General features: G+C 66.7%; 115 protein-coding genes, 1 tRNA gene and 1 pseudogene (1 of these 117 only partly in view). 18 read left to right on the top strand and 99 right to left on the bottom strand.

Annotated elements, in window-relative coordinates; all coding sequences use genetic code 11:
• From ACP7AR_RS17450 to gabT, 10 genes are all read right to left on the bottom strand, one after another.
• Window positions 1-1,200 carry the 5' portion of a GntP family transporter gene (locus ACP7AR_RS17450; protein WP_426188553.1) on the bottom strand. It extends 225 nt beyond the left edge of the window, so only the first 1,200 of its 1,425 coding nucleotides appear in the window; its start codon is at window positions 1,198-1,200; its stop codon lies off the left edge, out of view.
• Window positions 1,201-1,256: 56 nt separating this feature from the next.
• Window positions 1,257-2,147, bottom strand: coding sequence for an NAD(P)-dependent oxidoreductase (locus ACP7AR_RS17445; RefSeq protein ID WP_426188551.1), 891 nt, complete (start codon window positions 2,145-2,147; stop codon window positions 1,257-1,259).
• An 18-nt stretch (window positions 2,148-2,165) separates the two neighbouring features.
• On the bottom strand, window positions 2,166-3,569 hold the full coding sequence (locus ACP7AR_RS17440; RefSeq protein ID WP_426188549.1) for a four-carbon acid sugar kinase family protein: 1,404 nt from the start codon (window positions 3,567-3,569) through the stop codon (window positions 2,166-2,168).
• Between the two features lie 114 nt (window positions 3,570-3,683).
• Window positions 3,684-4,391: a FadR/GntR family transcriptional regulator gene (locus ACP7AR_RS17435; RefSeq protein ID WP_426188547.1), complete on the bottom strand. Its 708-nt coding sequence runs from the start codon at window positions 4,389-4,391 to the stop codon at window positions 3,684-3,686.
• Window positions 4,392-4,434: 43 nt separating this feature from the next.
• Window positions 4,435-5,799: an NAD-dependent succinate-semialdehyde dehydrogenase gene (locus ACP7AR_RS17430; protein ID WP_426188545.1), complete on the bottom strand. Its 1,365-nt coding sequence runs from the start codon at window positions 5,797-5,799 to the stop codon at window positions 4,435-4,437.
• A gap of 33 nt (window positions 5,800-5,832) precedes the next feature.
• Window positions 5,833-7,299 carry an NAD-dependent succinate-semialdehyde dehydrogenase gene (locus ACP7AR_RS17425; RefSeq protein ID WP_426188543.1) on the bottom strand — a complete coding sequence of 489 codons (1,467 nt, stop codon included), beginning with the start codon at window positions 7,297-7,299 and terminating at the stop codon, window positions 5,833-5,835.
• A 33-nt stretch (window positions 7,300-7,332) separates the two neighbouring features.
• Complete coding sequence (locus tag ACP7AR_RS17420; RefSeq protein WP_426188541.1) at window positions 7,333-8,889, bottom strand: APC family permease; 1,557 nt, start codon at window positions 8,887-8,889, stop codon at window positions 7,333-7,335.
• Window positions 8,886-9,782, bottom strand: coding sequence for a universal stress protein (locus ACP7AR_RS17415; RefSeq protein WP_426188539.1), 897 nt, complete (start codon window positions 9,780-9,782; stop codon window positions 8,886-8,888). The genes ACP7AR_RS17420 and ACP7AR_RS17415 overlap by 4 nt, the downstream gene beginning before the upstream one ends.
• Entirely contained in the window at window positions 9,779-11,197 is a 1,419-nt protein-coding gene (locus tag ACP7AR_RS17410) for a flavin monoamine oxidase family protein (RefSeq protein WP_426188537.1), read from the bottom strand. The genes ACP7AR_RS17415 and ACP7AR_RS17410 overlap by 4 nt, the downstream gene beginning before the upstream one ends.
• 87 nt (window positions 11,198-11,284) lie before the next feature.
• Window positions 11,285-12,646: a 4-aminobutyrate--2-oxoglutarate transaminase gene (gene gabT, locus ACP7AR_RS17405; RefSeq protein WP_426188535.1), complete on the bottom strand. Its 1,362-nt coding sequence runs from the start codon at window positions 12,644-12,646 to the stop codon at window positions 11,285-11,287.
• 94 nt (window positions 12,647-12,740) lie between these two features.
• Here gabT and ACP7AR_RS17400 point away from each other — a divergent pair, with 94 nt between their 5' ends.
• Window positions 12,741-14,249, top strand: coding sequence for a PucR family transcriptional regulator (locus ACP7AR_RS17400; protein WP_426188533.1), 1,509 nt, complete (start codon window positions 12,741-12,743; stop codon window positions 14,247-14,249).
• A gap of 99 nt (window positions 14,250-14,348) precedes the next feature.
• Here ACP7AR_RS17400 and ACP7AR_RS17395 read toward each other — a convergent pair whose 3' ends face one another.
• From ACP7AR_RS17395 to ACP7AR_RS17370, 6 genes and pseudogenes are all read right to left on the bottom strand, one after another.
• Window positions 14,349-15,212: a MurR/RpiR family transcriptional regulator gene (locus tag ACP7AR_RS17395; protein ID WP_426188531.1), complete on the bottom strand. Its 864-nt coding sequence runs from the start codon at window positions 15,210-15,212 to the stop codon at window positions 14,349-14,351.
• On the bottom strand, window positions 15,193-16,002 hold the full coding sequence (phnE, locus tag ACP7AR_RS17390; RefSeq protein ID WP_426188529.1) for a phosphonate ABC transporter, permease protein PhnE: 810 nt from the start codon (window positions 16,000-16,002) through the stop codon (window positions 15,193-15,195). Before phnE (ACP7AR_RS17390) ends, ACP7AR_RS17395 begins: the two co-directional genes overlap by 20 nt.
• Window positions 15,999-16,826, bottom strand: a complete 828-nt coding sequence (gene phnE, locus ACP7AR_RS17385; protein WP_426188527.1) for a phosphonate ABC transporter, permease protein PhnE — start codon at window positions 16,824-16,826, stop codon at window positions 15,999-16,001. Before phnE (ACP7AR_RS17385) ends, phnE (ACP7AR_RS17390) begins: the two co-directional genes overlap by 4 nt.
• Window positions 16,823-17,622, bottom strand: a pseudogene (phnC, locus tag ACP7AR_RS17380) (phosphonate ABC transporter ATP-binding protein). The gene phnE (ACP7AR_RS17385) and the pseudogene phnC overlap by 4 nt, the downstream one beginning before the upstream one ends.
• Window positions 17,623-17,643: 21 nt before the next feature.
• Window positions 17,644-18,624, bottom strand: coding sequence for a phosphate/phosphite/phosphonate ABC transporter substrate-binding protein (locus tag ACP7AR_RS17375; protein WP_426188525.1), 981 nt, complete (start codon window positions 18,622-18,624; stop codon window positions 17,644-17,646).
• A 2-nt stretch (window positions 18,625-18,626) separates the two neighbouring features.
• Window positions 18,627-19,325 (bottom strand): HAD family hydrolase, encoded by a 699-nt coding sequence (locus tag ACP7AR_RS17370; protein WP_426188523.1) that lies wholly within the window; start codon window positions 19,323-19,325, stop codon window positions 18,627-18,629.
• Between the two features lie 142 nt (window positions 19,326-19,467).
• On the opposite strand from ACP7AR_RS17370, the gene ACP7AR_RS17365 reads away from it, so the two are divergent.
• Entirely contained in the window at window positions 19,468-20,127 is a 660-nt protein-coding gene (locus ACP7AR_RS17365) for an amino acid deaminase (protein ID WP_426188521.1), read from the top strand.
• Between the two features lie 86 nt (window positions 20,128-20,213).
• On the opposite strand, the gene ACP7AR_RS17360 is transcribed toward ACP7AR_RS17365, so the two are convergent.
• Window positions 20,214-21,047: a hypothetical protein gene (locus ACP7AR_RS17360; RefSeq protein ID WP_426188519.1), complete on the bottom strand. Its 834-nt coding sequence runs from the start codon at window positions 21,045-21,047 to the stop codon at window positions 20,214-20,216.
• Window positions 21,048-21,081: 34 nt separating this feature from the next.
• The gene (locus tag ACP7AR_RS17355) at window positions 21,082-22,533 is read right to left on the bottom strand and encodes a helix-turn-helix domain-containing protein (protein ID WP_426188517.1); all 1,452 of its coding nucleotides are present in this window, start codon (window positions 22,531-22,533) and stop codon (window positions 21,082-21,084) included.
• Between the two features lie 138 nt (window positions 22,534-22,671).
• Here ACP7AR_RS17355 and aceA point away from each other — a divergent pair, with 138 nt between their 5' ends.
• On the top strand, window positions 22,672-23,985 hold the full coding sequence (gene aceA / locus ACP7AR_RS17350; protein ID WP_426188515.1) for an isocitrate lyase: 1,314 nt from the start codon (window positions 22,672-22,674) through the stop codon (window positions 23,983-23,985).
• A 115-nt stretch (window positions 23,986-24,100) separates the two neighbouring features.
• Window positions 24,101-25,756 carry a malate synthase A gene (aceB, locus tag ACP7AR_RS17345; protein WP_426188513.1) on the top strand — a complete coding sequence of 552 codons (1,656 nt, stop codon included), beginning with the start codon at window positions 24,101-24,103 and terminating at the stop codon, window positions 25,754-25,756.
• 131 nt (window positions 25,757-25,887) lie between these two features.
• Here aceB and ACP7AR_RS17340 read toward each other — a convergent pair whose 3' ends face one another.
• Complete coding sequence (locus ACP7AR_RS17340; protein WP_426188511.1) at window positions 25,888-27,597, bottom strand: acyl-CoA dehydrogenase; 1,710 nt, start codon at window positions 27,595-27,597, stop codon at window positions 25,888-25,890.
• Window positions 27,598-27,718: 121 nt separating this feature from the next.
• Between ACP7AR_RS17340 and ACP7AR_RS17335 the strand changes: the two genes are divergently transcribed.
• The gene (locus tag ACP7AR_RS17335) at window positions 27,719-28,120 is read left to right on the top strand and encodes a hypothetical protein (protein ID WP_426188509.1); all 402 of its coding nucleotides are present in this window, start codon (window positions 27,719-27,721) and stop codon (window positions 28,118-28,120) included.
• A 70-nt stretch (window positions 28,121-28,190) separates the two neighbouring features.
• The gene (locus ACP7AR_RS17330) at window positions 28,191-29,390 is read left to right on the top strand and encodes a pyridoxal phosphate-dependent aminotransferase (RefSeq protein WP_426188507.1); all 1,200 of its coding nucleotides are present in this window, start codon (window positions 28,191-28,193) and stop codon (window positions 29,388-29,390) included.
• 21 nt (window positions 29,391-29,411) lie between these two features.
• Here ACP7AR_RS17330 and ACP7AR_RS17325 read toward each other — a convergent pair whose 3' ends face one another.
• The 51 genes from ACP7AR_RS17325 to ACP7AR_RS17075 form a co-directional block, all read right to left on the bottom strand.
• On the bottom strand, window positions 29,412-29,807 hold the full coding sequence (locus ACP7AR_RS17325; RefSeq protein WP_426188505.1) for a VOC family protein: 396 nt from the start codon (window positions 29,805-29,807) through the stop codon (window positions 29,412-29,414).
• Between the two features lie 40 nt (window positions 29,808-29,847).
• The gene (locus ACP7AR_RS17320; protein ID WP_426188503.1) at window positions 29,848-30,993 is read right to left on the bottom strand and encodes a UDP-N-acetylmuramate dehydrogenase; all 1,146 of its coding nucleotides are present in this window, start codon (window positions 30,991-30,993) and stop codon (window positions 29,848-29,850) included.
• 8 nt (window positions 30,994-31,001) lie between these two features.
• Window positions 31,002-31,400, bottom strand: coding sequence for a MaoC/PaaZ C-terminal domain-containing protein (locus ACP7AR_RS17315; RefSeq protein WP_426188501.1), 399 nt, complete (start codon window positions 31,398-31,400; stop codon window positions 31,002-31,004).
• Window positions 31,397-31,864 (bottom strand): FAS1-like dehydratase domain-containing protein, encoded by a 468-nt coding sequence (locus tag ACP7AR_RS17310; RefSeq protein ID WP_426188499.1) that lies wholly within the window; start codon window positions 31,862-31,864, stop codon window positions 31,397-31,399. The genes ACP7AR_RS17315 and ACP7AR_RS17310 overlap by 4 nt, the downstream gene beginning before the upstream one ends.
• Before the next feature lie 64 nt (window positions 31,865-31,928).
• Window positions 31,929-32,744, bottom strand: a complete 816-nt coding sequence (locus tag ACP7AR_RS17305) for a sulfite exporter TauE/SafE family protein (protein WP_426188497.1) — start codon at window positions 32,742-32,744, stop codon at window positions 31,929-31,931.
• Window positions 32,745-32,862: 118 nt separating this feature from the next.
• Complete coding sequence (rplQ, locus tag ACP7AR_RS17300; RefSeq protein WP_426188495.1) at window positions 32,863-33,576, bottom strand: 50S ribosomal protein L17; 714 nt, start codon at window positions 33,574-33,576, stop codon at window positions 32,863-32,865.
• A 34-nt stretch (window positions 33,577-33,610) separates the two neighbouring features.
• Window positions 33,611-34,600, bottom strand: a complete 990-nt coding sequence (locus ACP7AR_RS17295; RefSeq protein ID WP_033106076.1) for a DNA-directed RNA polymerase subunit alpha — start codon at window positions 34,598-34,600, stop codon at window positions 33,611-33,613.
• 128 nt (window positions 34,601-34,728) lie between these two features.
• Window positions 34,729-35,127: a 30S ribosomal protein S11 gene (gene rpsK, locus ACP7AR_RS17290; protein ID WP_033106075.1), complete on the bottom strand. Its 399-nt coding sequence runs from the start codon at window positions 35,125-35,127 to the stop codon at window positions 34,729-34,731.
• A 30-nt stretch (window positions 35,128-35,157) separates the two neighbouring features.
• Window positions 35,158-35,532, bottom strand: a complete 375-nt coding sequence (rpsM, locus tag ACP7AR_RS17285; protein WP_426188492.1) for a 30S ribosomal protein S13 — start codon at window positions 35,530-35,532, stop codon at window positions 35,158-35,160.
• Window positions 35,533-35,662: 130 nt separating this feature from the next.
• A complete protein-coding gene (gene rpmJ / locus ACP7AR_RS17280; protein WP_188434530.1) occupies window positions 35,663-35,779 on the bottom strand; it encodes a 50S ribosomal protein L36 in 117 nt (38 codons plus the stop codon).
• Window positions 35,780-35,838: 59 nt separating this feature from the next.
• Window positions 35,839-36,060, bottom strand: coding sequence for a translation initiation factor IF-1 (gene infA, locus ACP7AR_RS17275; RefSeq protein ID WP_017201569.1), 222 nt, complete (start codon window positions 36,058-36,060; stop codon window positions 35,839-35,841).
• A gap of 160 nt (window positions 36,061-36,220) precedes the next feature.
• Window positions 36,221-36,883 (bottom strand): DsbA family protein, encoded by a 663-nt coding sequence (locus tag ACP7AR_RS17270; RefSeq protein WP_426188490.1) that lies wholly within the window; start codon window positions 36,881-36,883, stop codon window positions 36,221-36,223.
• A 214-nt stretch (window positions 36,884-37,097) separates the two neighbouring features.
• Window positions 37,098-38,078 carry a hypothetical protein gene (locus ACP7AR_RS17265; RefSeq protein ID WP_426188488.1) on the bottom strand — a complete coding sequence of 327 codons (981 nt, stop codon included), beginning with the start codon at window positions 38,076-38,078 and terminating at the stop codon, window positions 37,098-37,100.
• A gap of 214 nt (window positions 38,079-38,292) precedes the next feature.
• Complete coding sequence (gene map, locus ACP7AR_RS17260) at window positions 38,293-39,141, bottom strand: type I methionyl aminopeptidase (RefSeq protein ID WP_426188486.1); 849 nt, start codon at window positions 39,139-39,141, stop codon at window positions 38,293-38,295.
• A gap of 13 nt (window positions 39,142-39,154) precedes the next feature.
• Window positions 39,155-39,754, bottom strand: coding sequence for an adenylate kinase (locus tag ACP7AR_RS17255; protein WP_426188484.1), 600 nt, complete (start codon window positions 39,752-39,754; stop codon window positions 39,155-39,157).
• Window positions 39,751-41,073 carry a preprotein translocase subunit SecY gene (gene secY / locus ACP7AR_RS17250; protein WP_426188482.1) on the bottom strand — a complete coding sequence of 441 codons (1,323 nt, stop codon included), beginning with the start codon at window positions 41,071-41,073 and terminating at the stop codon, window positions 39,751-39,753. The genes ACP7AR_RS17255 and secY overlap by 4 nt, the downstream gene beginning before the upstream one ends.
• 103 nt (window positions 41,074-41,176) lie before the next feature.
• The gene (gene rplO, locus ACP7AR_RS17245) at window positions 41,177-41,818 is read right to left on the bottom strand and encodes a 50S ribosomal protein L15 (protein WP_426188480.1); all 642 of its coding nucleotides are present in this window, start codon (window positions 41,816-41,818) and stop codon (window positions 41,177-41,179) included.
• Window positions 41,818-42,003 (bottom strand): 50S ribosomal protein L30, encoded by a 186-nt coding sequence (rpmD, locus tag ACP7AR_RS17240; protein ID WP_259062281.1) that lies wholly within the window; start codon window positions 42,001-42,003, stop codon window positions 41,818-41,820. The genes rplO and rpmD overlap by 1 nt, the downstream gene beginning before the upstream one ends.
• The gene (gene rpsE, locus ACP7AR_RS17235) at window positions 42,003-42,695 is read right to left on the bottom strand and encodes a 30S ribosomal protein S5 (protein WP_426188477.1); all 693 of its coding nucleotides are present in this window, start codon (window positions 42,693-42,695) and stop codon (window positions 42,003-42,005) included. The genes rpmD and rpsE overlap by 1 nt, the downstream gene beginning before the upstream one ends.
• 20 nt (window positions 42,696-42,715) lie before the next feature.
• The gene (rplR, locus tag ACP7AR_RS17230) at window positions 42,716-43,075 is read right to left on the bottom strand and encodes a 50S ribosomal protein L18 (RefSeq protein ID WP_426188475.1); all 360 of its coding nucleotides are present in this window, start codon (window positions 43,073-43,075) and stop codon (window positions 42,716-42,718) included.
• 2 nt (window positions 43,076-43,077) lie between these two features.
• A complete protein-coding gene (gene rplF, locus ACP7AR_RS17225; protein ID WP_033106065.1) occupies window positions 43,078-43,614 on the bottom strand; it encodes a 50S ribosomal protein L6 in 537 nt (178 codons plus the stop codon).
• Between the two features lie 6 nt (window positions 43,615-43,620).
• A complete protein-coding gene (gene rpsH / locus ACP7AR_RS17220; RefSeq protein WP_259062283.1) occupies window positions 43,621-44,019 on the bottom strand; it encodes a 30S ribosomal protein S8 in 399 nt (132 codons plus the stop codon).
• Window positions 44,020-44,161: 142 nt separating this feature from the next.
• Complete coding sequence (gene rplE, locus ACP7AR_RS17215) at window positions 44,162-44,752, bottom strand: 50S ribosomal protein L5 (RefSeq protein ID WP_426188472.1); 591 nt, start codon at window positions 44,750-44,752, stop codon at window positions 44,162-44,164.
• Entirely contained in the window at window positions 44,752-45,111 is a 360-nt protein-coding gene (rplX, locus tag ACP7AR_RS17210) for a 50S ribosomal protein L24 (protein WP_426188470.1), read from the bottom strand. Before rplX ends, rplE begins: the two co-directional genes overlap by 1 nt.
• Window positions 45,112-45,113: 2 nt before the next feature.
• Window positions 45,114-45,482, bottom strand: coding sequence for a 50S ribosomal protein L14 (gene rplN, locus ACP7AR_RS17205; protein ID WP_033106061.1), 369 nt, complete (start codon window positions 45,480-45,482; stop codon window positions 45,114-45,116).
• A 26-nt stretch (window positions 45,483-45,508) separates the two neighbouring features.
• Complete coding sequence (rpsQ, locus tag ACP7AR_RS17200; RefSeq protein ID WP_426188468.1) at window positions 45,509-45,817, bottom strand: 30S ribosomal protein S17; 309 nt, start codon at window positions 45,815-45,817, stop codon at window positions 45,509-45,511.
• Window positions 45,817-46,134: a 50S ribosomal protein L29 gene (rpmC, locus tag ACP7AR_RS17195; protein ID WP_036275974.1), complete on the bottom strand. Its 318-nt coding sequence runs from the start codon at window positions 46,132-46,134 to the stop codon at window positions 45,817-45,819. Before rpmC ends, rpsQ begins: the two co-directional genes overlap by 1 nt.
• Window positions 46,134-46,553 (bottom strand): 50S ribosomal protein L16, encoded by a 420-nt coding sequence (gene rplP, locus ACP7AR_RS17190; protein WP_426188465.1) that lies wholly within the window; start codon window positions 46,551-46,553, stop codon window positions 46,134-46,136. The genes rpmC and rplP overlap by 1 nt, the downstream gene beginning before the upstream one ends.
• Window positions 46,553-47,302, bottom strand: coding sequence for a 30S ribosomal protein S3 (gene rpsC / locus ACP7AR_RS17185; RefSeq protein WP_188434541.1), 750 nt, complete (start codon window positions 47,300-47,302; stop codon window positions 46,553-46,555). The genes rplP and rpsC overlap by 1 nt, the downstream gene beginning before the upstream one ends.
• Entirely contained in the window at window positions 47,302-47,700 is a 399-nt protein-coding gene (gene rplV / locus ACP7AR_RS17180; protein ID WP_426188463.1) for a 50S ribosomal protein L22, read from the bottom strand. Before rplV ends, rpsC begins: the two co-directional genes overlap by 1 nt.
• A 25-nt stretch (window positions 47,701-47,725) precedes the next feature.
• Window positions 47,726-48,007: a 30S ribosomal protein S19 gene (rpsS, locus tag ACP7AR_RS17175; RefSeq protein ID WP_234001509.1), complete on the bottom strand. Its 282-nt coding sequence runs from the start codon at window positions 48,005-48,007 to the stop codon at window positions 47,726-47,728.
• 12 nt (window positions 48,008-48,019) lie between these two features.
• Window positions 48,020-48,859 carry a 50S ribosomal protein L2 gene (gene rplB / locus ACP7AR_RS17170; RefSeq protein ID WP_426188460.1) on the bottom strand — a complete coding sequence of 280 codons (840 nt, stop codon included), beginning with the start codon at window positions 48,857-48,859 and terminating at the stop codon, window positions 48,020-48,022.
• Window positions 48,860-48,880: 21 nt separating this feature from the next.
• Window positions 48,881-49,204 (bottom strand): 50S ribosomal protein L23, encoded by a 324-nt coding sequence (gene rplW, locus ACP7AR_RS17165; RefSeq protein ID WP_033106054.1) that lies wholly within the window; start codon window positions 49,202-49,204, stop codon window positions 48,881-48,883.
• Window positions 49,201-49,863, bottom strand: coding sequence for a 50S ribosomal protein L4 (gene rplD, locus ACP7AR_RS17160; RefSeq protein WP_033106053.1), 663 nt, complete (start codon window positions 49,861-49,863; stop codon window positions 49,201-49,203). Before rplD ends, rplW begins: the two co-directional genes overlap by 4 nt.
• A gap of 3 nt (window positions 49,864-49,866) precedes the next feature.
• Window positions 49,867-50,526, bottom strand: a complete 660-nt coding sequence (rplC, locus tag ACP7AR_RS17155; protein WP_426188457.1) for a 50S ribosomal protein L3 — start codon at window positions 50,524-50,526, stop codon at window positions 49,867-49,869.
• A gap of 8 nt (window positions 50,527-50,534) precedes the next feature.
• Complete coding sequence (gene rpsJ, locus ACP7AR_RS17150) at window positions 50,535-50,843, bottom strand: 30S ribosomal protein S10 (protein ID WP_030147986.1); 309 nt, start codon at window positions 50,841-50,843, stop codon at window positions 50,535-50,537.
• A 777-nt stretch (window positions 50,844-51,620) separates the two neighbouring features.
• On the bottom strand, window positions 51,621-51,833 hold the full coding sequence (locus tag ACP7AR_RS17145; protein WP_426188455.1) for a hypothetical protein: 213 nt from the start codon (window positions 51,831-51,833) through the stop codon (window positions 51,621-51,623).
• A gap of 152 nt (window positions 51,834-51,985) precedes the next feature.
• Window positions 51,986-53,176 carry an elongation factor Tu gene (gene tuf / locus ACP7AR_RS17140; RefSeq protein ID WP_426188453.1) on the bottom strand — a complete coding sequence of 397 codons (1,191 nt, stop codon included), beginning with the start codon at window positions 53,174-53,176 and terminating at the stop codon, window positions 51,986-51,988.
• A gap of 147 nt (window positions 53,177-53,323) precedes the next feature.
• A complete protein-coding gene (fusA, locus tag ACP7AR_RS17135) occupies window positions 53,324-55,438 on the bottom strand; it encodes an elongation factor G (RefSeq protein WP_426188451.1) in 2,115 nt (704 codons plus the stop codon).
• A 90-nt stretch (window positions 55,439-55,528) separates the two neighbouring features.
• Window positions 55,529-55,999, bottom strand: coding sequence for a 30S ribosomal protein S7 (rpsG, locus tag ACP7AR_RS17130; RefSeq protein ID WP_033106048.1), 471 nt, complete (start codon window positions 55,997-55,999; stop codon window positions 55,529-55,531).
• A 5-nt stretch (window positions 56,000-56,004) separates the two neighbouring features.
• Window positions 56,005-56,373, bottom strand: a complete 369-nt coding sequence (rpsL, locus tag ACP7AR_RS17125) for a 30S ribosomal protein S12 (protein ID WP_033106047.1) — start codon at window positions 56,371-56,373, stop codon at window positions 56,005-56,007.
• Window positions 56,374-56,638: 265 nt separating this feature from the next.
• Window positions 56,639-60,394 (bottom strand): SCO7613 C-terminal domain-containing membrane protein, encoded by a 3,756-nt coding sequence (locus tag ACP7AR_RS17120; RefSeq protein ID WP_426188449.1) that lies wholly within the window; start codon window positions 60,392-60,394, stop codon window positions 56,639-56,641.
• The gene (locus ACP7AR_RS17115; RefSeq protein ID WP_426188447.1) at window positions 60,394-60,627 is read right to left on the bottom strand and encodes a helix-turn-helix domain-containing protein; all 234 of its coding nucleotides are present in this window, start codon (window positions 60,625-60,627) and stop codon (window positions 60,394-60,396) included. The genes ACP7AR_RS17120 and ACP7AR_RS17115 overlap by 1 nt, the downstream gene beginning before the upstream one ends.
• Complete coding sequence (locus ACP7AR_RS17110; RefSeq protein ID WP_426188445.1) at window positions 60,627-61,103, bottom strand: DUF2975 domain-containing protein; 477 nt, start codon at window positions 61,101-61,103, stop codon at window positions 60,627-60,629. The genes ACP7AR_RS17115 and ACP7AR_RS17110 overlap by 1 nt, the downstream gene beginning before the upstream one ends.
• A 196-nt stretch (window positions 61,104-61,299) precedes the next feature.
• Window positions 61,300-61,947 carry a spermidine/putrescine ABC transporter substrate-binding protein gene (locus ACP7AR_RS17105; RefSeq protein ID WP_426188443.1) on the bottom strand — a complete coding sequence of 216 codons (648 nt, stop codon included), beginning with the start codon at window positions 61,945-61,947 and terminating at the stop codon, window positions 61,300-61,302.
• A gap of 44 nt (window positions 61,948-61,991) precedes the next feature.
• The gene (locus tag ACP7AR_RS17100; protein WP_426188441.1) at window positions 61,992-62,426 is read right to left on the bottom strand and encodes a hypothetical protein; all 435 of its coding nucleotides are present in this window, start codon (window positions 62,424-62,426) and stop codon (window positions 61,992-61,994) included.
• A 71-nt stretch (window positions 62,427-62,497) separates the two neighbouring features.
• A complete protein-coding gene (locus ACP7AR_RS17095; protein WP_426188439.1) occupies window positions 62,498-63,553 on the bottom strand; it encodes an ABC transporter in 1,056 nt (351 codons plus the stop codon).
• 106 nt (window positions 63,554-63,659) lie between these two features.
• On the bottom strand, window positions 63,660-63,821 hold the full coding sequence (locus ACP7AR_RS17090) for a hypothetical protein (RefSeq protein ID WP_426188437.1): 162 nt from the start codon (window positions 63,819-63,821) through the stop codon (window positions 63,660-63,662).
• 348 nt (window positions 63,822-64,169) lie between these two features.
• Window positions 64,170-65,063, bottom strand: coding sequence for a sugar ABC transporter permease (locus ACP7AR_RS17085; RefSeq protein ID WP_426188435.1), 894 nt, complete (start codon window positions 65,061-65,063; stop codon window positions 64,170-64,172).
• A 1-nt stretch (window position 65,064) separates the two neighbouring features.
• Window positions 65,065-66,681, bottom strand: a complete 1,617-nt coding sequence (locus ACP7AR_RS17080) for an ABC transporter permease subunit (RefSeq protein WP_426188433.1) — start codon at window positions 66,679-66,681, stop codon at window positions 65,065-65,067.
• Between the two features lie 64 nt (window positions 66,682-66,745).
• The gene (locus ACP7AR_RS17075; protein WP_426188431.1) at window positions 66,746-67,975 is read right to left on the bottom strand and encodes a sugar ABC transporter substrate-binding protein; all 1,230 of its coding nucleotides are present in this window, start codon (window positions 67,973-67,975) and stop codon (window positions 66,746-66,748) included.
• Between the two features lie 229 nt (window positions 67,976-68,204).
• Here ACP7AR_RS17075 and ACP7AR_RS17070 point away from each other — a divergent pair, with 229 nt between their 5' ends.
• Window positions 68,205-68,693, top strand: coding sequence for a YajQ family cyclic di-GMP-binding protein (locus tag ACP7AR_RS17070; RefSeq protein ID WP_426188429.1), 489 nt, complete (start codon window positions 68,205-68,207; stop codon window positions 68,691-68,693).
• Here ACP7AR_RS17070 and ACP7AR_RS17065 read toward each other — a convergent pair.
• From ACP7AR_RS17065 to ACP7AR_RS17040, 6 genes are read right to left on the bottom strand one after another with little or no spacing between them, the layout of a single operon-like run.
• Window positions 68,680-69,735, bottom strand: a complete 1,056-nt coding sequence (locus tag ACP7AR_RS17065; protein WP_426188427.1) for an alpha/beta hydrolase — start codon at window positions 69,733-69,735, stop codon at window positions 68,680-68,682. The two genes, ACP7AR_RS17070 and ACP7AR_RS17065, sit on opposite strands and share 14 nt — an antisense overlap.
• A 14-nt stretch (window positions 69,736-69,749) precedes the next feature.
• Window positions 69,750-70,820: a hypothetical protein gene (locus ACP7AR_RS17060; protein WP_426188425.1), complete on the bottom strand. Its 1,071-nt coding sequence runs from the start codon at window positions 70,818-70,820 to the stop codon at window positions 69,750-69,752.
• Window positions 70,821-70,878: 58 nt separating this feature from the next.
• Window positions 70,879-72,252, bottom strand: coding sequence for an FAD-dependent oxidoreductase (locus tag ACP7AR_RS17055; protein ID WP_426188423.1), 1,374 nt, complete (start codon window positions 72,250-72,252; stop codon window positions 70,879-70,881).
• 37 nt (window positions 72,253-72,289) lie between these two features.
• Window positions 72,290-73,351 carry a polyprenyl synthetase family protein gene (locus ACP7AR_RS17050; protein ID WP_426188421.1) on the bottom strand — a complete coding sequence of 354 codons (1,062 nt, stop codon included), beginning with the start codon at window positions 73,349-73,351 and terminating at the stop codon, window positions 72,290-72,292.
• Between the two features lie 20 nt (window positions 73,352-73,371).
• A complete protein-coding gene (locus ACP7AR_RS17045) occupies window positions 73,372-74,139 on the bottom strand; it encodes a class I SAM-dependent methyltransferase (protein ID WP_426188419.1) in 768 nt (255 codons plus the stop codon).
• Complete coding sequence (locus ACP7AR_RS17040; RefSeq protein WP_426188417.1) at window positions 74,136-74,720, bottom strand: hypothetical protein; 585 nt, start codon at window positions 74,718-74,720, stop codon at window positions 74,136-74,138. The genes ACP7AR_RS17045 and ACP7AR_RS17040 overlap by 4 nt, the downstream gene beginning before the upstream one ends.
• Window positions 74,721-74,762: 42 nt before the next feature.
• On the opposite strand from ACP7AR_RS17040, the gene ACP7AR_RS17035 reads away from it, so the two are divergent.
• Window positions 74,763-76,049 (top strand): isochorismate synthase, encoded by a 1,287-nt coding sequence (locus ACP7AR_RS17035; protein ID WP_426188415.1) that lies wholly within the window; start codon window positions 74,763-74,765, stop codon window positions 76,047-76,049.
• A 1-nt stretch (window position 76,050) separates the two neighbouring features.
• On the opposite strand, the gene ACP7AR_RS17030 is transcribed toward ACP7AR_RS17035, so the two are convergent.
• The 4 genes from ACP7AR_RS17030 to ACP7AR_RS17015 are packed head-to-tail and all read right to left on the bottom strand — an operon-like array spanning window position 76,051 to window position 79,429.
• On the bottom strand, window positions 76,051-76,905 hold the full coding sequence (locus ACP7AR_RS17030; RefSeq protein ID WP_426188413.1) for a PPK2 family polyphosphate kinase: 855 nt from the start codon (window positions 76,903-76,905) through the stop codon (window positions 76,051-76,053).
• Window positions 76,906-76,948: 43 nt separating this feature from the next.
• Window positions 76,949-77,365 (bottom strand): hemerythrin domain-containing protein, encoded by a 417-nt coding sequence (locus ACP7AR_RS17025; RefSeq protein WP_426188411.1) that lies wholly within the window; start codon window positions 77,363-77,365, stop codon window positions 76,949-76,951.
• Between the two features lie 46 nt (window positions 77,366-77,411).
• Window positions 77,412-79,085 (bottom strand): 2-succinyl-5-enolpyruvyl-6-hydroxy-3-cyclohexene-1-carboxylic-acid synthase, encoded by a 1,674-nt coding sequence (gene menD / locus ACP7AR_RS17020; protein WP_426188409.1) that lies wholly within the window; start codon window positions 79,083-79,085, stop codon window positions 77,412-77,414.
• Complete coding sequence (locus tag ACP7AR_RS17015) at window positions 79,082-79,429, bottom strand: PLD nuclease N-terminal domain-containing protein (protein ID WP_426188407.1); 348 nt, start codon at window positions 79,427-79,429, stop codon at window positions 79,082-79,084. Before ACP7AR_RS17015 ends, menD begins: the two co-directional genes overlap by 4 nt.
• Window positions 79,430-79,502: 73 nt before the next feature.
• On the opposite strand from ACP7AR_RS17015, the gene ACP7AR_RS17010 reads away from it, so the two are divergent.
• Entirely contained in the window at window positions 79,503-80,210 is a 708-nt protein-coding gene (locus ACP7AR_RS17010) for a 4'-phosphopantetheinyl transferase family protein (protein ID WP_426188405.1), read from the top strand.
• Here the strand turns inward: ACP7AR_RS17010 and ACP7AR_RS17005 are convergent.
• The 7 genes from ACP7AR_RS17005 to ACP7AR_RS16975 form a co-directional block, all read right to left on the bottom strand.
• Complete coding sequence (locus ACP7AR_RS17005) at window positions 80,137-81,429, bottom strand: M1 family metallopeptidase (RefSeq protein WP_426188403.1); 1,293 nt, start codon at window positions 81,427-81,429, stop codon at window positions 80,137-80,139. The genes ACP7AR_RS17010 and ACP7AR_RS17005 overlap by 74 nt on opposite strands.
• Window positions 81,426-85,355, bottom strand: coding sequence for a Pls/PosA family non-ribosomal peptide synthetase (locus tag ACP7AR_RS17000; protein WP_426188574.1), 3,930 nt, complete (start codon window positions 85,353-85,355; stop codon window positions 81,426-81,428). Before ACP7AR_RS17000 ends, ACP7AR_RS17005 begins: the two co-directional genes overlap by 4 nt.
• Window positions 85,356-85,363: 8 nt before the next feature.
• Complete coding sequence (locus ACP7AR_RS16995) at window positions 85,364-86,098, bottom strand: hypothetical protein (protein ID WP_426188401.1); 735 nt, start codon at window positions 86,096-86,098, stop codon at window positions 85,364-85,366.
• A 97-nt stretch (window positions 86,099-86,195) separates the two neighbouring features.
• On the bottom strand, window positions 86,196-86,603 hold the full coding sequence (locus tag ACP7AR_RS16990) for an arsenate reductase ArsC (protein ID WP_426188399.1): 408 nt from the start codon (window positions 86,601-86,603) through the stop codon (window positions 86,196-86,198).
• The gene (locus ACP7AR_RS16985; RefSeq protein WP_426188397.1) at window positions 86,600-87,601 is read right to left on the bottom strand and encodes a metalloregulator ArsR/SmtB family transcription factor; all 1,002 of its coding nucleotides are present in this window, start codon (window positions 87,599-87,601) and stop codon (window positions 86,600-86,602) included. The genes ACP7AR_RS16990 and ACP7AR_RS16985 overlap by 4 nt, the downstream gene beginning before the upstream one ends.
• Window positions 87,598-88,713 carry an ACR3 family arsenite efflux transporter gene (arsB, locus tag ACP7AR_RS16980; RefSeq protein ID WP_426188395.1) on the bottom strand — a complete coding sequence of 372 codons (1,116 nt, stop codon included), beginning with the start codon at window positions 88,711-88,713 and terminating at the stop codon, window positions 87,598-87,600. Before arsB ends, ACP7AR_RS16985 begins: the two co-directional genes overlap by 4 nt.
• 90 nt (window positions 88,714-88,803) lie before the next feature.
• The gene (locus tag ACP7AR_RS16975; protein ID WP_426188393.1) at window positions 88,804-90,105 is read right to left on the bottom strand and encodes an FAD-dependent oxidoreductase; all 1,302 of its coding nucleotides are present in this window, start codon (window positions 90,103-90,105) and stop codon (window positions 88,804-88,806) included.
• A 77-nt stretch (window positions 90,106-90,182) separates the two neighbouring features.
• Between ACP7AR_RS16975 and ACP7AR_RS16970 the strand changes: the two genes are divergently transcribed.
• Window positions 90,183-90,530 (top strand): ArsR/SmtB family transcription factor, encoded by a 348-nt coding sequence (locus tag ACP7AR_RS16970; protein WP_426188391.1) that lies wholly within the window; start codon window positions 90,183-90,185, stop codon window positions 90,528-90,530.
• Window positions 90,527-91,699 (top strand): MFS transporter, encoded by a 1,173-nt coding sequence (locus ACP7AR_RS16965; protein WP_426188389.1) that lies wholly within the window; start codon window positions 90,527-90,529, stop codon window positions 91,697-91,699. The genes ACP7AR_RS16970 and ACP7AR_RS16965 overlap by 4 nt, the downstream gene beginning before the upstream one ends.
• 14 nt (window positions 91,700-91,713) lie before the next feature.
• On the opposite strand, the gene ACP7AR_RS16960 is transcribed toward ACP7AR_RS16965, so the two are convergent.
• The 7 genes from ACP7AR_RS16960 to ACP7AR_RS16930 all read right to left on the bottom strand — a co-directional run bounded on the left by ACP7AR_RS16960 (window position 91,714) and on the right by ACP7AR_RS16930 (window position 100,496).
• Window positions 91,714-94,752 carry an alpha-mannosidase gene (locus ACP7AR_RS16960; protein ID WP_426188387.1) on the bottom strand — a complete coding sequence of 1,013 codons (3,039 nt, stop codon included), beginning with the start codon at window positions 94,750-94,752 and terminating at the stop codon, window positions 91,714-91,716.
• A gap of 32 nt (window positions 94,753-94,784) precedes the next feature.
• The gene (locus ACP7AR_RS16955) at window positions 94,785-95,678 is read right to left on the bottom strand and encodes a carbohydrate ABC transporter permease (RefSeq protein WP_426188385.1); all 894 of its coding nucleotides are present in this window, start codon (window positions 95,676-95,678) and stop codon (window positions 94,785-94,787) included.
• A 1-nt stretch (window position 95,679) separates the two neighbouring features.
• Window positions 95,680-96,582, bottom strand: a complete 903-nt coding sequence (locus ACP7AR_RS16950; RefSeq protein ID WP_426188383.1) for a carbohydrate ABC transporter permease — start codon at window positions 96,580-96,582, stop codon at window positions 95,680-95,682.
• A 7-nt stretch (window positions 96,583-96,589) separates the two neighbouring features.
• Window positions 96,590-97,945 carry an extracellular solute-binding protein gene (locus ACP7AR_RS16945; protein ID WP_426188381.1) on the bottom strand — a complete coding sequence of 452 codons (1,356 nt, stop codon included), beginning with the start codon at window positions 97,943-97,945 and terminating at the stop codon, window positions 96,590-96,592.
• Between the two features lie 101 nt (window positions 97,946-98,046).
• Window positions 98,047-99,246 carry an ROK family transcriptional regulator gene (locus ACP7AR_RS16940; RefSeq protein WP_426188379.1) on the bottom strand — a complete coding sequence of 400 codons (1,200 nt, stop codon included), beginning with the start codon at window positions 99,244-99,246 and terminating at the stop codon, window positions 98,047-98,049.
• Between the two features lie 78 nt (window positions 99,247-99,324).
• Window positions 99,325-99,400: transfer RNA gene (locus ACP7AR_RS16935), tRNA-Met, on the bottom strand.
• 109 nt (window positions 99,401-99,509) lie between these two features.
• Entirely contained in the window at window positions 99,510-100,496 is a 987-nt protein-coding gene (locus tag ACP7AR_RS16930; protein WP_426188377.1) for a helix-turn-helix transcriptional regulator, read from the bottom strand.
• 61 nt (window positions 100,497-100,557) lie between these two features.
• On the opposite strand from ACP7AR_RS16930, the gene ACP7AR_RS16925 reads away from it, so the two are divergent.
• The 3 genes from ACP7AR_RS16925 (at window position 100,558) to ACP7AR_RS16915 (ending at window position 102,786) form a co-directional block, all read left to right on the top strand.
• Window positions 100,558-101,598 carry an ATP-binding cassette domain-containing protein gene (locus ACP7AR_RS16925; RefSeq protein WP_426188375.1) on the top strand — a complete coding sequence of 347 codons (1,041 nt, stop codon included), beginning with the start codon at window positions 100,558-100,560 and terminating at the stop codon, window positions 101,596-101,598.
• Entirely contained in the window at window positions 101,598-102,374 is a 777-nt protein-coding gene (locus ACP7AR_RS16920) for an ABC transporter permease (protein WP_426188373.1), read from the top strand. The genes ACP7AR_RS16925 and ACP7AR_RS16920 overlap by 1 nt, the downstream gene beginning before the upstream one ends.
• A gap of 76 nt (window positions 102,375-102,450) precedes the next feature.
• Entirely contained in the window at window positions 102,451-102,786 is a 336-nt protein-coding gene (locus ACP7AR_RS16915) for a DUF4229 domain-containing protein (protein ID WP_426188371.1), read from the top strand.
• Window positions 102,787-102,790: 4 nt separating this feature from the next.
• On the opposite strand, the gene ACP7AR_RS16910 is transcribed toward ACP7AR_RS16915, so the two are convergent.
• The 3 genes from ACP7AR_RS16910 to ACP7AR_RS16900 are packed head-to-tail and all read right to left on the bottom strand — an operon-like array spanning window position 102,791 to window position 104,460.
• Window positions 102,791-103,759, bottom strand: a complete 969-nt coding sequence (locus ACP7AR_RS16910) for a 1,4-dihydroxy-2-naphthoate polyprenyltransferase (protein ID WP_426188369.1) — start codon at window positions 103,757-103,759, stop codon at window positions 102,791-102,793.
• 31 nt (window positions 103,760-103,790) lie between these two features.
• A complete protein-coding gene (locus ACP7AR_RS16905; protein ID WP_426188367.1) occupies window positions 103,791-104,081 on the bottom strand; it encodes a DUF4287 domain-containing protein in 291 nt (96 codons plus the stop codon).
• Window positions 104,082-104,103: 22 nt separating this feature from the next.
• Window positions 104,104-104,460 carry a cupin domain-containing protein gene (locus tag ACP7AR_RS16900; RefSeq protein WP_426188365.1) on the bottom strand — a complete coding sequence of 119 codons (357 nt, stop codon included), beginning with the start codon at window positions 104,458-104,460 and terminating at the stop codon, window positions 104,104-104,106.
• A 45-nt stretch (window positions 104,461-104,505) separates the two neighbouring features.
• Here ACP7AR_RS16900 and ACP7AR_RS16895 point away from each other — a divergent pair, with 45 nt between their 5' ends.
• Window positions 104,506-105,540 carry a DUF5937 family protein gene (locus tag ACP7AR_RS16895; protein ID WP_426188363.1) on the top strand — a complete coding sequence of 345 codons (1,035 nt, stop codon included), beginning with the start codon at window positions 104,506-104,508 and terminating at the stop codon, window positions 105,538-105,540.
• On the opposite strand, the gene ACP7AR_RS16890 is transcribed toward ACP7AR_RS16895, so the two are convergent.
• A complete protein-coding gene (locus tag ACP7AR_RS16890; protein ID WP_426188361.1) occupies window positions 105,541-105,996 on the bottom strand; it encodes an Lrp/AsnC family transcriptional regulator in 456 nt (151 codons plus the stop codon).
• Window positions 105,997-106,066: 70 nt separating this feature from the next.
• On the opposite strand from ACP7AR_RS16890, the gene ACP7AR_RS16885 reads away from it, so the two are divergent.
• Both ACP7AR_RS16885 and ACP7AR_RS16880 read left to right on the top strand, forming a co-directional pair.
• On the top strand, window positions 106,067-107,485 hold the full coding sequence (locus ACP7AR_RS16885; protein ID WP_426188359.1) for a DUF6421 family protein: 1,419 nt from the start codon (window positions 106,067-106,069) through the stop codon (window positions 107,483-107,485).
• Between the two features lie 105 nt (window positions 107,486-107,590).
• The gene (locus ACP7AR_RS16880) at window positions 107,591-108,229 is read left to right on the top strand and encodes an SDR family oxidoreductase (protein WP_426188357.1); all 639 of its coding nucleotides are present in this window, start codon (window positions 107,591-107,593) and stop codon (window positions 108,227-108,229) included.
• On the opposite strand, the gene ACP7AR_RS16875 is transcribed toward ACP7AR_RS16880, so the two are convergent.
• Window positions 108,226-109,671 carry an MFS transporter gene (locus ACP7AR_RS16875; protein ID WP_426188355.1) on the bottom strand — a complete coding sequence of 482 codons (1,446 nt, stop codon included), beginning with the start codon at window positions 109,669-109,671 and terminating at the stop codon, window positions 108,226-108,228. The genes ACP7AR_RS16880 and ACP7AR_RS16875 overlap by 4 nt on opposite strands.
• Before the next feature lie 48 nt (window positions 109,672-109,719).
• Here ACP7AR_RS16875 and ACP7AR_RS16870 point away from each other — a divergent pair, with 48 nt between their 5' ends.
• The gene (locus tag ACP7AR_RS16870) at window positions 109,720-110,793 is read left to right on the top strand and encodes a threonine aldolase family protein (RefSeq protein WP_426188353.1); all 1,074 of its coding nucleotides are present in this window, start codon (window positions 109,720-109,722) and stop codon (window positions 110,791-110,793) included.
• The last annotated feature ends 92 nt before the right edge of the window (window positions 110,794-110,885 follow it).

Genomic DNA, 110,885 nt, shown 5'->3' with positions numbered 1-110,885 from the left:
TGCGACCGACGGCAGAAGGAGACCGGCCGTGGTCGTGATGGCCACCGTGGCCGAGCCCTGCGCGGCACGCATGATCAACGAGATGAGGAACGCGGCGAGCAGTAGCGGCATGCCCGATCCTGCGAGCAGTTCGGCGACAGCACCGCCGATGCCGGTCTCGGTGAGGATGCGGCCGAAAGCGCCACCGGCACCCGTGACGAGGATGATGACGGCAGCAGCGGGCAAGGCCGATTCCATGACCTCGCCGAGCTTCGCAGCCGACCACCCGCGACGCACACCGAGGAAGAACATCGCCGCGGCGATCGCGACCATGAGCGCGAAGATGGGCTGACCGATCATCGACAGGAAGCTGTTCCAGAAGCTCCCGACCTCGAATGCCGGCGCGACAGCCGTGCCCAGCATGATGAGCACGAGCGGGAGAAGGATGAGCCCGAGAACGGTGAAGGCGCTTGGCGCCTTCTCGCCGTCGCGGAGCCCCGCGTTCGAGGACGGCTGATCGTTGCCGAAGCTGTCGAACATCTCCTTCGTCGCCTCGATCATCGCGAACTCGCGGCGGTTGATGAGCTTGCCGACCCAGAACGACAGAGCCGCCAACGGGATGGAGATCAGCAATGCGAAGATCGTGACCCAGCCGATGTCGGCGCCGAGGATGGTCGCGCCGCCGACGATGCCCGGATGCGGCGGGACCGCGACGTGCACCGCGAGCATGATGCCCGCGACGGGGAGACCGAACTTGATCGGGTTGAGCCCTGCGACCTTCGAGAAGGCGAAGATGATCGGCACGAGGATGATGAATCCGGCGTCGAAGAAGACCGGGATGGCCAGGATCGCGGCGGCGATCACCAGAGCGATGCCCACTCTCTTCGGGCCGAGCCACTTCGTGAAGGTTCCGGCGAGCGACTCGGCGCCACCGGAGAGCTCGATGATCTTGCCGAGCATCGAGCCGAGGGCGACGAGCACTGCGACGGAGCCGAGTGTTCCGCCGACCCCCGCGATGATCGCCTGGATGATGCCGAGCTGTTCGGGGGAGCTTTCCGTCGCGGCGATCGTCGTCATCGGAAGACCGGCGGCGAGCCCGACGATGATCGAGACGAGGATCAGGGCGTAGAAGGCCTGCATCTTGAAGCGGATGATCAGCAGGAGCAGCAGGGCGAGGCCTGCGATTCCGATCGCGATCAGCGCGGGAAGAGGGAGCGTCACTGGGTCTCTTCTTTCAGTGTGTTACGCGGCGCGGATGCGCCGGGGTCGATAGTGGGTCACGAGAGTCGTTCGGGGGCGATCACACGGATCACGGCGGAGTCGTCGCGAGCGCCGAGCCCCTGTGCCTCGCCGAGCAGGAACAGTTGTTCTGCGGCGTTCGCGACGGGGGTCGAGAGGTGCGCGGCGCGCGCAGCGCTGCCCACGATGCCCATGTCCTTCACGAAGATATCCAGGCGGCTGAGCACCTCAGCGCCGCCCTCGTCGTAGGCCTGCAATGAGCGGGGGCCGCGGTTGCCGAGCATGAACGAGTTCGCGGCGCCGGCGGTGAGCGCTTCGAGCGTCTTCTCACGATCGAGACCGAGGGCATCGGCGAGGGCGAGCGCCTCGGCGGCGGCGGCGATGTGCACACCGCACAGCAGCTGGTTGACCGTCTTGAGAGCCTGACCGTCGCCCGGCTTGTCGCCAACGATCGACAGCGTCGATGCGAGCTGCTCGAGTACGGGACGCGCGATCTCCAGGGCTGCCTGGCTCGCTCCGACGACGATCAGCAGATCGCCTTCGCCTGCACGCACCGGTCCGCCCGAGAGCGGGGCGTCGACGAGCTGAACGCCGTGCTCGGCGAGCCGTGCGGCGATCTCGGCGATGCCGTCGGTGCCGACCGTGCTGGTGAGGATGACGACCGCGCCTTCGGCCAGGTGCGTTGCGAGGCCGGTCTCTCCGAAGAGCAGATCGTCGAGCTGTGCTCCGGTGCGCACGGCGACGAGCACGGCCTGAGCATCGGCGACGGCGTCCGCAGCGGAATCCGTCGGCGTGACGCCCTTCTCCGCAGCCAGCGCGACGCGCGCGGCTGCGATGTCGAAGCCGCGCACCTCGAAGCGCTCGGCGAGGCGTGTGGCCATGGGCAGGCCCATTGCTCCCAGCCCGATGACGGCGACAGTGGAGGTCATCTCTTGTCCTTTCGTTTGTCAGTTGGCGTCGGCGAGGGTCGCGACGACACGCGCCAGAGAATCCGTGTCTCCCACGTTTCCTGCGAAGACGATGTAGGGGATGCCGACGGCGGGTCCGGTCTCCGGCTGCCACAGCGAGACGATGCCGGGGAGCATCGGTCCGAGCACGGTGGCGCGGCGGATCTCGAGCGCTTCGCTCGCGACGTCGCTGGATGTGATGCCGCCCTTGGCGATCACGAAACGGGGCGGTGCGATCTCACGCACTCGACGCACCAGGTCGACGACTCCGCTGGAGACCTTGCGGGCGATGTCGAGGCTCTCGTCGCCGTCCGCGCCGGTGACGAGCTCGCGCGTGGTGTGGACGATGACCGATCCTGAAGCCAGCGCCTCCGCCACTGCTCGCGCCTGGGCCTCGAGGTGCGCTTCGCGGCGGTCGTCGATCAGTTGACGCACGTCGAGCTCGATCGTGATGGTGTCCGGTCGCTGACGACGCAGCTCGGCGAGCTGCTGCGTCGTGAGCGGGACATGGCTGCCGACCACGACGAGTCCGCCGCGGTCGTACGCGAACGGGATGTCCGCGGCGGCGACGGGCTCGGCGATCTCCTGCCCGATGTGGGCGCGCACGTAGGGCGGGCCGACGCGCAGGAGCACGTCGCGATCACGCATGCGGTGCAGCGCGAGCGCGAGGACGCGCATGTCGGTCTCGTCCACGACGTCGACGACCACGATTGACCCGGCGGGCGCTTCGCGGAGGAAGGACGCCACGGCGTCGACTCCCGACCGGATGACGTCGATCGTGAGAGCGGCGACCTCATCGGACGCGACACGTCCTTCGGTCTTCTCGGCGACCCAGTCGCGCAGATCGGACGATGCGAACCCGAACGTGGCGTCGGCGGCGAACGGCGTCTCGCCGACGGGGGTCGCCTCACCGTCCGTGACCCAGTAGTGAACCGAGTCGACGGTGATGCGACCGGCGTCGGGGAAGGCGGGGATGATCAGGACGAGATCCGGAGCCTTGCCGCCGTGCGCGACGATCTCCTCGGCGAGCACGTCGGTCTCGAGTGGGAAGTGACCGCGGAGCGTCGAGTCGCTCCGGGAGACGAATGTCACGCGCTGATCGGCATCGGATGCCGCGGCCATGGCGACCGCGACGACCTCACGGTTGCGCGCGGCGGCCGTGTCCTCATCGAGCGATCGGGTGTTCGTCAGCACGTAGACGGCCGGAGCGCCGGTCGCGAATGCGCCCGCGAGGTCTTCGTACTCCCACCTGGTGAGCACGGGGAGCCCGGCGACCGACTGCGTTCCGGTGGGATCGTCGTCCAGCACGACGAGCACGCCGTGCGGATCGAGAGCGGCACGGACCTCGGCGGCGTCGATCTCGACGGATGCCGGCAGCGAGGCGAGAAGCGCATCGACGTGCACAGGAACTCCTTCGTTCAGAGGGTGTCGCGGAGTGAATACGAGAGGTTCGGAAGCGTTATCCGATATCAGATAACGAGGGTACGCCCTATGGGTTCCCGGGCAAAATCGTCGCGTCTACTCGCCCAGCACGTAGTGCAGTAGATCGTCGCGAGTCTGGCGCATGTGACTCGCCATGGCCTCCCTCGCGGCATCCGCAGAACGCGTGCGCATCGCCTCGAGCACCGCCGCGTGCTCGGCGATCGCATGTTCGCGGATGTCGCGCACCGAGCTTGTCTCGGTGCGCGAGTCCTGCAGCATCGTGGTGAGGGGGCGCACGGATGCGACGAGGATGCGGTTGTCCGCCGCGGCGAAGATCACATCGTGGAACGCGAGATCAGCATCCACGAATCCGGGGACATCGCCGTTGTGATGGGCTGTGCGCATCAGCTCGAGCCTGCTCTCGAGTTGCGCGATGTGCTCGTCGGTGCAGCGCGGCGCGGCGAGTTCGGCGGCGCCGGTCTCGAACATCACGCGCATGTCGATCAGATCGAGCGACGAACGACGCCGCGCTCCCCCGCTGCGAGCCAACCGCACCACTGCTTCGAGCCCTGTCCACTCATCGACCGGGGCCACCCTGTGCCGACTGCCGGGCACCGCGACGATGACGCCTTGCGCCTGCAGCAGGCGAACACCCTCTCGCAGCGTGAGCCGAGAGACACCGAGGAGGGTCGCGAGATCGGCCTCGGCGGGAAGAGTCTCTCCGGCCACGAGCCGTCCGGCGATGATCTCATCGAGCAGCCCGTCCACGACAGATTGTGTGCGCGAGACTCGTTCGACCTTCATGCGTCCACGGTAGCGCGCATGGATGCTTCCGCGGATTCCGCTCCTAGGCAGTGCGGATGAGCTTCTTGTTGACGAACTCGTCGGCAGCCAGGTGACCGAGCTCGCGCGACGTACCGCTGCGCTTCACGCCCCCGAACGGCAGTTCCGGACTGTCGGCGAGCACGAGGTTCACGTAGACCATGCCCGCTTCGATACGGTCAGCGACCCGTTCCGCCTGCTCTGGGTCGGTGGTGAAGAGATAGGAGCCGAGGCCGAAGGTGGTGTCGTTCGCCAGCTCGACCGCTGCGTCCTCGTCCGCCACGCGATACACGACGGCGGCAGGGCCGAACAGCTCCTCGCGGTACACGTCCATCTTCGCGGTCACATCCGCGAGCACGGTCGGGGCGAAGAAGGCACCGTCGCGAGTGCCTCCGGTGAGCAGCGAAGCGCCCTGTTCGACGGCACCGTCCACCTGCTTCTGCAGGTGCTCCGCTGCCGCGAGCGACGCGAGCGGACCGAGCACCGTGTCGTCCTGCATGGGATCCGTCGCAGGCACGATCGACATGCGTGCGACGAACTTCTCGACGAACGCGTCGTACAGGTCGTCCACGATGATGAAGCGCTTCGCCCCGTTGCAGGCCTGGCCGTTGTTGTCCAGGCGCGCATCGACACCGGCCTGCACCGTGGCATCCAGATCGTCGGTGGACAGCACGATGAACGGGTCTGATCCTCCCAGCTCGAGCGCGACCTTCTTGAGATTGCGCCCCGCGACCTCGGCTACGGCAGCGCCCGCCCGCTCGGATCCGGTGAGCGAGACGCCCTGCACACGCGGGTCGGCGATGATGTCGGCGATCTGCTCGTTCGTCGCGAGCACGTTCTGATACGCGCCGCTCGGGAAGCCGGCATCGCGATAGATCTCCGCTATCGCGCTCGAGGACTCAGGGCACTGCGGGGCGGGCTTGAGCAGGATCGTGTTGCCGACGATGAGGTTGGGAGCCGCGAACCGTACGATCTGATATGCCGGGAAGTTCCACGGCATGATGCCCAGCAGCGGTCCCAGCGAGTCGCGCCGGATGATCGCCGAGCCCTCGCCGAGGATCGCGATCGGCTGGTCGGCCATGATCGTCTCCGCCTGGTCCGCGTAGTACTCGGCGATGTCGGCGGCGAAGTCGACCTCGCCGAGTGCCGCCTCGCGAGGCTTGCCCATCTCACGCACGAAGATGTCGGCGAGCTCCTCGCGGCGTTCGCGATGAAGCTCTGCCGCGCGACGCACGAGTGCGGCACGTTCGGCGACCGCCGAGGATCGCGACCAGCCGCGATGCGCGGTATCCGCGGCGGCGATCGCCTGGTCGATCTGCGCGTCGGTGAAGGTGTCGTATTCGGACAGGGTCTCCCCCGTCGCGGGGTTGATGACGGCGTAGTCGGTCATGGTCGCGGTCCTCTCGGTCGTCTTCGGAGCGTTTCAGTTCGGGATCAGGGTGTACTTCGTGGACAGGTACTCGTGGATGCCCTCGAGGCCGCCCTCGCGGCCGATCCCCGACTGCTTGACGCCGCCGAACGGAGCTGCGGCGTTCGAGACGACGCCCACGTTGAGGCCCATCATGCCGGTCTCGAGCGCGTCGATCATCCTGTGCCCGCGGGCGAGGTCCTCGGTGAACACGTAGGAGACGAGTCCGTATTCGGTGTCGTTCGCGAGGCGCACGCCCTCGGCCTCATCCGTGAAGGTGGCGATCGCCAGCACGGGGCCGAAGATCTCCTCGCGGAGGATGTCGCTGCCGGCCACCACCTCCGTGATCACTGTCGGCTCGAAGAACGTGCCCTCCCCGTCGATCGAATGCCCGCCTGCGAGCAGCTTCGCACCTCGGCCGACAGCATCCTCGACGAGCTCGCCGGCCTTCGCCACGGCATCCGCGTCGATGAGAGGACCGATCGTGACGCCTTCCTCGGTGCCTCGTCCGATCTTCATCGCCTGAACACGCTCCGTCACGCGACGCGCGAACTCCTCCGCGACGTCCGCGTGCACGATGAATCGGTTCGCCGCTGTGCACGCCTGACCGATGTTGCGGAACTTCGCCATCATCGCACCGTCGACCGCCTTGTCGAGGTCGGCGTCGTCGAAGACCACGAACGGGGCATTGCCGCCGAGCTCCATGGAGACGCGCAGCACACCCTCTGCAGCCTGCGCGATGAGCTTCCGGCCCACCTCGGTCGAGCCGGTGAAGGACAGCTTGCGCAGCCGAGGGTCGGCGATGATCGGCGCCGAGAGCTTGGAGGACGAGGAGGTCTGCACGACGTTGACGACGCCGGCCGGAAGCCCCGCCTTCTCCAGCAGCGAGACGAAGAACATCGTGGTCAGCGGAGTCAATGCCGGTGGCTTGATCACCACCGTGCATCCGGCGGCGAGCGCCGGCGCGATCTTGCGCGTCGCCATCGCGAACGGGAAGTTCCACGGGGTGATGAAGAACGAGGGCCCGACCGGACGCTGCGAGACGATCATTCGTCCCGTGCCCTCAGGGTTCGATCCGTACCGGCCGGCGATGCGCACCGCCTCCTCGCTGAACCACCGCAGGAACTCCCCGCCATAGACGACCTCGCCGCGCGACTCTGCGAGAGGCTTGCCCATCTCGAGCGTCATCAGCAGCGCGAGGTCTTCCTTGTGCTCCTGCACCAGGTCGAACGCCCGACGCAGGATGTCACTGCGGGTACGCGCGGGGGTGTCCGCCCACGACTGCTGCGCCTCGGCTGCGGCGTCGAGCGCGCGGATGCCGTCGTCAGGTGTCGCGTCGGCGATGGAGTGGATCACGGCGTTGGTCGCGGGGTCGCGCACGTCGAAGGTGCGCCCACCGGTGGCCTCCACCCACTGCCCGCCGATGAAGAGTCCCGTCGGGACACGTTCCAGGAGGGCTTTCTCATCGGGTGCAGTGGTCATCGTGCTCTCTTTCTGTGCGGGATGGGACGGGTGTCAGCGACGTCGCAGGCTGGGCGGAGCATCCATGGCGAGGGTCTCACCGCGGAAGAACGCCGGGCGCTTGATCGCCTGCCAGATCATGATGAGGATGCCGAGGACGATCACGGTCACCCCGAGGATGAACACGAGGCCGACGCCCGCGATGTTGGATCCGCTGCCGTAGTCGGGGTTCATGCTGTCGACCAGCGTCATCACGAACAGTGCAGCGAGGATGATGCCGCCCACCAGCGGGAACAGCAGCGTGAAGAAGAACGTGCGCGCCGAGTCGAACCACTGCTTGCGGAAGTACCAGACGCAGGCGAACGCGGTGATGCCGTAGTAGAAGCAGATCATCATGCCGAGTGCGGTGATGGTGTCCCACAGGACGTCCTCGCTGATGAAGCGCATGACGGCGTAGAACGCGGATGCCACGACGGCGGCGATGATCGTCGCATACCCCGGTGTGAAGAACCGCGGGCTGACCCGGGCGAACTGCGAAGGCAGAGCACCGTAGTGCCCCATCGCCAGCAGTGTGCGCGCGGGCGAGACGAAGGTCGACTGCAGGGACGACGCCGAACTCGTCAGCACAGCGAGCGAGACGAGGAAGGCGAGCGGGCCGAGGATGGGCCCTGACAGGTAGAAGAAGACGTTGCTCTGGATGTCTTCGTTTCCGAGCCCGAGCGCGCCGGTGCCGATACCAGCGAAGGACAGCAGAGAGAGCGAGAGCAGCAGGTAGAGGACGACGATCGTGATGACCGTGAGAGTCGCAGCGCGCCCGGGGGTCTTCTCGGGGTTCTTCGTCTCCTCGTTCATCGTGAGGGTGACGTCCCACCCCCAGAAGATGAAGATCGACAGCGAGAGTCCGGCGACGATCGCTCCGACCGATCCGACCGCGAACGGGTTGAACCAGCTCAGCTCGATCGGACTCGCGTCGAACGCATTGCCCTGGGCCACCTGCACGAACGCCGTGACCGAGAAGACGAGCAGCACGAGCAGCTGGAAGCCGACGAGGTAGTACTGCAGCTTCTGCGTGGTCTGCATGTCACGGTATGACACGAGCGTCGCGCCGAGCATGAAGAGCAGACAGACGGCGACGTTGATGAAGGGGTTGAACGCGAGCTCGGCGATCGTGCCGGGGTTGCCCGCGATCTGATCGATCAGCAGGAACAGGAACTCGACCGCGATGCCGGCGAGATTGGAGAGGACGAGGATGGTCGCGGCGATCAGTCCCCAGCCGGCCATCCATCCCACCCACGGCCCGAAAGCGCGTGCGGCCCAGGTGAACGACGTGCCGGAGTCGGGCATCGACCGGTTAAGCTCGCGATAGCCGAAGGCAACCAGGAGCATCGGGATGAAGCCGATCAGGATGATCGCCGGCACCTGGAATCCGACCTCGGACACGGTCGGGCCGAGTGCCGCGGTCAGAGTGTAAGCCGGCGCGATGCACGAGATGCCGATGACGACGGCGCCGATCAGGCCGACCGTCCCAGCGCTCAGCCCCTTCTGGGACAGGCCTCCGGTGACGGGGGCCGGTTCGGGCGCGGAGTCGGTGGTCGGGGGTGTGGTGCTCATGCGCGGTCTCCTTCGACCTGGGCACCCGTGCGGGTGCGTGGCACGACGATCATGGGAACGGGAAGCACGCGCAGCATCTTCGCCGCGGTGGAGCCGAGGAAGAGTCTGCGCGGCTGGGCGAGCCGGCTCGATCCGACCAGGACGACTTCGCCCGGCAGCCAGGAAAGCTGGGTGACGGCATCCTCGACGCTTTCCCCCGGTGCCTGCTCGGCCGACACGGCCACGTGCACCGGCAATGCCGCCTTGGCTGCGGCCAGCACCTCATCGGCGTGGCCTCCCGCGACGACGCGGATCGCGCCGGTGTCGAGGCCGGGCGGAACATCGAACGGCACGAGCGATACGAGTCGCAGCGGCGTACCGCTGTCGGTCGACATCGCGACGGCCTCGTCGAGCAGGACATCGGCGCCGGCACGTGTGCCGAGCGCTGCCGTTATCCGTGGGACGACGTCAGCGGGCTGCTGCGCGGTCCCCGCCGGCGCGAGTGCGACCGGGATCGGTGATGAGTGCACGAGTGCGGATGCCACGCCTCCCAGCCTGTGCCGTCCGAAGCCTGCGCCCTCCGCTGCGCCGACGACGATCAGCCGGGCACCGAACTCCTCCCCCGCGGCGATCAAGCCTTCGGCGAATGATTCTCCGAGACGCACGTGCCCGCTGCGAGTGATCTCCTTGGGAAGGCTCGCCATGGCGTCGGCGAGCCATTTCTTGCCCTGAGCGCGGATGACGTCCTCGTACGCGCGCTCCGGAGGCACGGCCGCGCTTCTGGTTCCCTCGGAGGGGAGCACGATGACCAGATGCAGCCGGGCACCGAGGCTTCGGGCCAGGCGCGCGCCGAGAGCTGCCGCATCGGCGCCGGCATCCGTCGCGGTGTACCCGACGACGATCGCGCCGCTCATCGTGCGCTCCCCGACGTCGCACCGACGGCCGCTGCACTGGTGGAGCGGCTCGCTTCCACGATGTCGGCGGCGACCAGGTGCCCCATACGGATGGCGCCGTCCACGTGCTGGTAGCCGGCACCGGCGAGATCGCTGCACGCGAAATGTATCGGGCCGACGGGGGTGCGAAGGTCCTTGCCGTAGCGGTGGAGGCCTCCGAGGTCGAAGCTCGCGGCGTACGCTCCGCGCGTCCATTCCTCACTTCCCCAGTCGCTCTCGTAGTAGACGACGGGGCTCTTCGCCTCCGGGCCGTAGTAGTGCGAGAGGGACTCGAGGATGCGCTCCTTGCGCTCTTCGGCGCTGAGCTCGAAGACGCCGTCGGCGTGCTTGTCGGAGACGAATCCGACGAGGGTCCCCCGCTCATCCGCGTGGTTGGTGTTGTCGTAGGCCTCATGCGAGAGCTCGTACGGGCTGAACGCGGTGCCGCTGAGGCCCTGCTCACGCCAGAACGGGCGGTCGTAGACGGCGTGCACCTTGATGACGAAACCCATCGACAGGTGCTGGTGCAGCTGATGCTGTCTTCGCGGCATCGGCGGTACGAATGAGATGCGGTTGTAGAGCACCGGTGCGTGCGCGAGGATCGCGAATCGCGCCCTGACCGTCACGTCATCCGTCGTGGCCGTCACCCCGCCGTTCCCCGACCCTGTGGAAGGGGCCCATTCCAGCGATCGCACCGGTTGGTTCAGCAGCACGTCGTCGCCGAGTCGCTCCGCGAGCAGCAGCGGCACCTGCTGGAGGCCGCCGATGACGCGCTCGTCGAGGATGAAGTCGGCGTCGACGAGATTCGAGAAGCTGCCGGCGGATGCTGCCATCAGCAGCGCCTGCAGTGTGGAGAAGGCGTGCGCGGGCTTGGTGAGCATGGCTCCGGCGATGAAGAGGGCGATGTTGTCGCGCGCCTCCTGGTCGTCCGTCTCCTGTTCGAGCCACGCCTCGAACGAGATCTCGTCGAGGGCTTCGGCATCTGGATGCTCCCATGGACGGTCAGGGTCCAGTTCGGCGACCATGTCGTCGAGCTTCTCGATCAGGTCGACCATGACTTTCTCGGTCGCCGGCGCGACGGGGAAGATGTCACCGGTGAAACGGGTGAGTTCCCCTGACGGGCCGATGTAGACGCTCTCCCCCTCGCGGTAGCGGCTGTAGGTGGCGAGACCGAGCTCCTCGATGGTCTCCTTCAGAGCATCCTGATCCGGCGACACCCACTGTCCGCCGATCTCGAGCATCGCTCCGTCGATGACGTCGGTCCACAGCCGCCCGCCGACGCGATCGCGCGCTTCGAGCACGGCGACCGAGAGCCCGGCCTTGCGCAGGTCGTTGGCGGCGGTGAGCCCTGCCGCTCCGGCGCCCACGATGAGCACGTCCCGTGTGATCTCAGTCATCAGCAACTCCTTCGTCGTTCATGCGGACTGTGTGTCAAGTGCCGGTCGCGACCCGAAATCCCCCGATACAGATCGCGACCGGACGTTCTATGCGGCGGCGAGCGCCTCCGCGATGACGTTGAGCCCTTCGTTGAGCAGATCGTCGCCGATCGAGAGGGGCGGGAGGAACCGGATGACGTTGCCGTAGGTTCCGCAGGTGAGCACGATCACGCCCCGTGCGATGGCGGCCTTCGCGACCGCGGACGTGAGCGGGGCGTCCGGGGCCATGGTCTCCGGATTCACGAACTCTGCCGCGATCATCGCACCATGGCCGCGGACGTCACCGATACGCGGATCCTTCGACTGCAGAACGGTGAGCCGCTCTGTGAGGATCGCCCCGATCTGCTGGGCCCGCTCGATCACACCGTCGTTCTCGAAGACGTCGATCGCGGCGAGCGCCGCAGCGCACGCGATCGGGTTGCCGCCGTATGTGCCGCCGAGGCCGCCCGCGTGCGATGCATCCATGATCTCGGCGCGTCCGGTGACGGCGGCGAGCGGGAGGCCGCCGGCGATGCCCTTGGCGGTGGTGATGAGATCGGGAACGACGCCGAAGATCTCGCTGGCGAACATGTGGCCGGTGCGGGCGAATCCGGTCTGGACCTCGTCGGCGATGAAGACGACGCCGTTCGCGCGACACCACTCGGCGAGCGCCGGCAGGAACCCGTCGGCGGGGACGATGAAACCGCCCTCTCCCTGGATGGGCTCGATGATGATCGCGGCGAGGTTGTCTGCGCCGATCTGCTTCTCCATCTGCGAGATCGCGCGAGAGGCGGCCTCCGCTCCGGTGAGCCCGTCGCGGAACGGGTACGACATCGGGGCGCGGTAGACCTCGGGGGCGAACGGGCCGAATCCGCTCTTGTACGGCATCGACTTGGCCGTGAGCGCCATAGTGAGGTTGGTGCGGCCGTGGTAGCCGTGATCGAAGGCGACGACGGCGGAACGGCCGGTGTGCTTGCGTGCGATCTTGATCGCGTTCTCGACGGCTTCGGCGCCGGAGTTGAACAGCGCGCTCTTCTTGTCGAAGTCGCCTGGCGTGAGCCTGTTGAGCGCTTCCGCGACCTCGATGTACGACTCGTACGGGGAGATCATGAAACAGGTGTGGGTGAACTGCGCGACCTGGGCTGCGACGGCAGCGGCGATCTTCGGATGCGCGTTTCCGACCGTGGTGACGGCTATGCCGCTGCCGAGGTCGATGAGCGAGTTGCCGTCGGCGTCGACGACGACGCCACCACCGGCGGCCACGGCCGCCACGGGCACCGTGTGTCCGACACCGGCAGGCACGGCATCCGCTTTGCGGGCGAGGATCGCCGCCGAACGGGGTCCAGGGAGTTCTGTGACGAGTCGACGCTCCTGCGGGAGGTCGGGCCCGCCGAGCGGTGGTGCATCGGTCGCTGCATCGAGAAGTGCCATGTTGGTGAGCGTATGCCGCTTGCTTATCGGGATGCACTCGCCCGTCTGTACAATCTTGGAAAGCAGTTCGCCGCGACGTATAACGGAGAAGCTCATGGATCAGCCGACGCTTCGCGCACTGCTGCGCCGGGACGATCTGCGATTGCGACTCGTCTCAGACGAGGATGCTCTGCGCGACGGCGCGCTCGACCGGCCGATGCGCTGGGTGCACTCCTCCGACCTCACCGACCCCACGCCGTTCCTCGCCGACGACCTCGCACTTCTCACGACCGGATCGCAGTTGGCCGATGAGGATGCCGCAGGCATCGATGCCTATGTCGACCGTCTCGCCGGCCGCGGCATCGTCGGACTCGGCTTCGGAACCGGCATCGGTCTCGGCCCTGGTGGACAGCTGTCGGATGTGCCGGATCGGCTGATCCTGGCGTGCGCGGTCGCGGGCATCCCGCTGTTCGAGGTGCCGTACGCCACGCCGTTCATCGCGGTCGCGCGCGCGCACTCAGAGGCGATCGCGGCGCAGGCGTACGCTCGGCGCACCTGGGCACTGGACACGCAGCGGGCGCTGGCGCGTGCTGCGCTGAGGTCTCGCGGGCTCGAGTCAACGCTGACTGAGCTGGCGCGGCGGTTGGATCGCTGGGTGGGGATGTTCGATGCGACCGGTGCGCTCGCGCACGAGCATCCGCACGACCGGCTGCCCGCCGACGATGTCGCCACCCTCGCGATGCGCGCCACCGAACTGATCACCAGGGGCGGCCAGGCCGGGCAGTCGTTGACGCTCGGGGCCGAATCGTTCACGCTGTTCACCCTGGGACGCAGCGGGCACCTCAGAGGCGTGATCGCCATCGGCACCGCGACGCTCGATCCGGAGGCACGTGCGGTGGTGACATCCGTGATCGCGATGGCAGGTCTCGCACTGGAGCAGAACGAACAGCTCGAGCGCGGGCGGCGGCGCCTGCGTTCTCAGGTTCTCGCCTCATTGCTTCTCGATGACCCGACGCTCGCACGCCACGTGCTCGGCTCCCTGCCGCCCTCTCCCATGGTCATCGCCGTCGCTGATGCGGATGCTCCGGCCGATGCCATCGCCGATTGGTGGGAGCGCAGGCAGGCGGAACACGGCACTGCGGTGTTCGGCGCCACCTCCGATGCAGGACTCACGTTGTGCGTGTCCGCCGAGGACGAGGGCCTCTTCGATGAGCTCTCCGCTCGTTTCGGCATCCGCCTCGGCATCTCGGAGCCTGAGGGCTACGGAGCGTTCTCCCGAGCACATGCCCAGGCTGTCGTCGCACTCAGGCACAGCGATCCAGGGGCCGTGCGTTACGTGGACACCGTGGCGTCCAGCATCCTCACCGCATTCGCCACCGACGAGGCTCGCCTGGTCGCCGAGTCGCGTCTCGCACCGCTTCGCGCACACGCCGAGCTGGAGCAGTCTCTGCGCGTCTGGCTCGAGCACGACGCGCGCTACGAGTCGGCGGCTGCAGCTCTGGGCATCCACCGGCACACCCTGCGTTCTCGGATCACCCAAGCCGCCGGGCTGCTGAACCTGGACCTGGGCTCGTTCCCCGCCCGCGCGGAGCTGTGGGCGGCGTTGCAGACCGCGCGCGACTGACAGCTCCCTACCCACGAGACCGACTTCGCGACACGAAACCGACTCTGTACGACTCGGTCTCGTGCGGGAGGCTCGGTCTCGATGTCGAGTGATGCGCCGCTATGCGCCCTCGCCGAGGTTGTCCGAGACGACCTCCATGGCGTGCGCACGCGCCTCGCGCGCATCGACGCCCCGCTCGGCCGCGACCGCGGACGCGAACACCTCCGCGAACACGAGGTACGCGACCCTGGAGGTGTGCTCCAGTTCGTCGCGGAAGCTCACCCCGCTGGGGGTGATCACGAGCGAGAGGGTGGCGAGCTCGGTGAGGGCGGATGCCGCGAACGATGTCAGTGCGATGACCTTGGCTCCTCCCCTCGAGGCGGCAGCCGCCACTCGCAGTGTGGCTTCGTTCGCCCCGGAACCGCTCACGATGAGGCACACGTCGTCAGCCGTGAGGTGGCGCGCTGCGATCTGCTGAGCGATCGCGTCGGCGATGAACTCCGCCGGCCGCCCCGACGCCGTCAGCCTCATGGCCAGGTCACTGGCGATGGGAGAGGAGAGACCGTTCGCGAGCACGAGCAGGCGCCCGGCGGATGAGGCGAGGCGCACCGCCTCTGTCACGACGTCGGCATCCAGCAGGCTGGCGAGCGCCGGCAGGGATGCGGCGACCCGGTCGATCTCACCGCGCATGCGCCCCAGCACGCCGGGACCGTGATCGGCGACGGCATCCGCCGACTGGCCGAGTTCCGCGGCGAGTGCGACGCGCAACTGGGGATAGCCCCGGTATCCGAAGCTCTGGCAGGCGCGCACGACGGTGGCTCTTCCCACGCCGGCCTGATCCGCGAGTTCCTGTGCAGTCCACTCGACCACGGACTCCGGCTGCTCCGAGATCAGCTCGGCGACTCGACGCTCGCTCGGGCCGAGCGTGTTGCCGACGCTCGCGATGCGAACGGTCGGCGGAGTGCTAGATGAGAACACGGGCACGGGCTCCCTCCATGATCCGACGACGGATCGCTCCTGACGCCCAATCGATGAGCATCGTGACGATGACGACGACGATGAGCAGCACACCCACCGTCGACCACTCACGGTACTGCGTGTACGAGGTGAGCATGTCGCCGATGCCGCCGACGCCGATCAGGCCGAGCACGGCGGAGGAGCGGACGTTGATCTCGAAGCGGTACAACCAGAACGACCAGAACGTGGGCGCAGCCTGGGGCCAGACGCCCCAGCGCAGCACCTGCGACGTGCCTCCACCCGCGGCACGGGCGGCCTCGATCGGTCCAGGTGCGACGCCCTCGACGGCTTCATATCCCCACTTGCCGAGGGTGCCGATGCCGTTGATGGCGAGGGCGAGAGCGCCGGTGAACGGCGTGAGTCCGGTGACGGAGAGGATCACGATCGCGATGATGATCTCCGGCACGGCGCGGATCAATGAGAAGAAGCCGCGAAGAAGCGAGCGCAGCCATGCGGGGCCGAAGCCACGGGCAGCGAACAGGCTCAGCGGAGTGGCGAGCAGGATACCGAGGACCGTGCCGACCCACGCCATCTCCACGCTGCGCCAGGTCTGCCACAGCGCCTCGGATAGCTTCTCCCAGTTGGGCGAGCCGAACATCAGGAACAAGTAGCGCACGATCTCCGACGGCAGATCGGCGAGGCGCGCCCAGTTGATGTCGATCGACCAGAACGCGAGCACCACGATCGCGGTGACGGCGATCCATCCGGCGATGAGCCATGGCCTTCGCGGCCGCGCCGGGACGACGATGGCGCTCATACCAGCCTCCGTCGGATGGCCGAGCTTGCGATATCGATGACGACCACGACGATGAGGATCTCCAGGATGATCAGCGACAGCTGGTCATAGCGGTAGAAGGTGCGCACGGAGTCGATCAGCAGCCCCATGCCGCCGGCACCCACGAGGCCGAGCACGCTCGACGCGCGCACGTTGAGTTCGAACACGTAGAGGGTCTGATTGGCGAAGGCGGGCCAGGCGTCGGGCAGCGCGAGCGTACGGTTGATCTTCGCCTGGGTGGCGCCGACCGCGCGGCCGGCCTCGAGGGGACCGCCGTCATTCGTGTCGATCGCCTCGGAGACGAGCTTGACGATGATGCCCACGTTGAAGAGCAGCAGGGCGAGGATGCCGGGGAGAGCTCCGACGCCGACCATCGCGACGAGCACCGCCGCGTACAGAAGGTCGGGAACGCTGCGGATGACGTTGAGTATGCCGCGGACGAGGATGCGCCAGAATGCGTTCGGGTTGGTGCTGCGCGCGGCCCAGAAGCTCAGCGGAAGTGAGATCAGCGCGCCGACCGCGGTGGCGATGATCGCCATCTGCAGGGTCTCGATGAGAGGTGCGATCGTGCGAGGGAAAAAGCCCCAGTCGGGCACCAGAAGCTGCAGGACCTTGCCCGCACCGTTCTGCCAGTTGCGGGCGATCGCCGAGAAGTCGACGTCGATGCCGATTCCCGGCAGGCACATCACGACGGTGATCGCGACGATCACGAGAGCGATGACGGGGGCCTTCCAGGCGCCACGCGGCTTGTCGGGAAGTTCGAGCGGCGTCGCCGCTTTCGATCCCGCGGCCGTGGCGACGCTCATGAGAGCCGGTCCTCCGGGTTGATCGAACGGCCGTAGATCGCCTCGAAGTCGGCATCCGTCGCCCCCGCCGCGTCGCCGTCGTACACGACCTCACCGGCACGCATGCCGATCATGCGCACGCCGTACTCGCGGGCGAGATCAAGCAGGTGCAGGTTGACGATCACGGTGATGCCGAGTCGCGATTGATCCGTCGGAGGTCGGCCATCACACCGTGCGCGGTCGGCGGGTCGAGGCTGGCGACCGGCTCGTCGGCGAGCACGATGCGCGGCTCCTGCGCGAGGGCGCGGGCGATCGCCACGCGCTGCTGCTGTCCGCCGGAGAGGTTCGAGGCGCGCTGGTACAGCTTGGGCAGGATGCCGACACTGTCGAGCGCGCGATAGGCGAGCTGCTTGTCGCTCTCGGGGTAGAGACCGAGCAGCGTGCGCCACAGCGGGGTGTGCGCGAGCCGGCCGACCAGCACGTTGCTGAGCACGTCGGCGCGTCCGGCGAGATTGAACCCCTGGAAGACCATGCCGATGTCGCCGCGCAGTCGTCGCAGCGCGCGGGGCTTCGCCCCACTGACGCGGTGCTCCCCCACATCCAACGTGCCGCCTGTGACGGGGACGAGACCGTTGACCGTGCGGATCAGCGTGGACTTTCCCGAGCCGGAGAGTCCGACGATCGCGATCATCGATCCCGCGGGGATGTCGAGCGAGACGTTCTTGAGGCCGACTGTGCCGTTGGGATAGCGGACCGTGACCCCATCGAGGCGGATGGACCACGGCGTGGACGCCGCAGCCGGAGCTGCGACGTCCACGCTCTGATGCTGGTCGGGCACTTACTGCAGTCCCAGCGCTTCGGCGGCGCGGGCGACCACGTCGAGCGATTCGGGGTTCGCGGGTGCGAGCTTCGTGATCGAGTACACGCTCTCGAGGATCTTCGAGCCTTCCTCGGTGTCCGAGAAGTCGGCGAGCGCGGTGGTGATGCGCTCCTGCAGTTCCGGCGAGAGGTCGGACGACAGCGCGACGCCGTCGTTCGGGATCTCTTCGGTCAGCGCGAAGACAACGACCTTCTGGCCGACGTCCGGGGTGTCCTTGACGACTATCGAACGGGCATCCCAGAAGCTGAAGCCGACTTCGGCGTCGCCGTTGTAGACCGCGAGCACGGAGGCGTCGTTCGCAGTGACCGGGATCTGGTTGATGTCGGTGTCGGTGTCCAGGCCCGCCTCCTGCAACGCGAGGACCGGGTAGATGTAGCCGGCCGGCGAGCCCGGCCCGAGCAGCGCGACGTTCGCGCCCTTGACCTTGGCGATGCTGTCCAGGCCCGCCGGGCCCGCCATCGCGTCGGCGCCGTTGCAGAACAGCATCCCGTCGCGTTCGACCGGCTCGTCGTCGCAGTACTTGTCGGGGTTGTTCGTCATGAACTGCGCGGGGTACGTGATGTTGCCGTTGCGCTCGGTCTGCAGCACGACCGACGCGTCGTACATGTCGTTGGCCTGCCACAGCTGCAGCGACGGCAGGAAGCCGATCTGCGCCTGGCCGGCACCCATCGCCTCGACGGCGGCCTGGTAGTCCTTGGAGACGACACCCGTCACCTCGATGCCGAGTTCCTCGGTGAGGTGGTCGGTGAGCGGAGCCGCGGTGTCGACGAGGCCGTCCTGATCCTGCGAGGGGACCAGTGCCAACACGAGCGACTCGGGGTCTGCAGCCGGAGCGGCAGCGTCTCCCTCGGCGGTCGCGCTGGAGCAGCCGGCAAGAGCGAGCAGAGCGCCGGCGGCGACGAGGGCCGTCGCCGTATGACGCAGGGTGGAGGTGCGCATGATCATCCTTCGGTGAGAGTGGTGGTGGGTGCGGGAATGGTGGAATCGGCGGCAGTGGAGTCGGTGAGCCACTCGCGCAGCTGCGGCAGCAGCGCGGTGAGTGTGGCAGCGCGGAAAGTGGGGTGGGCCCCTGGGTCGGAGAAGTCACCGACGAGCGCGGTGGCATGGCCACGGCGGTGCACCGGGGCGAGGTCGTTGTGCCAGATGTCGCCGATACTCAGCACGCGCACGTCGTCGGCCAACTCGTCGAGAATCCGCTCGATACCGGCGGGCTTACCCGCACTCGTCACGATGCGATCGAAGAGACCGTCCAGTCCGAGAGCGGCCAACGCCTCGGCGAGGCGCACGTCGGGAGCGTTCGTGACGAGGATGCGATGGGCATCGGCCTCCGCCAGGAACTGCGCGAGGCCGTCAGGCGCGGTGATGGGCGCGTCGGGGGTGCCGAGCCGACCACGGCTGGCGAGGTACGCGCGGCTGAGGTGGCCGGTGTTCGCTCCGGCGGCCTCTGCGACGCGACGCACGGCATCGTAGCCGTCGAGCGCGCCCTCGCCCCCTGCGGTGAGGAGCAGGCGGATGCCGTCGACGAACCCTTCCGGCGAGCCCAGCTCAGCAGCCACGTGCTGCGCATAGGCCAGCACCGGTCCGTCGCCGAGCGCGACCGTGCCGTCGAAATCGAAGATGATCGTGGTGCGGGTGTTCACTGATACTTTCCAATACTGTGGACGCTTCGTCCAGTATGAGCATCAAGAATGGACGCAGCGACCACAATGCGTGAACAGAATGTAAACAGTTCGCGAGTCGGCGGCTGCGATTCGCCGATGCCGACGGCCTAGTGTTGTGGCCGTGACAGAACTCGTCGTGCACTTCCTCGATGCCGTCTCCGCACGCGCAGGGCGTGACACGCCCACAGACGCCGCCGCCGCGGTCGGCATGATCGCCTGGCTGACGACGAGCATCGCGGAAGATCGTGCAGCGGCGCGCTTCGATTCCTGGGGGCGCTCCACCGTGATCGACGAGAACCTCGGAAAGCCGGTTATCCGGCGCGCGCTCTTCGAGCACCTGCACGAGCTCGCCGGGATCGACGCCGCCTGGCCGATAGGCAACGCCGGAGTGCTGCACTGCTACGGGTATCTGCTCTCGCGGGTGAAGACGCCGCACGGGCTGAAGCGGGAGCGGTGGCTCGGCGCCGACCTCGCCCGCGCGTACGGACGGCCCGACGACGGGTTCGTGCCGTGGTCGGGCGATCGGACGCTGCTCACGCGGGCAGCGGACGCGGCATCCGCTCTGCTCTCGGCGCCTGCGCTCTCGCGCACGCTGTCCGTCGACGGCCGCGAGACGCGTCTCGCGCTCAGCGCGACGACCGGACCGGGTGCGCTCGCCTACGCCGTGGCGCCCCAGATCGGCGCAGAGCCGCTGCCGGTGACGACATTCCCGGTTGCAGACGTCGCCGCGATCGTCGAGGACTTCGATGCCCAGCCCCGGCTGCGGTGGAACGCGGTGTGAATCCGCGCTGGCGCAACGAGCGAGCACCCGGCATGCCTAGTCATAACGGGTGAATCTCTCGAGTGCTGGCGCAGCGGGGTGCTCGCTCACCCGCGCGCCGCGCGTCCGCGTGCAGACAACACGCGGACGCAGCCCCAGCCCATCAGCGCCACACCGACCACGACGAAGACGACGCCGAACAGCCACACCGCGTCCTCCCAGTGGAAATAGCCGTACGACGTCGCCTGCAGGAGGCGGCCGAGATCTTCGGGGAAATCCGCGATGCTGCCGCCGTCACCGAACACCCAGAGGCCGATGCCGAGGACCGTGACGCCGAGCCCGCAGAACACGAAGGCGGTCGTGGAATCCCGCCGCCCTGCCCCGACCGTCTCAAGGTGCGATCCGGCACCGGTGATGTGCGGCGCCCTGATCGAGATGACGGGCAAGGTGATGACGAGCGCGACGGCGAGTGGGACGCACATGCCGATGACGTAGCCTCCCAGCGGCACCAGGAACAACTGGCTCGCCATCCCCTCGCTCCACCAGTAGTGAAAGCCGCTGTTCTCCGCCTCGGCATCGGCGATCGTCTGCCTCACACCGGGAAGAGCGACGGCGATCGCCTGAATGACCGCCACCGGCAGCACCACGAATGCGGGCGCGACGATGCACGCCGAGACGAGGCGGAGAAGCACCGTGCCGATGTTCGCCAGCGTCTTCCACGCGATCTCCAGCATGCACCAGCCGGCATATATGCCAGGGGCCGCGACGGTGAGATTCCCCCAGAAGCGGTCTCCACCGGCATCCGTCATGGAGTCGAGGACGCCCCACACGCCTGCCGCGATTGAGGCGATCAGAACGAGGAGGTTCACGCCGCTGAGAAGCGACCGGAATTCGTCCCTCCAGATGCGCGAGTCCTCCGAAGCCGCGTCCGTGTCAGACATGGCATCCCCTCCCCGAAGTCACGTCCCCGCAAGATTAGCGCGGCGCGTGGGCCTCGAGGAACTCGTACACGTCTGTCGTGTCGACCCCGGGGAATGCGCCGGTCGGCAGCGTCGCGAGCAATGTGCGCGGGGTCTTGACGTTCGGCCAGGACTGCTCTCGCCAGCGCTCCTCCAGGTCGGCTGGCGCCCGTCGGCAGCACACCTCGACCGAGTGCTTGGAGACGCCGCGGTTGGGTGTGTCCCTCCCGACGAACCACTTCGTGTCGTCGAAGCGGACGCCGACGCTGACCGAGTGCAGACCTTCGCTGGATGCTTCGACCCGCGCCGTGCACCAGTAGGTGCCGTTGCCTGTGTCGGTGTACTGGTAGTACGGGTTGAAGCGGTCGTCCTCATCGAACACGACGCGACTCGTCCACCGGCGGCAGCACATCTGCCCCTCGATCGCCCCAAGCCGATCGGTCGGGAAGTTCACATCGTCGTTCTCGTACGCCTTCGTGATCGTGCCCGACTCATGCACCTTCAGGAAGTGCACCGGGATGTCGAGGTGCCTCGTGGCGAGGTTCGTGAAGCGGTGGGCCGCGGTCTCATACGAGACCGAGTACGTATCGCGCAGGTCTTCGATCGAGATCGCCCGACGCTCCTTCGCCGCCTTCAGCGCGGGCACCACGTGCGCCTGCGGAATGAGCAGCGCACCTGTGAGGTAGTTCGTCTCCACCCGCTGACGCAGGAACTCCGCATAGCTGCGTGGCTCTGAGTGCCCCAGCATCCGGCTCGACAGCGCCTGCAGCACCGCGGTGCGGGCGTCGCCTTTGGCGGGCACGCTGCTCGAGAGGTACAGTCTGCCGTTCGCGAGATCGGCGACGCTGCGCGTGGTCTGCGGCAGATCGGGCGCGTAATGCAGCGTGAAGCCGAGATAGGCGGCGATCTCGGATGCTGTGCGCTGAGTCAGCGGACCTCCTGGGTGCCCGACTGCCTCGAGGATCTCCGATGCCTTCGCCTCGAGCTCGAGGAAGTGGTTGTCCTGACGCCGCATCAGGTGCCGCAGCTCGACGTTGGCCCTGCGCGCTTCCTCCGGAGTCGCCGCGCGCTCATCCTTCAGCCGATCGATCTCACCGTGCAGGGCGAGCATGGCCTTGAGCGCATCCGTCGGCACGCTCTTGGCGATGCGGAACGGATCGATGCCGAGGGCCTGGAACGTCTGCCCCTTCATCGCGCGCTCGAGCGCGATCTCCATCGCACTGCGCTCATCGAGCGGCTCGCCCTCGAGCAGCGCGTCGATGCCGGTACCGAGCGCACGGGCGATCGCCTGCAGCAGGGTGAGCTTCGGCTCGCGCTTGCCCGTCTCGATCATCGAGAGTTGGCTCGGCGCCCGCTCGACCGCGGTGGCGAGATCTTCGAGCGTCATCCCGCGGGCTGTGCGGAGTTGTCGGATGCGGCGGCCGATCGTGAGGGCGTCGGTGTCTTCTGCAGCGTCAGCGGTGCTCATGCGGCCGATTCTGTCACGAAAGCAGAAATACGATCAATCTTCACACTGGATTTGTTCAGTTCAGGCGTGGAACTTCACTCAGAGTGGTGTCAAGCCACCCGGTTCATCATCCGGGGAACATCCGACGAAGGAGACGCCATGACGAACACCGCACCTCGCCCCGCCGGCCTGCGAGCCGGAGACCAGACGCAGACCGCGGCAGAGCTCCAGGAGATCTGGGACACCGACCCCCGCTGGGACGGCGTCGAGCGCACGTACACGGCTGAGGACGTCATCCGGATCCGCGGTTCCGTCCGCGAGGAGTCCACGCTCGCGCACCGCGGCGCGGAGAACCTCTGGAACCTCCTGCACACCGAGGACTACGTCCGCGCGCTCGGCGCCTACACCGGCGGCCAGGCCGTGCAGCAGGTGCGTGCGGGGCTGAAGGCCATCTACCTCTCGGGCTGGCAGGTCGCCGCCGACGGCAACCTCGCAGGCCAGACCTACCCCGACCAGTCGCTGTACCCCGCGAACTCGGTGCCGGCAGTGGTCCGCCGCATCAACAACGCCCTGATCCGTCAGGATCAGCTCGAGCACGCCGAAGGCGACACCACGCAGGATTGGCTCGCCCCGATCGTCGCGGATGCCGAGGCGGGATTCGGCGGTCCGCTGAACGCGTACGAGCTGGCTTCCTCTCTCATCCAGTCCGGTGCCGCCGGCATCCACTGGGAGGACCAGCTGGCCAGCGAGAAGAAGTGCGGCCACCTCGGCGGCAAGGTGCTCGTACCGACCCAGCAGCACATCCGCACTCTGAACGCGGCACGCCTCGCGGCCGACGTCGCCGGCGTTCCCACGGTCATCATCGCGCGAACGGATGCTCTCGCCGCCGATCTGCTCACGAGCGACGTCGACGAGCGCGACCAGGCGTTCACGACCGGCGAGCGCACCCCGGAGGGCTTCTACCGCATCCGCCCCGGCATCGACTCTGTCATCAGCCGCGGACTCGCCTTCGCACCGTACGCCGACCTGATCTGGGTCGAGACCGGCGAGCCCGACATCGAGCTCGCCCGCGAGTTCGCGAAGGCCGTGCACGCCGAGTTCCCCGGCAAGCTGCTCGCGTACAACTGCTCGCCGAGCTTCAACTGGAAGCGGCACCTGTCGGACGCCGAGATCGCGACGTTCCAGCAGGAGCTGGCCGACCTGGGCTACAAGTTCCAGTTCATCACCCTGGCCGGCTTCCACGCCCTGAACTACTCCATGTTCGACCTTGCCCGCGGCTACGCCGATCGTGCCATGAGCGCGTACGTCGAGCTGCAGGAGGCCGAGTTCGCCGCTGAGACAGACGGCTACACCGCCACCAAGCACCAGCGCGAGGCCGGTACCGGCTACTTCGACGTGATCTCCACGGCGCTCAACCCCGACAGTGCCACGCTCGCCCTGGCCGGCTCCACCGAAGCCGCCCAATTCCACTGATCCATCCGCTTTCCGACGAGACCCCCGGTTCTCGCCGAGACCCCGTCCTGTGGACGACCGCAAGACGGGGTCTCGGCGACAAGACGGGGTCTCGGCATCAGCAAAGGACTTCATCATGACCACTCCCACGGCACCCCCGACCACCGCTCCGACCGAGACCGCCCAGCAGGGACCGGCCCTGCACATCACCGGGCCGCTGCGCGACCGCTTCGACGAGATCCTCACACCCGAGGCGATCGCGTTCCTCAGCGAGCTGCACCACCGCTTCGCGGGCCGTCGGCACGACCGGCTCGCCGACCGCATGCGCCGCCGCTTCGAGATCGGCAACGGCCACGACCCGCGCTTCCGCGACGACACCCGCCACATCCGCGATGACGCCGACTGGCGCGTCGCCGGTGCCGGCCCTGGACTCGAGGATCGCCGCGTGGAGATCACCGGACCGACCGACCCGAAGATGACGATCAACGCGCTGAACTCCGGCGCGAAGGTCTGGCTCGCCGACCAGGAGGATGCGACGAGTCCCACCTGGGCGAACGTGATCGGCGGGCAGTTGTCGCTGCGCGACGCCATCCGCGGTGAGCTGACCTTCACGAACGAGGCAGGCAAGACCTACGAGGTCACCGCAGAGCAGACGCCGACGATCGTGATGCGACCGCGCGGCTGGCACCTCACCGAGAAGCATCTGACATTCATCGACCGCACCGGCCGCAGCATGGCGGCATCCGCATCGCTCGTCGACTTCGGGCTGTACTTCCTGCACAACGCGAAGGCGCTGATCGAGGCGGGCCGCGGCCCGTACTTCTACATCGCCAAGCTGGAGTCGAGCGAAGAGGCCAGGCTGTGGGATGACGTTTTCACGTTCAGCGAGGACTACATCGGTATCGAGCACGGCACGATCCGCGCGACCGTGCTCATCGAGACGCTGCCGGCCGCGTTCGAGATGGAGGAGATCCTGTTCGAGCTGCGCGATCACTGCGCGGGCCTGAACGCCGGGCGCTGGGACTACATCTTCTCGATCATCAAGAACTACCGCGGCCGCGGTGCACGCTTCGTGCTGCCCGATCGCAGCGAGGTCACGATGACCGTGCCCTTCATGCGCGCCTACACCGAGCTGCTCGTGAAGACGTGCCACACACGCGGCGCCTTCGCGATCGGCGGCATGAGCGCATCGATCCCCAATCGACGCGATCCCGAAGCGACGGCCACGGCCCTCGAGAAGGTCGCAGCCGACAAGAAGCGCGAAGCCGCAGACGGGTTCGACGGCACCTGGGTCGCTCATCCTGATCTGATCCCGACGGCGCAGGCCGAGTTCGACGCGGTGCTCGACGGGCGCCCGAACCAGCTCGACCGTCAGCGCGACGACGTGAGCGTGCGTGCGGAGGATCTGTTGGATCTGCGCATCGGGCGCCCGATCACCAGCAAAGGCGTGCGCGACAACGTCTCAGTGGCGATCCGCTACATCGAGGCGTGGTTGCGCGGGCTCGGCGCCGTCGCGATCGACAACCTGATGGAGGACGCCGCGACAGCGGAGATCTCGCGTTCGCAGGTGTGGCAGTGGATCCACCAGGATCGCACCACCGAGGACGGCACCGGCATCACCCCGGAGTACATCGAGGGCCTGATCACCGATGTGCTGGCCGAGGCGACGCGTTCAACCGGAGACCGGTTCGACGACGCCGCCGAGGTGTTCCGCGAGGTGTCGCTCGGCGCGGAGTTCCCCGCGTTCCTCACGACGTCGGCCTACGCGAAGTTCCTGGTCGAGACGGACTGACCGCGGTCGCACGGCGAAGCACGGTGATCAAAGAAGAGTTTCCGGGCTCAGGATCGACCGAGAGCCCGGAAACTCTTCTTTCGTCGTGCCCGGCTCGTGCCGGGGCGGTGGCAGTCGGTGGCCGGCGGGGGTCAGCCGATCTCGCCGGCGACCACCGTCTCGGCGAGCGCATGCACGCGCGGCAGGTGGTGGGCGGCGTAGAAGTCCGCATCGCGCAAACGGGCGGCATCCGCGTCGGACGCTGTTTCGTGACGGGCCACGGCGACAGTCGCGAGCGCATGCATCCAGCCACCGGCGAGGGTGCCGAGCAGCATGAGGTACGGAACGCTGACGGCATACGCGTCACGAGGGGAGCCCTCGAAACCGAGCACAGCATCGGTCGCGCGGCGGGCGGAGTCGAGCGCGCGGGTGAGGCGCTCGGCGAGAGGTGAGCCATGCAACGCGGCCACGGTCACCTCGATCTCGGCGAACAAGTCGGCGACGGTCGCGCCCTGATCACGCAGCACCTTGCGCCCGATGAGATCGTTCGCCTGGATCGCCGTGGTGCCTTCGTAGATCGGGACGATGCGGGCGTCGCGATAGTGCTGCGCGGCTCCGGTCTCCTCGATGAATCCCATGCCGCCGTACACCTGGATGCCGTCGGAGGTCACTCGCAGCGCCTCTTCGCTCGCCCACCCCTTGAGGATGGGAACGAACAGCTCGGCCATGCGGAGGACGTCTTCACCGTTGTCCGCACGATCGAACAGGTCGCCGACGAAGACCGAGAGCGCGCGCATGGCGAACACCTGGCTCGATATGGAGCCCAGGATCCGGCGCACGTCAGGATGCTCGGCGATCGACGTGCCTGCCGGTCGATCGAGGACCCGTCCCTGCAGCCGGGCCGCGGCGTACTCGGCGGCGCCCTGGTAGGCACGGTGCGAGATGCCGGTGGCCTGATGACCCATGCCGATGCGGGCGGAGTTCATCATCACGAACATCCCGGCGAGCCCGCCGTGCAGTTCTCCGACCAGATACCCGGTGGCGTCCTCGTATGACAGCACGCACGTCGGACTCGCGTGGATGCCGAGCTTGTGCTCGATCGCGACCGTCTCGATCCGATTGCGCTCCCCCAGCGACCCGTCGTCATTCACGAGAGTGCGTGGAGCGACGAACAACGAGAGGCCCTTGGCTCCGTCGGGGGCACCGGCCGTTCGTGCGAGCACGAGGTGGACGATGTTCTCCGCCGCGTCGTGGTCACCCCAGGTGATGAAGATCTTCTGACCGCTGAGCGACCACGATCCGTCGTCCCTCGCGGTGGCGGTCGTGCGGATCGCGCCGAGGTCGGTGCCGGCATCCGGTTCGGTGAGATTCATGGTGCCGGTCCACTCGCCGCTGACGAGCTTCGTCAGGTACGTCTCGCGGAGATGCTCGGATGCCGCGGCATCGAGCGCATGGATGGCACCGGAGCTCAGCATCCAGCACAGCGCGAACGCTGCGTTCGAGGCGTTCCAGATCTCGCCGAGTCCTGCGCCGACGGATGCCGGGAGACCGTCGCCCCCAGCGGATTCAGGGGCGGTCGCAGTCACCCAGCCCGCTTCGACGAGCGCCTGGTACGCCTCGGCGAAGCCGTCCGGCAAGTGCACCTCGCCCTCGCGGAGCTGGGCGCCGGTCTTGTCGCCTGACGCATCGAGAGGGGCCAGCACCTCTGCGGCGAACTCGCCCGCACCGGCGATGATCTCGACGGCGTCTTCGGCTGTGATCTCGCCGCCCGATGCCGTGGCGACGATATCGCGGCCGAAGGCCTCACTGAAGAGGAAGGCGTAATCCGCGACGGGCGGGACGTACGGGATGTTGGCGGTCATCGACGGCTCCTGACGGTGAGAGACTCCGAATCATCATAACTGAGACTGAGTTTCACGGCCAGACGCTGCACCTGTGGATAACGCGCCCGGCGCAGACCGGGTGCTGGTTAAGCTCGCCGTCATGTCGACCATCGCTCCCAGGCGCCGCATCGAGGCGCGCATGCGGCGCATCGCCTCTCTCGTGCTCAGCGCAGCCTGCGGGGTGATCCTCGTCGGGAACGTCGTGCTGTTCGTGGAGCGCCCCTCGACGTTCTTCACCGATGGGGCGTTCGGGCTCGCACCGATGCCCGCCGTGATCGTGCACGCACTGTGGTGGACACCCGCCGCCGCAGCCGTGGCTGTGCTCGTCGTCGGGACCATGCCCGAAGCGGCGAAAGGCTCGCCGCCTGTCGATCAGCTCCCCAGGCGACTGCCCATGATGGCCGCAGTGGTCACGCTCTGCGTCGCAATCGCGTTCATCGCCATCCCCACCGTCGTGTTCGTCACGTCGGTCGCGTCCGTCCTTCTCCTATCGATCCTCTGAAACAACGCGGCCACCCTCGAGCAGGGGCACCACCTCACACCCGCTGATGCATCCGAGTAGCATCTGAGGTGTGACCGAACGCGCTCCTCTCTCCCGCAAACTGTCCGCCATCGCCGAGTCCGCGACCCTCAAGGTGGATGCCAAGGCCAAAGCGCTGAAGGCGGAGGGCAAGCCCGTCATCTCGTACGCAGCAGGTGAGCCCGATTTCGCCACCCCGCAGTTCATCGTGGATGCCGCCGCCGAGGCGCTCGCCGACCCGGCGAACTATCGGTACACCCCTGCAGCCGGCCTGCCCGCGCTGCGCGAGGCCATCGCTGCCAAAACTCTGCGCGACTCCGGCCTCGAGGTCTCCCCCAGCCAGGTGATCGTCACGAACGGCGGCAAGCAGTCCGTCTACCAGGCGTTCCAGACCGTGCTGAACCCGGGCGATGAGGTGCTGCTGCCTGCGCCCTACTGGACGACCTATCCCGAGGCGATCGCTCTGGCCGACGGCATCCCTGTCGAGGTCTTCGCCGGCGCCGACCAGGACTACAAGGTCACCGTCGAGCAGCTCGAGACCGCACGAACGGAGCGCACCACCGCGCTCGTGTTCGTCTCGCCCTCGAACCCCACCGGCGCGGTCTACACCGCGGAGGAGACCAGGGCGATCGGCGAATGGGCCGTGGAGCACGGCATCTGGATCATCTCGGACGAGATCTACCAGAACCTCACCTACGAAGGCGTCAAGGCCACGTCGATCGTGGAGGCGGTTCCGGATGCTGCGGCGCAGACGATTCTCGTCAACGGTGTGGCCAAGACCTATGCGATGACCGGCTGGAGAGTCGGCTGGATGGTCGGCCCGTCCGATGCGATCAAGATCGCCGGAAACCTCCAGTCCCATCTGAGCAGCAACGTGAACAATGTGGCGCAGCGCGGGGCGATCGCCGCCCTGAGCGGTCCGCAGGACGAGTCGGAGCGCTTCCGCGAGGCGTTCGACCGTCGTCGACGGCTGATCGTGTCAGAACTGTCGAAGATCGAGGGGGTGCGCGTACCGAATCCGCTCGGTGCGTTCTACGTGTACCCGGACGTGCAGGGTCTGCTGAACCGGACCTGGGGCGGTGTGACGCCGACGACGTCACTCGAGCTCGCGGATCTGATCCTTGAGCAGGCTGAGGTCGCTGTCGTACCCGGCGAGGCCTTCGGCCCTTCCGGATACCTGCGCCTCTCGTACGCGCTGGGCGACGAGCAGCTGCTCGAGGGCATCCAGCGCCTGCAGCGCCTGTTCGCGTAGTCCGCCGCCCTCGCCCGTCTGCTACTCCTGGTAGCCGATGAGCCAGCGGATGCCGTAGCGATCGGTCACCTGGCCGTCGAAGTCACCCCATGGCCGCTTCTGGAGACGGTCGATGTTCGTGCCGCCCTCCGACAGACGGTCGAACCAACGCCGCAGTGTCTCGGGCTCTGCCGTGCCGAGAAGCGAGAAGGTCGCTCCGACGATGTGCACGGCATCCTGGTCGGGACCGGCATCCGAACCGAACAGCTCGACCACGCCCGAGACCATGCCGTGCGCGATGGCGTCAGCGGGCCCGTCGGTGCGACTGAACTGCTCGTTCGTGAAGAGCGACAGCTCGCCGCCGAACACACCGTGGTAGAAGGTCAGGGCCTCACGGGCGTTGCCGGGAAAGAAAAGGTACGGGACGAGTCCACTCATGCGGGCGAGTGTAGCGCGAAGGTCGTACAGCGCGACCCGTCTACAGTTCGACGTCGATCAGCACAGGTTCGGGCTGCAGCAGCAGACCGAACTCGCCCTGCACACGTGCCTGGATGAATCGGGCGAGCTCGGCGAGCTCTGCGGCCGTCGCTCCTCCCCTGTTCGTCAGCGCCAGCGCGTGCTTGGTCGATACCCCAGCGCGTGAGCGCGGCAGACGGAATCCCTTCGAGATGCCGGCGTTCTCGATCAGCCACGCGGCGCTCACCTTCACGTCGCTGCGCACGGTCTGCGTCGGTGGGATGTGGCCGTCGTATGCGCCCAGAGGGATGACGGTCACGGCATCCAGATCGGGGGTGACCGGCCATCGCGGGCACTCCGGTGGCAGCTGAAGAGCCACCGACTCCGGCACGATCGCGTTCTGGAAGAAGGATCCGGCGCTCGAGGTGTCCGGGTCCTCGGGGTTGAGCAGCATCCCCTTGTCCGCACGAATCCGCAGGATCTGCTCGCGAACCCAGGCCAGCGGCACCGCTTGCTCGGCGGCGGCGCCTGTCAAGCCGAGCGCGCGCCGCAGCTGCTCGCCGTGCACGACGCGCCCCGCGCTCCCGACCTCGGCGAGGTCCAGGGTCACGGAGAGGATCACGGCCCGCCTCAGCGGCACCCCGCCGTAGTGGTGCTTGAGCACGGAGGTGCGGAAGCCGAGTCCGAGCTCGGATGCCGGTACCGTCGACACCTCTCCGGTCGACTCGTCGATCATCTCGACCTCGACCAGCGTCGACTGGATCTCCTGCCCGTACGCCCCGACGTTCTGCACCGGCGCAGCCCCGACCGTTCCTGGAATGCCGCTCATCGCCTCGATGCCGGCGAGCCCGTGCTCGACGGTGTGGGCGACCAGGGCATCCCAATCGTGTCCGGCCTGCACGCGCAGGCGTGCGCGGCCCTCGTGCGGTGACGGCAGATGCTCGATGCCCGATGTGAGCACACGGATGACGACGCCGTCGAAGGACTCGTCGCCCGCGAACAGGTTCGACCCGCCGCCCAGCACGAACCACTCTTCTCCTCGTGCCCATGTGTCCCGCAGCGCGTCGACGAGGTCGGGGGTGCTCGTCGCGTCCAGCATCCGCTCGGGCGCGGCGCCGGTGCGCAGCGTCGTCAACTGCGCAAGAGGAATGGGAGTGATCTCGGTCATCGGGCGGCTCAGAGCGCGACGCGCAGCTGGGCTTTGACCAGCACTGTCGCTTCGGCGAACGTGACCTTCAGGTCGATGCGTGCCGAGGTCTCGTCTGTCGCTCCGACTGTGGCGCGCACGTGCACGTCCGCTCCGGCGTCCGGATCGACGACCACCGGCTTGGTGAAGCGCACCCCGTAGTCGAGGATGCGAGCGCCCGGTTCCAGCGCTGCGACGACCACCGACGATGCGATCCCCATGGTCAGCATGCCGTGCGCGAGCACGCCGGGCAGCCCGACGGATGCTGCGACGTCGTCCCGGTAGTGGATCGGGTTGAAGTCTCCTGAGGCGCCGGCATAGCGCACCAGTGATTCGCGGGTGAGGTGGACGGTGCGCTCCGCGATGACGTCTCCGACGGTGTAGCTCATGCTTCGCCCTCCGCGTCGTTGTCGTCAGATCCGACGAGCAGCACACTGGTCGCGGTCACGACGTGCTCGCCCGCGGCATCCGTGATCAGTGCCTCGCTGGTGATCATGGCGTTGCCCGCCATCATGCGGATGCCGGTGACCTTGAGCCGTCCCGACAGCTCATCGCCGGCGACGATCGGCCTGGTGTAGGCGAACCGCTGCTCCGCGTGGATCGTGCGCGCGAGCACGATCCCGGAATCAGGCTCGCTCAGCAGCTGCTGCAGCGTCTGGTCCTGGATGACCATCGCGAACGTCGGCGGGGCGACGACATCGGCATGACCGAGCGCTCGTGCCGCGTCGACGTCGGTGTGCAGCGGAGCGTCGGCGAAGACGGCGCGCGCGAACTCGCGCACCTTCTCACGACCGACCAGGTAGGGCGGGGTCGGCGGGAATTCTCTGCCGATCAGTTCGGAGTTCACAGGCACCCCTCGAGTCTACCGACCGGACGCTGGGGGCCCGGCGTCAACGCTCGACGACCAGCCCTGACGTCTACCCCCGGCGTCCGCGAGAACGAAGAGCCTTGATCGCCATCTGCACGGCGATGACGAGGAGGTATGCCGCGAACAGCATGTTGCCGAGGAACGGGTCGATCAATGTCGCGAGCCACGCACCGAGCGCGGTCGTGGTGCACGCCGAGACGCCGATGATGCCGGCCGCGAGAAGGTCGACGTTGCGATGGCGGAGGTTTCCGATCGTGCCGGAGATCGCAGTCGGGATCATCATCAGCAGCGAGGTGCCCTTCGCCTCGAGGTCGCTCGTGCCGAATACCAGCATGAGCACGGGGACGACGATCACTCCGCCCCCGACACCGATGAGCCCGGCGATGATCCCGGTGAGCACGCCAACGAGAGCGAGTCCTGCGCCGTTGATCCAGCCGAGTTCGAACTCGGCTGCGCGGGACGGGATGACGAGGAACAGGCTGATGATCACGAGCACGAGGAATCCGACGAAGCACCAGCGAAGCACGCTCTGCGAGATCCGCGGCAGAAGTCGCGTGCCCACCTGGGCGCCGATAACGGCACCGGCGGCGAGGATCAGTGCGGGAATCCATGCAACGGATCCGGATGCGGCGTACGAGATCACGCCGACGCTCGCGGTCGGCACGATCGCCGCGAGCGAGGTGCCGGCCGCGAGCCGCTGGTCGAAGCTCAAGAACAGCACGAGCAGCGGCACGATGACCGTACCGCCGCCGACGCCGAAGAGGCCGGACAGCAGGCCCGCGATCAGGCCGATCACGACGAAGGTCACGTAGGCGCGGGGGCCGCGGATCCTCGGGGCGAGTTCGTCAGAGGTTCCAGGCACCATGTCAGACTATCGCGCGGGCGACCGGCACCCGGCATCCGGCCTTCACAGACGCAAGAAGGCCCGCCGTCCCTGAACGGGATGGCGGGCCTTCGTGGCGGAAGTTCTCCGTGGCGGCGTATTACTTGCCGGCCTCGACGAATCCTGCGGCCTCAGCGGCCTCGGCGGTGCGGAACCAGACCTCGGCGACAGTCGCGTCGTACCACTGTCCGTCGGGGCGGTGGAACTTCATCGAGTCCTTGTTGCCCTTGATGTCGAAGCCCTCAGGTGCGGAGCCGTCCTCGTTCGGAGCGGCGGAGTCCTCACCGAAGCCGCCGTCGACGATTGCAGCGGCGGCGGCAGTCTCAGCGGCTGCGCCCTCCTCCTGCGACTCGGCACCGGCGTCAGCAGCAGCATCGGCCTTCGGAGCCTCTTCGGCCTTCGGCGCCTGCTCCGCCTTCGGGGCAGCCTTGGCTGTGGCCTTCTTCTTCGGCGTGACGGGCTCGAGAACGAGCTCGATCACGGCCATGGGTGCGTTGTCACCCTTGCGGTTGCCGACCTTCGTGATGCGGGTGTAGCCGCCCTCACGGTCAGCCACCTGCGGCGCGATCTCGGAGAACAGGATGTGCACGACTTCCTTGTCACCGATGATCGACAGCACCCGGCGACGGGCGTGCAGGTCGCCGCGCTTGGCGAACGTGATCAGTCGCTCGGCGAGCGGACGCAGGCGCTTGGCCTTGGTCTCGGTCGTCTTGATCGACTTGTGGGTGTACAGAGCAGCTGCAAGGTTGGCGAGCAGCAGACGCTCGTGGGCGGGGCCGCCTCCGAGGCGGGGACCCTTGGTGGGCTTAGGCATATTGATCTAACTCCTGGTCAGAATTTCGGGAAGGTCAGAAGGACTCGTCTTCGCCTGCGCCGTAGAAGTGGGCGCCGTCGAAACCGGGCACCGAATCCTTGAGCGACAGACCGAGCGAGATGAGCTTGTCGCGCACCTCGTCGACCGACTTCTGGCCGAAGTTGCGGATGTTCATGAGCTGCGTCTCGGACAGTGCCACGAGTTCGGACACCGTGTTGATGCCCTCGCGCTTGAGGCAGTTGTACGAGCGGACCGACAGGTCGAGGTCCTCGATCGGCATCGACAGCTCGCTGGAGAGCACGGGCTCCACAGGTGCCGGGCCGATCTCGATGCCCTCAGCCTCGACGTTCAGCTCGCGGGCCAGACCGAACAGTTCGGTCAGGGTCTTCGCGGCCGACGCGACGGCGTCGCGCGGGAGCATGCTGTTCTTCGTCTCGACGTCGAGGATCAGCTTGTCGAAGTCGGTGCGCTCACCGGCGCGAGTCGCCTCGACGCGGTAGCTGACCTTGAGAACAGGCGAGTAGATCGAGTCGACGGGGATCTGCCCGGCCTCGGCGTACTCGTTGCGGTTCTGGGTCGCCGACACGTAGCCACGGCCACGCTCGATCGTGAGCTCGAGCTCGAACTTCGCGGTGTCGTTGAGCGTCGCGATGACGAGCTCGGGGTTGTGCACCTCGACACCGGCCGGAGCCGAGATGTCAGCGGCGGTCACTTCGCCTGCACCGGTCTTGCGCAGGTACGCGGTGATGGGCTCATCGCGCTCTGACGAGACGACGAGCTGCTTGATGTTGAGGATGATCTCGGTGACATCCTCCTTCACGCCGGGGATGGTGCTGAACTCGTGCAGCACACCGTCGAGGCGGATGCTGGTGACAGCAGCGCCGGGGATCGACGAGAGAAGGCTGCGACGCAGTGCGTTGCCGATGGTGTAGCCGAAGCCGGGCTCGAGCGGCTCGATGATGAATCGGCTGCGATCCTCGGCGATCTTTTCCTCGGTCAGTGTGGGACGCTGTGCAATGAGCACTCTGTGTTCCTTTCGATCACATGCCCGCTATATGACATGTGGTGGGGTGAGGTCTTGAGTTGTGGAAGTCAGTGCCCTGAACGGGCGGAGAGTCGCCCGCCCTCAGGCGAGCGACTCGACAGCCGGGTTCAGACGCGACGGCGCTTCGGCGGACGGCATCCGTTGTGCGCCTGCGGGGTGACGTCCTGGATCGAACCGACCTCGAGGCCTGCGGCCGTCAGCGAGCGGATCGCGGTCTCGCGGCCGGAGCCCGGACCCTTCACGAAGACGTCGACCTTCTTGACGCCGTGCTCCTGCGCCTGGCGGGCGGCCGACTCAGCAGCCATGCCTGCGGCGTACGGGGTCGACTTGCGCGAGCCCTTGAAGCCCACTCCACCGGACGATGCCCAGCTGATGACAGCGCCGGACGGGTCGGTGATCGAAACGATCGTGTTGTTGAACGTCGACTTGATGTGGGCCTGGCCCAGCGCGATGTTCTTCTTTTCCTTGCGGCGCGGCTTGCGCGCGGCGGCCTTGGGTGCAGCCATGAAAGTCTTCTCCTAGTCCCTGGCCGCTGCTTAGCGGGCCTTCTTCTTGCCGGCGACGGTGCGCTTCGGGCCCTTGCGGGTACGGGCGTTGGTCTTGGTGCGCTGACCGCGGACGGGCAGGCCACGACGGTGGCGGATGCCCTCGTACGAGCCGATCTCGACCTTGCGGCGGATGTCTGCGGTGACCTCGCGGCGCAGGTCACCCTCCACCTTGTAGTTGCCTTCGATGTAGTCACGAAGGGTGATCAGCTGCTCATCGCTGAGGTCCTTGACGCGGACCGACTCGTCGATCTCGGTCGCCTTGAGGATCTCGACGGAGCGGGTACGGCCGATGCCGTAGATGTAGGTAAGGGCGATCACCACGCGCTTGTCGCGCGGGATGTCAACGCCGGCAAGACGTGCCATGCGGTTCTCCTGGGATGTGCAGAGGTGTGGAGCAGAATTTGGACCCGGGCCTCTTTCCCGAGGTGTCACCCACTCGCGTGGGATCTTGATCCTGCCTTTGTGTGTTCAGTTGTGAGTCGACTCTGGGAGATCAGCCCTGGCGCTGTTTGTGCCTGGGGTTGCTCTTGCAGATGACCATGACGCGGCCGTGACGACGAATCACCTTGCAGTGATCGCACATGGGCTTGACGCTGGGCTTGACCTTCATTGTGTTCCTGTTCGCTGTCTTCGTGCACGCCTGGCGGCGCGCCGTTACTTCTCGACCGATCAGCGGTAGCGGTAGACGATACGGCCGCGAGTGAGGTCGTAGGGGCTGAGCTCCACGACCACGCGGTCTTCGGGGATGATGCGGATGTAGTTCTGCCGCATCTTGCCGGAGATCGTTGCAAGGACCTTGTGCCCGTTGCTGAGCTCAACGCGGAACATCGCGTTGGGCAGAGCCTCGGAGATCACGCCCTCGATCTCGATGACACCGTCTTTCTTAGCCATAGCCTCGCTGACGCTTCTGCAGACCGGTCGATCTGCGGTGGATGGGTGATGTGGTGCCGCACCGGACGGACATGCCGAGGCACAGCGCAAGGCACCAACGGTCTATCTTATCCGTCCGGATGCCATCCGGCAACTTGAGCTCAACGACTGCGTCGCAGGATCAGCCGAGCAGCTTCTCCATCTCGGTGATCTCGCCGGCCTGCAGGTCGAGGCGCTTGCCGTTGACCTCGACTGTCGGGGTGCCCTTGATGTCGTGCGCGTTGGTCTGCGCGTCGACGAAGTCCATGTAGGTGCCGTCGGCGATGCAGTCGGCGGCAGCGCCTGCTCCGGTCTGCTCCGCGAGAGCGGTGAGCTCATCGTCCGAGAGGCCGGCGGAGTTCTCCGCCGGCTGGTTGGCGAAGAGCTCGTTGAAGAAGTCGAGGGTCGCATCGGGCGCCTCGGCCGCGACGCAGTACATCGCGCCACCCGCGCGGGTCGAGAACTCGGTGTTCTGCGAGAGGCGGTTCAGGATCGACACCGGGTGGATGTTCAGCGTGATGTCGCCGTTGGCCGCGGCGGTCTGCAGCTGCTCACCATAGGATTTCTCGAAGTCACCGCAGATCGGGCACATGAAGTCGACGTAGGTGTCGACGGTGTCCTCACCGTCGCCGAAGACGATGGCTCCGGTCTCCTCGTTGACGATCGCGCTCTGCGGCGCGGTCCCCGGGTCGTTGGCCTGGTTGTTGAGGAAGACCACGAGGCCTCCGAGCACGACGAGAACGACGACGACCGCGATCGAGATGCCGATCGCGAACCAGTTGGTGTTGCTCTTTGCTGCTGCCATTGCTGTTCGTTCTCCTGGTACTGGACGCCATGGGGGCGGAAGATGCTGCGGGGGGACGTATCCATCGTCCCTGCAAAGTCTATGCACCCGTTGTGAGCGCCGCCCGCCGGTCCTGCACGTCCCTTAGCGTCGAGACCGACTTTGCAACACCACACCGAGCTGAAGAGGGTCGGTCTCGTGCCACGAACTCGGTCTCGTCCGCCCCCGCAACAGGTCAGCGCCAGGACTTCGCACGTGGTCGACTTCTGAGCGTTCCGAGCATCGCGGCCTGTGGCGGTCGCACGCGCGGGACGCGAGCGCCTTCCAGCGCATCACACAGAGGCGACACCTTCCATGCGTCGGCCAGCTCCCATCGCGCGAACGGGTGCCGATGACGCCGCAGCCTGTCCTCCCGACGCTTCTCTTCCCTCAGCCGTGCCGCTGCCGTCTCCGGATTCTCGAGTGCGTACTTACCCCACCCGTCGGCCTCACCTATCGCGCCGGAGGATGGGAAGTAGAAGTCCGTGCGATCGAGATGGCCCTCGTAGCGGAACTCGCGCTGCAGTTCGGGCTTCTCGAATCCGCACCACGCGATGACGGCGCGGCTGATGCTCTCGGCCGGCGACTCAGACGATGCATCCGCCTGGTCCCAGACCCACCGCATCTTCGCTCGACCGCGGGCGCTCTCGAACTCGTGGCCGCGTGCGATCAGCGGTTCCATGAGCAGCGTTCCGCCCTGAACCGGTGAGATCGCCGCATCGGCGACAGCGAGCGCGTCCGCAGGGTTCATGACTCTGACGAGGTCGATGATCGTGTCGAGAAGCGTGGTGACGCACGTCGCGCCGACCTGCGTCAGTTGGCGCGGGTCGCAACTGGCGTGGATTCTGATGTCGCCATACCGCTGAGAGGACGCAGCATCCGGATCGTAGATATGAAGGTACCTGCACTCACCGAACTGCGGGATGCCGTGGAGCACCCCCGCCGACTCCAGGCAGAGGATCGCCTCCGGGTGCGTGCGCAGGTACGCATGCACCCGCACGCTGTACCTTTGCCAGCCAGGCAGAGCGACGTAGTGATCCTTGTCCACGTACACGCCTTTGCGCACACGCAACCATCGCGCAGCCTCCAGCCGGATTCCCAGCATCCGAGCCTCGTCGCGCGTGTACAACGGTATCGGCGACGCGAGCTGTGCGCGGTCGGCCAAAGCGAAAGGCATACGCCGATCTTGAACGAGCAGCACTCTGCTCAGTGCCCGAGAACCCGCGTTCCGTGGAGAACTCCCCCACCCACGCATCCGTGCAGAACGGGCCAGCCTGTCGAGACCGACTTTCTGGCACGAGACCGCGCTAGGCTGACTCGGTCTCGCGCCGCAAACTCGGTCTCGCGAAAAACGGCAGGGCGGCAGGGCGGCAGGCCAGCAGCGCGCGAGGCTACGCCAGGGGCGTGGGCGTGACGCCGAAGGGAGCGAGGCCTGCGGCCCCGCCGTCGGGAGCCGTCAGCACCCAGATGCCGTCCGCGTGGCGGGCGACGCTGTGCTCCCAGTGCGAGCCGTCAGTGCCGTCGACGGTCGAGACCGTCCAGTCGTCGTCCTCGATGTACGTCGCCTCGCCGCCGGCCGTGACCATGGGCTCGATCGCCAGCACGAGCCCCGGCTTCACGTCTGGACCGGGGTCGGGCGTGCGGTAGTTGAAGACGCTGGGCGCCTCGTGCATCTTGCGACCGATGCCATGGCCGACGTACTCGCGAAGGATGCCGTAGGTCTCCCCCGACACCTCCGAGACGCCCTGCGCCTCGATGTAGTCCTGGATGGCCGCGCCGATCTCACCGATGTTGGCCGCAGACGCCATCGCGGCGATGCCGGCCCACATGGATCCCTCGGTCACGCGTGACAACTCTTCACGCGTCTCGACGAGCGAGGGGCGGGTCGGATCAGGCACCACCACGGTGATCGCGCTGTCGCCGTTCCAGCCCTGGAACTGCGCTCCGCAGTCGACCGAGACGATGTCGCCGGGCTGCAGCACACGATCACCGGGGATGCCGTGCACGACCTCTTGGTTCACGGAGACGCAGATCGTGTGGTGGTAGCCGCGCACGAGCTGGAAGTTCGACTCAGCCCCGCGGGCCCGGATCGTGCGGTTGGCGATCGTGTCGAGCTCGAGCGTCGTGACGCCCGCGCGGATCAACGGCCGCACGGCATCGAGTGCCTCTGCGGTGATGAGCCCTGGCTCGATCATCGACTGCAGCTGGGCAGGCGTCTTGTAGATGGAACGGCGGAACATGTCGAACAGGCGATCAGGCGGCGGCGGCCACGAGCCCGCGAGCGGTCAGCGCAGCGAAGATGCGTGCCGTGATCTCATCGAACGAACCGACCCCGTCGATCCGGTCGACGATGCCACGCTCGCCGTACACGTCGAGGATCGGAGCCGTCTCGCTCTCGTAGATGTCCAGACGATGAGCGATGCCCTCTTCGGTGTCATCCGCTCGACCCTGCTCGGCTGCGCGGACGCTCAGCCGCTTGATGCTCTCCTCGCGAGGGACGTCCAGAAGGATGACCGCGTCGAGAGCCTCACCACGAGCGCCGAGGAACTCATCGAGGTGACCGACCTGCACGGCGTTGCGCGGGTACCCGTCGAGGAGGAACCCGGAAGCGGCGTCCTCCTGCGAGAGGCGATCACGCACGATCTCACTCGTCAGTTCATCAGGTACAAGGTCGCCACGAGCGGTGATCTCGCTGACCTGCGCTCCGAGATCGGTGCCGCCCTTGATGTTCGCGCGGAAGATGTCACCGGTGGAGACCACCGGGACACCGAACGCCTCGGCGACGCGCACGCCCTGCGTGCCTTTGCCGGAACCCTGCGGGCCGACGATGAGAAGTCGAGCGGATGCTGTCAACGGAGAAGCCCTTCGTAATGGCGCTGCTGGAGCTGAGCGTCGATCTGCTTGACGGTCTCCAGCCCCACGCCCACGATGATGAGGATCGATGCGCCACCGAACGGGAAGTTCTGGTTGGCGCCGACGGTGGCCAGAGCGATCAGCGGGATGAGCGCGATCAGGCCGAGGTAGATCGACCCGGGGAACGTGATGCGGGTGAGCACGAAGTCCAAGTACTCGGCGGTCGGACGACCGGCACGGATGCCGGGGATGAACCCGCCGTACTTCTTCATGTTGTCGGCGACCTCGACAGGGTTGAACGTGATCGCGACGTAGAAGTAGGTGAAGCCGATGATCAGCAGGAAGTACGCAGCCATGTAGAGCGGCTGGTCACCTGTGGTGAAGTTCTGCGAGATCCACACGACCCACGGCGCCGGCTCGCTGCCGTCCTGCGGGGTGTTGAACTGCGCGATGAGCATCGGGATGTACAACAGCGAAGAAGCGAAGATGATCGGGATGACACCCGCCATGTTCACCTTGATCGGGATGTACGTGTTCGTTCCGCCGTAGGTGCGGCGACCGACCATGCGCTTGGCGTACTGCACGGGGATCCGTCGCTGCGACTGCTCGACGAACACCACGAGGCCGGTGACGACGATGCCGACGGCGAGTACGAGCAGGAACACCTCGAGGCCGTTCGACTCGAAGATCGCCCACATCGCTGCCGGGAAGGTCGCTGCGATCGACGTGAAGATCAGCAGCGACATGCCGTTGCCGATGCCGCGCTCGGTGACGAGCTCGGCGAACCACATGATGAGGCCGCAACCTGCAGTCATCGAGATGACGATGAGCAGCTGCGCCCACCAGACGTCGTTCGTCAGAAGCTGCTGGCATGCGGCGATGTCGGTCGTGCCGAACAGCTGACCGCTGCGAGCGACCGTGACGAGCGTCGTCGACTGCAGCAGCGCAAGAGCGATCGTGAGGTACCGCGTGTACTGGGTCAGGCGGGCCTGGCCGGCCTGACCCTCTTTGTGCAGCGCCTCGAAGTGCGGGATGACGACGCGCAGAAGCTGCGTGATGATCGTCGCGGTGATGTACGGCATGACGCCGAGCGCGAAGATCGACAGCTGCAGCAGAGCGCCGCCGGAGAACAGGTTGACGAGGCTGAGCAGCCCCTCGGTGCCGGCGTTGAGACGCAGACACTCCTCGACGTTCGGGAAATGCACGAACGGAGCCGGCACATGGGATCCGAGCCGGTAGATGGCGATGATCGCCAGTGTGAAACCGATCTTCCGACGCAGGTCGGGCGTGCGGAAGATCCGCGCGATAGCGCTAAACAAGGGCGTTCCTCCTGAAAGGTTGCCGTTCCGCGGAGGAAAGGCTGAAAGACCAGGGTAACGCACGAGAGGGGCCGGAGAATCTCCGACCCCTCTTGCGCAATGGTTACTTGACGGATCCGCCCGCAGCCACGATCTTCTGCTCGGCAGAACCCGAGACCTTGTCGACCGAGACGGTGAGCTTCACGGCGATGTCGCCGTTTCCGAGAACCTTGACCTTCTCGTTCTTGCGAACAGCACCCTTGGCGACCAGGTCGCCCACGGTGACGTCGCCACCGGAGGGGTACAGTTCCGCGAGCTTCTCCAGGTTCACGACCTGGTACTCGACGCGGAACGGGTTCTTGAATCCGCGCAGCTTCGGGGTGCGCATGTGCAGAGGCATCTGCCCACCCTCGAATCCGACGCGAACCGTGTTGCGGGCCTTGGTGCCCTTGGTACCACGACCGGCGGTCTTACCCTTGGAACCCTCACCGCGACCGACACGGGTCTTCGCAGTGTTGGCGCCGGGGACCGGACGCAGGTGGTGCACCTTGAGCACACCGGGGCGGGATGCCGGAGCATCCGCCTTCGGCGCGGCCTTCTTCGCGGCGGGCTTCTTCGCAGCAGCCTCGCTCTTGGGCGCCTTCGCGTCGGCAGCGGCCTTTGCAGGCGCCTTCTTCGCAGCGGGCTTCTTCTCAGCCGCAGCCTTGGGAGCGGCAGCCTTCTTCGGGGCCTTCTCGGCCTCGACGGCGTCGTTCTTCTCAGCCATTAGTCGATCTCCTCAACCTTGACGAGGTGTGCGACGGTCTTGACGTAGCCGCGCGTCTGCGCGTCGTCGGGGCGGACGGTGCTGTCGCCGATCCGCTTAAGACCGAGGCTGCGCAGCGTGTCACGCTGATACTGCTTCTCGCTCACCTTGGACTTGATCTGGGTCACCTTCAGACGGGCGGCCATCAGGAACCTACCTTCGCTGCGGCCGCAGCGGCGGCCTTTGCCTCGTTGCGGATGATGATGTCCGGAACGACGGCGTCGTACTCGAGGCCACGGCGAGCCGCGACTGCACGAGGCTCCTCGAGGCTCTTCAGCGCCGCGACGGTCGCGTGCACGATGTTGATCGTGTTCGACGAGCCGAGCGACTTGGAGAGGACATCGTGGATGCCTGCGCACTCGAGCACCGCGCGGACGGGACCACCGGCGATAACACCGGTACCGGCAGCAGCCGGACGCAGCAGAACGACGCCTGCGGCGGCCTCGCCCTGAACCGGGTGCGGAACCGTGGTGCCCACGCGGGGAACACGGAAGAAGTTGCGCTTGGCCTCTTCGACACCCTTGGAGATGGCCAGAGGCACCTCGCGGGCCTTGCCGTAGCCGACACCGACCAGACCGTTGCCGTCGCCGACGACCACGAGAGCGGTGAAGCTGAACCGACGTCCACCCTTCACGACCTTCGAGACGCGGTTGATGGTGACGACGCGCTCCAGGAACTGGTTGTCGCCACGATCGCGGGAGTTGCGGTCACGGCCTCCCTGGTTGCGGTCACGGCCGCCACGGCGACCTTCGCGCGCGGGCTCTGCCTGAGTCGTGCCGGCAGCCGTCTCGGAGACGACAGCGGCCGCCTCTGGAGCGGCAGCAGCCGTTTCGGTCACTTCGTTCTCCTTGTTGTCACTCACAGTGCCAGCCCCCCTTCACGGGCGCCGTCGGCGATGGCCGCGACGCGGCCTGCGTAACGGTTGCCACCGCGGTCGAAGACGACCTCGGTGACGCCGGCTGCCTTCGCACGCTCGGCGACGAGCTCGCCGACCTTGCGTGCCTTGGCGGTCTTGTCACCGTCGAACGAGCGCAGCTCGGTCTCGAGCGTGGATGCCGAGGCGACGGTGTGGCCCTTGCTGTCATCGACCAGCTGGACGAAGACGTGGCGAGCCGAACGGTTGACGACCAGGCGCGGACGCGCCTCGGTGCCGATGACCTTCTTGCGAAGGCGTGCGTGACGACGCGCGCGGGCGTCAGACTTTGACTTGAGAGCCATGGTTACTTACCACTCTTTCCGGCCTTGCGACGCACGATCTCGCCGGCGTAGCGCACGCCCTTGCCCTTGTACGGCTCGGGCTTGCGGATCTTGCGGATGTTGGCAGCTGCCTCACCGACAGCCTGCTTGTCGATACCACTCACGGTGACCTTGTTGTTGCCTTCGACCGTGAAAGTGATGCCGGCGGGCGGGTCGACCAGCACGGGGTGCGAGAAGCCGAGGGCGAACTCGACCGAGCTGCCCTTCTGCTGCACGCGGTAACCGGTACCGACGACCTCAAGACCCTTGGTGTAGCCCTGGGTCACGCCGATGATGTTGTTGTTGATGAGCGTGCGGGTCAGGCCGTGAAGCGACCGTGACTCGCGCTCGTCGTCGGGACGGGAGACAACCACCTGGTTGTCCTCGACCGCGACCTCGATGGGGCTGGCCACGTTCAGGGTGAGCTCACCCTTGGGGCCCTTCACCGCGACCGCACGACCGTCGACCGAAATGGTGACGTCCGAGGGGATCGAGATGGGAAGTCGTCCAATACGCGACATTTCGAATTACCACACGTAGGCGAGAACTTCTCCGCCCACGCCCTTCTGCTCAGCCTGACGGTCAGTGAGAAGACCGGAGGAAGTGGACAGGATGGCCACGCCGAGGCCGCCGAGGACCGTGGGCAGCTCGGTGGACTTCGCGTAGACACGAAGGCCGGGCTTCGACACGCGCTTGATGCCCGCGATCGAACGCTCCCGGTTGGGGCCGTACTTCAGCGTGAGAGTGAGGTTCTGGCCGACGCGTGCGTCAGTGACCTCCCAGCCGGAAATGTAGCCCTCCTGCTGGAGGATGTCAGCGATGTGCGTCTTGAGCTTGCTCGACGGCAGGGACACGGAGTCGTGGTGTGCCGAGTTCGCGTTGCGCAGACGGGTCAGCATGTCTGCGACCGGGTCTGTCATTGTCATGAGTGTTTTCCTTTGTTCATGAGGTTTCGGCTGCCGTTACACGACAGACGACCTTCTATGATTCGCAATCTTCAATTGTAAGCGCATGCGGGACCCCCGCCCGCCCTTCGACAATCTCAGGGAACGGCAGGGGTCCTGTGCATCACGCCTTGGCGTCGTCGGCCGTGAACGGGAAGCCGAGGTGACGCAGCAGCGCACGACCCTCGTCGTCCGTCTTCGCCGTGGTCACGACAGTGATGTCGAATCCACGGACTCGGTCGATCTTGTCCTGATCGATCTCGTGGAACACGCTCTGCTCCTGGAGACCGAAGGTGTAGTTGCCGTTGCCGTCGAACTGCTTGCCCGACAGGCCGCGGAAGTCGCGGATACGGGGCAGCGCGAGCGAAACAAGACGGTCGACGAATTCCCACGCACGGTCGCCACGGAGGGTGACGTGCGCGCCGATCGCCTGGCCCTCACGCAGCTTGAACTGCGCGATGGACTTGCGTGCCTTCGTGACGATCGGCTTCTGGCCGGTGATCTTGGTGAGGTCCTCGACCGCGCCATCGATCACCTTGCTGTCGCGAGCCGCCTCACCGACACCGGTGTTGACGACGACCTTGACGAGGCCGGGGATCTGCATCACATTCTTGTAGCCGAACTCGTCCTGCAGCTTCTGCTGGATCTCGGCCTTGTACTTCTGCTTCAGGCGCGGCTGGATCTTGCCAGCCGGCGCGGCAGTGTCGGTGCTCATCAGAGGTCCTTACCGCTCTTCTTCGCGTAACGCACGCGGACGGTGCGCTTGACGCCGTCCTTGGTCCGCTCCTCGACCCGGTGACCGACACGAGTCGGCTTCTTGGTCTCGGGGTCGACGACTGCGACGTTCGAGATGTGGATGGGTGCCTCGATGGTCTCGAGGCCGCCCGTCTTGGTGCCACGCTGCGTCTGGCCGACGCGGGTGTGCTTGGTGACGTAGTTCACGCCTTCGACGATGACACGGTTGCGCTCGGCGAGGATCTCGAGGACCTTGCCCTGCTTGCCGCGATCTCCGCCGCGCTCGGGCTTGGCGCCCGAGATGACCTGAACCAGGTCACCCTTCTTGATTTTCGCCATGATCAGATAACCTCCGGCGCGAGCGAGACGATCTTCATGAACTTCTTGTCGCGAAGCTCACGACCGACCGGTCCGAAGATACGGGTGCCACGGGGCTCCCCGTCGGTCTTCAGGATGACGGCGGCGTTCTCGTCGAACTTGATGTAGGAGCCGTCCGGACGACGGACTTCCTTCTTGGTGCGGACGATGACCGCCTTGACGACGTCGCCCTTCTTGACGTTGCCGCCCGGGATCGCGTCCTTGACCGTGGCGACGATGGTGTCACCCAGACCTGCGTAACGGCGGCGTGAGCCACCGAGAACGCGGATCGTGAGCAGCTCCTTCGCGCCGGTGTTGTCGGCGACCTTGAGGCGGGATTCCTGCTGAATCACTATTACTCCTTAAGTAAGCCGAAGGCTTACTTGGCCTTCTCGACGATCTCGACCAGGCGCCAGCGCTTGGTGGCGCTGAGCGGACGGGTCTCACTGATGACAACGAGGTCGCCGATGCCCGCCGAGTTGGTCTCGTCGTGCACCTTGCGCTTCTCGGTACGGCGGATGACCTTGCCGTAGAGCGGGTGCTTCACGCGGTCTTCGACCTCGACGACGATGGTCTTTTCCATCTTGTCGCTGACGACGTAGCCACGCTGCGTCTTGCGGTAACCGCGAGCGTTCTCGTCACGCACATCGTGCGAGACGGGAGCTTCCGCTTCCTTCTTGGTGGCCATTACTCAGCCTTCCCTTCGGCGTCGGCCGAGGCATCCTCGGACTTCTTCGCCTTCGACTTGGACGCCTTCTTGGCCGGAGCCGGAGCGGCGGCGGGCGTCGCACGGATGCCCAGCTCGCGCTCGCGGATCACGGTGTACAGGCGCGCGATGTCGCGCTTGACGGCGCGGATGCGGCCGTGGCTCTCCAGCTGGCCGGTGGCCGACTGGAAACGGAGGTTGAACAGCTCCTCCTTGGCCTTACGCAGCTCCTCGACGAGGCGCTGGTCTTCGAACGTGTCGAGCTCTGCCGGAGCGAGCTCCTTGGTGCCGATCGCCATTACGCGTCGCCCTCCTCGCGCTTGATGATGCGTGCCTTGAGAGGCAGCTTGTGAATGGCTCGGGTCAGAGCTTCGCGAGCGAGTTCCTCGCTGACGCCTGCGACCTCGAAGAGGACGCGACCCGGCTTGACGTTGGAGACCCACCACTCAGGCGAACCCTTACCGGAACCCATGCGGGTCTCGGCAGGCTTCTTGGTGAGCGGACGGTCCGGGTAGATGTTGATCCACACCTTTCCACCGCGCTTGATGTGACGCGTCATCGCGATACGAGCTGCCTCGATCTGACGGTTGGTCACGTAAGCGGGTGTAAGGGCCTGGATGCCGAACTCGCCGAAGGAGACCTTCGTGCCGCCGGTAGCGTGACCGGTGCGACCCGGGTGGTGCTGCTTGCGGAACTTGACCTTACGGGGGATGAGCATTATGCCGACGCTCCTTCTGCAACAGGTGCCTCGTTGCGCGGGCCACGACGACGGTCGCCGCCACGGTCGCGCGAAGGCTTCTGGTTGGCCTGCTCGCGAGCAAGCTCCTTGGCGGTGAGATCACCCTTGTAGATCCAGACCTTCACGCCGATGCGGCCGAAGGTGGTCCGTGCCTCGTAGAAGCCGTAGTCGATGTTCGCGCGCAGCGTGTGCAGCGGCACACGACCTTCGCGGTAGAACTCCGAGCGGCTCATCTCCGCGCCGCCGAGGCGGCCGGAGACCTGGATGCGGATGCCCTTGGCACCAGCGCGCTGTGCGCCCTGGAGACCCTTGCGCATCGCGCGACGGAACGCCACACGAGCAGAAAGCTGCTCGGCGATGCCCTGTGCGACGAGCTGAGCGTCAGCCTCGGGGTTCTTCACCTCGAGGATGTTCAGCTGGATCTGCTTGCCCGAGAGCTTCTCGAGGTCGCCACGGATCCGCTCGGCCTCTGCACCACGACGACCGATCACGATGCCCGGACGGGCCGTGTGGATGTCGACGCGGACGCGGTCACGAGTGCGCTCGATCTCGATGTTCGATACACCGGCGCGATCGAGCTGCTTCTTGAGCAGGTTACGGATCTTGATGTCCTCGGCCACGTAGTCGGCGTAACGCTGACCTGCCTTGGTCGAGTCCGAGAACCAGCGCGAGACGTGATCCGTGGTGATTCCGAGGCGGAAGCCGTACGGGTTTACCTTCTGTCCCATTACTTGCTCGCCTTCTTCTTGCTTTCGCCGTCGGCTGCGACTGCAACCTCCGGCGTCGAGAGCACGACCGTGATGTGGCTCGTGCGCTTCTTGATCTGGAAAGCGCGACCCTGTGCGCGGGGGCGGAAACGCTTGAGCGTCGTGCCCTCGTCGACGTACGCGTTGACCACGTACAGGTCCTGCTCGTCGAGGTACTCGCCGTCGCGATCCGCCTTCACCTGCGCGTTGGCCATGGCCGACGCGACAAGCTTGTAGATCGGCTCACTGGCGCTCTGTGCTGCGAACTTCAGGATCGCAAGAGCCTCCTGGGCCTGCTTGCCCTTGATGAGCGCGACGACACGACGAGCCTTCTGAGGGGTCACGCGGATGTGTCGCACGCGTGCGATGGACTCCACCATTTCTCTCTCCTCTATCGTCCCCGCGTCAGCGGCGACGGCCCTTCTTGTCGTCCTTCTCGTGGCCGCGGAAGGTGCGGGTGGGCGCGAACTCGCCCAGCTTGTGGCCGACCATGCTCTCGGTGACAAACACAGGAATGTGCTTGCGACCGTCGTGGACCGCGATCGTGTGACCCAGCATGGCCGGGATGATCATGGACCGGCGAGACCAGGTCTTGATGACGTTCTTGGAACCGGCTTCGTTCTGCACGACGACCTTGCGAAGCAGGTGCTCGTCGACGAAGGGGCCCTTCTTGAGACTCCGTGGCATCTTCTTCTACTCCTACTTACGCTTCTTGCCGGCGGTGCGACGACGCACGATGTACTTGTCGCTTTCCTTGTTGGCGTGACGGGTGCGACCCTCAGCCTGGCCCCAGGGGGTGACAGGGTGACGACCACCGGAGGTCTTACCCTCACCACCACCGTGCGGGTGGTCGACAGGGTTCATGGCCACACCACGAACGGTCGGGCGGATGCCCTTCCAGCGGTTACGGCCGGCCTTACCCCAGTTGATGTTCGACTGCTCGGCGTTGCCGACCTCGCCGATCGTGGCGCGGCAGCGGGCGTCGACGTTGCGGATCTCGCCCGAGGGGAGACGCAGCTGGGCGTAGATGCCGTCCTTGGCGACGAGTCGCACCGAGGCACCTGCCGAGCGGGCGAGCTTTGCACCGCCACCCGGACGGAGCTCGATCGCGTGGATCACAGTACCGGTCGGGATGTTCTTCAGCGGGAGGTTGTTGCCCGGCTTGATGTCAGCCGATGCACCCGACTCGACGACATCGCCCTGGTTCAGCTTGTTCGGCGCGATGATGTAACGCTTCTCGCCGTCGAAGTAGTGCAGCAGTGCGATGCGTGCGGTGCGGTTGGGGTCGTACTCGATGTGAGCGACCTTGGCGTTGACGCCGTCCTTGTCATTGCGACGGAAGTCGATGACGCGGTACTGGCGCTTGTGGCCACCACCGATGTGACGGGTCGTGATGCGGCCCTGGTTGTTGCGACCACCGGTCTTCGAGAGCGGGCGCAGCAGCGACTTCTCCGGCGTCGATCGTGTGATCTCGGCGAAGTCAGCCACCGACGAGCCGCGGCGACCCGGGGTCGTGGGCTTGTACTTGCGAATAGCCATGATTGTCCTTTATCCCCCGGATCAGCCGATTGCCGTGAAGATGTCGATGGTGCCCGACTTCAGGCTCACGATGGCGCGCTTGGTGTCCTTGCGCTTTCCCGTGCCGAAGCGGGTGCGACGGGCCTTGCCGACGCGGTTGATCGTGTTGACCGAAGCAACCTTGACGCCGAAGATCTTCTCGATGGCGAGCTTGATCTCGGTCTTCGTAGCACGCGGGTCGACGAGGAAGGTGTACTTGCCTTCGTCGATCAGCGAGTAGCTCTTCTCAGAGACGACCGGCTTCAGGATGATGTCGCGGGGGTCCTTGTTGAACGCCGACTGGAGGGCGCCTACCTGCTCGGTCATGCCGAGACCTCCTCGGTTGTGCCGGTCTTCGAGGCGATGAAGCCCTCGAGCGCGGCCTTGGTGAAGACGATGTCGTCAGAGACGAGCACGTCGTACGCGTTGAGCTGGTCGAACGTCAGCACGTGGATGTTCGCAAGGTTGCGAATGCTCTTCGTGGTGATGTCGTCGCCTCGTTCGATCACGAGGAGAACGTTCTTCGACGTGACGACGGTCGTGAGGAAGCTCACGGCAGCCTTCGTCGAAGGCGCACCGTCGATGCCGAAGGACTCGATGGCGTGCAGACGGTCACCGCGGAAGCGGTCGCTGAGCGAGCCAAGGAGGGCCGCGGCGATCATCTTCTTGGGTGTGCGCTGCGAGTAGTCACGCGGCTTCGGGCCGTGGACGATGCCACCACCGGTCATGTGCGGCGCGCGGATCGAGCCCTGACGGGCGTTACCCGTGCCCTTCTGCTTGAAGGGCTTGCGGCCTGCACCGGAGACCTCACCGCGACGCTTGGTCGAGTGGGTGCCCTGGCGAGCCGCCGCGAGCTGCGCGACGACGACCTGGTGGATGAGCGGAATGTTCGTCTTGACGTCGAAGAGCGCGGCGGGCAGCTCGATCGAGCCTGCCTTCTTGCCGTCAGCCTTGAGGACGTCGAGCGCGAGAGACGAGTCAGCCATGGACTAGGCCCCCTTCACAGCGTTGCGGACGTAGACGACACGGCCACGTGCACCGGGAACAGCGCCCTTGACGAGCAGCAGTCCCTTGTCGGTGTCGATGGCGTGCACCGTCAGGTTGAGAACGGTCACGCGCTCGCCGCCCATACGGCCGGCCATGCGCATGCCCTTGAAGACGCGGCTCGGGGTCGAGGACGCGCCGATCGAGCCGGGCTTGCGGTGGTTGCGGTGCGAACCGTGAGATGCCGAAACGCCCTTGAAGTTGTGGCGCTTCATGACACCCGCGGTGCCCTTGCCCTTGCTGGTGCCGACGACGTCGACCAGCTGGCCTGCCTCGAAGAGACCGTCGACCGTGAGCTCCTGACCAAGCGAGTAGTCAGCAGCGTCCGCGGTGCGGATCTCGGTGACGTGGCGGCGCGGCGTGACGCCGGCAGCCTCGAAGTGGGCCGTGAGGGGCTGGTTCACCTTGCGCGGGTCGATCTGACCTGCCGCGATCTGAACAGCGTTGTAGCCGTCCTTCTCGGGCGTGCGGATCTGAGTGACCACGTTGGGTGCCAGCTCGATGACGGTGACGGGGACGAGCTTGCCGTCCGCGTTCCACACCTGAGTCATGCCGAGCTTGGTGCCCAGCATTCCCTTGGAAATCTTTGAGTTGATGTCAACCATGCCGAGCCTCAGAGCTTGATCTCGATGTTGACATCGGCCGGGAGGTCGAGACGCATCAGCGAGTCGACAGCCTTGGGCGTCGGGTCGACGATGTCGATCAGACGCTTGTGGGTGCGCATCTCGAAGTGCTCGCGGCTGTCCTTGTACTTGTGGGGCGACCGGATGACGCACACGACGTTCTTCTCGGTCGGAAGCGGCACCGGGCCGACGACAGTCGCGCCCGCACGGGTCACGGTGTCTACGATCTTGCGCGCCGACGAGTCGATGACCTCGTGGTCATACGACTTCAGGCGAATGCGGATTTTCTGTCCCGCCATTGTCTGTTCACTCTCTATAAGGCGTCTTACCGTCCTGGGCCGGGTGACCCAGGGGCATTGGACGCACGTCGACGCTGTTCGCGCCTCGGCACTTCTCTTCACCGGATGCTGCACCGTCTCCGGCCCAGCGCCCGAGAAAGGGCACCACTGTTCTTCTGTCATCCCGCGCATCTTTCGACGCACGGCAGAACCTCCGTGAGGAGGTGGTTGCTGTTCTGCCACCCGCGGCCTAGGTCCCTGCGCGCGATCTCCTCGGAGATGACGCCGCCTATGCACTGCCCTGGTGGTGATCCGGTGGGCACACAAAGTGCACCGCCGGAATGTGGAACCTGTCTATTCTGCCAGCCGGATTTCAGTTACGCAAACCCGGGCGTGTCGCGCATTCCGCCACCCCTCGACACGAGGCGTGCACCCGCTGCCGATGACATCCCGGCAGCGGGGTGAGGCATCCCCATGCCCCACCCCGCCTAGGGGAGTGCTCGGCGCGAGGGGGCACGCCGAACACGAGGATCACGACGCGAAGGGGCGCCGAGATCCTCGTCGATGGCGCGGCGGATCGACCGCCGCGCAGGCGGGGTGAGGCGTCGACGCACAGACGGCGCACGACGCGTGATGATCCCCAAAATCATTCCCCAGATTCATGCACAGCCTTGGCTGCGCATCCTCGGTTCGCCGAACCCCTTCGACGAACCCGGCCGCGTGATCCCCAGGCGGCTGGACTCATAGTACACGGAAGGGGCGACGCACCGAAGTGCGCCGCCCCTTCCGGAAGATCATCTACTCGTTGCCGACTGCCTTGTCCGCACTGTCGCGGATCTCATCGATCTTGTCGGCAGCACCGGGTGCCAGCTTCTTGGCGAAGTCGGCGACACCGTCGAGGACCTTGTCGCTGACGTCCTCGGCCTGCTCGCTCTTGACCGCCTCCGCGATCTTGTCCTTGTTCTGCTCGTACAGGTCTTTGCCCTTGTTGACGATGTCGTCCGTGCCCATTGCGGGTCCCCCTCGAGGTTGTGACGTCGGCTGAGTCTGCCGATCACTCTCATTGTGCACGGCATCCCCGGCAAAGGAAACCCTTGCCCACCCGTGACAACGACAGAGGGGCCGAGCCCGAAGGCTCGACCCCTCTGCGAGGAAGCGGATGCTTACTTGATGATGCTCGTGACCGTACCGGCGCCCACGGTGCGTCCACCCTCACGGATGGCGAAGCCGAGGCCCTCTTCCATGGCGATCGGCTGGATCAGCTCGACCGTCATGTCGGTGGTGTCGCCGGGCATGACCATCTCGGTGCCCTCAGGCAGCGAGATGACGCCGGTGACGTCGGTGGTGCGGAAGTAGAACTGCGGGCGGTAGTTCGTGTAGAACGGGTTGTGACGGCCGCCCTCTTCCTTCGACAGGATGTACGCGGTGCCCTCGAAGTTCGTGTGAGGGGTGACCGAGCCCGGCTGAACGACGACCTGGCCGCGCTCGACGTCTTCGCGCTTCAGACCGCGAAGCAGCAGACCACAGTTCTCGCCGGCCCATGCCTCGTCGAGCTGCTTGTGGAACATCTCGATACCGGTGACCGTGGTCTTCTGCGTCGCGCGGATGCCGACGATCTCGACCTCGGAGTTGATCTTGAGGGTGCCACGCTCGGCGCGGCCGGTGACGACCGTTCCACGACCGGTGATCGTGAAGACGTCCTCGATCGGCATGAGGAAGGGCTTGTCACGGTCGCGCTCCGGGTCCGGAACGCTGTCGTCGACAGCCTGCATGAGCTCGAGGATCGCGTTGACCCACTTCTCTTCGCCCTCGAGCGCCTTGAGAGCCGAGACCTGGACGACAGGAGCGTCCTCGTCGAAGCCCTGGCCCGCGAGCAGCTCGCGAACCTCGAGCTCGACGAGCTCCAGGATCTCCTCGTCGTCGACCATGTCGCTCTTGTTCAGCGCGACGAGCAGGTACGGCACGCCGACCTGCTTGGCGAGCAGAACGTGCTCACGGGTCTGAGCCATCGGGCCGTCGGTGGCGGCGACCACGAGGATGGCACCGTCCATCTGAGCTGCACCGGTGATCATGTTCTTGACGTAGTCGGCGTGGCCGGGGGCGTCAACGTGCGCGTAGTGGCGCTTGGGGGTCTCGTACTCGATGTGCGAGATGTTGATCGTGATACCACGCTGGCGCTCTTCCGGCGCCGAGTCGATGGAAGCGAAGTCACGCTGCACGTTGGTGTCGGACGGGTACTTGTCAGCGAGCACCTTGGAGATGGCTGCCGACAGCGTCGTCTTGCCGTGGTCGACGTGACCGATCGTTCCGATGTTCACGTGCGGCTTGGTGCGCTCGAACTTGGCCTTGGCCACTTGGTCCTCCTCAGGACGTTCGTGTAGAGATTGCCGAGCACTGGATTGTGACCGGTTCCCTACGGGGTTTGATTCTCAGTTTAGTAGAGAGAGCTTTGTGAAGTTGTGTGTTGTCCGGGCGGCCACAGGCCGCCCGGACGAAAGGGCTTACTCGCCCTTGGTCTTCTGGACGATCTCGTCGGCCACGGCCCTGGGGACCTCGGCGTAGGAGTGGAACTCCATCGAGTAGACAGCGCGACCCGAGGTCTTCGAGCGCAGGTCGCCGATGTAACCGAACATCTCGGACAGCGGAACCTGTGCACGGACGACCTTGACGCCTGCGGCGTCCTCCATCGACTGGATCTGACCACGACGCGAGTTCAGGTCACCGATGACATCACCCATGTACTCCTCAGGAGTACGAACCTCAACAGCCATGAGCGGCTCGAGAAGAACGGGGTTGGCGCGGCGGAGGGCTTCCTTGAAGCCCATGGAACCAGCGATCTTGAACGCCATCTCCGAGGAGTCGACGTCGTGAGCTGCACCATCGACGATGGTCGCCTTGACGCCCACGATCGGGAAGCCGGCGAGAACGCCGACGTTCATGGCGTCCTGGAAACCGGCGTCGATGGATCCGATGTACTCACGCGGGATGCGACCACCGGTGACGGCGTTCACGAACTCGTAAGTCTTCTCGGCGTCCAGATCCAGCGGCTCGATGTTGAACTGGATCTTCGCGAACTGACCCGATCCACCGGTCTGCTTCTTGTGCGTGTAGTCGTACTTCTCGACGGCCTTCTTGATCGTCTCGCGGTACGCCACCTGGGGCTTGCCGACGTTCGCCTCGACGTTGAACTCGCGCTTCATGCGATCCACGAGGATGTCGAGGTGCAGCTCGCCCATGCCCTTGATGGTCGTCTGACCGGTCTCGGGGTTGAGCTCCGTGCGGAAGGTCGGGTCCTCCTCAGCGAGCTTCTGGATGGCGACACCCAGCTTCTCCTGGTCGGCCTTGGTCTTCGGCTCGATGGCGACCTCGATGACGGGCTCAGGGAACGTCATCGACTCGAGGACGACCGGCGACGTCGGGTCGGTGAGGGTGTCACCGGTGGTGGTGTCCTTCAGGCCGATGACCGCGTAGATGTTTCCGGCGGTCACAGACGGCACCGGGATCTCCTTGTTGGCGTGCATCTGGAAGATCTTCCCGATGCGCTCCTTCTTGCCCTTGGTCGAGTTGATGACCGCAGAGCCGGAATCGAGGTGACCCGAGTAGACGCGAACGTAGGTGAGGCGACCGAAGAACGGGTGCACTGCCACCTTGAACGCCAGAGCCGCGAACGGGTCGTTCGCGTCGGGGTGACGCTCGATGATCGTGTCGTAGTCCTTCGGGTCGTGCGCCTGAATGGCACCGACGTCGAGGGGGTTCGGGAGGTAGTCGACCACCGCGTCGAGCATCGGCTGCACGCCGCGGTTCTTGAATGCCGAGCCGCACAGGACCGGGTAGATCTCCGAAGCGACGGTGAGCTTGCGGATCGCGCCCTTGATCTCGGCGACCGAGAGCTCTTCACCGCCGAAGAACTTCTCGAGCAGCGCGTCGTCGGTCTCCGCGACGGTCTCGAGGAGCTGCTGACGGTACTCGTCAGCCTTGTCCTTGAGGTCGGCAGGGATCTCCTGGATCTCGTACTTGGCACCCATGGTCACGTCACCCTTGGAGTCACCCTCCCAGACGAGTGCACGCATCTCGACGAGGTCGATGACACCGATGAAGTCGTTCTCCGCGCCGATGGGCAGCTGAATGACGAGCGGCTTCGCGCCGAGGCGGTTGATGATCGTGTCGACCGTGAAGTAGAAGTCAGCACCGAGCTTGTCCATCTTGTTGACGAAGCAGATGCGCGGGACGTTGTACTTGTCAGCCTGACGCCACACCGTCTCGGACTGGGGCTCGACGCCCTCCTTGCCGTCGAAGACGGCGACTGCGCCATCGAGGACGCGGAGCGAGCGCTCCACCTCGACGGTGAAGTCCACGTGACCGGGTGTGTCGATGATGTTGATCTGGTTCTTGTCCCAGTAGCAGGTCACGGCGGCAGACGTGATCGTGATGCCGCGCTCCTTCTCCTGCTCCATCCAGTCGGTGGTCGAGGCGCCATCGTGCGTCTCGCCGAGCTTGTGGTTGACGCCCGTGTAGAACAGGATGCGCTCGGTGGTGGTGGTCTTGCCGGCATCGATGTGCGCCATGATGCCGATGTTGCGGACCTTGCTCAGGTCGGTGAGCACGTCTTGTGCCACAGGAGTGTCCTTATCTTCGAGATGTCGCTGAGCGACGAGGTGAAGGGTGTCGGTCAGGGGCGGAGACCGCCCCTGACCGAGCGAAGCTGTTTACCAGCGGTAGTGAGCGAACGCGCGGTTCGACTCGGCCATCTTGTGAGTGTCCTCACGACGCTTGACCGCAGCGCCCAGGCCGTTCGAGGCATCCAGGATCTCGTTCTGGAGACGCTCTGTCATGGTCTTCTCGCGACGGCCCTTGGCGTAGCTGACGAGCCAGCGCAGCGCGAGGGTGTTCGCACGGTGAGGCTTGACCTCGACCGGGACCTGATAGGTCGAGCCACCGACGCGGCGGCTGCGAACCTCAAGGGTGGGGCGCACGTTGTCGAGCGCCTTCTTCAGTGTGGCGACGGCATCCTGGCTGTTCTTCGCCTCGACGCCGCGGAGGGCGCCGTAGACGATCGACTCTGCCAGCGACTTCTTGCCGTCGACGAGGATCTTGTTCACCAGCGAGGTGACGATCGGAGCGCCGTATACCGGGTCGTTGACGACGGGGCGCTTGGGGGCGGGACCCTTACGAGGCATCTAACTCAACCCTTCTTCGCACCGTAGCGGGAACGAGCCTGCTTACGGTTCTTGACTGCCTGGGTGTCCAGGGCGCCACGGACGATCTTGTAACGCACACCGGGGAGGTCCTTGACACGACCGCCGCGGACGAGCACCAGGGAGTGCTCCTGCAGGTTGTGGCCCTCGCCGGGGATGTAGGCGGTGACCTCGGCCCCGTTGCGGAGCTTCACACGAGCGACCTTGCGCATCGCCGAGTTCGGCTTCTTCGGGGTGGTGGTGTAGACGCGGGTGCATACCCCGGCCTGCTGCGGGTTCGACTTGAGCGCCGGCGCCTTGGTCTTTGTGACCTTGGGCGAGCGACCCTTGCGAACCAACTGCTGAATGGTTGGCACGTTCTCTCCTCATAATGCTGCACGGTGACAGCGTGATGGGTTTCACATCATGACCCACCGGCACGCCTGATCAGGCGTGCTTTTGGTGTGGTGGGTATGCCGTGGGGGCAGACCGGTATGGACCGGCGCCCGTGTGCAGGCACGCCGAGACGTGCACACACCTGATCAAGTGTAATGCCGCGTAACGTACGCGGTCAAATGACGGCGGATGCCGCGGTTCGTCGGCGTGTCCGAAGCCGCCTCCACTCGTTCCCCGCACATCTCGTCACCGCAGATCTCGGATGCGAGCCACCACCGTGTCGGCATCTCCGCTGCGCCTCTCGTACGTGACGGCGATGATGAGCAGCACCGCGCCGACCACGGCCAGCGTGATCCACCACGGCATCGACTCGATCCCGCGGCCGATCTGCACCGAGAAGACGAACACGTTCTCGATCGGCAGCACGATCATGCCGAGGAGGAAGGGTGCCGCAAGGCGCCTGCCTGCTCCGACCATGATCGCGGCGAGTGCGAGCACCATGACGAGGATCGCGCGCCACGTCAACGGATCGGTGAAGGTCGCGGCGATCGACGCGCTCATCATCGTGATGATTCCCGGGGCCAACAGCGGCCACGAGCCGGCGTGACCGGCCGGCCAGGCATTCAGCCCGCCTCCGCTCTGCGCCCTCCCTCGTCGCAGCGCATGGATGCCGGCCAAAAGGAGGAACGCGCCGAGCGGCAGCGAGAACCACTCCACCCTCAGGTCGCGTGGACTCCACGCCACCACCGCCGTGACGAAGGCGATCGCGAACAGGAACCACACCGGAGGAAGCACCGTGCGCTCCGCGCGCACTGCAGCGGTGAGCATGAGGGCGAGGATCCCGATCATCAGCGCCCACATCAACCAGATCGAATCCCAATCCCGCTCGATCGCGCACCAGGTGCCTGCGGCAAGCGCGAGTGCGGCGGGCGCGTATGTCCAGCGAGATGTGCGCAAAGGTGAATCCGCACGCGCTGCGGCACGGATGCCTCGTCCGGCGCACACCAGGATGATCGCCGCCACTGCGGAGATCGTGGTGCAGGCGAGGAACAGGGCTGCTCCGTGCAGGAAGACGAGATCGGCTCCGAGGCCCATCCTCACGCCCTGGATCGGACCAGCGATCGCCGCGACCCCCGCAGCGACGAGAGTCGGCGGCACGAGCGTACGCATCCGCGCGGTGCGCGACTTCCGGCCGATGCGAGCGAACCAGGTGGCCACGCCCAGCAGTACCGCGCCTCCGGCGAGCAGTGAGATGGCCCGCCACGGCAGGTCCGCGGCGGTGCGCGCATCCGGCTCCACGAGAACGAGCAACCCGAGACTCGGCACGACGGCGATGCCGAGTCCCGCAGCGTAGAGGCCGCGCACATCGAGCCCCCGCGCACTGAGGACGGCGGCGATCGCACCTGCGGCGAGCGCCGGTGGAAGCAGGTAGGCCTCGAGCAGATCGACGCCGTTCATCGTCCACACGCACCACAGCGCACCGGTGAACGCGGCACCGGCCACCCACCATCCGTAGCGGCGGCGGGTGAACACCGCACTCGCCGCGGCACCGACGCCGAGGATCACGAGCACGAGGAACGTGGTGCCGAGGCCGGCGGCTTCCCTCGCAAGCGCGAGGACGGTGGCGATCGACCCGGTCAACAGCGCCGACGCCTCGATCGCGATACGCGCGGCCGCCGCAGCATCCGCAGGCAGGCCATTGCGACGCAGCGCGTCACGGATCAGTGTCGTGCTCGGCAGAATGAGCGCCACGATCGCGGCGATCACGGGCAGGGTGACAGGCGAAGCACTGACAGCGAGCACCTGCGCCCCGAGGCACACGACGACGACCGCGACGGTGGGCACCAGCATCCCGCTCGCGACCGTCCGAAGCACGATGTTGAGACCAGGGCGTCTGGTCAGCACCAGCGACAGGGCGAGAGCGAACATGAGCGCGGTCGAAAGAGCGGTCCAGCCGCTGCGCTCGAAGATCACCTGCACGATGCCGGCCGCGAACGGCACTGTCGTGACCACGAGCACGGCGTACCAGTCGCGTGCGCGGACACGCGGCAGGAACGTCACGATGATCGCTCCGACAAGCCCGGCCGACGTCACCAGACACAGGACCGCGATGCTGCCGAGGTCGGTCTGCGCGAGAGCCTGTCCGAGGCACACGAGCGCATAGGCGAAGCCGGCGCCGACGTGCAGGAATCGGACGCTGCTCGGCAGGATCCTGCTCGCCAGAGCCAGCACGGCGATCACTCCGATCCCCGACAGCGGCGCAGTGTGCGGGTCGAGCCAGGAGATGAGGATGCCGACCGCGACGGCAGCGTGGACTCCGACCACCAGCACGATGCGGTGCGGGGCGGGTGTCCTGTTCGTCCTGCTCAGAGCGAGCGCCATGGTGGCGGCGACGCCCAGCACGACGACGAGACGAGCCGCGAGAGGCAGAAGGCCGCTGCATGCAAGGGTGAGCACCGTCATCACCCCGGCGCCGAGGGCGACGAGGTCAGTCGCCCTGGCGAAGCCGCGCAGGGTCTGACGTCGCGCGTTCACGGCGCGCGCATCGAGGCTCTCGCCGATATCGAGGCTCTCGCCGGCATCGCGATCGCGGGCGAGGCCGCCGAACAGGGCGAGCCCCGAGGCGACACCTGCCATGCCGATCAGTGGCGCCCACGCCCACGGCTCTGCCTGCACCGCCGTGCCGTCCCCGCGCACCACGGCCGTCAGTGCGTCGAGGAATGTCGTGGACGCGTACAGCAGTGGAAGCAACCCGAGCACGGCGACCACCGCGATCCCGCCCGTTGCGAGCGTCGAGCGCACGACCTCGCGCATCCCCGGCGCCACCGCGACCGATGCGAAAGCGAACGCCGCCGCAGTAGGGAGCACGGCCGGCAGCCACTCAGCAGCCGTGTGCGCCACCGGAGATGAGACCGCGAGGACGAGTGCGATCGTCGCGGCACCGCCGGCGACGAAGCTCCACCAGCGCCGCAGCGAGTGGCCGGCGGCCAAGGCTGCGTGAAGCGTGATCAGCGCGAACGCCGCGCTGAGGCCGAGCATGCCCACGACCGTGATCCCGAAGGAGAGCGCGCCGAACGCGGAAAGCGGTACGGCACTGAGCACTGCGATGACCTGGAACGCGGCGAGTGAGCGCCTCGCGGTCCGCGGCGACGCCGTGACGAGCGCAGCGGCGGCGAAAGCAGAACCGAGGTGTCCGAGTGCCCAGACGTAGGTCGACGCGGCCGCGTATCCGAGCATGGCCGGCACCGTCGCGATACCGAGCATCGCGGCCCATTGCCACACTCGGATCTGCGAGAAGCGGCCCGCTACGAGCATCACGGCTCCGGCGACTGTCGTGGCGAGAGCGGCGAGCAGCCAGGTGCCGGAGTCAGTGATGCCGAGTTGCGCGAAGGCGTAGACGTCAAGGCACACGAAGACCAGCCCGAGCGCGCCGACCGCTTCAGCGGAGAACTGCAGTCCGCGGCGCGCGAGCATCCACGCACCGCCGAGGAAGACGAGGGTCACCAGCCCGACGACCGCGCTGCGAACGCCACGGTCGGAGAGGTCGGGATTCAGGAACGTGAAGATGAGTGCGGCGATCGCGAACAGTCCGGCTCCGGCGATCGCGAGGACGGACTGGATGGTGGCGCTGGAGCGCGGACGCTCCGGTTGCGCCGACGAGTGCGTGCCGGGAGAAGCAGGCGGAGGAGCGGCCGCTGTCGGGAGAGCCGACGCAGCGGCGCCTGCCGATGCGAGCGGCGTGCCGGCCCCGGCCGTCGTCGGGGCGAACGCCGAAGTCCGGGGTGCGCGGCTCAGCACCGCATCGCGGGCGCGGAGCGCGTGCGCGGCCGTGGCTGAGGCCTCCCACAGCTCGACACCGTAGGCGCCGCGAAGGTCTGCGCCGCAGCGGGGGCAGCATCCGTCGGCCAGCCGTTCAACGGCGCACACGGGGCAGGTCGTGGCATCGAGCAGGTGCAGGGCGATGCTCTCGCCCCAGCTGATCGTGTCGGTCGGCGTGCTCATCACTCCCCCGCTTCTGTCTCGGTGTTCGCGTCCGGGGTCCACCGCAGGATGTCGCCCGGCTGACATTCGAGCACCTGGCAGATGGCGTCGAGGGTGGTGAACCGCACGGCCTTGGCCCGCCCGTTCTTGAGCACCGCGACGTTCGCCGGGGTGATGCCGATGGCATCCGCGAATTCCTGAACACTCATCTTCTTGCGCGCTAGCTGCACGTCGAGGTCGATGACGATGGGCATCAGACGACCTCGGACATGTCCTGCTCGAGTTCGAGCGCCTTGCGCAGCAGCCCGCGCAGCACGACGACGAGGAGGGCGAGGGCGGCACTGACGACGATGCCGAGGATCGCGAGCAACGTGAGCGAGAGCGAGACCGCACGGCTCGCGATGATCACCACGTACGAGATGGCGATGATGGCTCCTGCCGCGGCCAGCGCCCAGAGGATGATGTCGACGTACCGGAAGGCGTCTGCGCTGAAGATGCGCTCGGCGCGCACAAGGGAGAGCAGTCGCCACACGCAGATGAGCGTGACCTGCACGAGCGCCAGGAAGATGATCGCGCCGATGATGCCGGGAATCTCAAGCTGAGCGACGTCGGGGTTGCGGAGCGCCGTGACGCGCGCCACCTCGGGGATGACCAGGATCTGGCTGGCGAGCAGCAGCAGGATCATCACGGCGATCAGGGTCTTGAGCACGGCGGTCACACGTGGTTGCATCAATCTGCCTATCGATAAGCGGCTGGTATCTATCGAAAAACGATAGCCCTCCGCGCTCCCCAACTCCAGCCGACGCCCGCGCTCACAGGAAATCCACGGGTGGTGGCGCGGGGGGCAGCGTGAGCTCGAGACCGAGCCGACTGCACGAAACCGACCATGCGCGGCTCTGTGTCATGCCGCGAACTCGGTCTCGATGTCAGGGCGTCTCGGGATCGAAGGGCGAGTCCAACGACGACGTCAGCTCCTCGAGCAGCGCCTCGATCTGAGGTTCGACGTGCTGAGAGATGGCGGCCTGCACGTTGAGGCGGTGCCGCAGCAGGATTCCGCAGATCTCGCGACCGATCATGTTCGCGTACTCGTCGGCGAGGGCGACCTCCTGCCGGAGCGCGGCTTTGGCCTCCTCGGTCAGCGGAGGCAGGGGCGGAAGTTCGATGCTCTCTTCGTCGGCGAGCCCGGCGATGGTGAACAGGAACGGTGCGCCCGGCACGGGTTCAGGGTCGAGCGGCAGTCCCTCGAACTCCGGCTCGAGATCTTCAGAGGGCCGGTAGCTGCGGGCGCGGTTGCGCGCCGCTTGCTGGTCGAGTTCCTTCTGCAGCATCGGCAGGTTGCGTGCGGTGTACTCGGCGACCGAGTGATCCACGATCGTCTTGATGCGTGTCGAGAGGCCATGCTGCACGCCGTGCGGAACATTGCCACCGATACCCGCCGCAGAGAGGATGGGAGAGCCGAGACAGCGACGACACGGAGCGACACGTCCGCGATGAGTGGCGGGCTCCCAGCGCGGCACCCAGCGCAGCCAGGCCTCGACGGCCTGGTCGACCTGCGTCTCTAGCGACCGCTCCACGTTCTCCAGAATAGGGTCATCCCCGCGAATATCGCGTGAGTCGATCAGTTCTCGTCGATGTCGTCGCGCTCCCACGGCCAACGCGGACGCTTCGCGCGCGTGCGCCGCAGCGCGACACCGGCCCAGGCTGCGATCGCCGCGGTCGCGAGAATCACGAGACTCGCACCCCCGGTGACGAGCTCGCCCATGACCGCCAGCGCGTTGACGAACTCGCCCGTGACGACGACTCCGGCGATCCCCGCGGCGAGCAGGTGCGCGAGCGCTGTCGCGATCGCGATCGTCCACACCGACCGGAAGCGCGGGTGCTCGATGCGCACGGCGAGGTAGAGGATGCCTGCGAACACCGCGACCGCGAAGACCATGCCGACGATGCCGGGGGCCTGCCCCGTCTCAGGCACCGTGATGATGTCGGCATCCGTCACCACGCTCAGCGCACCGAGGCTGAAGACCGCGATCGCGAAGAACCCGATCGTCGTCATCGCCGTCGCCTGGACAGCCGAAACCCCCGCAGGCACTGGGCCGCGGGGGTCGGGCGAGGAAGTGTCCGTGATTACCTCGAAAGGGTCGGGCCGGCCTCGAGCGTGCGCTCGTACTCACGCTGAGCCTCGATGTTGAGCTCGGTCTTGCGTGCGCCGCTGCGAGCGACCCATGCGCCGAACCAGATGGTGAGCTCGCGTCCGAAGACGAATGCGGCGATCGCGAGAGGTGCGAGCAACTGGCTGCCGACGAGCTCGTTGCCCTCGGACGTCGAGATCAGCCAGAACGGCGCCTCGAACAGCTGGCCGAGGATGTGTCCGGCGTAGGCGAACAGGCCGACGATGATGCCGAAGACGACCCAGAGGCCCCAGCGGCCGCGGTTGATGATGGCGCCGAGCAGCCAGAATCCGACGAAGAACACGACGACCGGAACCCAGAAGCCCCACGTCGTGAGAGGTGCCAGCGCGGCCTCGCCGATGTTCTCTCCGGTGACGTCGCCTGCGAGGGCGCCGAGACCGAGAGCAGTGCCGAGGTACAGGATCGCGAACACGAGGGTCGCGAGCAGCCCGATCGCTGCCGCTGTGCCGCGGTTGCCCCGATCGCGCGGGGGCTCAGGCGCCTGCACGAAGATCGGCTGCTGCTGCTGTGCGACCGGCGCGACTACGACGGCCGGCTCCGAAGGGACGACTCGTGTCTCGGCATCGTCTGCCACAGGGGGCAGATATGCGGTGTCTGCGATGGAGTCCGTGTGCACCGCATCCGCGTCGGACGTCCTCGACTCACGGTCTGAGCCGAACAGACCCGCCGGGGCCGCCGTTCCCTCTGCACGATAGCCCGCGTTCGGGCGGTCGTCGGCACGGTCGTCGAAGGACTCGGATCGCTCGTTGAGCTCAGGTGTCGCGAATGTTCCGGGGTGAGACTTCTCGGCCTCTTCGAACGCGGCGAGATCAGGATCGGCGGCGGCATGGTCGACAGCAGCCGGCTCGACCGAGGTCTGGTCGACGGAATCACGTTCGCCACGAACCTCGGCGCCTGCCGCAGCGGCGTCGGCAAGTCCCTCGTTCGCGCTGTCGACGACGTCGTTGACGTCTTTCGGCCGCTCGGGCTGGGGAACCTCGGGGTCACTCATGGGTGCGCCTCTCGTCGGATATGTGCAGTGCGAGGTTATCGCCGTGCGGCCCCGCGGCCTCGGAGGCGTGCCGACGTGTCGCATGACCGGGCGGTTCTGCGGCCGTTCACCCCTCGCCGGGATCGATGGCGCGAAGCGTGTCGCCGACGTAGTCGATCATCACAGGGGCCATCGGCAGCGCGAGCCAGAGAAGCGCGGCGATGACGCCGGCGCAGAATACGCCGGCGATCCAGCTCATCGCCGGATTGCGTCCGCCCACCTGTGCCATGACTCCAAGGTAGGGCCAGCGCGGGCGTCCGCCTCAGATGACACGCGTGGAACGTCGCGCGATCATCGTCCCTGGCGGGCACGAGGTGGCGCAGGTGGTCGGGTCAGCGCGCGCGATGCGGCACGCCGAGGCACCTCACGGGCGATCTACCGGACACGCCCGCCACTTGGTGGCGTAGATGGTCGCTTCACGGCACGCAACGCGGCGTGTTGCGACACCTCGCGAGAGGATCGCCGCACCCACCGGGCACGAGGTGACGCCGGGCCGTCGGTCAGCGGCGGCGCAACCGCCACAGGAGCCAGCAAGCCTCCCGATCCAAAAGTCGCGGCGCAGCTCTTCAGCAGTCGGTCAGCCCTTCGTGGCGCCGGCCGTCAGCCCTCCGACGATGTACTTCTGCAGGAAGAGGAACAGGATCATCACCGGGATGGCGGCCATCACCGCACCGGCCGAGAACGCCGACCAGTCCGCGTAGCGCGGGTTGGAGACGAGCTTGGTGAGACCGACGACGAGCGTCTGCTGCTCCGGGTCGATCAGGATGACGCTCGCCACGACGTACTCGTTCACCGTACCGATGAACGACAGCAGTCCGACGACGGCGAGGATCGGGGCGACCAGGCGCAGGATGATCGTGAAGAAGATACGAGCGTGACCGGCGCCGTCGATGCGAGCCGCCTCGTCGAGCTCCTTCGGGATCGTGTTGAAGAATCCGTACATCAGGTAGGTGTTCACACCGAGCGCCCCACCGAGGTAGACGAGGATCAGGCCCGTGTGGGTGTTGAGGCCGATCGCGGGGAACCAGTCCCCCAGCGTCGTCATCAGCAGGAAGATCGCCACCACAGCCAGCAGTTGCGGGAACATCTGGACGACCACGATCGTGACGAGCCCGACGCGGCGACCGGCGAATCGCATACGCGAGAAGGCATATGCCGCGCACGCGCCGATGAACACGGTCGTGAAGCCTGTGACGAGCGCGATCACGAGGGTGTTCAGGAACCACAGCCCGTACGGGTTCTGCGGGTCGCTGAGGATGCGCACGTAGCTGTCGATGCCGATCGCGGAGAACAGCTGGTTCGAACCGGTCAGCGTGCCCCGAGGGTTGAGCGACGCCGAGAGCACGTACAGCAGCGGGAAGATCGCGAAGAGACTCGCGACGATGGCGACGAGGTGGCGCCAGCCGGTATCGGCGAACCATGCACCGAAAGAACGACGACGACGCGTGAGAGGAGCGGGAGCAATGGTCATCTCAGTTCAACTCCTCGAGGGCCTTGGTCTTTCGGAAACTGATGATCGAGATCGCGGCGACCACGATGAAGATCAGGATCGTGAACGCGGAGGCGAGTCCGTAGTCACGGGTCTGTCCCGTGAACGCCACCTTGTAGACCATCGAGATCAGGATGTCTGTGTGCCCGACGGGTATCGACACGTCATCGAAGCGCGGCCCGCCCTTGGTGAGCATGTAGATCAGGTTGAAGTTGTTGAAGTTGAACGCGAACGAAGAGATCAGCAGCGGCGTCACGGTCACCAGCAGCAACGGGAGCTTGATGCGCCGGAAGACCTGCCATGGGTTCGCGCCGTCCATGACGGCGGCCTCGTTGACGTCCTCCGGAATGCCCTGCAACGCCCCCATGCAGACCAGGAACATGTACGGGAAGCCGAGCCACAGGTTCACGATCAGCACCGACACCTTCGCCAGGACAGGGTCGGTGAGCCATGGGATGGATGCTCCGCCGAACACGACCTGGTTGAGGAAGCCGAAGCTCTCATTCATCATTCCGGCCCAGACCAGCGCCGAGAGGAAGGCGGGGAACGCGTACGGAAGGATGAGCAGGATGCGGTAGCCGTTGCGGAAGCGCATCCTGGTGTTGTTGAAGACGATGGCCAGCAGCAGACCGAGGAAGAAGGTCGTTGCGACCGAGATCAGCGCGAACGCGAATGTCCAGATCGTCACGGAGATGAGCGGCCCGCGGATCGAGCTGTCGGTGATCGCGCGCACGAAGTTGTCGAATCCGACCGTGATCTGCCAGCCGGGAAGCAACTGCTCACCGTCCGCGGCGGTGAACGCCCCGGTGCCGTCGTCGCTGTAGACGGTGCCGGATCGCACGTCGGTCATGGTGCCGGCGGCCTCGTCGTACTCGAGCGTGGAGACGTAGAGGAAGCCGCTCTGCCCGTCCGGCGTGCGGATCGCGCCGTCATTGGGGTCGTCACTGAAGTCGACCGACAGCTGCTCGACCTCGCTCGATCGAGCGAGCACCTGAGCGAAGGTCAGCGACTCCCACCCATCGATCGCGACGGCGCGATCGCCGTCCATCCGAGCCCCGTCGACTTCCTGCAGCGGCTGCTCGTTCGTGCCGACCGACACGTCGCCGTCGTCCGGATCGGTGACGAGCAGTCCGAGAGTCCCGAACTGCTCCACCACTGTGACGGGGAATGTCGGAGAGTCCTCGACGCGCTCCTGGGCGGATGCCATCAGGGCGGACACCGCCTGGTCCTTGCTGCCGTTGTGGCCTGTGCCGTAGTTGGTGAACCCGATGTACCCGGTGTACAGCAGTGTGAAGACCTGAAAGAGGATCAGGAAGATGATGCCAGGGGTGAGGTATTTCGCCGCGACGCGTTTGCGCGAGAAGTAGATGTAGTTGACAAGGACCGCGACAGCGACGACCAGCCCGAGAACCAGCCATTCCTGGTGCGTGAAGAGCACGAACGCCGCATAGAGGGCGACGGCGTCGACGACCGCGAGCAGCAGGATCTTCAGAAGCATCCAACCGATTCGGCCGGATGCTGCTTCCGCGATGTCCGCGGCCTGACGCTGTCGTCTCGTCGGCGGCGTCTGCGGCTCTGTGGTGGTGGTCGTATCGGTCATCTCTCGCCCCGTCATCGATCTGCCGGGGAGAGGCGAACGCCTCACCCCGGCAGAAGGAACAGTGTTACTTGATCGCTGCCGTCACGTCGTCGACGAGCTTCTGCCACGTCGACGCGGGGTCGGCCCCATTGATGACAGCCGCCTCGGTGACGCCCCAGAACTCCCACACGGAACCCATCGCCGGGATCGCCGGCATCGGGACGGCGTCGGCGCCCACAGCCTGGAACCCGGCGATGATCGGGTCGGATGCTGCCGTGTCGGCTGCGGCGGTGAGGGCCGGGAGGATGTTGCCCGACTCGAACAGCGCCAGCTGCACGTCCTCGGTACCGAGGTAGTTCACGAGGAAGTCGTTCGCCGCGACCTTGTTCTTCGAGTCTGAGCTGACGAAGAAGCCCTTGACTCCGGCGAAGGGCGAGGCGACCTCAGCGGTCGGGCTGGGGATCGGGTCGATCTCGACGTTGATACCAGCCTCGACTGCTGCGCCGACGTTCCACGGGCCGGTCAGCCAGAATGCGGCCTGGCCGTCGATGAACTGCTGCTTGGCAATCTCACCGTCGATGTCGGTGTTGAGCGTGCCCGCCGCACCCTGCGCGCCGAGCCACGTGGCGAACTCGGTGCCACCTGCGCTGCCGAGCTGAAGGTCGGTGGCGTCGTACGATCCGCTGTCGTCTGTGCCGAACACCGGTGCGCCGAACGCGGTCTGGAACGGGTAGAGGTGGTACGGGTTGCCCTCGGCGCCCTGCTCGACGACGAACGGCTGGGCGAGGCTTGCGGCCTGGCCCTTGGCGATCATGTCGTCGAAGTCGGTGGCGGCTTCGGGGATCAGGTCGGCATTGCGTAGCACCGCGATGTTCTCGACGGCGTACGGAAGCATGTAGACGGTGCCGTCGTAGGTCGCTGCCTGCAGCGCGACCGGCAGATAGTCCTCGGCGCTGTCGCCGAGCTCGAGCGGGGCGACGACGCCGTTCGTCGAGAGTTCGCCGAGCCAGTCGTGAGCGCCCATCGTGATGTCGGGGCCCTTGCCGGTCGGAACCTGCTGGATGAAGTCATCCTTGATCGTGTCGACGTCCTTCGCGACGACATCGACCTTGACACCGGTCTTGTCCTCGTACGCGTCCGCCGCTCCCTTGAGAGCGTCGACGCGCTCGGCGTCGACCCAGACGACGAGCGAACCCGCATCGCCCTCGGCGTCTGCGGAATCGTCAGTGGCTCCGGCGGCGCAGCCTGCCAGCGTCAGCGTCGAAACGACGGCGATCGCGCCGAACGCGGCGATGCCCCTCATGTTCACCTTCATTGGTGTGTGCCTCTCTCAGTGCGTGATCGACCGGCACTGCCGGTGGGTGCACCGGTGCGGCCGCTCGTGCCTGCAATCCTGCAAGCGCTTACAGTATGCATCGAAAACGTCTCGGGATGCAACGCATCACAGCGCTGATATCAAGCTGTGATAGTGACGTGACGACGCTGATGCCCGTGGAAGCGCTTCCATCTTCGTACTCCGGATGCGGGATCGATAGACTGAGCCCATGGCAGACTCATCGTTCGACATCGTCAGCAAGGTCGACCACCAAGAGGCGGAGAACGCACTCAATCAGGCGCGCAAGGAGATCGAGCAGCGCTACGACTTCAAGGGCACGGGCTCGTCCGTCGAGTGGAGCGGTGAGTCCATCCTGATCAAGGCGAACACCGAGGAGCGCGCGAAGGCTGTACTCGACGTGTTCCAGTCGAAGCTCATCAAGCGCGGCATCTCGCTGAAGAGCCTCGAGTCGGGTGATCCGTTCGCGAGCGGCAAGGAGTACCGCATCGTCTCCACCCTGAAGGACGGCATCTCCTCCGAGAACGCGAAGAAGATCAGCAAGATCATCCGTGACGAGGGCCCGAAGAGCGTGAAGAGCCAGATTCAGGGCGATGAACTGCGCGTGCAGTCCAAGAGCCGCGACGATCTGCAGGCGGTCATCGCGCTGCTCAAGGGCTCCGACCTGGACGTCGACCTGCAGTACATCAACTTCCGCTAGAGCGCGCCCACCCCGTGACCCAGCGCTCCAACCGGGCGTAGGCGTCGTCGCGTGCGGCTCTACGCGACAGGAACACATCGTGAAGTGCGCCGTCGATGCGTTCGACGGTCACGGAAGACCCGAGCTTGAGCGCCCGCCGCGCGATGTCGTCGACCACGAGCACGGTGTCGGCCGAGGTGAGCTCTTCCGACCAGCGGTTCGGCACCGCCGAGCGGGCCGAGAGCAGCACGCATACCGGCGACGCGATCGAGAGGCCGTCATCGAGGGCGCGATGACCGCGCAGGATCGCGTGCAACCAGCCGGCATGCACGGGCATCGAGGGGACCGGCCGCCACGCCGGGTTCGTCTCCACCACGTCATCCGGATCGGCGGCCTCGGCCTGCGCCCGCGCATAGAAGCCGAGGTCGATCTGCGGTGCCACATCGAGCGGCCGCAGTCGCGCCTGCAGTTCCACCACAGGTGCGATCGCGGCGCGCAGTGGCGCGAGCTGGAACTCGAGCCACGGCGAGTTGAGGATGACAGCGGACGCGGCACCCGGATGTCGTGATGCCCACAGACTCAGCACCAGCCCTCCGGTCGAATGGCCGATCAGCACCAGACGACGGGCACCGCGCGATGTGTCAGCATCTTCTGCGATCACCTCGAGCGCGGCGGCGACGTCTTCGTCATACTTCGAGAGATCGGAGATGTACCCCGGCGTCTGGCCGCCGCGGAGGCTGCGGCCGTACTTTCGCAGATCGAGGGCGAAGAAGCGTGCCCCGCGGGAGGTCCAGAATCGCGCCAGGCGCTTCTGGAAGAAGTAGTCCGACCAGCCGTGCACATAGAGCACGTCGACGCCGTCGAGCAGAGGCATCGAATCGCTCGAGGACGCGTCGCCCAGCCTGCGGACGAGCCTCTCCCACAGCCCGAGGGGGCGCGCGTCGGCTGACACAGGCAACGCCCGCACCAAGGTCGCGACGATCGCACCCTCGTCATCCTCGCCGAGCGGGAGCGTGCGCTGCTCGAACTCATCGCCCAGCACGTCGGCAGCCCATTCGGTCATGGGGTCCATGCTATTCATCGCGGCGCGGGCATGGCCTCGATCTCCGCAGCGTTGGCGGCGACGGCTTCCGCGACCGGTTCCAGATCGCCCGATGAACCGGTTCCGGTCAGCCTGATCCAGTCGGCGCCGACGAGGATGTCGATGAACGGGGCCGGGTACGTCGAAGTGCCGCCCATGCCGGAGTAGGCCTTGTCAGCCCCAGTCACCGTGATCGGCGTCCGGCCCTCGATCAGATCGAACGCCCACGCCCCGCCGGGGAGATCAGTCAGCTGCAGGTGCTGCACACCGTCGTACTCACCACCGTCGCCGTAGATGCAGATGACGGCACCATCGACGACGAGATACACCTCGGCCGGGACACCCCAACCGCCGAACTCGTCGGTGAGGTGCGTGGTGACCCCCCACAGCTCGCCGAGCCGCGCCGACGCCATCAGCTGTTCGCAGTCGGCGCCGGCGACCTCGGACGCAACGACTTCGAACGGCTCCTCCTGCTGGCCCGCGGATGCATTCTCCGCCCACGTCTGGGCGAGAGCACGCGCGCCCTCCGTGGCGTCGGATGCGATCTGCGCTGAGTGGACGCTCCCGACCAGCAATGCGTCCCCTGCACGGGCCATGAGGGTGCACGAGCCCTCGAGGCATTCTGACGGCTGCTCGGCATACCCGTTGGAGACCAGCGAATTGATCATGCGCTGGGCGTCGGGGACGATCACCACCTCCCAGGCGTCCTGCATCCCGTCCGCTCGCTGTTCGCCGTCGTAGGCGCACACCATGCCGCCAGCGCGCTTCATCATGAACTCCGCCGGCCCCGGGTACCAGTTCGGCGCGGATGCCAGGCTCATGCGTTCTTTGACGCCGTCTGCGCCGAACCCGACGAAGTCGTTCATCGCGACCGCCACATCGGCACAGTCGATATCGAAGACGCTCTCGGGCTCGCTGACGGGCGGCACCTCCGCCGTGCTGGACGGCGACGGCGACGGTGACGGCTTCGGGCTGGGGTCCGCGGCCACAGGCCCACCCGTGCATCCGGCGAGGAGCGCCACCAGGATGGGTGCGACGACGGCAGCGGCGAGCACACGCGTGTTCATGCGCTCAGCTTAGGGTGCCGCGCGCACCGACGACCCTCACGGGCGGCCGCCGCGAGAATTATTCTCCGCGCGAGATCCGTACCATGTCTTCGCGCGGAACGACCTTCACACGCGCGCGTTCGTGCGGCGCACCGAGAGCGATCTCATGCTGATCGAGTCGGTGCCAGCCGTCGAGATCCGTCCACTTCACACCCCGCGATTCGAGCAGCGCCGGGATCGCGGCTTCGGACGGGTCCTGCGGCTGCCACCACGAGCCCTGGTCGTTGACCAGGTGCTGCACCGTCTCCATCGCATCGGACTTCGTGTGGCCGATGAGGCCGACGGGTCCGCGCTTGATCCAGCCGGTCGCGTAGACGCCCGGTACGCGCTGGTTGGAGTCCTTCGCGAGCACCTGACCCTCATGGTTCGGAATCACGCCGTGCTTCTTGTCGAACGGCACTTCACTGAGCGGTGAGCCGAAGTAGCCCACGGCGCGGTACAGCTGGCCGATCGCGATCTCACGCAACTCACCGGTGCTCCGTATGCCGCCAGAGCCGTCCGGCTCCGTGCGCTCATACACGATCGCGGCGACCTTGCCCTCGGCATCCGTCTTGATCTCGATGGGCTTGGACCAGAAGTGCAGATGCAGCCGGCGACTCGCCTCTCCCCCTGCGTTGTTCGCCGACGGGCGGGTGCGCCACTGCTGCAGGACCCGGTCGATGACCTTGACCTGCTTGTTGCTCGCGATCGCGGCCAGCGACGCGTCGTCGTAATCGAAGTCCTCGTCGTAGACGACCATGTCGACGTCGCGCAATTCTCCGAGTTCGCGCAGCTCGAGCGGCGTGAACTTCACCTGCGCCGGGCCACGACGGCCGAACACGTGCACATCGGTGACCTTCGAGGCGTCGAGACCAGCGTGGACGTTGTCGGAGATCTCGGTCGGCAGCAGGTCCTCGGCGTGCTTTGCGAGGATGCGGGCCACGTCGAGTGCGACGTTGCCGTTGCCGAGCACGGCGACCGATTCGGCATCGAGCGTCCACTCCCGCGGGACATCGGGGTGGCCGTCGAACCAGCTCACGAAGTCTGCGGCTCCGAACGACCCTTCCGCGTCGATTCCGGGGATTTCCAGCTTCGTGTCGCGGATGGCTCCTGTGGCGAAGATCACCGCGTTGTAGTGCTTCTTGAGGTCGGAGAGCGTGATGTCCTCGCCGAAGCGCACATTTCCGAAGATGCGGATGTCACCGCGGTCGAGCACGTCGCGGAGGGCGTTGATGACGCCCTTGATGCGCGGGTGGTCCGGCGCGACGCCGTAGCGGACGAGGCCATACGGTGCGGGCAGTTGCTCGAACAGGTCGATCGACACTTCGAAGGAGCGCTCGGTCTTCAGCAGGATGTCGGCGGCGTAGATGCCTGCGGGGCCCGCCCCGACGATGGCCAGGCGGAGCTTGGTCATGAGTGTCCTTTCGGATGCTGCGGCGATCGATTCACGATCAGCTGCTGCGGTCAGCGAGTGATTCTGCGAAACGGGTCAGCGCCTCGCGCACCGTGCCCTTGGGCAGCGGTGCAAGTGCGCCGATGGCATCGCGCGTCCAGGTGCGCGCGAGATCGAGCGTCTTCTGCGTCACCGCATGGTCGCGGAGCTCAGCCAGCGGCTGATCGAGGATCGCAGGGTCAGCACCGTCAGCTATCCGCGCCACGCCTTCGTCGATCTGTGCGGCGAGGGCAGCGGACGCGGCATCCGTCTCGGTCTTCAGCAAGAGGTACGGCATGGTCGGCACCCCGGCGCGAAGGTCGGTACCGGGTACCTTGCCCGTCTCCTCCGGTTTGGCCGACAGGTCGATCACGTCGTCCAGCAGTTGGAAGGCGACGCCGACCTTCTCACCGTAGACGCGCAGCGGCTCCTCGTACTCGGCGGGGGCGTTCGAGAAGATCACACCACCCTGCGTCGCCGCGGCGATCAGAGAGCCGGTCTTGTCTGCGAGCACCTGGATGTAGAACTCGATCGGGTCATCGCCCGGCTGGGCACCCACGGTCTCGTGCAGCTGCCCCATCACGAGGCGCTCGAAGGTGTCGGCCTGCAGACGGATGGCGCGGTCCCCGTAGCGCGACATCAGCTGACTCGCACGCGAGAACAGGATGTCTCCGGTGAGGATCGCGACGCTGTTTCCCCAGACGGCGTGCGCGGCGGGGACACCGCGTCGACGGTCGGCGCCGTCCATGACGTCGTCGTGATAGAGCGAGCCGAGGTGCGTCATCTCCAATGCCTTGGCGACGTCGATCACCGCGGGGATGTTGCCCTCGCCCAGCTGCGCTGTCAGCAGCGCCAGCACGGGACGGATGCGTTTGCCACCTGCCTCGTAGAGGTAGCGGCTCGCCGCGTCTGCGACGGAGTCCGCGACGCGCAGGTCTTCGGCAAGGCCGTTCTCGACGAGGTCGAGCCCGACTTCGATCTGGTCGGCCACACGCCGCGCGGCGCGTCCGATGAATACGCGGTCGCTGAAGCCGAGACGGCTCGCGAGGCGCGAACCCGGGGCGGCAGGGCTCGAAGTCACGGTTCCACCCTACCTGGGCCTCACGCCTGCTTCGTCGCCTTCGTGTCCGTCTTCGGCGTGGCAGGCGTGGCCGGCTTCGCAGGCTTCTTCGCGCGGTGCAGCGCGACGATGCCGAACGAGAGGTTGCGGTAGGCGACTTCCGTCCAGCCGACCTCGCGAAGCCATGCGGACAGCGTCCGCTGATCGGGCCAGTCCTGGATCGACTCGTTCAGATAGTCGTAGGCATCGCTGTTCGTTCCGGCGACGCGAGCCACGCGGGGCAGTACCTGCGCGTTATAGAAGCGGTACAGCCCGCGGAACACCTTGCCAGGGGGTGTGGAGAACTCGTTGACGACGAGTCGTCCGCCCGGTTTGGTGACCCGAAGCAACTCGGCGAGCGCCTTCTTCGGCTGCTGCACGTTGCGCAGGCCGTACGACATCGTCACCGCGTCGAACTCGTCATCCGCGAACGGCAGGTTCATCGCGTCGGCCTCGACGAACGACAGGTTCTTCAGGTGGCCATGGCGTCGCTTGCCCTCGGTGAGCATGCCGGGCGAGAAATCGGCAGCGACGACTTCTGCTCCGCTCATCGCGAGGGACGCTGACGAGGAGGCCGTGCCCGCTGCGAGATCGAGGATCCGCTCCCCGCGTTTCGGCGCCACCGCGCGGGTGGTGGCCGCCCGCCAGAACGCGTCGTTGCCGAACGTCATGACGGTGTTCGTGCGGTCGTAGCCTGCGGCGACCTGATCGAACATGCCGCTGACGCGCTGGGGATCCTTGCCGAGGTCTGCGCGTTTGGACTGAGTCACGCGTCCAGTCTAGGTCGGTCGAGCTGCAGCACCTCAAGGCGGTCGAGCCACGCGTCCGCAGTCGCGTCATCGAATGGGGCGACCTGGGCGCGCACCCGAGTCTCGAGGTCGAGCGTGAGCCCTTCGAGATGAGCCGTGACATCCGCCGGATAGCCGAATCGGACGCTGTGCTCTGCCCACTCGTCGCGGTCGTCGACCCATGTGCCGCTCGGGCCGTCGGCAGGGTCCCGGTCCCGCTCGAGGCGGATGACGTCGAGATCCATGTCTATGCCGGTCGCCAGCACCGGATCATCCGTCCAGACCACGTCCCAGCCGAGATCGATGTAGATGCGCATGCCGATCGGGTGGTCGCGGTTCACGGTCAGGGCGAAGTCGCCGGACGGCGGCACCAGCGTCACGTTCGGCGCTGCGGCGTAGAACTGCGCACCGGGACGTGCGCTGTGCCAGCCGACCGGCTGCCCGACCCAGTCGCCCCACGCGTCGGCTCCGAGGTAGACGCACTCGTGCCGCCAATGCGTCGACCCGTCCCACTTGCGCCATTGGAACACCATCTCCGTGCCGGGTTCGGGTCGCGCGCTCATGCGTTCACTCTATGCACCGGATCGGACAACTATTCTGGGAAGGTGAGCAGAAGCCTGATCGTGCAGACCCGTGAGATCGATCCGGTCGAAGACCTTCTGGCTTACGCTGATCCCTCCGCTCCCCTCGCCTGGCTTCGCCGTGGAGACGGCTTCGTCGCGGTCGGTGACTCGATGCCGTCTTTCATCCGCATCCCTGCGGGCGCGGCTCCCATGCGCTCCCGGGTGATGGCGGATGCCTGGCGAGAGCTGGCCGCAGGAGCGGAGATCGATGATCCTGTGCAGCTCCCCGGTACCGGGCTGGTGGGCTTCGGCGCACTGACGTTCGATGAGGACTCCGCCTCCGACAGCGTCCTCGTCGTGCCGTCCGTCATTCTCGGCAAGCGCAAGGGCCGAGGCTGGATCACGCGCATCGCGCTCGCAGGCGAAGACCTTCCCCAAGACCGTCCGGACGCGACTCTCGAGCTGCGCGCCTACGGACCGCACTGGGCCGGCACCCTCGGCCCAGGACAGCAGACTCCGGACGGCTACCAGGCCTCCATCCGGGCCGCGCTCGGTCGCATCGGCGACGGCGAGATCAGCAAGGTCGTGCTCGCGCGCGATCTCGCCGGGACTGTGCCCGGTGGCAGCGATCTTCGCCGACTCGTGCGCGAACTGTCATCCGGATATCCCGACACGTGGACCTTCGCCGTCGACGGGTTGATCGGTGCGAGCCCCGAGACGCTGGTCACCGTGCAGGACGGCGCGGTGACGGCACGAGTACTGGCCGGCACGATCGGCCGCGGGGCGGATGCCGATGAGGACAACGCCGCATCCGCATCGCTGTCGTCCAGCGTCAAGGACATCGACGAGCACCAGTACGCCGTGCAGAGCGTGCTGATCTCGTTGCGCCCGCACACCAGCGCACTCGCTTCGAGCGAGCAGCCGTTCCTGCTGAAGCTGCCCAACCTCTTCCACCTCGCCACCGACGTCGAGGGCGAGCTGTCCGACGGCGCCTCCGCACTCGATCTCGTCGGGGCGCTGCATCCTACGGCCGCCGTCGCAGGCACACCCACGAAGGCTGCGATCGCGGCGATCCGCGACCTCGAGCCGTTCGATCGCGGGCGCTACGCCGGCCCGGTCGGCTGGGTGGATGGAAACGGCAACGGCGAGTGGGCGATCGCGCTGCGCTGTGCACAGTTCGAGGCCGGGTCTCTGCGCGGAACGGACGACGGCGGCACGCTCGGTGTCACGGCGTACGCGGGTGCGGGCGTCGTCGCTGCGAGCAATCCGGAGACGGAGCTGCTCGAGACCAGGGTGAAGTTCCGGCCGCTCGTCGACGCGCTGGCCTGAGTCAGCTCGCCGCCAGGCGCTTCTTCTCGGCCTCGATGTCGTAGTCGGCCGCCGGCCACTGCGGATCGATGTCCTCGAGCGCGATCAGCAGCAGTTCCTGCACGGCCAGCCGCGCGTACCACTTGCTGTTGGCCGGCACGACGTGCCACGGCGCGACCTCCGTCGAGGTGCGGTCGAACGCGGCCTGGTATGCGTCCATGTACTGCGGCCACAGCATCCGCTCGTCGACGTCGCCTGGGTTGTACTTCCAGTGCTTGTCGGGGCGCTCGAGGCGCTCCATCAGGCGTTCCTTCTGCTCTTCCGGCGAGATGTGCAGCATCACCTTGACGATCCTGGTTCCGGATGCGGCGACCTGAGCCTCGAACTCGTTGATCGCGTCGTACCGTCGCTCGATCTCCTTCTCCGGCGCGAGGGCGCGCACCTTGCCGATCAGCACGTCTTCGTAGTGCGATCGATCGAAGACCCCGATGAAACCGGGCTCAGGAAGACGCTGCTCGATGCGCCACAGGAAATCGTGCGCCCGCTCCTGCTCGGTCGGCGCCTTGAATGCCGTGAGCGCGATCCCCTGCGGATCGACGCCGCCGACCACGTGCCTGACGATCCCGCCTTTGCCGGCCGAGTCCATCGCCTGCAGCACCAGCAGCACCGCATCCGTGGTGTCACCCGCGCGGCTCTCCGCGAACAGACGCTCCTGCAGTTCGCTGAGCGCATCGATCCCGGCTGCGAGATCCTTCGCGCCGCTCTTCTTGTTCCCGGCGTAGCCGGGGTGAGCGCCGGGGTCGACCTCCGCCAGGCGGAACCCCGCATCCACTCGCAGGATCTCGCGTGCGTCGCCCGCCCAGCCACGTGTGCTCATGCGTACATCCTGCCCGCAACCGCCCGTGATCGACATGGTTTCGTCAGAACGAACCGAGCGCCTCGGTCGGGGTCGCATCCAGATCCAGGGCTTCGAGCACGATCAGCAGCTGTCGCTCCTCGTAGCGGAAGTGGCTCTCCATGATCGCCGCCACGCCTTCCAGATGGCGGTCGAGCTCATCAGGCGCCGCGCGGGAATCGACCGCCGACTGCAGACCGCCGAGAAGGTGCGCGATCATCGAGTGATCCTGCTCGAGCTGGCGAAGCACCGGCGCGAGTTGGGGGTGGGCCCGCTCGATCGAGGGGAACAGGACTCGGTCCTCGCTGCGATGATGGCCGTCCAGTGCGACGCAGAATCCGTGGCAGTAGAGCAGCAGGTCGCGTGCGGCAGTCGTCCCTGGCTCGCCGTCCGCGACGGCTCGCCTGGTCACCTGAAGCGCCTCGCGGAGCGTGGTGTGCACTCGCCGAAGCTCCGCACTCCATGCCGTGAATCTCTTCGTCTCCGGTTCATCCACGGGGCAGCGGAACCTCGATGAGTTGTCGGCCACCGGTCGACCCGGTGAGCGCCTGATCGAGCGCGGCGCGCGTCGTGACCCTCTGATACGTCCAGCCGTAGGCGAGCGCGAGGTGCTCGAGTCCGGCGGTGTGCGGCGTGTAGAAAGCACGATCGAGATCTTCGCGGGGTGCGGATGCGGACACCTCGAGCGCATCGAAGATCGTCCCGCCCCCGTCGTTGCCGACGATGACCTGAATGCGCGGCTCCTGCTCATCCGGCGGCAGCAGCAGCGCGCCGACGTCATGCAGGAACGCGAGATCGCCCAGCAGCACCCGCGTGACGCCGGCCGCGCCATCGGCCTGACTCGCGATGGCGATACCCATGGCGGTGGAGATCGTGCCGTCGATGCCCGCCAGGCCGCGGTTGGCGTGCACCGGCACCTTCTTGCCACCGAGCACGGCATCTGCGACCCGCACCAACCTCGAGGATCCGAACATCAGACGGTCATGCGGCCAGGTCGCGCGCCAGAGGGCGTCAACGAGCAGTTCGCGATCGAGCGGACGCCGCACGGCCTCGAGCTCGGTTCGCACCGCGTCTCGTCGAGCCGCGAAGTCGGTCGAGGCGAGCCCCTCCTGATCCGGCGCGGCCTCACTGAGGTCGATGACGGAAGCCGCGGATGCCTCCATCCACGCACCCATCCACGAGCGGTCGGCCTCACCGGGCGCGACGGCGACGGATGCCGCAGCCACCGTGCGTCCGTTGAGATTCAGCTCCTCACCACCGGAGCGAACAGCCACGACCTGAACGTCGTCGCGGCGCAGGAGCGCGGTCACCTCTCGGCTGAGCGTGGGATGTCCGAGCACGACGGCGCGCTGGATCCGACCGCCGAGCATGTCGTCGCGCAGCATCTCGCGGTAGCCGTGCACGATGTAGCGGCCGAAGCGCGCGCCGCTCACGACCTCGGCGATCAGCGGCCAGGTGCCGGCGTGGGCGATCTCCTCGGCCTGCGCGCCGGCATCTGCGCCGGCGATCACGACAGTGCGCAGACCACGCGTGAGGAGCAGCGGCTCGCCCGCGGTCGCTGTCGGCGCCTGTCCGGGCGTCACCGCTGTGTCCTCTGACAGCGCAGCGGACAGCGGCTCGCGCGACGGGAGGTTCAGATGCACTGGTCCTGCGACTCCCTGCAGGGCGGAGGGCGCGGCGTCGGCCCCCATCGCAGCAGCCACAGCCTTCGCTGCCAGACCGTTCCATGAGCCGTCCCCGGGAACCGGGGCGTCGAGCGACAACCGCACGAACGGGTTGAAGAGTCCCGGCTGGATCGTCGCCTGGTTCGCTCCGACGCCACGCAGTTCCGGTGGACGGTCGGCCGTGAGCAGCAGCAGAGGCACTCCCGAATGGAACGCCTCCATCGCTGCTGGAAGCAGGTTCGCCGCCGCGGTGCCTGATGTGCAGATGACCACTGCGGGTACGCGGGTCTCGCGGGACAGGCCCAGCGCCGTGAAGCCGGCCACCCGTTCATCGATGCGTACATGAACGCGAACGGCGCCGTGCCTCGCGAAGCGGGTGGCGGCGAGCGCAAGAGCCTGTGAGCGGGACCCCGGCGCGATCACGATGTCGCGAACCCCGTGCCCGATGAGCTCGGCGAGGAGGGATGCCGCGGCATCCGATGCCGGCGAGGCCGTCACGATCGTGGCTCGGCCGCCGGAGGGTCCGTCTCGTCGTCCAGGCGGGCGAGTTCTTCTTCGAGGCGGCGGATCCGCTCGTCCTGCTCGGTCTTGCCGATGCTGCGCAGGAACTCGGGATCATCGTCGGGAGCAGCTCGACGGATGCTCTCCTGATCCCTGCGGCGCCTACGCCCGAGGGCGAACCAGAGGATGCCGCCGAGGACCGGGATGAGGACGACGATCGCGATCCAGGCGGCTTTGGACGCACCGCGGTGCCGCGTCGCCGGCTGCACTGCGCAGTCGACGATGCTGAACACCCAGAAGACGAGGGCCAGGAAGCCCCCGACGATCAATAGTCTCGCCACGTCTTCAGTCTAGGCGGGTTATCCGCGCGTGGAGTCCCGACCAGGAGCGCTGGACTGGGCCTACGCTGAGGGCGTGATGATCGACGAGGCCACTCTGGGTCCGGTGAGGATCGCCTGGACCGTCGCAGTCGACGACGCCGACCTGCGCGACGCGGTGCGGTCACTCTGGCCCTCTCAGAGGATTCGTCACGACGGCATGGATGCCGCGCGGGCGCGGCGGTTCGCCACGGGGCGACGACTCCTGGCGACGCTCAGCACCGGAGCGGCATCGGGCACCATCCGCATAGAGAGCGTCTGCGATCAGTGCGGCGGTGACCACGGCCGCCCCCGCGTCGAGGGAGCTCCATCCGCCGTGAGTGTCAGCTACGCCGGGGACATGGTCGCTGTGGCCGCAGTCGACCTGGAATCGGCGTCCGCCGTCGGCATCGACATCGAACGCCGCTCGCCCGGCGAAGACGCCGCGATGAGCGAACTCGCGAGCCTGTTCGCACCCCGAAGACCGCCCGGATTGCGTGAATGGACCGAGATCGAAGCCGCGGTCAAGGCTGACGGCCGTGGGATGCGCATCCCGCCCTCAGAGGTGACCTTCGGCGAGCGATCCGCAACGCTCCTGCCGGGCGGGCGAGCGGTCCATGTTCCCGGGCGCGATGAGCGCTTCGAGGTCGCCGCCGCACCCGGCCCGTCCGACCACATGATCAGCGTCGCCGTCATCCAGGCAGAGCCGGCAGCGGTGTCGCGTCGACCCACTCGTGGAAGAGGTCGGCGAGCGGGACGCCCGTGACCTCCTCGGCCACCTGGATGAAGTCCGTCGTCGTGGCGGTCGCCCAGCGGTATCGCTCGGTCCAGGTGTGCAGCAGCCGGAAGAAGGCCTCGTCTCCCACCGTCAGCCGCACGGCGTGGAGGGTGAGAGCGCCCCGCTTGTAGATCCGGTCATCGAACATCAGGTCGGGGCCGGGTTCGCCGAGGACGACGTCCTGATCGAGAGCGCCGAGTCGGCGGTGATGGCTCACCGCCTCGGCATGTGCGGTGAGACCACCGGAGCGCTCCGACCAGATCCACTCCGCGTAGCAGGCGAAGCCCTCGTTCAACCAGATGTCGCGCCACTGCGAGAGGCCGACGCTGTTTCCGAACCACTGATGCGCGAGCTCGTGGGCGATGAGACGCTCTGACCCCGAAACGCCATCGGCATGGTTCGCCCCGAATATCCCGACGCCTTGTGCTTCGAGGGGAATCTCCAATTCGTCCTCGGTGACGACGACTCGGTAGTCCGGCAACGGGTACGGACCGAACGTCTCCTCGAACACCCGCATCATCTCCGGCAGGTCGGCGAAATCCGCCAGCACCCGGCTCTCCAGCGCGCGCGGGTAATTCAGCTCGCCCACCACCCCGGTGAAATCGATCGGCGCCTGGACGTAACGCCCGATCTGCACGGTCGCGAGATACGTGGCCGTCGGGATGTCGCGGTCGAAGATCCATGTCGTCTTGCCACCGCGGGTCGAGCGTGAGGTGGCGCCACCCGCGACGACGGTATACGCGGAGTCGGTGGTGAATGTCAGCCGATAGGTCGCCTTGTCAGACGGCAGATCGTTGCACGGGAACCAGGTCGGCGCTCCCGTCGGCTGCGAGGCGATGATGACGCCGTCCTCCAGCTCTTCCCAGCCGATCGTGCCCCACCGTGATCGGCGGGGCCTCGGAGCGCCGGCGTAGGCGATGGTCGCCGAGAACGAGTCGCCGGCGGCGAGTGGAGTTCCGAGCGAGACACGGAGCTTGCGGTCGCTCTGGCGAAAGGGCACGGACTTGCCGGAATCGACGCGCACGCGTGAGGCGCGCAGCCCGACGAGGTCGAATGACAGTGCAGTGGTCGCCGCGCGGACGTGTCCGCGGATGACGGCCGTGCCGCTGAGACGATTCGTCGCCACTTTGTACTCGAGTTCGAGTTCGTAGTGCGCGACGCTCAGGTTCGCGTCGCCGCTCTGCGCGACGTACGGGTCGCCGCTCATAGGTCGGCAGACTGGTACGCGCGGACCTTGACCGCGCGCCACGGTCCGATCGGATTCCCGCTCCACCGACTGCCGACCGGCACGGTCTCGCCGCGCATGACGAGGGATGCAGGGCCGACGGTGGCATCCGCGCCGATGGAGGCGGCCGGAAGGATGACGCTGTGCGGCCCGAGGGTCGCGCCCGCTTCGAGGGTCACTGTGTCGGTGCTCATCACTCGATCATGGAACAGATGAGTCTGAACCACACAACCCCGGTTAACTGTGGCCCCATCGCCGAGCGTCACGAGGTCGGGCTCCGGAAGCCAATAGCTGTCCGTCCAGACACCGCGGCCGATCTTCGCGCCGAGTGAGCGCAGCCACATCGCGAGGATCGGAGTGCCAGCGGCCGCGTTGGCGAACCAGGGCGCGGCCACCATCTCGGTGAAGGTGTCTGACACCTCGGTGCGCCACACGAAACTCGACCAGAGCGGATGTTCGCCGGGTCGGATGCGGCCGACGATGACCCATTTCGCGATCGTGCTGATGGCGGCCGCGCACAGGCCGGCGAACATCACGACGACGCCGGAGAGCACGACTGTCATTGCCACTCCCCAGGTGCCGATCATCGCGGCGAGCGCGAGCAGGACCGCCACTCCCAGCGCGCAGCTGACGACCACGGGGATGAAGCGGCACAGCTCCCACAGGGCGCGGGCGAAGCGGAGCCCGGCACGCGGTCGGTACGTGCGCTCCAGGTCGGCGTCGTTGACCACGCGGCGGAGCCTCATCGCCGGCGACCCGAGCCATGACGACCCCGGCTTCGACTTCTCGGGAGCCACCGACAGCACGGCGACGAGGCCGTCACGCGGCACGCGATGTCCGGGGCCGGCCATCCCCGAGTTGCCCAGAAATGCGCGCTTGCCGATCCGGGCACGATCGATGCGCATCCATCCGCCCTTGAGCTCGTACGCCGCGACCATCGTGTCGTCTGCGAGGAAGGCACCGTCGTCGATCGTCGTCATCGAGGGGATCAACAGCACCGTCGACGCCTCGACCTCGCGGCCGACCTTGGCACCGAGCATCCTCAGCCAGATCGGTGTGAACAGGCTCGAGTAGATCGGGAACAGGATGGTGCGGGCCGAATCCAGCAGTCGCTCCGTCGCCCACGCCTGCCATGCGATGCGGCTGCGAACGGCATGGATGCCTTCGTGCAGGCCGATGGACAGCAGGCGCGTGAGCAGCACGACCAGAGCCGCAAGCGTGACTCCGGCCGCGAGCGTCGCCGGCACCAGCCACGCCAGAGCAGCGGGCAGCGCCCCGGGAATCGATTCGGACCCACGGATCGCCTGCGCGACCACGAGCACGCCGACGCCGTACGCGATGAAGGGAAGCAGTGCCAGGCCGGCGGAGGACAGGCCGTAGACCCAGAGCCATCTCCGCGGGGCAGGCGGACGCTCCGGCGCGAGCGGACTGGATGTTCCGCCCACCCGCACCGCCGGCGAACCCGCCCATCGCTGACCGGCGCGGACTCTGCCGAACACGGCTGAGCCAGGGGCGATCTCGGCATCTCGGCCGATCTTCGTCCCCGGAGCGAGGGTGCTGCGGGCCCCGATCGTGGCACCCGCGCCGATGCGGATGCCGCCGATGCGGACGGTGTCGCCGTCGATCCAGTACCCGGACAGGTCGACCTCCGGCTCGATCGCCGCGCCCGCGGCGACGTCGAGCATCCCGGTCACCGGCGGCAGCGCGTGCAGGTCGACGTTCGGACCGATCCTGGCTCCCAGCGCTCGCGCGTAGTACGTCACCCACGGCGCACCGGCAAGGCCCACCGGGTCGATCTGATGCGCGATCTGCTCGGCGAGCCATAGCCGCAGATGCACTCCTCCCCCGCGCGGGTAGTCACCGGGGCGCACTCCCGTGAGCAGAAGCCTGGACAGCGCGGCGGAGACCGCCATCCGTCCGAACGGGATCACGAAGATCAGCAGACCGATGGCGATGACCCACCACGGCGCGTCAGGCAGGAACTCGAATCCCGGCACGAGCTGCAATATCCAGCTGCCGGTGAGAAGCCACAGCGTCCATCGGATGCCGGTGAGGATGAACAAGGGCACGCCGGCGATGCTCTGCACCCATTGCATGATCCTCGGTGTGGGGTGCGCTGTACTGAAGGTGGCGGCGACGTCATCCTCATCGGCGGCGTCCTCCTCCACGGCATCCGCCATCTGACGGAGCTTCGGCAGATCGTAGACGTCCGCCATCGTGAACTCGGGGGCGCGGACGCGGATCCGAGAGACGAGCTGAGCGGCTGCGAGAGACCCGCCGCCGAGCTGGAAGAAATCGGCCTTCTCATCGGCGGGACGGATGCCGAGCACTGCCAGCCACTGCTCGGCGAGCCACGCCGCGGTGCCGGACAACGACGAATCCGAGCCGTCGGTGTCTTCGAGGGGCCACGGCAGAGCAGCCTTGTCGACCTTGCCCGAGGTGCGCACGGGAAGGTCGTCCATCACGGCGAGAAGCGGGATCAGCGGTGCAGGCAACGTCTCGGCGAGCTCAGCCCGCGCCGTCTGACGATCGAAGCCTTCCGCCGGCACGACGTAGCCGACCAGGAGCGGGACGCCGCCTTCCGAGCGTTGCACGACCACGGTGGCGGCAGAAACGGCCGTGAGCGCCTGCAGCGCCGTTTCGACCTCGCCGAGTTCGATGCGACGGCCGCCCACCTTCACCTGATCGTCCGCGCGCCCTTGGAAGAGGAAGCCTGCGGGATCAGCCCGCACGAGGTCGCCGGAGCGGTAGGCACGTTCCCAACCGAGCGTGGGCATCGACGCGTACTTCTCGGCGTCCTTGGCAGGGTCAAGGTATCGGGCGAGGCCGACTCCGCCGATGATCAACTCGCCCACCTCGCCGTCGGCGACCTGGTTTCCGTCGGCGTCGACGACGGCCAGGTTCCAGCCGTCCAACGGCAGCCCGATGCGCACGGGGCCCTCGCCGTCGAGCAGCGCCGCGCACGCGACGACCGTGGCCTCGGTCGGACCGTACGTGTTCCACACCTCACGCCCCTCGGAGACAAGGCGGGCGACGAGTTCGGGCGGGCAGGCCTCACCGCCGAAGATCAGGAGGCGGACGTTCTCGATCGCATCCTGCGGCCACAGTGCTGCCAGCGTCGGAACGGTGGAGACCACGGTGATCCCGTGGCCGAGGAGCCAGGGACCGAGGTCCTCTCCCGAGCGCACGAGCGCGCGGGGCGCGGGGACGAGGCACGCGCCATAGCGCCACGCGAGCCACATCTCCTCGCACGACGCGTCGAACGCGACGGAGAGACCTGCGAGTACGCGGTCTCCCGGTCCGAGCGGAGCGTTCTGCAGGAACAGGCGCGCCTCTGCGTCGACGAAGGCCGCCGCGGAGCGATGCGTGACGGCGACGCCCTTGGGCACCCCCGTCGAACCGGACGTGAAGATGATCCACGCGTCGTCGTCGACGGTCGGCATCTCCACGGTGGCGATCGCACTCGAGCTCGGGTGCGGTGGCTCCCCCTCGAACAGCTCTCTCGCCGCAGCGAGCGATCCGGCTGTGCGAGGCTCGTAGACTCCCGCCCCGGTGATCACCCCTGCGACGCCGGCCTCTCCGAAGACGAGATCCGCCCGCTCCTCCGGGTCATCGGCGTCGACCGGCACGTAGGCTGCACCGGCGGCCATGATCCCGAGGATCGCGATGTAGAGCTCGCGGTCCCCGGACGGCATCCGCACGCCGACACGGTTCCCCGTCTCGACGCCATGCTCACGCAGGCGCGCCGCGGTCTGCCAGACGAGAGCCAGCAGTTCGGAATAGCTGAGCGCACCTGCAGCGTCCTCGAGGGCGGATGCCTGGGGGTGTCTCGTGGCAGATGCTCGGAGGATGTCGATCAGCGTGCGCGGATCGGTCGCAGCACCGGAGTGGTCGAGGTACTCCTGCATCGGCCGGTTCAAGCCGACAGAAGTGTGATCAACTGCGCCTTGGTGAGTCGGGAGAACCCGGTGCGTCCGTCTGCTGTGGCGCGTGCGCGCAGCTGCGCGACGGTGAGCGTCGACAGGTCGGATGCTGCGGGAGTCGCAGCCTTGGGAGCGGCGGGGCGCCGCGTCGCAGGCGCCGCAGCCGGCTTCGTGGCAGCGGGTTTGGTGGCGGCCGGTTTGGTCGCGGTGGGCTTCGCCACGGCGGGCTTGCTCGCCGTCTTGGTGGCGGGCTTGCTCGCCGTCTTGGTGGCGGGCTTGCTCGCCGTCTTGGTGGCGGGCTTGCTCGCCGTCTTGGTGGCGGGCTTGGCCGGGGCCTTCACGACGGGCCGCGTGAGCGCTGCCTCGGCCGCGGGCTTCTTCGGGTCCTGCGCCTCAGCCTTCTCGGCCTTCTTCAGCTTCTTCGCCGCGTCTGCCTGCACCTTCTTGGCTGCCTCGGCTTTCGCGGCCAGCTTGCTCTCGATCTTGTCCGCGGTCTTCTCGATGCGATCGATCGCCGCGACGGCCTTCTTCTCGACCTTGCGAGGGCTGCGCTCGACCTTCTTCTTCTTCGCCTTCGACACGTCCTTGGCGTCGTCGGCGAGGGCGCGGAGCTTCTTCGCGTCCTTCTTCGGGAGCGTCCTGCTCAGGCGCTTCGCGTCTTTCGCGGCTTCGGCCGCGGCATCCAGCGCAGCGTTCGCCGACTTCACGGCCTTGGTGGTCTTCGCCATCTTCACTCCCTCAGTCCGCATGTCCGCCGCGAGATTTCGGCGTACTGCATGCGGCGCACATCGTACAGGGGCAAGGAGAACAGTTCGGAAACTCCCGTCACACCAGTTCGCCGACGAGCGTCTCGATGCGTGCCCGGATCTCATCGCGGATCGGACGCACGGAGTCGATGCCCTGACCTGCGGGGTCGTCGAGCTTCCAGTCCTCATAGCGCTTTCCGGGGAAGAACGGGCAGGCGTCGCCGCAGCCCATCGTGATGACGACGTCAGAGGCCTGCACCGCTTCGGTCGTGAGCACCTTCGGGGCTTCGGCGGTGATGTCGATGCCGAGTTCGGCCATCGCGTCGACCGCGATGGGGTTGATCTGATCCGCCGGCATGGATCCGGCGGAGCGCACCTCGATGCGGTCGCCGGCGATGTCGCGGAGGAAACCCGCCGCCATCTGAGAGCGGCCGGCGTTGTGCACGCAGACGAAGAGGACGGAGGGCTTGGAAGCAGTTTCGGTCATGAGGACTCCTTGAGTAGTTCCTGGACAAGAGTTCGAACGCGGGCGGCGATGTCGTCGCGGATGGCCTCGACTCCCTCCCGGGAGGCGAGCGCCGGGTCGCCGACGGCCCAGTCGTCGTAGCGCACCCCTGGGATGATCGGGCAGACATCGCCGCAGCCCATCGTGATGACCACATCCGCCGCCCTGACGGCATCGTCCGTCAGCGGCTTCGGGAACCGCTCAGCGGCTTCGTCGCCCTCGATCTCGGTGAGCAGCGACCGCACGTGCGGATGGATGACGTCGGCGGGGCTGGATCCCGCTGAGCGGGCGATGACTCGGCCGTCTGCGAGCTGATTGACGAGCGCGGCGGCGAGTTGTGAGCGACCGGCGTTGGCCGCGCAGACGAACAGCACCTGCGGCACGGTCGTGTCGCGGTCTCGACTGAGATCGCTCAGCCGCTGCCTGGCGAACCGCTCTGCGAGCGGGATCAGGGCCGAAGTCACCCGAGCGGTGCGCGCCAGAGCGGTGTACGACTCCCGGACGACGGTGAGGACGATGGCCGCGTCAACCTCGGGAATCTCGGCGGCCAGTTCGTCAGCAAGACGGGTCACGCGGGCGTCGAAGTCCGGCCGGAGTGACTCTTCGGACGCACCATCCGCCGCAGGAGCGGCGACTGTGGCCGGCGCGAACGAGTCCAGCAGCGTGGTGACGGCACGGCGACGCTGGGGGTTGATCCTGTACCAGACCCATGTGCCGCGGCGCTCTGACGTGAGCACGTCGACGTCTTTGAGGACCTTGAGGTGATGCGACACCGTCGGCTGGGACACCTCGGCGAGCTCGGCGAGATCGCAGACGCAGGATTCCCCACGCGGGTCGGAGGCGATCGCGGAGAGCATCCGCAGACGCAGGGGGTCGGACAGCGCCTTCAAGGTGGACGCCACAGACGACGCGGCATCCTGACCGATCGCATGTGAGGTGACGGGACTGCAGGTCTCATCTGCGGTCAGCATGACAGTCATGACGGCATCCTCTCGGCGGTGTGAGGAGCGGCGGTGTACGGATCGGTGTGGAACCAGCGCCTTGCCGCCCAGAGCGAGACGTAGACGAGGCCGACGAGGACTGGGACCTCGATGAGCGGGCCGACCACACCGGCCAGGGCCTGACCGGAGGCAGCGCCGAAGGTGCCGATGGCCACCGCGATCGCGAGTTCGAAGTTGTTGCCGGCAGCCGTGAACGCCAACGTCGAAGAGCGTGCGTATCCCAACCCGAGCGCTTTGCCGGTGAAGAGTCCGATGAACCACATCACCGCGAAGTACGCCAGCAGCGGCAGTGCGATCCTGGCCACGTCGAGCGGGCGAGATGTCACCTGCTCGCCCTGCAGCGCGAACAGCAGCACGATGGTGAACAGCAGCCCGTAAAGGGCCCACGGGCCGATCTTCGGCAGGAACTTCTCCTCGTACCAGTCACGGCCCTTGCGCCGCTCCCCGATGAAGCGGGATGCGAAACCGGCCAACAGCGGGATGCCGAGGAAGATCAAGACGTTCAGGGCGATCGACCCGACGGAGAAGTCCAGGCCCTGAGTGTCCAGACCCAGCCATCCGGGGAGGACGCTGAGGTAGAACCAACCGAGCAATGAGAATGCCACGACCTGGAAGACCGAGTTGATCGCGACGAGCACGGCTGCCGCTTCCCGGTCGCCGCAGGCGAGGTCGTTCCAGATGACGACCATCGCGATGCATCGGGCGAGCCCGACGATGATCAGTCCGGTGCGGTACTCGGGCAGATCTGGCAGGAGCATCCACGCGAGCGCGAACATGAGCGCGGGGCCGATCAGCCAGTTCAGTACGAGCGAGGAGATGAGCAGCCTCTTGTCGCCGGTGACGGCGGCGACCTTGTCGTAGCGGACCTTCGCCAGTACCGGGTACATCATCACCAGCAGCCCGAGTGCGATCGGGACCGAGATCCCGCCGACCTCGAGGCTCGCGAGCAACGCAGACACCCCCGGGACGAAGCGGCCGAGCAGGATGCCGCCGACCATCGCCACCCCGATCCAGAGCGGCAGCCAGCGATCGAGGGTCGACAGGCGACGCACCGCGGGCGGAGCGGGAACGCTGGCGGTTGCGGTACTCATGCGGCGAGGACCTCGGTGGATCGTTGTTTCGACATGCGTCTATATTGACATCCATCGATATCGACCGCAATACCGCCCCGAGTGAACCGGTCAGCCGACAGTGACCGGACGCAGGCCGATCTGAAGGGCGGCAGGCGCAGCGCAGCAGCTTCCGGCACTGTCGTCGAAGCCGCCGGAGCCGCCGCATACCCCGGTGCCTGGAAGGACGAGCTCGTTGCGCGCAGCAGCCTCCTGATCTCCGGCTAGGTGCGCGACGACACTGCGGACCTGCTCGTGTCCGGTCATCGCGAGGAACGTCGGTGCACGTCCGTACGACTTCACTCCGACGATGAAAAACCCCTGCTCGGGCTGCGCGAGCTCCCTCGCTCCGGTGGCCCCCACCGAACCGCAGGAGTGGATGTTCGGGTCGATCTCGGAGGCGATACCCGCGACGGCGTCGAGGGCGGGGTCGAGGTCGATCCGCAACTCGCGCAGCATCTCCGTGTCGGGACGGAAGCCGGTCAGCGCGAAGACGTGCGCGACGCCTGAGACCTCACGACCGTCGTCGGCGACCACCGTCAGCGCCCCGCCGTCCCGACGGAACTCGGCGACACGGAAGCCGGTCACCAGGTCGACGAGCCCGGCATCGATCACCTTGCGGGCGCGGGATCCGAGCGCAGCGCGTTCGGGCAGTTCGTCCCCTGTGCCACCACCGAACACGTTCGCGGCGCTTCCACGGCGCAGCATCCAGGTCACCCGCGTTCCGGGCGATCGCCGCGCCAGTTCGCTCAGCCGGAGGACCGCGTGAGTGGCGGAGTGCCCTGCACCCACGACGACGACATGAGACCCGGCGAGCGCGGACACATCATCAGGAATGCGGTAGGAGATCGAGGTCGACGCCCCACTCTCACCGAGCGCCGGGAATCCATCAGCGCCGGCAGGGTTCGGAGATCCCCACGTGCCACTCGCGTCGATGACCGCACGCGCGATCAGGCGAGATTCGACGCCATCCTGATCGACCATGTGCACGACGAACGGCTGACCCTTCCGTCCGCCGTCGACGACCTTGTCACGCCCCTGGCGGGAGATGCCGGTGACGGTCGCGCCATACCTGACACGTTCACCGAGCGCACCGGCGAGCGGCGCGAGATACCCGCTCACCCATTCCGCTCCGGTCGGATAACCCGAGATCTGCGCAGTCCACCCCGTGGGCTCGAGAACACGGCGAGCCGCGGCATCCGTCAGCTCCGGCCAGGCCGAGAAGAGGCGCACGTGACCCCATTCCGACACCGCTGCCGCCGGTCCTTCACCGCGCTCGACGACCACAACGTCCACGTCGCGTTCGACCAGGTGCGCCGCTGCGGCGAGTCCCTGCGGGCCTGCTCCGATGACGACGACAGGAAGTTCAGACATCACATCTCCTCAGATCGAGAATCTTCAATATGAAGACTGTCACGCACCTATCGAAGAATGTCAATACGTGTCAGACTATGGGTGTGAGCATCCCGACGACCATCGAAGCGAACTCCTGCTGCGTGCCGAGCGTCACATCCTCGCTCACGGCTGACGACGCAGAACGAGTCGCACGGGTGTTCAAGGCGCTCGGCGACCCCACGCGCGTCAGACTGCTGTCGCTCATCGCCGCCGGCGCAGGCGGAGAGGCGTGCATCTGCGACCTCACCGAACCGGTCGGGCTCTCACAGGGCACCGTCTCGCACCATATGAGGCTGCTCACCGACGCCGGTCTGGTCACGCGCGAGCAACGGGGCAAGTGGGCGTACTTCGCTCTCAACGACGGCGCGTTGGACGCAGCCGCCGACGCACTCCGCCCGGCATGACCGCGGTGGATGCCCCGCCACGGCAGGGCGGTCGTCTGGCCGCACTCTCGGTCGGGCAGGTCATCAGCTGGGGGATCCTGTTCTACGCCCTCATCGTCGCATCCCCTGCGATCGCGGACGACACGGGCTGGCCCGTCGCCCTGGTCACGTTGTCGTTCTCCTCCGGCCTCGTCGCCTCCGCTGCGGCGGGAGTGTTCGTCGGGCGGTGGCTCGATCTCCAGGGACCGCGCCTCATCATGACCATCGGCAGTATCGTCGGCCCGTCAGGACTCGTCATCGTCGTGCTCGCGCCGAACCTCGGCGTGTTCACCCTCGGATGGGTGATCGCCGGCATCGCCCAGTCGGCCGTGCTCTATCAGGCGGCGTTCACCGTCATCGCCCGTCGATACGGGTCGCGGCGTCGGGGCGCGATGACGATCCTGACTCTGGCCGGCGGCCTCGCCTCGACCGTCTTCGCTCCCATCGTCGCGGGTCTTCTCACGGTCACCGACTGGCGCACCATGTTCCTGATCCTCGCCGGCATCCTGCTGATCACCACCGTCCCTCTGCACTGGTTCAGCCTCGAGCGCACGTGGGACCCGATCATCCACGACAGTGACGAGCAGCCGCACACTGTGAGTTCGGTCATTCGCACCCGGCGTTTCTGGATGCTCGAGCTGTCCATGCTCGCCCTGGCGGCAGCCCTCTTCAGCGTCACGCTCGCCCTCATCCCACTGTTCACCGAGAAGGGCATGAGCTACGAGCTCGCCGCCTGGGCGCTCGGTCTCCTCGGTGCGGGGCAGGTGATCGGGCGGCTCCTGTACGTCGCCATCCCTCATACGGCAGCCCCCTGGATCCCTCTCGCCGCCACTGCCGGACTCAGCGCGGCGTTCCTCGCGCTCCTCGCGCTCGTCCCCGGTCCGCCGTGGCTGCTCATCTCCATCGGCATCGCCGCCGGAGCCGTCCGCGGCGCGCAGACGCTCGTGCAGGGCTCCGCGGTCGCCGACCGGTGGGGCACGCGCAACTACGGCTCCATCAACGGTGTCTTCGCCGCCCCGATCACACTCGTCGGCGCGTTCGGGCCCGCAATCGGACCGCTCCTCGCCGTGGCAACCGGCTCCTATTCGGCCATGGCTCTGATCGCCGTCGGGTTGGCCGCGCTCTCGCTCGCCTTCGCCCGATTCTCCTGATCCATCCGGCGATCTCAGGCCCGACTGAAGCGCATCGTGACGATCTGGAACGGGCGCAGTTCGAGTCGCACGCAGTCGCCGTCGCGGTCGACAGCGACGCCATCGAGGACGGCGTCGCGTTCGAGCAGGTCGGTCTGCCGCGCGTCAGTGAACGCGAACCCGGTCGTGAGCGTCGCCTGCGCACGCGTGCCCAGGGCTTCATACAAGCGCACCACGACGTCGCCGCTGCCGTCCTCGGCGAGCTTGATCGCCTCTACGACCACGCCAGGGTGATCGACGATCGCGAGCGGCTCGATCGCCTCGACTGCGGTGTTCTCGAGCCGACGGGCGGGCAGATTGATGTGGTATCCCTCAGCGACCGTCTCGGCGACATCCGCGCCGATCACGAAGCCTGCTCGCAGCTCGTGACGCCCCTCGTCCTGTGCGGGGTCGGGGAACAGAGCCGACCGGATGAGTGACAGTCGTGCGACCGTGATGGTGCCGCCGCGCTCATCTCGTTGTTCCCGGGTGATGTCGTGACCGTACGTCGAGTCGTTGACTATCGCGACCCCGAAGTCGGGCTCGCAGACGCGGATCCACCGGTGCGCCACGGTCTCGAACCGGGCGGCATCCCATGACGTGTTCGTGTGCGTCGGACGCTCGATGTGTCCGAACTGGATCTCCGACGCGGCGCGGTCGGTATGAAGGTCGAGAGGGAAGGCGAGTTTGAGCATCTTCTGCTTCTCGTGCCAGTCCAACTCGAGGACGAACGACAGCACGCGCGAGTTCTCGCCCAGACTGATCCGCTCGATCACGGTGGACGTCCCGAACCGGCGCTCGACGACGACGGCCGACCCGGCGACCCCGATCGAGGCGACCTCGGTCAGATCGGTGACGGTGTTGCGATAGTGCACGTCCACGTCCCACGCGTCCCACTGCGTGGGGGTGTCGCGGTGCAGTTGGAGCAGCCCTGCATGGCGTCCCGGCGCTACGACTTCCCGCCCCGTCTCGATGTCGACAGCCGAGACGACCAGGCCGCGATCGTCCACCGTCGCGCGGACCACGCCGTTGTCGAGCACCCATCCATCGGCGCCGTCGCGGCGCGGTTCGACGTCTTTCACGCCCTCGCTCGCGCCGGCACCGAGCGCTGCGACACCCTCTCTGGCATGCGGGGACGCGTTCGCGACGAGTGTCCGCGCACCTTCGCCGGCGAGCGCCCGCAGGCTGTCACCGATGATCTCCTCGAGCTCGCGCGCCACGAAGGCGTAGTTGCGTTCGGCGTCCTGATAGACCCACGCGATAGAGGATCCAGGAAGGATGTCGTGGAACTGCTGCAGGAGGACGGTCTCCCAGACCCGCTGCAGCCGCTCGGCGGGATAGGCGATGCCGAGGCGCACGTTCGCCGTCGTGGCCCAGAGCTCCGCCTCGCGCAGCAAGTGCTCGCTACGCCGGTTGCCCTGTTTGGTGGCCAGCTGGCTCGTATATGTACCACGGTGGAACTCTAGATAGAGCTCCCCCGACCAGACCTCGGGTCGGGGATATTCGGCCTCAGCGGTCTCGAAGAACTTCCGAGGAGTGCTGTGCGCGACGCGCGGTGACCCTTCGAGCGACTCCGTACGTGCGACTGCTGCCGTCATCTCGCGCGTCGGCCCTCCGCCGCCGTCGCCGTAGCCGTATGGGAGGAGCGAGACCGTGGCACGACCCTTGTCTGCGAAGTTGCGCTCGGCATGTGCGAGTTCATCCGCAGTGACGCGCGAGTTGTATGTGTCGACGGGCGGGAAGTGCGTGAACAGCCGCGTTCCGTCGATGCCCTCCCATTGGAAGGTGTGGTGAGGGAACTTGTTCGTCTCGTTCCACGAGATCTTCTGTGTGAGGAACCAGCGCGTGCCTGCCGCCTTGGCGATCTGCGGCAGCGCTCCCGAATACCCGAAGGAGTCAGGGAGCCACGCCTCGGGCGTATCGATCCCGAACTCGCGCAGGAAGAACGACTTGCCCGCGACGAACTGCCGTGCCATCGCCTCCGACCCCGGCATGTTCGTGTCGGACTCGACCCACATGCTCCCCACCGGGATGAAGCGTCCCTCGGCCACGCGAGCGCGGATCCGTTCGAACAGGTCGGGATAGTACTCCTTGACCCACGCGTACTGCTGCGCGCTGGACGCGACGAAGACGAACTCGGGGTCTTCGTCCATGAGGGACAGCACGTTCGAGAAGGTCCGCGCCACCTTGCGGACCGTCTCGCGCACGGGCCACAGCCACGCGGAGTCGATGTGCGCATGACCTACGGCGTGCAACGTGTGTGCGGAAGCGGATGCCGGCTTCGCCAGCACGGGGGCGAGCACCTCACGTCCGGCAGTCGCGGTGCCGGCGACGTCGTCAGGGTCGACGACGTCGATCATCCGCTCCAGCGCGACGAGGATGTCGGCGCGGCGCGGGGACCCGTCGTCCATCTCCTCGACGAGGCCGCGCAGCGCGAGCGTGTCGGCGAGCAGATCCGCGACCTCGAGGTCGCGGAGGCGCACGTCGATGTGGCGCAACGTGTAGATGGGGTCGTCGCCCGCGGTCGCAAGATCGCCGACGTGGGTCGGGTCGAACGTGAAGAGGCTTCCGACATCAGGGTTGGAGGCAGCCTCGATGTAGACGTCGACGTCGCCCGCCTCGTCCACCGCTTCGGCGACAGCGTTGTTGAGCGGCGCGATCCCGCGGACGGGCCTGCCTGCGACGTCCCACACCATCGCCTCGCATTGGAAGCCCGGCTGACCTTGTGTGAAGCCGAGGTCGACGACGAGCTCGGCTCGTGTGCGCGGGGGCAGCGAGCCGTCAGCGTCCCGCCACGACGCAGGGACGCCGCCCTGCAGGCGGAACCATGTCGTTCCCCACGGGCGTCCCCACAGATCGCCGGGGGCGATCGGCGAGAACTCGCCGGCCGCAGCTTCCGCGAATGCAACGGGCTCGCCTGCCGCGTCCCAGCGCGCAGCTGTGATCGGTGCGGACGCGCGGTGGACATGGGTGCGCAGTCGCTCGCGGACGAAGCGGTCGACGCGGAGGAGGGCAAGGCGGGAACGGTCGTGCATGGGTGGCTCTTTCGGGAGAGGAACGGACTGAGTCAGCCCTTGACGGAACCGGCGAGCGCGAAGGACGAGCCGGAGAGTTTCTGGACGATGACGTACAGGACGACCATCGGCGCCGCATAGAGCACCGAGTACGCCGCAAGCTGCCCATAGGCGATCGTTCCGTACTGTCCGAAGAAGTTGAAGATCGATACGGCGGCAGGGAAGCGATCTGAAGTGAACAGGAGCACGAACGGGACGAAGAAGTTCCCCCACGCGCCTGTGAAGACGAAGATGAACACCACGCCGATCCCCGGTCGCATGAGAGGCACCACGATGCGCGCGAGTGCTTGCATCGAACTCGCACCGTCGACCCAGGCCGCCTCCTCGAGCGAGATCGGCACGGAATCCATGAAGTTCTTCAGCATCCAGATGGCCATCGGCAGTGATGTCGCCGACATGAAGACGATGACTCCCCACGTCGAGTTGAGGAGCCCGAAGGACACGAACAGGGAGTAGACCGGTACCATCATGGCCGTGATCGGCAGGCCTGTGCCGAAAAGGATCGCGTACATGAACGGCTTCTGATATCGAGCCGCGTACCGCGAAAGCGGGTAGGCAGCCAGTAGGGAGACGAGGACCGTGATGACCGCGGTGCCGAGCGAGATCAGCACCGAGTTGAGCAGCGGCAGCCACGTGAGCTCCCAGGTCATGACGCCCGTGTAGTTGTCGAGTGTCCACGACTCAGGAACCCGCATCGAGACGGTGGCGTTCGCATCGAACGACGCGAACACGACCCACAGGAGTGGCACGAGGAAGAGTACGCCGATGACGCTCAGGATGACGGATGCTGTCACGGTGTGAGCGCGTCTGCGCGGAGCTGACACGCTCAGCGACTTCCGTCCTGCGGTGACGAGCGTGCGCGTCTCGGTCATGGTCTGCGAGGCCATTTCAATCCACCTCCGGCTTGAGAACACGAATGTAGATGATGGAGAACACCGCACCGATCAGGAGGGTCACAGTAGCGATCGCTGTGCCGTACCCGACCTGTGCGAATTTGAAGGCCTCCTGGTAGGCGAGCACGGGCAGCGTCGCGGATGCCGTGCCCGGCCCGCCGCCGGTCATGACCCAGATGAGGGTGAACACGCCGAGCGTCTGGAGCGTGGTCAGGAGCAGATTCGTGGAGATCGAACGCCGGATCACTGGCAAGGTCACCAGGATGAATCGCTGCCAGGCCGACGCGCCGTCGATGGTCGCCGCCTCGATGAGGTCGGGCGGCACCTCGGCGAGGGCCGCGTTGTACACCAGCATCGAAAAGGCCGTCCCTCGCCAGATGTTCGCGACGATGACCGACAGCATCGGGAGATAGTAGAGCCATGCCGTCTGCTCGACGCCGAACCAACCGAGGACCGAGTTGAGCGTGCCGTCCTTGGCGAAGAAGGCGTAGAGCGCGAAGGCCGCCACGATCTCGGGGAGCACCCAGGCGAGCACGACGATCCCGCTGACGATGGACCGCACAGGCTTCGACGAGCTGCGCATGAGCACGGCCAGCAGCATCCCGAGCACGTTCTGGCCGACGACGGCGGATGCCAGCACGAAGACGACCGTGAGGACGAGGGAGTTCCAGAACTCGGCCGAGCCCAGCAGCTCGACGTAATTATCGAAACCGACGAACTGCGGGTTCGCCGCGCGCGGGCCTGTGAGTGCCCGGTCCGTGAACGATCCATAGAGCGAGTACACGATCGGACCGAGCATGAAGGCGGCCAGCAGCAGCACCGACGGAACGAGCGGCAGTATGCGGAAGAGCGCGCGGCTCGGGCTGCGCCCGGGCCGCGCGACGGCGACGGCGGTCATGAGACGATCAGCCCGCCTTGATGTTCTCTTCGCCGACGATTCCGATCAGCGCTTCGTCGTACACCCGCTGTGCGTCCTTCGTCGACGACTGCCCGGTGATCACGGACTCGGTGGCCACAGGGATGTTCGACGAGATCTGCGAGTAGTCGGGCGTCGCCGGACGGAAGTGCGTGTACTCGACCAGCGAGGAGAAGAACTCGAAGGAGGGGTTGTAATCGAGATATTCCTGGCTGGAGGCGACATCGGAGCGCACCGCGATCTGTCCTGCCTCCTGGTGGTAGGTGAGCGCGTTCTCAGGCGTCATCGCCTGGGCGATGAAGTCGAAGGCGGCCTGGGGGTCTGCGGCGTTCGCGCCTACGGCGAGCGTCCATCCACCCGACATCGATGTGAAGCCGTCACCGCCGCCGTCCTGGGTCGGCATTGCGGCGAGGCCCATGGTGTCCTCCCACTCCGGCCACGCGTTATCGCCTGCGATCCACCCGCTCGGAAGCCAGGAGCCGTCGATCGCGATCGCCAGCTTGCCCTGCGGGATGAGCTCGTTCTGCACCTTGGATCCCCACCCTGGGTCGAGGGCGTCTGCGGGATCAGGGGCGAGACCCTCTTCGAACGCGGTCTCGTAGAAGCCGAGTGCGTCGAGGAATCCGGCTGAGCCTGTCACCCACTTGTTCGACGAGGAATCCATGAGCTCGTCACCGGTGCCGTACAACAGCATCTCGAAGCCCTGCATCGACGTGGCCTCGCCGAGCGTCTTCGACGCGTAGATGTTGAGCGGCGTGACATCCGGGCTGCTCTCCTTGACCGCGCGTGCCGCTTCCAGGATGTCCTCCCACGACGTGGGCTTCCAGTCCGCAGGCAGGCCGGCGGTCTCGAAGAGGTCCTTGTTGAAGTAGATACCGCGGGTGTCAGTGCCGAGCGAGACCCCGTACGTCTTGCCGTCATCGCCCACGCCGGCCTGCTTGGCACCGTCGTCGTACAGACTCCAGTCGTCCCAATCGGCCAGGTAGTCGTCGATCGGGAGGAGGTAGCCGGCCGCGGCGTCGGAGCGGATCTGGAATGTGTCCTCGTAGATGACGTCCGGCGCCGTATCGGCCGAACCGTTCATGAGGGCGAGCTTCGTGAAGTACTGATCCTGCTCGGCTTCGATCGGCACGAGCTCCACCTTGCGGTCCGGATACTCCTTCTCGTACTCGGCCTTGACCGTCTTCATGAGGTCATCCATGGCCGTGAACGACGAGGTCTTCTGGTACGCGATGCGCAGCGTGTCGTCGCCGCCACCACCAGAGGTGCCGCCCGAGCAGCCGCTCAGGGCGATGGCCAGGCTGCTGACGGCGAGGACACTCAGTCCGGTCAGTGATTTCTTCATCGGAGCTCCTTTGCTCACTCGTGATGCGCAACATCGCGCCCGTGTTATTCAAACATATTTAGATATTCTGTCAACCCTTTCCCGCGCGAGGCGGTGAGCGGTCAGGACGCGCTGATCATCAGACCGGATGTCCGCGCCGTGAACGCGCCGTCCAGCACAAGACATGCCGCTCCCGCTGCGGCGAGATCCGTACCCAACCGCGCCTCGACGAGGCGGAGGGGACGCGTCGTCGCGATCTGCGCGATCGTCGGGAGGACGGCGCGCAGCCTGGGCTCCAGCACCTCGCTGAGCCGGTTCCAGACCGGTCCTCCGATCACGAACGTGCCGGCGTCGAGCACGTTGTTCATCAGTACGATCGCCCGCGCCAGAACTTCGGCAGCATGAGCGCACACTGCCAACGCGCGTGGATCACCGCCCCGCGCGCGGGTGAGGAGATCATCGATGGCTGCGCGCCTCGTCCCCCACGGGATATCGAGCGAGGTGGTCACCCCTGCGTCGAGGAGCAGCTGCTCCGGCGCCACTGTGACCCCGAAGCAGCCACGCTGCCCGCATTGGCACCGAGGGCCACTCGGGTCGACGACGAGATGCGCGATGTCGCCGGCGTTTCCCGTGCGACCTCGGACGGCGTCTCCGTCGATGGCCACGCCGAGGCCCACGCCCGCGCCGTAGTACAAGAGCGCAGCGTCCCTGAGCGCGTGGTCCGCATCCGCCCACAGTTCACCGACCATGGCCGCGACGACATCCTTCTCCACCACGACCGGCAGGCCCGTCGCCTCGGTCAGAAGATCGCGCGCGCGAGTGTGGTGCCAGTGGGGCAGCAACGGCGGCGTCAGCAGCATCCCCGTCGCGTCGTCGATCGGGCCCGGCACCGCTGCGCCGATGCCGAGGACGCGGTCGAAGGGGACATCGGCCGATCTCAGGAGCGCATTCGCGCTGCCGGCGAGTGCCGCGATCAGTTCCGGTGACGAGCTCGCATCGTTGGGCGGCGTCTCCATGTGCGCGACGACGCCTCCCGAGAGATCGACCACGACGAACGTGTCGATCGATGGATCGAGATGGATACCGACGGCGAATCGTGCGCTGCGGTTCAGGCGGAGCAAAGTGCGCGGCTTTCCAGGGCCGGCGACGACGCGCTCGCCCTCGACGATCAGGTCCGCGGCGGTGAGCCGACGCGCGACGTTGCTGAGCGTCTGCGCTGACAGCCCGGTGAGCTCTGCGAGTTCGGTGCGGCTCACTCCTGACGGTGAGCGACGGATCATGTCGAGAACCAGGGTCTGGTTGTACGTCCCGACGGCGGGCATGTTGGATCCGCGTTTCATGGTTCCTCCCGGGCGCGTACTGTCGCTTCCGCAGACACTACCCGTCCGGGGCTTCTGAAGTGGACGCGACGGCGGGAGTCGAACCCGCAACACCCTCAGGTATGAACTGGAGCCCGGGACCACCCGGACCGCCGCGATGGCTTCGACGTTACCCGGCCGTGACTTTTCTGACCAGGGTCCCAACCTGAGATAACGGTATGAGTCAGTGGATGACCACTCGTTTCAGCGGGGCCTTGCGCAGGTGCTCAGCGGCGAGCGGCAGGGGGCGGAGCATCCAGCGCGCGAAGCGCTCGCTCCAGCGCCTCGCGCAGCTCCGCGCGGTGCGGCTCGGGAAAGTCGGTCGTGTACTCGACACCGGCCGGGATCCACAGCAGCCCGTAGAGCGTCTCACGCCAATCCGAACCGCCGATCGGCCACCGGGTATGCGTCTCATCGTCTGCCGACGCGCCCTGCGCCCACACTCCGAAGTGCTGATCCATCTCGTCGAGCGGGAGTGCCATGACGACGTCAGCCTCGACATTCTGGGGCGACCAGGACGATGCGAGCAGTACCCGCTCCGCGATCTCCTCCTCGGAGATGTCACGCGGGTCGAACAGAACGCGAGTGTGCTCGACCGATTCGATCCGATCGACACGGAAGGTCCTCCAGTCCTCCCGGTCGATGTCCCAGCACAGCAGATACCAGTTGCGTCCAGAGGACGAGAGCGCATGGGGTTCAACCCGACGCACACTCTGCGTGCCGTGACGGTCGGTGTACCGCAGTCGCACGCGTTCCCGATCACGCGACGCGAGCGCGAGTTCGCCGAGAACGACCGGCGACACCGCCGGACCCTCCCCCACACGCGAAGGACGAACCGATGCGGCGAGCGCGTTGACGCGCCTGCGCAACGCCGACGGCAGCACCTGTTGAAGTTTCGCGAGGGCGGTCAGCGTGACCTCCGGGCCGCCGACCAGCTGCTGAGTCGCGGCCACTCGCAACCCGATCGCCATGGTGACCGCCTCGTCATCGGTGAGCAGCAACGGCGGCACAGCACTTCCTGCTTCGAGCCGATAGCCGCCGGCCACTCCTGGAGTCGACTCGACGCGGTAGCCGAGCTCTCGCAAGCGGTCGACGTCGCGGCGGACGGTGCGCTCGGTCACGCCCAGCCGCGTCGCCAGTTCGGTTCCCGGCCAGTGCCGGTGCGTCTGCAGCAGATTGAGCAGTGCGAGGGCGCGGGTGGTCGTGTCGGACATGTCCCCAGATTGCCAGGTTTTGCGGACAGGATCTGTCCGCATCATTTTCTACTCTGCATCCATGGCACATGAACCGATCATCGAAACCGAGGGCCTCAGCAAGGTCTTCACCGTCAAGAAGGCGCAGGTCGCAGCGGTCAGCGACCTCACCTTCACCGCCGCTCGCGGCGAGCTCGTCGCCTTCCTCGGCCCGAACGGAGCAGGCAAATCGACGAGCCTGCGGATGCTCACCACCCTCATCCCGCCGACCTCAGGCACTGCCCGCGTCGTCGGACATGACATCCGAAAGGACCCGGCTGAGGTTCGCGCGCGCATCGGCTATGTCGGACAGCTCACCAGCGGCAGCTTCGCCCAACGCGTGCGCGACGAGCTGCTCAGCCAGGGCAAGTTCTATGGCATGAGCAAGCGGGACAGCATCCGTCGTGCGGACGAGCTGATCGAGTCGCTGGATCTCGGCAGCTTCGCAAGCCGCACGGTGCAGCAGCTCAGCGGAGGGCAGAAGCGCCGACTCGATGTCGCGCTCGGCCTGATGCACGCACCTCCGCTGCTCTTCCTCGACGAGCCGTCCACCGGCCTCGACCCGCAGAGCAGGGCGAACCTCTGGGACCACATCCTCGAACTCCGCCGGCAGCATGGCACGACCGTCTTCCTCACCACGCACTACCTCGAAGAAGCCGATCGTTACGCCGAACGGGTGATGATCATGGACAAGGGTCGCATCATCGCCGACGACGAAGCCGTCGCGCTGAAGGCGAACCTGGCCGGCGACGTGCTCACGTTCGGGTTCACCGACCTCGAGCAGGCTTCACGCGCTCGCCCGATCCTCACCGATCTGGCGCGGACGCAGATCAGCGGCGCTGACACGCACCTCTCCCTCACCGCACCGAACGGCGACCGACTGCTGCCTGTGATCGTGCGCGAGCTGGATGCCGCTGGGATCACCGTACTCAACGCGACCGGAGTACCTCCGACACTGGACGACGTCTTCCTCACCCTCACCGGACGCACGCTTCGCGAAGCCGGAGAAGGCGCCGACGCCGAGACGGATGCAGACACCGAGGCGACAGCATCCGTCGCCTCTGACAAGACAGGAGTCCTCTGATGACCACCGACACCCTCGTGCGCTCGAACCTCGCGCGCGACAGCTGGAACGTCTTGACCCGTGAGCTGAAGCCCGTGGTCCGTGACCCGTTCTCTTTGATCTTCAGCCTGCTGCAGCCTCTCGTGTTCCTCGGGCTGTTCGCGCCGCTGCTCATCGGCGGCTCGGGCGAGCCCGCGGGCGAGACTCTGCGCTGGTTCGTCCCCGGCGTGCTCGTCATGCTCGTGTTGTTCGGCACAGGTGCGACCGGATCGAATCTGCAGTACGAGATCAGCACGGGATCGCACGAACGGACACTCGTCGCACCTCTCGCCAGGCCGTCGCTCCTGATCGGCCGCGCGCTGAAGGAGGTCGCGCCGATCGTCGTCCAGGCTCTGATCATCGTCCTCATCGCCTGGCCATTCGGTTTCGTGATCAACCCTCTCGGCCTTCTCATCGGCCTGGCACTTTTGGCCGTGTTCGGGGTTGGCCTCGGTGCGCTCTCCTATTCGCTGGCGCTCGCGTCGAAGAACCGGGAGTGGCTGTTCTGGGGCGTGCAGCAGACGCTGATCTTCCCGCTGCTGATCCTCTCGGGGATGCTGCTCCCGCTCGATGACGGACCGGCATGGATGCGGGCGGTCGCCTCGGTGAACCCGGTGAACTGGGTCGTTCAGGCCGAGCGCGCGCTGCTGTCCGGCGACTTCGCGAATGCGACGGTGGCATGGGGATGGATCTCCGCGCTCGCGGTGGCGATCGTTGGGCTCATCGTCGGCGTGCGGGCGATGCGCCGCAGCAACTGAGGCTCGCGCGTCGGATCGAGCTCTTGCGGCGCCGGCACGGAGCTGGCGCCGCAAGGAGCGAGCTTAGACTGGAGGGATGAAGTTGCCACCCCTCCTCGTCTACTCCGTGCTGCGGCTGCTGGCGTTCCTCGTGCCCCTCGCGGTGATGTGGCTCTTCTTCCCGATCATGCGAGAGCTCTGGTGGCTGACGGCGATCTTCGCCGCGTTGATCGGCATGAGCATCTCGATCCTGTTCCTTCGCAAGCCCCTCTCAGGGGCGTCGTCCGAGATCTACCAGCGTCGCGAAGCCCGCTCGACGCCCGGCAGGCAGAGCTCTGCCGCGCAGGATGCCGACGCCGAGGATGCTGCGCTCGACGACGCTGCGGACGGCTCATCCGGCACTGCGTCGAGCAACGCCACGACGCAGGACTGACCGCTCAGCCCACGAACGCCCAGTAGAGCGCACCGGCGTATGCGAGCGCGGTGAGCGACGTGAGACCGAGCGCCACGACGAGTTCACGCGACTGGCGGTACGACCAGACGATGATGATCGAGGGGATGCCGGCGAGCAGGGCCATCAGCGAGAGCCACGCGATCGGGTAGAGCAGCGCGAGGAAGCCGGCGATCAGGAACGGCACGACCATGAACACCGTGTAGACGATCTTCGTCGCACGACGCCCGATCAGCACGGTGAGAGTGCGCTTTCCGACCTGGCGATCCTGGTCGATGTCGCGCAGATTGTTGGCGAGCAGCACGGCGCACGCGAAGAGTCCCGCTGCGACGGCGCCCAGCCATGCCTCCTGCGGCAACCGGAACGCCTGCACCCATGTGGTGCCGAGCGTGGCCACGAGCCCGAAGAACACGAACACGAACACTTCACCGAGTCCGAAGTATCCGTACGGCCGCTTGCCGCCCGTGTAGAACCAGGCCGCGACGAGACAGACCGCCCCGACCGCCAGCATCCACCATTGGCCGGTTCGGATGACGATCGCGAGGCCGACGAGGGCCGCGAGCGCGAAGAACGCCAGCCCGATGATCAGCACCGTGCGCGGACGCACGCGGCCGGACGCGGTCAGACGCGCGGGCCCGACGCGATGGTCGTCGGTGCCGCGGATGCCGTCGCTGTAGTCGTTCGCGAAGTTCACCCCGATCTGGATGAGGACGGCGACCGCGAGACAGGCGAGCGCGATGACCCAGTGCAGCTCGCGATCGACGAGCTGTGCAGCGCCGGTACCGATCACGACGGGGGCGACGGCGAGCGGCAGCGTGCGAAGACGTGCGGCGCCGATCCAGTCGCGGGCGGTGATCGGCGGCGCCTCGACGATCGGTCGCTTTGCCGGGTTGCCACTGGTGCGCACCGGCCTCCGCTTGGGTGCCGACGTCTTGCGCTTCGAGGATGCTGCCACGGAGGGAATCTTAGCCGCCGCGCTGATGCGCCTACTGCTGCGGGTTGTTGTCCTTGCCGTCGAGCCAGAGCGTGTCGACGGCATCCGCATGCGTGCCGTCGGTGCCGACGTGCTTGGTGCTGATCTGCGGCCCCTTCGTGATCACGTGCACGAGCGCCATGCCGTGGCCACGCCCGAGATCGTAATCGGCCTTCAGCCACTCAAGGATCGGTGTCGCCTTGGTGGTCTCATCGAACCCCTTCTCGCGTGCGAGATCGACGAGCTGGCGCGGTGTGAGTCCTGTCTTGATCTCGATCGTGTCGAGGTAGGCCTGAAATGACATCTGGTTTCTCCTTGGTGAGCGATCAGTCGAGGAAGGTCTGGATGATTGTCGGGGAAGAGTGGATGCCGAGGATGCGGAGCACCCCGTCGCCGACATTGGTGAAACGGTGCGGTACGCGCGCGGGACCGGTGGCGGTGTCGCCCGCTCCTGCCACGAAGGTCTCCTCACCGACGGTGATGCGCGCGGTGCCTTCCAGCACCACCCAGGTTTCAGAATAGGGATGCCAATGCAGACCGGGCCCCTCGCCCGGCTGGTTCTCGACGAAGAAGTACGAGATGTCCGCACCGTGCTCTGCACCCACGAACCGGCGCGAGCGGCCGGTTCCGATGCGGATGTCTCCGGCTGCGACGATGCCTTCCAGGATTGATGCGTTGTCCATGCGTCCAGTCTCGACAGCGTCGCCGCACGGCCCTAGAGTTTCGATGTGAATCGAAACATCAGGATCGATCATCCGGTCGAGGGTGTGGAGCACCCCGAGCATCGGGTCGATTTCGAGCTGAGTCCCGGCGACATCCAGGCTGTTCGATTCGGCATCTCACCCGGTCACGAGCTCGCGCACGCCGTGCGCGTGCTGCTTCGTCCGCAACAGCATCCGTTGCAGTGGGGCTGGCTGCGAGAAGTGCGAGAGCGGCTCCCCCGCGACGGCTTCGAGCTGCTCACCGCCGTCATAGCTGAAGACGGCTACCTCCCGGACTTCCTGACCGCGACGGCGAGCTGGGACATGACACCGGACGCCGAGCTCGACGCGCTGCGGTCGGCACCGCTGGAGCCGATGCGGGTCGACTTGGGGAAGATGGTGCTGCGCTCGACGGGCTCGCGTCAGCGCGCGCTGCGCGAGATGCAGCAGCGCCCCACGCGAGCGCGGGCGATGATCGCCGACGCCTGGGAGGAGGTGTGGGAGGCCGCGGTCGCACCGGTGTGGCCGCAGCTCGATCGCCTGCTGCGCGCCGACATCGCGGTGCGTGCGCGCACGATCGCATCCTCGGGGATCTCCGGGATGGCCGACCAGCTGCACCCCAACGTCAGCTGGGGCCCAGGAGCCGTGCGCGTGCGGCTGCGCAAGCACAGCGAGCAGGTGGACTGCCGCGGAAGCGGACTCGTGCTCGTCCCCTCGGTGATGTCGTCGTGGGGATGCATGGTGCTCACCGAGCCACCCGCGCAGCCGACTCTGTTCTACCCCGCGCGCGGTGTCACGGCGGGCTGGGCGCGGAGCACGGCCGAAATCGCGGACGCGCTCGCAGCACTGCTCGGACCCGCGCGAGCAGAGATCCTGCTCGGGGCGAGCGCCGCGCGCACCACCTCGCAGGCCGCCAGGGATGCCGGGATCGCCGTGTCGACGGCATCGCATCATCTGACTGTTCTCCGCGCCGCCGGCCTCATCGCGAGTGAGCGCGAAGGCGCACGGATGCTGCATCTGCGCACTCCGCTCGGGGAGGCGATGGTCGGAGCGGTGCTCTGATCAGTCCGCGGCCCCCACCGCGATGGGGCGGTTCTCGTAGTAGGTCTGCAGCACGACGGTGGTGTGGGTGCGCACGTTCGCCGCCAGGCGCACCTCGTTCACCAGTTGCTCCAGCGCGCGCGGCGATGCCACCCTCACGAACAACATGTAGCTCGCATCACCGGCGATCGAGTGGCACGCCTCGATCTCCGGGAACGGCTCGAGCAGCTCCGGCGCATTGTCCGGCTGACCGGGGTCGAGCGGGGTGATCTCGATGAAGGCCGACAACGGCTTGCCCAGCGCTTCCGCATCGAGGATCGGGCGGTATCCGCGGATGACATCGCGCGATTCCAGGCGGCGCAGCCTCGACTGCACGGCCGAACTCGACAACCCGACCGCCTCCGACAGCTGAGCCAGGGTCGCTCGTGCATCGCGAGAGATCTCAGTGATGATCTGACGGTCGACAGCATCCTCCATGGTGGAATAATATCGGAGAACAACGGCTTCTGCCGGAAAGTTTCCTTCAAGCTGATGATCGGAGGTCCCGATGTCCACCACTCCCACCCAGATCAACGCCATCATCGGCGAGCCCGAGGTCGTCGAGGACGCATCGATCGCAGAGACCTCCACGGCCTGGATCCAGCTGAAGAACGCCGCACTCGCGCTGCGCGAGATGCAGATCAAGGACGGGTCGATCCCCTCCGCTGAGCATCACGCCGCAGCGCGCGAGCACGTCTCCGCCATCGTCGCGGCCATCCGTGCCCTCTCGCCTGCTTTCCCCCACGACGCGGAGTACCTCGCAGCATCCATCGAGGACTTCGAGCGCTGGGCCGCAAGCGACTTCGGCGTACCCGATTTCCTCGATTCGCTCGTCGCATTCCAGCCTCAGCGAGATCGCGTCGACGGCATCCGTCACCTCGTCATCTTCCCGATGTACACCCAGAACGGTTCGCCGGACCGGCTCGTCGAGGCGCTGATCGTCGAGGCCATCTGGCCGGAGTTCATCGCCGAGCTGGAAGCGGGCGATTACGGCAACAAGCTGTTCGTGTCGCTGCGTCTGATCGACTTCACGCCCGGGTACGACACGAACTCGGCCGTACTCTTCCCCGAGACCGTCGCGATGCGGGAGATCCCCACATTCACGTGGGGCGCGATCTTCCAGGACCGCGAGGCGGCCCGTTACCGGCGTGTGGTGCGCGCGGCATCCGAGATCACGAAGCTCGATCTGCCCGAACGTGCCGCACGGATGCTGGATGACCACGAACTCACCGAGCAGACGTTCGTGATGTGGGACATCATCCACGACCGCACGCACATGCGCGGCGACCTGCCCTTCGATCCGTTCATGATCAAGCAACGGATGCCGTACTTCCTCTATTCGCTGGAAGAGCTGCGTTGCGACCTGACGGCCTTCCGCGAGTCGGTGGCGATCGAGAAGCGGCTCGCCGTTCGCGACGACCTGACCGCCACCGAGCAGCAGATGCTCGAGCACGCCGGTCTCGTGCAGTACGCAGTGATCTTCGACCGGATCTTCCGGTTCGCGATCACCGGTTCACGCGCACGCAACTACGACGGTCTCGGTGGACAGCTGCTGTTCGCCTGGCTGCACCAGCGCGGCGTGCTGCACTGGACCGACACGCAGCTCGCATTCGACTGGGACGAGGTTCCGGATGCCGTGATCGCCCTCGGTGCCGCGATCGACGACTTGTACTGGCGCTCGATCGACCGGCCGAAGACTGCACATTGGCTCGCCGCGTACGACCTGGTGCGCAGCGTGCTGACGCCGAACCCCGCGTCGAACTGGGCTCGCGGACTGTCGGATGAGGTGCTGGCCGGGCCGCCGAAGGGTTTCACCGACAAGGTGCTGGACGACGAGTTCCCCCTGTCGATGTTCTTCGAGGCTCTGGAGAAGAAGATGCGGCCCGTGATCGAGTCGACTGCGGGGATCCGAGCCTCTGATGCCTGACCTGCGCGTGCACGTTCTTCGGAGAAGTGCAGCTCCTTCGGACGCTTCGGCGCAATTCCTCCGAGATAGGTGCATTTCTCCGAAGTTCGCGCTCGGGGGTGAGCGATGACTGCCGAAGGACGCGTGGTCGTGCTTGCCGGCGCGACCAGCGCGGCCGGGCTCGCGGTTGCGCAGGCGTTGATCGGCGCTGGAGCGCGGGTGGTCGCGACGGGACGATCGGAGGATCGCCTCGCTGAGTTGGCGGATGCCGGGGCTGAAGTCGCCGTGACCGATGCGACCTCGCTCCAGGACATGTCAGTACTCGCCGAGCGGCTCGAGAGCGTCGACGGCGTCATCTCCCTGGTGGGCGGCTGGCGCGGCGGCGGGGGTCTCGCCGGCCAGACCGACGAGGACTTCGATGCGCTGCTGCCGGCTCTCCAGGCCGTGCGGGCGACCAGTCGTGCCTTCGACGCCGCCCTGCAGGCGTCGGATGCCGGGCGCTTCGCCATCGTGTCGTCCACTGCGGTGGCCCGACCTCTTGCGGGCGGCGCGAACTACGCTGCGGTGAAGACCGCGAGTGAGAGCTGGGCGCGCGCCGTGGCGCACGGATTCGCGAAGTCTGCGCGGGATGCCGGCGAGCCGTTGCGTGCAGCATCCGTCATCTTCCGCGCCAAAGCCCTCGATCCGCAGTCGCTCGCCGACGCTGTGTCGGAACTGTGGGACGCGGATGCCGAGTCACTCAACGACCGGGTGATCGAACTCTAGGAGTGCCGGTCAGGAACCTCTGGTGGCATCCCGCGTACAGGCGGCGGCGCTTCGAACACGGGTGAGCCTTCGGCATCCACAGCCACGCCGGCCTCTCCGTCCGCGGCGCCCCCACCCCCGACCGGCTGAGCCGGCGCATGCGCGTACAGCTCGGTCAGCTTGCGGTAGGAGCGGGTGAGGAATGCGAGTAGCGCCGCGACGACCATGATGAGCCCGGCGAACAGGCAGATCAGGGCGATGCCACGCGCTTCGCCCTCGCCCAGCAGCCACCCCCACCGCTGCTGACCGGCAGGTGTGTCCATGTACGGGATGATCACGAACTCGGCGATCGGCGCGATGAGGAATGCTGTGACAGGGGCTGCCGCCGCCTCCATCGCCGCTGCGACGCCGAACACCCGGCCCTGACGCTGGAACGGCACCACCTTCTGGATGATCGTCTGCTCCGACGCCTCGACCAGAGGGATCAGCATCATGTAGAGCCAGATTCCGGCCGCATACAGCGGCCACCACTCGCGGAGCATGAAGACCGCGCCCAGCAGTCCCATCACGATCACGGCGAGCAGCAGCGTGCGCATCGGCCGCTTGCCGAGGCCGAACTTCGCGATGAGCGCGCCACCGATGAGGAATCCGGTGGAGGTGACACCCAGCACGATGCCCCACATCTCGACCGAGAACAGCGTCAGACCGTACGGATCCATCAGGGCCATGTACACGCCGCCGATGAGGTTGTTGAACGTGGAGAAGATGATGAGGGCGAACAATCCCGGTGCGAGACGGATCGCCTTCACGCTGCCGCGGAAGTCGAGCGCGCTCGAGGAGTCCGGGTCGGGTTCCGGTGTTCCCTCGGGGATGCGCACGAAGAGCAGATGGACGAAGCTGACGCCCATCGCGACGATCGCGATCACCAGCGTGCCGCCCATCCCGAGGAATCCGATCGAGAGGCCGGAGAACACGCTCGTCACCATGAACGCGATGCCCTGCACGGTGCCGACCAGGCCGTTCGCGTTCGCGCGCTTGTCCTCTTCGACCAGAAGCGTCACCGTCGTCGAGAGTGCGATGTTGCGCAGCTGCTCGATCACGCCGCCGAACAGGATGATGCCGGAGAACAGCCAGAACCAGGGCCCGCCGAGATCGAGGAGCGACGCCTCGGGCTGCCACAGATAGAGCACACCTGCTGCCGCGAACGCCGCGGCCGACACCACGCTGGACAGCAGCATGACCGAGTGTTTGCGGTGGCGGTCGACGATCGTGCCGAACACCATCGCGAAGAACGCGACGAACAGCATGTAGGCACCGCCGATGATGCCGGTGGCCAGCACCGACTGCGTCTCGATGTACACCCAGAACGTCAGGGCGAACCAGAGGAAGCTCGTCGTGACGTTCGCGATGAGAGTGTTGACGAGGACGTTAGCGAAGGCCGTCCTTGCGGCAGTGCGCTTCATGGAACACAGCGTATGCTTCACCGCCGACATCCGACATAGGCTGGTGCAGTGAGCACACTGCATGACCCCGCGATCCGGGGATTCGCGTCGGACAACTACTCCGGCATCCACCCCGAGATCCTCGCGGCGATCGCCGCGGCGAATGACGGCCACCAGATCGCCTACGGCGAAGATGCGTACAGCGAGCGTCTGCAGGAGGTCTTCCGCGGCCACCTCGGCGAGGGCATCGAAGCATTCCCTGTTTTCAACGGCACCGGAGCGAACGTCGTCGGCCTGCAGTCGATGCTTCCCCGTTGGGGTGCCGTGATCACGGCATCCACCGCCCACATCAACGTCGACGAGGGTGGCGCGCCGGAGCGGATCGGCGGCATGAAGCTGCTCACCGTGCCCACCGACGACGGCAAACTCACCCCCGAACTCGTGGACCGCGAGGCCTGGGGCTGGGGCGATGAGCACCGCGCGCAGCCGCTGGTCGTATCGATCACGCAGTCCACTGAGCTCGGCACGCTCTACACGGCTTCTGAGATCCGCGCCCTCGCCGACCACGCGCACGGCCACGGCATGCGCCTGCACATGGACGGCGCACGCATCTCCAATGCCGCTGCGGCTCTCGACATGCCACTGCGCGCGTTCACCCGCGATGCGGGCGTCGATGTGCTGAGCTTCGGCGGCACCAAGAACGGCGCGATGCTCGGCGAGGCCATCGTGGTTCTGAACCCCGAGGCATCCTCAGGTCTGATCTTCGGCCGCAAGTACAACATGCAGCTCTCGTCGAAGATGCGTTTCGTCTCTGCGCAGCTCATCGCGCTGCTCGAGGGCGACCTCTGGCTGCGCAATGCCCGTCACTCCAATGCGATGGCCGCACGGCTGCGCTCCGGCATCGAAGCGGGGCTGGATGCCGGAGCGATCAGCGGTGTCGAGTTCACGCAGCAGACCCAGTCGAACGGCGTCTTCGCGACGCTGCCGGATGGCGTCGCCGACCGACTACGCGAGTCGTTCCGCTTCTACGACTGGGATGCTGCGCGCAACGAGGTGCGCTGGATGTGCAGTTTCGACACGCAGGAGGCCGATGTGGATGCGTTCGTCACCGAGCTCGGCCGTCTGACCACGCAGCACGGCTGAACACGAAGGCGGTGGGGCCCCCAAACCCGGGGCCCCCCCCACGACCCTAAACGGCGGGAAAAACCCCCGCGGGAGCCCCCAGTGAAACAAGA

The organism is Microbacterium sp. TWP3-1-2b2 (assembly GCF_049896145.1).
In the GTDB taxonomy this organism is placed as follows: domain Bacteria; phylum Actinomycetota; class Actinomycetes; order Actinomycetales; family Microbacteriaceae; genus Microbacterium.
This window is presented reverse-complemented; position numbering and strand designations above follow the sequence as displayed.

What these genes read in the sequence shown, in the direction of transcription:
- ACP7AR_RS17445 (WP_426188551.1), bottom strand. Translation starts at nt 2,147, where the DNA reads ATGACCTCCACTGTCGCCGTCATCGGGCTGGGAGCAATGGGCCTGCCC.
- ACP7AR_RS17435 (WP_426188547.1), bottom strand. Translation starts at nt 4,391, where the DNA reads ATGAAGGTCGAACGAGTCTCGCGCACACAATCTGTCGTGGACGGGCTG.
- ACP7AR_RS17430 (WP_426188545.1), bottom strand. Translation starts at nt 5,799, where the DNA reads ATGACCGACTACGCCGTCATCAACCCCGCGACGGGGGAGACCCTGTCC.
- ACP7AR_RS17425 (WP_426188543.1), bottom strand. Translation starts at nt 7,299, where the DNA reads ATGACCACTGCACCCGATGAGAAAGCCCTCCTGGAACGTGTCCCGACG.
- ACP7AR_RS17420 (WP_426188541.1), bottom strand. Translation starts at nt 8,889, where the DNA reads ATGAGCACCACACCCCCGACCACCGACTCCGCGCCCGAACCGGCCCCC.
- ACP7AR_RS17415 (WP_426188539.1), bottom strand. Translation starts at nt 9,782, where the DNA reads ATGAGCGGCGCGATCGTCGTCGGGTACACCGCGACGGATGCCGGCGCC.
- ACP7AR_RS17410 (WP_426188537.1), bottom strand. Translation starts at nt 11,197, where the DNA reads ATGACTGAGATCACACGGGACGTGCTCATCGTGGGCGCCGGAGCGGCA.
- gabT (WP_426188535.1), bottom strand. Translation starts at nt 12,646, where the DNA reads ATGGCACTTCTCGATGCAGCGACCGATGCACCACCGCTCGGCGGGCCC.
- ACP7AR_RS17400 (WP_426188533.1), top strand. Translation starts at nt 12,741, where the DNA reads ATGGATCAGCCGACGCTTCGCGCACTGCTGCGCCGGGACGATCTGCGA.
- phnE (WP_426188529.1), bottom strand. Translation starts at nt 16,002, where the DNA reads ATGAGCGCCATCGTCGTCCCGGCGCGGCCGCGAAGGCCATGGCTCATC.
- phnE (WP_426188527.1), bottom strand. Translation starts at nt 16,826, where the DNA reads ATGAGCGTCGCCACGGCCGCGGGATCGAAAGCGGCGACGCCGCTCGAA.
- ACP7AR_RS17375 (WP_426188525.1), bottom strand. Translation starts at nt 18,624, where the DNA reads ATGCGCACCTCCACCCTGCGTCATACGGCGACGGCCCTCGTCGCCGCC.
- ACP7AR_RS17360 (WP_426188519.1), bottom strand. Translation starts at nt 21,047, where the DNA reads ATGTCTGACACGGACGCGGCTTCGGAGGACTCGCGCATCTGGAGGGAC.
- ACP7AR_RS17355 (WP_426188517.1), bottom strand. Translation starts at nt 22,533, where the DNA reads ATGAGCACCGCTGACGCTGCAGAAGACACCGACGCCCTCACGATCGGC.
- aceA (WP_426188515.1), top strand. Translation starts at nt 22,672, where the DNA reads ATGACGAACACCGCACCTCGCCCCGCCGGCCTGCGAGCCGGAGACCAG.
- aceB (WP_426188513.1), top strand. Translation starts at nt 24,101, where the DNA reads ATGACCACTCCCACGGCACCCCCGACCACCGCTCCGACCGAGACCGCC.
- ACP7AR_RS17340 (WP_426188511.1), bottom strand. Translation starts at nt 27,597, where the DNA reads ATGACCGCCAACATCCCGTACGTCCCGCCCGTCGCGGATTACGCCTTC.
- ACP7AR_RS17335 (WP_426188509.1), top strand. Translation starts at nt 27,719, where the DNA reads ATGTCGACCATCGCTCCCAGGCGCCGCATCGAGGCGCGCATGCGGCGC.
- ACP7AR_RS17325 (WP_426188505.1), bottom strand. Translation starts at nt 29,807, where the DNA reads ATGAGTGGACTCGTCCCGTACCTTTTCTTTCCCGGCAACGCCCGTGAG.
- ACP7AR_RS17320 (WP_426188503.1), bottom strand. Translation starts at nt 30,993, where the DNA reads ATGACCGAGATCACTCCCATTCCTCTTGCGCAGTTGACGACGCTGCGC.
- ACP7AR_RS17315 (WP_426188501.1), bottom strand. Translation starts at nt 31,400, where the DNA reads ATGAGCTACACCGTCGGAGACGTCATCGCGGAGCGCACCGTCCACCTC.
- ACP7AR_RS17305 (WP_426188497.1), bottom strand. Translation starts at nt 32,744, where the DNA reads ATGGTGCCTGGAACCTCTGACGAACTCGCCCCGAGGATCCGCGGCCCC.
- rplQ (WP_426188495.1), bottom strand. Translation starts at nt 33,576, where the DNA reads ATGCCTAAGCCCACCAAGGGTCCCCGCCTCGGAGGCGGCCCCGCCCAC.
- rpsK (WP_033106075.1), bottom strand. Translation starts at nt 35,127, where the DNA reads ATGGCTGCACCCAAGGCCGCCGCGCGCAAGCCGCGCCGCAAGGAAAAG.
- rpsM (WP_426188492.1), bottom strand. Translation starts at nt 35,532, where the DNA reads ATGGCACGTCTTGCCGGCGTTGACATCCCGCGCGACAAGCGCGTGGTG.
- rpmJ (WP_188434530.1), bottom strand. Translation starts at nt 35,779, where the DNA reads ATGAAGGTCAAGCCCAGCGTCAAGCCCATGTGCGATCACTGCAAGGTG.
- infA (WP_017201569.1), bottom strand. Translation starts at nt 36,060, where the DNA reads ATGGCTAAGAAAGACGGTGTCATCGAGATCGAGGGCGTGATCTCCGAG.
- ACP7AR_RS17270 (WP_426188490.1), bottom strand. Translation starts at nt 36,883, where the DNA reads ATGGCAGCAGCAAAGAGCAACACCAACTGGTTCGCGATCGGCATCTCG.
- ACP7AR_RS17265 (WP_426188488.1), bottom strand. Translation starts at nt 38,078, where the DNA reads ATGCCTTTCGCTTTGGCCGACCGCGCACAGCTCGCGTCGCCGATACCG.
- map (WP_426188486.1), bottom strand. Translation starts at nt 39,141, where the DNA reads ATGTTCCGCCGTTCCATCTACAAGACGCCTGCCCAGCTGCAGTCGATG.
- rplO (WP_426188480.1), bottom strand. Translation starts at nt 41,818, where the DNA reads ATGGCTGAGAAGAACGACGCCGTCGAGGCCGAGAAGGCCCCGAAGAAG.
- rpmD (WP_259062281.1), bottom strand. Translation starts at nt 42,003, where the DNA reads ATGGCCGCCCGTCTGAAGGTGACCCAGATCAAGTCCAAGGTGAGCGAG.
- rplR (WP_426188475.1), bottom strand. Translation starts at nt 43,075, where the DNA reads ATGGCTCTCAAGTCAAAGTCTGACGCCCGCGCGCGTCGTCACGCACGC.
- rplF (WP_033106065.1), bottom strand. Translation starts at nt 43,614, where the DNA reads ATGTCGCGTATTGGACGACTTCCCATCTCGATCCCCTCGGACGTCACC.
- rpsH (WP_259062283.1), bottom strand. Translation starts at nt 44,019, where the DNA reads ATGACAATGACAGACCCGGTCGCAGACATGCTGACCCGTCTGCGCAAC.
- rplE (WP_426188472.1), bottom strand. Translation starts at nt 44,752, where the DNA reads ATGAGCACCGACACTGCCGCGCCGGCTGGCAAGATCCAGCCGCGCCTG.
- rplX (WP_426188470.1), bottom strand. Translation starts at nt 45,111, where the DNA reads ATGGCGAAAATCAAGAAGGGTGACCTGGTTCAGGTCATCTCGGGCGCC.
- rpsQ (WP_426188468.1), bottom strand. Translation starts at nt 45,817, where the DNA reads ATGGCCACCAAGAAGGAAGCGGAAGCTCCCGTCTCGCACGATGTGCGT.
- rpmC (WP_036275974.1), bottom strand. Translation starts at nt 46,134, where the DNA reads ATGGCGATCGGCACCAAGGAGCTCGCTCCGGCAGAGCTCGACACGTTC.
- rplP (WP_426188465.1), bottom strand. Translation starts at nt 46,553, where the DNA reads ATGCTCATCCCCCGTAAGGTCAAGTTCCGCAAGCAGCACCACCCGGGT.
- rpsC (WP_188434541.1), bottom strand. Translation starts at nt 47,302, where the DNA reads ATGGGACAGAAGGTAAACCCGTACGGCTTCCGCCTCGGAATCACCACG.
- rplV (WP_426188463.1), bottom strand. Translation starts at nt 47,700, where the DNA reads ATGGTGGAGTCCATCGCACGCGTGCGACACATCCGCGTGACCCCTCAG.
- rpsS (WP_234001509.1), bottom strand. Translation starts at nt 48,007, where the DNA reads ATGCCACGGAGTCTCAAGAAGGGCCCCTTCGTCGACGAGCACCTGCTT.
- rplB (WP_426188460.1), bottom strand. Translation starts at nt 48,859, where the DNA reads ATGGCTATTCGCAAGTACAAGCCCACGACCCCGGGTCGCCGCGGCTCG.
- rplW (WP_033106054.1), bottom strand. Translation starts at nt 49,204, where the DNA reads ATGACCGAGCAGGTAGGCGCCCTCCAGTCGGCGTTCAACAAGGACCCC.
- rplD (WP_033106053.1), bottom strand. Translation starts at nt 49,863, where the DNA reads ATGGCTGACTCGTCTCTCGCGCTCGACGTCCTCAAGGCTGACGGCAAG.
- rplC (WP_426188457.1), bottom strand. Translation starts at nt 50,526, where the DNA reads ATGGTTGACATCAACTCAAAGATTTCCAAGGGAATGCTGGGCACCAAG.
- rpsJ (WP_030147986.1), bottom strand. Translation starts at nt 50,843, where the DNA reads ATGGCGGGACAGAAAATCCGCATTCGCCTGAAGTCGTATGACCACGAG.
- ACP7AR_RS17145 (WP_426188455.1), bottom strand. Translation starts at nt 51,833, where the DNA reads ATGGGCACGGACGACATCGTCAACAAGGGCAAAGACCTGTACGAGCAG.
- rpsG (WP_033106048.1), bottom strand. Translation starts at nt 55,999, where the DNA reads ATGCCTCGTAAGGGTCCCGCCCCCAAGCGCCCCGTCGTCAACGACCCG.
- ACP7AR_RS17120 (WP_426188449.1), bottom strand. Translation starts at nt 60,394, where the DNA reads ATGAGCACGCCGACCGACACGATCAGCTGGGGCGAGAGCATCGCCCTG.
- ACP7AR_RS17115 (WP_426188447.1), bottom strand. Translation starts at nt 60,627, where the DNA reads ATGCCCATCGTCATCGACCTCGACGTGCAGCTAGCGCGCAAGAAGATG.
- ACP7AR_RS17110 (WP_426188445.1), bottom strand. Translation starts at nt 61,103, where the DNA reads ATGCAACCACGTGTGACCGCCGTGCTCAAGACCCTGATCGCCGTGATG.
- ACP7AR_RS17100 (WP_426188441.1), bottom strand. Translation starts at nt 62,426, where the DNA reads ATGACGACGATCGGGTTCTTCGCGATCGCGGTCTTCAGCCTCGGTGCG.
- ACP7AR_RS17095 (WP_426188439.1), bottom strand. Translation starts at nt 63,553, where the DNA reads ATGAGTGACCCCGAGGTTCCCCAGCCCGAGCGGCCGAAAGACGTCAAC.
- ACP7AR_RS17090 (WP_426188437.1), bottom strand. Translation starts at nt 63,821, where the DNA reads ATGGCACAGGTGGGCGGACGCAATCCGGCGATGAGCTGGATCGCCGGC.
- ACP7AR_RS17085 (WP_426188435.1), bottom strand. Translation starts at nt 65,063, where the DNA reads ATGACCATTGCTCCCGCTCCTCTCACGCGTCGTCGTCGTTCTTTCGGT.
- ACP7AR_RS17080 (WP_426188433.1), bottom strand. Translation starts at nt 66,681, where the DNA reads ATGACCGATACGACCACCACCACAGAGCCGCAGACGCCGCCGACGAGA.
- ACP7AR_RS17075 (WP_426188431.1), bottom strand. Translation starts at nt 67,975, where the DNA reads ATGAAGGTGAACATGAGGGGCATCGCCGCGTTCGGCGCGATCGCCGTC.
- ACP7AR_RS17070 (WP_426188429.1), top strand. Translation starts at nt 68,205, where the DNA reads ATGGCAGACTCATCGTTCGACATCGTCAGCAAGGTCGACCACCAAGAG.
- ACP7AR_RS17065 (WP_426188427.1), bottom strand. Translation starts at nt 69,735, where the DNA reads ATGACCGAATGGGCTGCCGACGTGCTGGGCGATGAGTTCGAGCAGCGC.
- ACP7AR_RS17060 (WP_426188425.1), bottom strand. Translation starts at nt 70,820, where the DNA reads ATGAACACGCGTGTGCTCGCCGCTGCCGTCGTCGCACCCATCCTGGTG.
- ACP7AR_RS17055 (WP_426188423.1), bottom strand. Translation starts at nt 72,252, where the DNA reads ATGACCAAGCTCCGCCTGGCCATCGTCGGGGCGGGCCCCGCAGGCATC.
- ACP7AR_RS17040 (WP_426188417.1), bottom strand. Translation starts at nt 74,720, where the DNA reads ATGAGCGCGCGACCCGAACCCGGCACGGAGATGGTGTTCCAATGGCGC.
- ACP7AR_RS17030 (WP_426188413.1), bottom strand. Translation starts at nt 76,905, where the DNA reads ATGAGCACACGTGGCTGGGCGGGCGACGCACGCGAGATCCTGCGAGTG.
- ACP7AR_RS17005 (WP_426188403.1), bottom strand. Translation starts at nt 81,429, where the DNA reads ATGAGCGGCGACCCGTACGTCGCGCAGAGCGGCGACGCGAACCTGAGC.
- ACP7AR_RS17000 (WP_426188574.1), bottom strand. Translation starts at nt 85,355, where the DNA reads ATGCAGGAGTACCTCGACCACTCCGGTGCTGCGACCGATCCGCGCACG.
- ACP7AR_RS16995 (WP_426188401.1), bottom strand. Translation starts at nt 86,098, where the DNA reads ATGGCGAAGACCACCAAGGCCGTGAAGTCGGCGAACGCTGCGCTGGAT.
- ACP7AR_RS16990 (WP_426188399.1), bottom strand. Translation starts at nt 86,603, where the DNA reads ATGACCGAAACTGCTTCCAAGCCCTCCGTCCTCTTCGTCTGCGTGCAC.
- ACP7AR_RS16985 (WP_426188397.1), bottom strand. Translation starts at nt 87,601, where the DNA reads ATGACTGTCATGCTGACCGCAGATGAGACCTGCAGTCCCGTCACCTCA.
- arsB (WP_426188395.1), bottom strand. Translation starts at nt 88,713, where the DNA reads ATGAGTACCGCAACCGCCAGCGTTCCCGCTCCGCCCGCGGTGCGTCGC.
- ACP7AR_RS16975 (WP_426188393.1), bottom strand. Translation starts at nt 90,105, where the DNA reads ATGTCTGAACTTCCTGTCGTCGTCATCGGAGCAGGCCCGCAGGGACTC.
- ACP7AR_RS16970 (WP_426188391.1), top strand. Translation starts at nt 90,183, where the DNA reads ATGGGTGTGAGCATCCCGACGACCATCGAAGCGAACTCCTGCTGCGTG.
- ACP7AR_RS16965 (WP_426188389.1), top strand. Translation starts at nt 90,527, where the DNA reads ATGACCGCGGTGGATGCCCCGCCACGGCAGGGCGGTCGTCTGGCCGCA.
- ACP7AR_RS16960 (WP_426188387.1), bottom strand. Translation starts at nt 94,752, where the DNA reads ATGCACGACCGTTCCCGCCTTGCCCTCCTCCGCGTCGACCGCTTCGTC.
- ACP7AR_RS16955 (WP_426188385.1), bottom strand. Translation starts at nt 95,678, where the DNA reads ATGGCCTCGCAGACCATGACCGAGACGCGCACGCTCGTCACCGCAGGA.
- ACP7AR_RS16950 (WP_426188383.1), bottom strand. Translation starts at nt 96,582, where the DNA reads ATGACCGCCGTCGCCGTCGCGCGGCCCGGGCGCAGCCCGAGCCGCGCG.
- ACP7AR_RS16945 (WP_426188381.1), bottom strand. Translation starts at nt 97,945, where the DNA reads ATGAAGAAATCACTGACCGGACTGAGTGTCCTCGCCGTCAGCAGCCTG.
- ACP7AR_RS16940 (WP_426188379.1), bottom strand. Translation starts at nt 99,246, where the DNA reads ATGCCCGCCGTCGGGACGTACAACCAGACCCTGGTTCTCGACATGATC.
- ACP7AR_RS16930 (WP_426188377.1), bottom strand. Translation starts at nt 100,496, where the DNA reads ATGTCCGACACGACCACCCGCGCCCTCGCACTGCTCAATCTGCTGCAG.
- ACP7AR_RS16925 (WP_426188375.1), top strand. Translation starts at nt 100,558, where the DNA reads ATGGCACATGAACCGATCATCGAAACCGAGGGCCTCAGCAAGGTCTTC.
- ACP7AR_RS16920 (WP_426188373.1), top strand. Translation starts at nt 101,598, where the DNA reads ATGACCACCGACACCCTCGTGCGCTCGAACCTCGCGCGCGACAGCTGG.
- ACP7AR_RS16915 (WP_426188371.1), top strand. Translation starts at nt 102,451, where the DNA reads ATGAAGTTGCCACCCCTCCTCGTCTACTCCGTGCTGCGGCTGCTGGCG.
- ACP7AR_RS16905 (WP_426188367.1), bottom strand. Translation starts at nt 104,081, where the DNA reads ATGTCATTTCAGGCCTACCTCGACACGATCGAGATCAAGACAGGACTC.
- ACP7AR_RS16900 (WP_426188365.1), bottom strand. Translation starts at nt 104,460, where the DNA reads ATGGACAACGCATCAATCCTGGAAGGCATCGTCGCAGCCGGAGACATC.
- ACP7AR_RS16890 (WP_426188361.1), bottom strand. Translation starts at nt 105,996, where the DNA reads ATGGAGGATGCTGTCGACCGTCAGATCATCACTGAGATCTCTCGCGAT.
- ACP7AR_RS16885 (WP_426188359.1), top strand. Translation starts at nt 106,067, where the DNA reads ATGTCCACCACTCCCACCCAGATCAACGCCATCATCGGCGAGCCCGAG.
- ACP7AR_RS16880 (WP_426188357.1), top strand. Translation starts at nt 107,591, where the DNA reads ATGACTGCCGAAGGACGCGTGGTCGTGCTTGCCGGCGCGACCAGCGCG.
- ACP7AR_RS16875 (WP_426188355.1), bottom strand. Translation starts at nt 109,671, where the DNA reads ATGAAGCGCACTGCCGCAAGGACGGCCTTCGCTAACGTCCTCGTCAAC.